Annotated in this window: 115 protein-coding genes and 2 pseudogenes (2 of these 117 cut by a window edge); 86 read left to right on the forward strand and 31 right to left on the reverse strand. The window is 56.0% G+C overall.

Annotated features, from left to right (window positions below):
* The 3 genes from iscU to ACPOL_RS28000 all read right to left on the reverse strand — a co-directional run.
* On the reverse strand, positions 1-94 hold the beginning of the coding sequence (iscU, locus tag ACPOL_RS27990) for a Fe-S cluster assembly scaffold IscU (RefSeq protein WP_114210009.1). Its footprint begins 329 nt before the window's first position; 94 of the gene's 423 nt are visible here — the first part of the coding sequence; it begins with the start codon at positions 92-94; the stop codon falls past the left edge of the window.
* A gap of 86 nt (positions 95-180) precedes the next feature.
* On the reverse strand, positions 181-1,437 hold the full coding sequence (locus ACPOL_RS27995; protein WP_114210011.1) for an IscS subfamily cysteine desulfurase: 1,257 nt from the start codon (positions 1,435-1,437) through the stop codon (positions 181-183).
* Positions 1,438-1,470: 33 nt separating this feature from the next.
* A complete protein-coding gene (locus tag ACPOL_RS28000) occupies positions 1,471-1,926 on the reverse strand; it encodes an RrF2 family transcriptional regulator (protein ID WP_114210014.1) in 456 nt (151 codons plus the stop codon).
* 230 nt (positions 1,927-2,156) lie between these two features.
* Between ACPOL_RS28000 and ACPOL_RS34295 the strand changes: the two genes are divergently transcribed.
* Complete coding sequence (locus ACPOL_RS34295) at positions 2,157-2,312, forward strand: hypothetical protein (RefSeq protein ID WP_201758985.1); 156 nt, start codon at positions 2,157-2,159, stop codon at positions 2,310-2,312.
* A 7-nt stretch (positions 2,313-2,319) separates the two neighbouring features.
* On the opposite strand, the gene ACPOL_RS28005 is transcribed toward ACPOL_RS34295, so the two are convergent.
* Complete coding sequence (locus tag ACPOL_RS28005) at positions 2,320-2,895, reverse strand: CDP-alcohol phosphatidyltransferase family protein (RefSeq protein WP_114210015.1); 576 nt, start codon at positions 2,893-2,895, stop codon at positions 2,320-2,322.
* A gap of 799 nt (positions 2,896-3,694) precedes the next feature.
* Here ACPOL_RS28005 and ACPOL_RS28010 point away from each other — a divergent pair.
* Both ACPOL_RS28010 and ACPOL_RS28015 read left to right on the forward strand, forming a co-directional pair.
* Complete coding sequence (locus ACPOL_RS28010; protein ID WP_114210017.1) at positions 3,695-7,123, forward strand: outer membrane beta-barrel protein; 3,429 nt, start codon at positions 3,695-3,697, stop codon at positions 7,121-7,123.
* A gap of 93 nt (positions 7,124-7,216) precedes the next feature.
* Positions 7,217-9,193: a S9 family peptidase gene (locus ACPOL_RS28015; protein ID WP_114210020.1), complete on the forward strand. Its 1,977-nt coding sequence runs from the start codon at positions 7,217-7,219 to the stop codon at positions 9,191-9,193.
* Positions 9,194-9,255: 62 nt separating this feature from the next.
* Here ACPOL_RS28015 and ACPOL_RS28020 read toward each other — a convergent pair whose 3' ends face one another.
* Together ACPOL_RS28020 and ACPOL_RS28025 are read right to left on the reverse strand one after the other, a co-directional pair.
* Positions 9,256-9,792: a DsbA family protein gene (locus ACPOL_RS28020; protein ID WP_114210023.1), complete on the reverse strand. Its 537-nt coding sequence runs from the start codon at positions 9,790-9,792 to the stop codon at positions 9,256-9,258.
* An 8-nt stretch (positions 9,793-9,800) separates the two neighbouring features.
* Positions 9,801-10,268, reverse strand: coding sequence for a redoxin domain-containing protein (locus ACPOL_RS28025; RefSeq protein ID WP_114210026.1), 468 nt, complete (start codon positions 10,266-10,268; stop codon positions 9,801-9,803).
* Positions 10,269-10,816: 548 nt separating this feature from the next.
* On the opposite strand from ACPOL_RS28025, the gene ACPOL_RS28030 reads away from it, so the two are divergent.
* The 7 genes from ACPOL_RS28030 (at position 10,817) to ACPOL_RS28055 (ending at position 16,509) form a co-directional block, all read left to right on the forward strand.
* Positions 10,817-12,106, forward strand: a complete 1,290-nt coding sequence (locus ACPOL_RS28030) for a tyrosine-type recombinase/integrase (RefSeq protein WP_114210028.1) — start codon at positions 10,817-10,819, stop codon at positions 12,104-12,106.
* Positions 12,107-12,278: 172 nt separating this feature from the next.
* Complete coding sequence (locus ACPOL_RS28035; protein WP_161557600.1) at positions 12,279-12,515, forward strand: helix-turn-helix domain-containing protein; 237 nt, start codon at positions 12,279-12,281, stop codon at positions 12,513-12,515.
* A gap of 79 nt (positions 12,516-12,594) precedes the next feature.
* Complete coding sequence (locus ACPOL_RS33265; protein ID WP_150133154.1) at positions 12,595-12,876, forward strand: hypothetical protein; 282 nt, start codon at positions 12,595-12,597, stop codon at positions 12,874-12,876.
* A complete protein-coding gene (locus tag ACPOL_RS28040; RefSeq protein ID WP_161557601.1) occupies positions 12,869-13,789 on the forward strand; it encodes an AAA family ATPase in 921 nt (306 codons plus the stop codon). The genes ACPOL_RS33265 and ACPOL_RS28040 overlap by 8 nt, the downstream gene beginning before the upstream one ends.
* A 32-nt stretch (positions 13,790-13,821) precedes the next feature.
* Positions 13,822-14,262, forward strand: a complete 441-nt coding sequence (locus tag ACPOL_RS28045; RefSeq protein ID WP_338026724.1) for a lytic transglycosylase domain-containing protein — start codon at positions 13,822-13,824, stop codon at positions 14,260-14,262.
* 6 nt (positions 14,263-14,268) lie between these two features.
* Positions 14,269-15,216 carry a hypothetical protein gene (locus ACPOL_RS28050; RefSeq protein ID WP_114210037.1) on the forward strand — a complete coding sequence of 316 codons (948 nt, stop codon included), beginning with the start codon at positions 14,269-14,271 and terminating at the stop codon, positions 15,214-15,216.
* Positions 15,217-15,231: 15 nt separating this feature from the next.
* A complete protein-coding gene (locus ACPOL_RS28055) occupies positions 15,232-16,509 on the forward strand; it encodes a hypothetical protein (RefSeq protein WP_114210040.1) in 1,278 nt (425 codons plus the stop codon).
* Between the two features lie 853 nt (positions 16,510-17,362).
* On the opposite strand, the gene ACPOL_RS35105 is transcribed toward ACPOL_RS28055, so the two are convergent.
* A complete protein-coding gene (locus ACPOL_RS35105; protein ID WP_236657089.1) occupies positions 17,363-18,730 on the reverse strand; it encodes a TolB-like translocation protein in 1,368 nt (455 codons plus the stop codon).
* 549 nt (positions 18,731-19,279) lie between these two features.
* Here ACPOL_RS35105 and ACPOL_RS28065 point away from each other — a divergent pair.
* From ACPOL_RS28065 to ACPOL_RS28255, 37 genes are all read left to right on the forward strand, one after another.
* Entirely contained in the window at positions 19,280-20,296 is a 1,017-nt protein-coding gene (locus ACPOL_RS28065) for an NAD(P)-dependent oxidoreductase (protein WP_161557602.1), read from the forward strand.
* 10 nt (positions 20,297-20,306) lie between these two features.
* The gene (locus tag ACPOL_RS28070) at positions 20,307-21,587 is read left to right on the forward strand and encodes an MFS transporter (protein ID WP_114210046.1); all 1,281 of its coding nucleotides are present in this window, start codon (positions 20,307-20,309) and stop codon (positions 21,585-21,587) included.
* A gap of 461 nt (positions 21,588-22,048) precedes the next feature.
* A complete protein-coding gene (locus ACPOL_RS28075; protein ID WP_114210048.1) occupies positions 22,049-22,468 on the forward strand; it encodes a hypothetical protein in 420 nt (139 codons plus the stop codon).
* A gap of 10 nt (positions 22,469-22,478) precedes the next feature.
* Positions 22,479-23,141: a hypothetical protein gene (locus ACPOL_RS28080; RefSeq protein ID WP_114210051.1), complete on the forward strand. Its 663-nt coding sequence runs from the start codon at positions 22,479-22,481 to the stop codon at positions 23,139-23,141.
* 9 nt (positions 23,142-23,150) lie between these two features.
* Entirely contained in the window at positions 23,151-23,606 is a 456-nt protein-coding gene (locus ACPOL_RS28085) for a hypothetical protein (protein WP_114210054.1), read from the forward strand.
* A 4-nt stretch (positions 23,607-23,610) separates the two neighbouring features.
* Positions 23,611-23,958, forward strand: a complete 348-nt coding sequence (locus ACPOL_RS28090) for a hypothetical protein (RefSeq protein WP_114210056.1) — start codon at positions 23,611-23,613, stop codon at positions 23,956-23,958.
* Positions 23,959-24,158: 200 nt separating this feature from the next.
* A complete protein-coding gene (locus ACPOL_RS28100) occupies positions 24,159-26,801 on the forward strand; it encodes a VirB4 family type IV secretion system protein (RefSeq protein WP_236657090.1) in 2,643 nt (880 codons plus the stop codon).
* Complete coding sequence (locus ACPOL_RS28105; protein ID WP_114210063.1) at positions 26,798-27,649, forward strand: hypothetical protein; 852 nt, start codon at positions 26,798-26,800, stop codon at positions 27,647-27,649. Before ACPOL_RS28100 ends, ACPOL_RS28105 begins: the two co-directional genes overlap by 4 nt.
* Before the next feature lie 10 nt (positions 27,650-27,659).
* The gene (locus ACPOL_RS28110) at positions 27,660-28,562 is read left to right on the forward strand and encodes a hypothetical protein (protein WP_114210064.1); all 903 of its coding nucleotides are present in this window, start codon (positions 27,660-27,662) and stop codon (positions 28,560-28,562) included.
* Positions 28,563-28,569: 7 nt separating this feature from the next.
* The gene (locus tag ACPOL_RS28115) at positions 28,570-30,327 is read left to right on the forward strand and encodes a type IV secretion system protein (RefSeq protein ID WP_114210066.1); all 1,758 of its coding nucleotides are present in this window, start codon (positions 28,570-28,572) and stop codon (positions 30,325-30,327) included.
* A gap of 43 nt (positions 30,328-30,370) precedes the next feature.
* Positions 30,371-31,084, forward strand: coding sequence for a VirB8 family type IV secretion system protein (locus tag ACPOL_RS28120; protein WP_114210068.1), 714 nt, complete (start codon positions 30,371-30,373; stop codon positions 31,082-31,084).
* Complete coding sequence (locus ACPOL_RS28125) at positions 31,084-31,386, forward strand: hypothetical protein (RefSeq protein WP_114210069.1); 303 nt, start codon at positions 31,084-31,086, stop codon at positions 31,384-31,386. The genes ACPOL_RS28120 and ACPOL_RS28125 overlap by 1 nt, the downstream gene beginning before the upstream one ends.
* 261 nt (positions 31,387-31,647) lie before the next feature.
* The gene (locus tag ACPOL_RS28130) at positions 31,648-34,212 is read left to right on the forward strand and encodes a hypothetical protein (RefSeq protein WP_114210071.1); all 2,565 of its coding nucleotides are present in this window, start codon (positions 31,648-31,650) and stop codon (positions 34,210-34,212) included.
* A gap of 83 nt (positions 34,213-34,295) precedes the next feature.
* Positions 34,296-35,132 (forward strand): hypothetical protein, encoded by an 837-nt coding sequence (locus ACPOL_RS28135; protein ID WP_114210073.1) that lies wholly within the window; start codon positions 34,296-34,298, stop codon positions 35,130-35,132.
* 1 nt (position 35,133) lies between these two features.
* Entirely contained in the window at positions 35,134-35,370 is a 237-nt protein-coding gene (locus tag ACPOL_RS28140; RefSeq protein WP_114210075.1) for a hypothetical protein, read from the forward strand.
* Positions 35,367-37,163, forward strand: coding sequence for a type IV secretory system conjugative DNA transfer family protein (locus ACPOL_RS28145; protein ID WP_114210076.1), 1,797 nt, complete (start codon positions 35,367-35,369; stop codon positions 37,161-37,163). Before ACPOL_RS28140 ends, ACPOL_RS28145 begins: the two co-directional genes overlap by 4 nt.
* On the forward strand, positions 37,160-37,903 hold the full coding sequence (locus ACPOL_RS28150; protein ID WP_114210078.1) for a hypothetical protein: 744 nt from the start codon (positions 37,160-37,162) through the stop codon (positions 37,901-37,903). The genes ACPOL_RS28145 and ACPOL_RS28150 overlap by 4 nt, the downstream gene beginning before the upstream one ends.
* A 9-nt stretch (positions 37,904-37,912) precedes the next feature.
* Positions 37,913-38,581, forward strand: coding sequence for a hypothetical protein (locus ACPOL_RS28155; protein ID WP_114210081.1), 669 nt, complete (start codon positions 37,913-37,915; stop codon positions 38,579-38,581).
* On the forward strand, positions 38,566-39,105 hold the full coding sequence (locus ACPOL_RS28160) for a hypothetical protein (protein ID WP_114210083.1): 540 nt from the start codon (positions 38,566-38,568) through the stop codon (positions 39,103-39,105). The genes ACPOL_RS28155 and ACPOL_RS28160 overlap by 16 nt, the downstream gene beginning before the upstream one ends.
* Positions 39,102-39,920 carry a replication-relaxation family protein gene (locus tag ACPOL_RS28165; RefSeq protein WP_114210086.1) on the forward strand — a complete coding sequence of 273 codons (819 nt, stop codon included), beginning with the start codon at positions 39,102-39,104 and terminating at the stop codon, positions 39,918-39,920. Before ACPOL_RS28160 ends, ACPOL_RS28165 begins: the two co-directional genes overlap by 4 nt.
* Positions 39,921-40,280: 360 nt before the next feature.
* Positions 40,281-40,925 carry a phosphoadenosine phosphosulfate reductase domain-containing protein gene (locus ACPOL_RS36610; RefSeq protein WP_414633326.1) on the forward strand — a complete coding sequence of 215 codons (645 nt, stop codon included), beginning with the start codon at positions 40,281-40,283 and terminating at the stop codon, positions 40,923-40,925.
* 114 nt (positions 40,926-41,039) lie between these two features.
* Positions 41,040-41,483, forward strand: coding sequence for a hypothetical protein (locus tag ACPOL_RS28180; RefSeq protein WP_114210094.1), 444 nt, complete (start codon positions 41,040-41,042; stop codon positions 41,481-41,483).
* Positions 41,484-41,853: 370 nt separating this feature from the next.
* Positions 41,854-42,213 carry a hypothetical protein gene (locus ACPOL_RS28190; RefSeq protein ID WP_114210099.1) on the forward strand — a complete coding sequence of 120 codons (360 nt, stop codon included), beginning with the start codon at positions 41,854-41,856 and terminating at the stop codon, positions 42,211-42,213.
* 78 nt (positions 42,214-42,291) lie between these two features.
* The gene (locus ACPOL_RS33760; protein ID WP_161557603.1) at positions 42,292-42,459 is read left to right on the forward strand and encodes a hypothetical protein; all 168 of its coding nucleotides are present in this window, start codon (positions 42,292-42,294) and stop codon (positions 42,457-42,459) included.
* Positions 42,460-42,591: 132 nt separating this feature from the next.
* A complete protein-coding gene (locus ACPOL_RS28195; RefSeq protein WP_114210103.1) occupies positions 42,592-43,557 on the forward strand; it encodes a TOTE conflict system archaeo-eukaryotic primase domain-containing protein in 966 nt (321 codons plus the stop codon).
* A 15-nt stretch (positions 43,558-43,572) separates the two neighbouring features.
* Positions 43,573-44,238, forward strand: coding sequence for a hypothetical protein (locus ACPOL_RS28200; RefSeq protein ID WP_114210107.1), 666 nt, complete (start codon positions 43,573-43,575; stop codon positions 44,236-44,238).
* A 23-nt stretch (positions 44,239-44,261) separates the two neighbouring features.
* On the forward strand, positions 44,262-44,558 hold the full coding sequence (locus ACPOL_RS28205) for a hypothetical protein (RefSeq protein ID WP_114210110.1): 297 nt from the start codon (positions 44,262-44,264) through the stop codon (positions 44,556-44,558).
* 250 nt (positions 44,559-44,808) lie between these two features.
* Positions 44,809-45,249 (forward strand): single-stranded DNA-binding protein, encoded by a 441-nt coding sequence (locus ACPOL_RS28210; RefSeq protein ID WP_114210113.1) that lies wholly within the window; start codon positions 44,809-44,811, stop codon positions 45,247-45,249.
* Between the two features lie 46 nt (positions 45,250-45,295).
* Positions 45,296-45,940 carry a Rad52/Rad22 family DNA repair protein gene (locus tag ACPOL_RS36615; protein WP_161557604.1) on the forward strand — a complete coding sequence of 215 codons (645 nt, stop codon included), beginning with the start codon at positions 45,296-45,298 and terminating at the stop codon, positions 45,938-45,940.
* Positions 45,846-46,172 carry a hypothetical protein gene (locus ACPOL_RS34300; RefSeq protein WP_201759349.1) on the forward strand — a complete coding sequence of 109 codons (327 nt, stop codon included), beginning with the start codon at positions 45,846-45,848 and terminating at the stop codon, positions 46,170-46,172. The genes ACPOL_RS36615 and ACPOL_RS34300 overlap by 95 nt, the downstream gene beginning before the upstream one ends.
* 1,072 nt (positions 46,173-47,244) lie before the next feature.
* Positions 47,245-48,984 carry a DUF885 domain-containing protein gene (locus tag ACPOL_RS28225; protein WP_114210116.1) on the forward strand — a complete coding sequence of 580 codons (1,740 nt, stop codon included), beginning with the start codon at positions 47,245-47,247 and terminating at the stop codon, positions 48,982-48,984.
* Positions 48,985-49,320: 336 nt separating this feature from the next.
* On the forward strand, positions 49,321-50,193 hold the full coding sequence (locus tag ACPOL_RS28230) for an alpha/beta fold hydrolase (RefSeq protein ID WP_114210117.1): 873 nt from the start codon (positions 49,321-49,323) through the stop codon (positions 50,191-50,193).
* A gap of 117 nt (positions 50,194-50,310) precedes the next feature.
* A complete protein-coding gene (locus ACPOL_RS28235) occupies positions 50,311-51,312 on the forward strand; it encodes a YncE family protein (RefSeq protein ID WP_114210118.1) in 1,002 nt (333 codons plus the stop codon).
* A 133-nt stretch (positions 51,313-51,445) separates the two neighbouring features.
* Positions 51,446-51,859, forward strand: coding sequence for a cupin domain-containing protein (locus tag ACPOL_RS28240; protein WP_114210119.1), 414 nt, complete (start codon positions 51,446-51,448; stop codon positions 51,857-51,859).
* Between the two features lie 454 nt (positions 51,860-52,313).
* Positions 52,314-53,375: a DUF6094 domain-containing protein gene (locus ACPOL_RS28245; protein ID WP_114210120.1), complete on the forward strand. Its 1,062-nt coding sequence runs from the start codon at positions 52,314-52,316 to the stop codon at positions 53,373-53,375.
* Positions 53,341-53,991: a hypothetical protein gene (locus ACPOL_RS28250; RefSeq protein WP_114210121.1), complete on the forward strand. Its 651-nt coding sequence runs from the start codon at positions 53,341-53,343 to the stop codon at positions 53,989-53,991. The genes ACPOL_RS28245 and ACPOL_RS28250 overlap by 35 nt, the downstream gene beginning before the upstream one ends.
* Positions 53,992-54,112: 121 nt before the next feature.
* Positions 54,113-56,407 (forward strand): helicase-related protein, encoded by a 2,295-nt coding sequence (locus ACPOL_RS28255; RefSeq protein WP_114210122.1) that lies wholly within the window; start codon positions 54,113-54,115, stop codon positions 56,405-56,407.
* A gap of 442 nt (positions 56,408-56,849) precedes the next feature.
* Here ACPOL_RS28255 and ACPOL_RS28260 read toward each other — a convergent pair whose 3' ends face one another.
* The gene (locus ACPOL_RS28260) at positions 56,850-57,200 is read right to left on the reverse strand and encodes a hypothetical protein (RefSeq protein WP_114210123.1); all 351 of its coding nucleotides are present in this window, start codon (positions 57,198-57,200) and stop codon (positions 56,850-56,852) included.
* A gap of 816 nt (positions 57,201-58,016) precedes the next feature.
* Between ACPOL_RS28260 and ACPOL_RS28265 the strand changes: the two genes are divergently transcribed.
* Both ACPOL_RS28265 and ACPOL_RS28270 read left to right on the forward strand, forming a co-directional pair.
* The gene (locus ACPOL_RS28265; protein ID WP_114210124.1) at positions 58,017-58,355 is read left to right on the forward strand and encodes a helix-turn-helix domain-containing protein; all 339 of its coding nucleotides are present in this window, start codon (positions 58,017-58,019) and stop codon (positions 58,353-58,355) included.
* Positions 58,345-59,604: a type II toxin-antitoxin system HipA family toxin gene (locus tag ACPOL_RS28270; protein ID WP_114210125.1), complete on the forward strand. Its 1,260-nt coding sequence runs from the start codon at positions 58,345-58,347 to the stop codon at positions 59,602-59,604. The genes ACPOL_RS28265 and ACPOL_RS28270 overlap by 11 nt, the downstream gene beginning before the upstream one ends.
* 33 nt (positions 59,605-59,637) lie before the next feature.
* Here ACPOL_RS28270 and ACPOL_RS28275 read toward each other — a convergent pair whose 3' ends face one another.
* Positions 59,638-59,928, reverse strand: a complete 291-nt coding sequence (locus tag ACPOL_RS28275) for a hypothetical protein (RefSeq protein ID WP_114210126.1) — start codon at positions 59,926-59,928, stop codon at positions 59,638-59,640.
* 77 nt (positions 59,929-60,005) lie between these two features.
* Between ACPOL_RS28275 and ACPOL_RS28280 the strand changes: the two genes are divergently transcribed.
* From ACPOL_RS28280 to ACPOL_RS28320, 8 genes are all read left to right on the forward strand, one after another.
* The gene (locus ACPOL_RS28280; protein WP_114210127.1) at positions 60,006-60,218 is read left to right on the forward strand and encodes a PRTRC system protein C; all 213 of its coding nucleotides are present in this window, start codon (positions 60,006-60,008) and stop codon (positions 60,216-60,218) included.
* Between the two features lie 107 nt (positions 60,219-60,325).
* Positions 60,326-61,468 (forward strand): hypothetical protein, encoded by a 1,143-nt coding sequence (locus tag ACPOL_RS28290; RefSeq protein WP_150133155.1) that lies wholly within the window; start codon positions 60,326-60,328, stop codon positions 61,466-61,468.
* Positions 61,419-62,120, forward strand: coding sequence for a PRTRC system protein B (locus ACPOL_RS28295; protein ID WP_114210130.1), 702 nt, complete (start codon positions 61,419-61,421; stop codon positions 62,118-62,120). Before ACPOL_RS28290 ends, ACPOL_RS28295 begins: the two co-directional genes overlap by 50 nt.
* A gap of 169 nt (positions 62,121-62,289) precedes the next feature.
* Positions 62,290-62,598, forward strand: coding sequence for a hypothetical protein (locus tag ACPOL_RS28300; protein WP_114210131.1), 309 nt, complete (start codon positions 62,290-62,292; stop codon positions 62,596-62,598).
* Positions 62,599-63,258: a Fic/DOC family protein gene (locus ACPOL_RS28305; protein WP_114210132.1), complete on the forward strand. Its 660-nt coding sequence runs from the start codon at positions 62,599-62,601 to the stop codon at positions 63,256-63,258. It begins immediately after the preceding gene.
* Between the two features lie 61 nt (positions 63,259-63,319).
* Complete coding sequence (locus tag ACPOL_RS28310) at positions 63,320-64,129, forward strand: PRTRC system ThiF family protein (RefSeq protein WP_114210133.1); 810 nt, start codon at positions 63,320-63,322, stop codon at positions 64,127-64,129.
* A gap of 217 nt (positions 64,130-64,346) precedes the next feature.
* On the forward strand, positions 64,347-64,478 hold the full coding sequence (locus ACPOL_RS35580; RefSeq protein WP_275066498.1) for a hypothetical protein: 132 nt from the start codon (positions 64,347-64,349) through the stop codon (positions 64,476-64,478).
* Between the two features lie 18 nt (positions 64,479-64,496).
* On the forward strand, positions 64,497-65,060 hold the full coding sequence (locus ACPOL_RS28320) for a PRTRC system protein E (protein WP_161557605.1): 564 nt from the start codon (positions 64,497-64,499) through the stop codon (positions 65,058-65,060).
* Positions 65,061-65,313: 253 nt separating this feature from the next.
* Here ACPOL_RS28320 and ACPOL_RS28325 read toward each other — a convergent pair whose 3' ends face one another.
* Positions 65,314-66,105, reverse strand: a complete 792-nt coding sequence (locus ACPOL_RS28325; RefSeq protein ID WP_114210136.1) for a hypothetical protein — start codon at positions 66,103-66,105, stop codon at positions 65,314-65,316.
* Positions 66,106-66,110: 5 nt separating this feature from the next.
* Positions 66,111-66,980, reverse strand: a complete 870-nt coding sequence (locus ACPOL_RS28330; RefSeq protein ID WP_114210137.1) for a DUF488 domain-containing protein — start codon at positions 66,978-66,980, stop codon at positions 66,111-66,113.
* Between the two features lie 700 nt (positions 66,981-67,680).
* Between ACPOL_RS28330 and ACPOL_RS28340 the strand changes: the two genes are divergently transcribed.
* Positions 67,681-68,286 (forward strand): siphovirus Gp157 family protein, encoded by a 606-nt coding sequence (locus tag ACPOL_RS28340; RefSeq protein ID WP_150133157.1) that lies wholly within the window; start codon positions 67,681-67,683, stop codon positions 68,284-68,286.
* A 243-nt stretch (positions 68,287-68,529) separates the two neighbouring features.
* Here the strand turns inward: ACPOL_RS28340 and ACPOL_RS35900 are convergent.
* A pseudogene (locus ACPOL_RS35900) lies at positions 68,530-68,855 on the reverse strand (recombinase family protein).
* Here ACPOL_RS35900 and ACPOL_RS28350 point away from each other — a divergent pair.
* Positions 68,854-69,417, forward strand: coding sequence for an FAD binding domain-containing protein (locus tag ACPOL_RS28350; protein ID WP_201758987.1), 564 nt, complete (start codon positions 68,854-68,856; stop codon positions 69,415-69,417). The pseudogene ACPOL_RS35900 and the gene ACPOL_RS28350 sit on opposite strands and share 2 nt — an antisense overlap.
* A gap of 87 nt (positions 69,418-69,504) precedes the next feature.
* Here the strand turns inward: ACPOL_RS28350 and ACPOL_RS28355 are convergent, their stop codons facing one another.
* The gene (locus ACPOL_RS28355) at positions 69,505-69,897 is read right to left on the reverse strand and encodes a winged helix-turn-helix transcriptional regulator (RefSeq protein WP_114210141.1); all 393 of its coding nucleotides are present in this window, start codon (positions 69,895-69,897) and stop codon (positions 69,505-69,507) included.
* Positions 69,898-69,976: 79 nt separating this feature from the next.
* On the opposite strand from ACPOL_RS28355, the gene ACPOL_RS28360 reads away from it, so the two are divergent.
* The gene (locus ACPOL_RS28360; protein WP_114210142.1) at positions 69,977-70,747 is read left to right on the forward strand and encodes a nuclear transport factor 2 family protein; all 771 of its coding nucleotides are present in this window, start codon (positions 69,977-69,979) and stop codon (positions 70,745-70,747) included.
* A gap of 14 nt (positions 70,748-70,761) precedes the next feature.
* Positions 70,762-71,595, forward strand: a complete 834-nt coding sequence (locus tag ACPOL_RS28365) for a dienelactone hydrolase family protein (RefSeq protein ID WP_114210143.1) — start codon at positions 70,762-70,764, stop codon at positions 71,593-71,595.
* A gap of 25 nt (positions 71,596-71,620) precedes the next feature.
* Here the strand turns inward: ACPOL_RS28365 and ACPOL_RS28370 are convergent, their stop codons facing one another.
* The gene (locus ACPOL_RS28370; protein ID WP_114210144.1) at positions 71,621-72,286 is read right to left on the reverse strand and encodes an SDR family NAD(P)-dependent oxidoreductase; all 666 of its coding nucleotides are present in this window, start codon (positions 72,284-72,286) and stop codon (positions 71,621-71,623) included.
* A 245-nt stretch (positions 72,287-72,531) separates the two neighbouring features.
* On the opposite strand from ACPOL_RS28370, the gene ACPOL_RS28375 reads away from it, so the two are divergent.
* Entirely contained in the window at positions 72,532-73,452 is a 921-nt protein-coding gene (locus tag ACPOL_RS28375; RefSeq protein WP_114210145.1) for an alpha/beta hydrolase, read from the forward strand.
* A 180-nt stretch (positions 73,453-73,632) separates the two neighbouring features.
* On the opposite strand, the gene ACPOL_RS28380 is transcribed toward ACPOL_RS28375, so the two are convergent.
* The 5 genes from ACPOL_RS28380 to ACPOL_RS28400 all read right to left on the reverse strand — a co-directional run bounded on the left by ACPOL_RS28380 (position 73,633) and on the right by ACPOL_RS28400 (position 75,903).
* On the reverse strand, positions 73,633-73,917 hold the full coding sequence (locus tag ACPOL_RS28380; RefSeq protein ID WP_114210146.1) for an amidohydrolase family protein: 285 nt from the start codon (positions 73,915-73,917) through the stop codon (positions 73,633-73,635).
* The gene (locus ACPOL_RS28385) at positions 73,833-74,534 is read right to left on the reverse strand and encodes an amidohydrolase family protein (RefSeq protein WP_114210147.1); all 702 of its coding nucleotides are present in this window, start codon (positions 74,532-74,534) and stop codon (positions 73,833-73,835) included. Before ACPOL_RS28385 ends, ACPOL_RS28380 begins: the two co-directional genes overlap by 85 nt.
* 12 nt (positions 74,535-74,546) lie before the next feature.
* A complete protein-coding gene (locus tag ACPOL_RS28390) occupies positions 74,547-74,768 on the reverse strand; it encodes a hypothetical protein (protein WP_114210148.1) in 222 nt (73 codons plus the stop codon).
* A 2-nt stretch (positions 74,769-74,770) separates the two neighbouring features.
* A complete protein-coding gene (locus ACPOL_RS28395; protein ID WP_114210149.1) occupies positions 74,771-75,097 on the reverse strand; it encodes a hypothetical protein in 327 nt (108 codons plus the stop codon).
* A gap of 161 nt (positions 75,098-75,258) precedes the next feature.
* Positions 75,259-75,903, reverse strand: a complete 645-nt coding sequence (locus ACPOL_RS28400) for a TetR/AcrR family transcriptional regulator (protein ID WP_114210150.1) — start codon at positions 75,901-75,903, stop codon at positions 75,259-75,261.
* A gap of 59 nt (positions 75,904-75,962) precedes the next feature.
* Between ACPOL_RS28400 and ACPOL_RS28405 the strand changes: the two genes are divergently transcribed.
* Complete coding sequence (locus ACPOL_RS28405; protein WP_114210151.1) at positions 75,963-76,334, forward strand: darcynin family protein; 372 nt, start codon at positions 75,963-75,965, stop codon at positions 76,332-76,334.
* Positions 76,335-76,356: 22 nt separating this feature from the next.
* Positions 76,357-77,117 (forward strand): annotated as a pseudogene (locus ACPOL_RS28410) (SDR family oxidoreductase).
* Here ACPOL_RS28410 and ACPOL_RS28415 read toward each other — a convergent pair.
* Positions 77,114-77,341, reverse strand: a complete 228-nt coding sequence (locus ACPOL_RS28415; RefSeq protein WP_114210152.1) for a hypothetical protein — start codon at positions 77,339-77,341, stop codon at positions 77,114-77,116. The pseudogene ACPOL_RS28410 and the gene ACPOL_RS28415 sit on opposite strands and share 4 nt — an antisense overlap.
* 173 nt (positions 77,342-77,514) lie before the next feature.
* Here ACPOL_RS28415 and ACPOL_RS33765 point away from each other — a divergent pair, with 173 nt between their 5' ends.
* The 3 genes from ACPOL_RS33765 (at position 77,515) to ACPOL_RS36620 (ending at position 78,277) form a co-directional block, all read left to right on the forward strand.
* Entirely contained in the window at positions 77,515-77,670 is a 156-nt protein-coding gene (locus tag ACPOL_RS33765) for a hypothetical protein (RefSeq protein ID WP_161557607.1), read from the forward strand.
* A 130-nt stretch (positions 77,671-77,800) separates the two neighbouring features.
* On the forward strand, positions 77,801-77,941 hold the full coding sequence (locus ACPOL_RS33770; RefSeq protein WP_161557608.1) for a hypothetical protein: 141 nt from the start codon (positions 77,801-77,803) through the stop codon (positions 77,939-77,941).
* 57 nt (positions 77,942-77,998) lie between these two features.
* Positions 77,999-78,277, forward strand: coding sequence for a transposase (locus ACPOL_RS36620; RefSeq protein ID WP_414633394.1), 279 nt, complete (start codon positions 77,999-78,001; stop codon positions 78,275-78,277).
* 298 nt (positions 78,278-78,575) lie between these two features.
* Here ACPOL_RS36620 and ACPOL_RS28435 read toward each other — a convergent pair whose 3' ends face one another.
* Together ACPOL_RS28435 and ACPOL_RS28440 are read right to left on the reverse strand one after the other, a co-directional pair.
* Positions 78,576-80,525 (reverse strand): hypothetical protein, encoded by a 1,950-nt coding sequence (locus ACPOL_RS28435; protein ID WP_114210155.1) that lies wholly within the window; start codon positions 80,523-80,525, stop codon positions 78,576-78,578.
* A gap of 79 nt (positions 80,526-80,604) precedes the next feature.
* Positions 80,605-82,473 (reverse strand): alpha-amylase family glycosyl hydrolase, encoded by a 1,869-nt coding sequence (locus ACPOL_RS28440; RefSeq protein WP_114210156.1) that lies wholly within the window; start codon positions 82,471-82,473, stop codon positions 80,605-80,607.
* A 324-nt stretch (positions 82,474-82,797) separates the two neighbouring features.
* Here ACPOL_RS28440 and ACPOL_RS28445 point away from each other — a divergent pair, with 324 nt between their 5' ends.
* The 3 genes from ACPOL_RS28445 to ACPOL_RS28455 are packed head-to-tail and all read left to right on the forward strand — an operon-like array spanning position 82,798 to position 85,900.
* Positions 82,798-83,796 carry an AAA family ATPase gene (locus ACPOL_RS28445; RefSeq protein WP_114210157.1) on the forward strand — a complete coding sequence of 333 codons (999 nt, stop codon included), beginning with the start codon at positions 82,798-82,800 and terminating at the stop codon, positions 83,794-83,796.
* Positions 83,793-84,737 (forward strand): hypothetical protein, encoded by a 945-nt coding sequence (locus ACPOL_RS28450; protein WP_114210158.1) that lies wholly within the window; start codon positions 83,793-83,795, stop codon positions 84,735-84,737. The genes ACPOL_RS28445 and ACPOL_RS28450 overlap by 4 nt, the downstream gene beginning before the upstream one ends.
* Complete coding sequence (locus ACPOL_RS28455) at positions 84,734-85,900, forward strand: vWA domain-containing protein (protein ID WP_114210159.1); 1,167 nt, start codon at positions 84,734-84,736, stop codon at positions 85,898-85,900. The genes ACPOL_RS28450 and ACPOL_RS28455 overlap by 4 nt, the downstream gene beginning before the upstream one ends.
* 547 nt (positions 85,901-86,447) lie before the next feature.
* Here ACPOL_RS28455 and ACPOL_RS28460 read toward each other — a convergent pair.
* From ACPOL_RS28460 to ACPOL_RS28480, 4 genes are all read right to left on the reverse strand, one after another.
* Entirely contained in the window at positions 86,448-87,554 is a 1,107-nt protein-coding gene (locus ACPOL_RS28460) for an ABC transporter substrate-binding protein (RefSeq protein WP_114210160.1), read from the reverse strand.
* A gap of 437 nt (positions 87,555-87,991) precedes the next feature.
* On the reverse strand, positions 87,992-89,053 hold the full coding sequence (locus ACPOL_RS28465; protein ID WP_114210161.1) for an aldo/keto reductase: 1,062 nt from the start codon (positions 89,051-89,053) through the stop codon (positions 87,992-87,994).
* A 20-nt stretch (positions 89,054-89,073) separates the two neighbouring features.
* Positions 89,074-89,625, reverse strand: a complete 552-nt coding sequence (locus tag ACPOL_RS28470; RefSeq protein ID WP_161557668.1) for a TetR/AcrR family transcriptional regulator — start codon at positions 89,623-89,625, stop codon at positions 89,074-89,076.
* 452 nt (positions 89,626-90,077) lie between these two features.
* A complete protein-coding gene (locus tag ACPOL_RS28480) occupies positions 90,078-91,292 on the reverse strand; it encodes a DUF763 domain-containing protein (protein WP_114210164.1) in 1,215 nt (404 codons plus the stop codon).
* Positions 91,293-91,396: 104 nt separating this feature from the next.
* Between ACPOL_RS28480 and dinB the strand changes: the two genes are divergently transcribed.
* Positions 91,397-92,548 (forward strand): DNA polymerase IV, encoded by a 1,152-nt coding sequence (dinB, locus tag ACPOL_RS28485; protein ID WP_114210165.1) that lies wholly within the window; start codon positions 91,397-91,399, stop codon positions 92,546-92,548.
* A gap of 379 nt (positions 92,549-92,927) precedes the next feature.
* Positions 92,928-93,686, forward strand: a complete 759-nt coding sequence (xth, locus tag ACPOL_RS28495; RefSeq protein ID WP_414633395.1) for an exodeoxyribonuclease III — start codon at positions 92,928-92,930, stop codon at positions 93,684-93,686.
* Positions 93,687-93,899: 213 nt separating this feature from the next.
* On the opposite strand, the gene ACPOL_RS28500 is transcribed toward xth, so the two are convergent.
* Positions 93,900-94,232: a hypothetical protein gene (locus ACPOL_RS28500; RefSeq protein ID WP_150133158.1), complete on the reverse strand. Its 333-nt coding sequence runs from the start codon at positions 94,230-94,232 to the stop codon at positions 93,900-93,902.
* 306 nt (positions 94,233-94,538) lie between these two features.
* On the opposite strand from ACPOL_RS28500, the gene ACPOL_RS28505 reads away from it, so the two are divergent.
* From ACPOL_RS28505 to ACPOL_RS28555, 12 genes are all read left to right on the forward strand, one after another.
* The gene (locus ACPOL_RS28505) at positions 94,539-95,069 is read left to right on the forward strand and encodes a class I SAM-dependent methyltransferase (RefSeq protein WP_114210169.1); all 531 of its coding nucleotides are present in this window, start codon (positions 94,539-94,541) and stop codon (positions 95,067-95,069) included.
* 573 nt (positions 95,070-95,642) lie between these two features.
* Positions 95,643-96,275, forward strand: coding sequence for a nitroreductase family protein (locus ACPOL_RS28510; protein ID WP_114210170.1), 633 nt, complete (start codon positions 95,643-95,645; stop codon positions 96,273-96,275).
* Positions 96,276-96,838: 563 nt separating this feature from the next.
* Positions 96,839-97,084, forward strand: a complete 246-nt coding sequence (locus tag ACPOL_RS28515; protein WP_114210171.1) for a helix-turn-helix transcriptional regulator — start codon at positions 96,839-96,841, stop codon at positions 97,082-97,084.
* A gap of 146 nt (positions 97,085-97,230) precedes the next feature.
* Positions 97,231-97,731: a hypothetical protein gene (locus ACPOL_RS28520; protein ID WP_236657095.1), complete on the forward strand. Its 501-nt coding sequence runs from the start codon at positions 97,231-97,233 to the stop codon at positions 97,729-97,731.
* Positions 97,732-97,733: 2 nt separating this feature from the next.
* Positions 97,734-98,408 carry a hypothetical protein gene (locus ACPOL_RS28525; protein WP_114210173.1) on the forward strand — a complete coding sequence of 225 codons (675 nt, stop codon included), beginning with the start codon at positions 97,734-97,736 and terminating at the stop codon, positions 98,406-98,408.
* A gap of 163 nt (positions 98,409-98,571) precedes the next feature.
* The gene (locus tag ACPOL_RS28530; RefSeq protein ID WP_150133160.1) at positions 98,572-99,015 is read left to right on the forward strand and encodes a hypothetical protein; all 444 of its coding nucleotides are present in this window, start codon (positions 98,572-98,574) and stop codon (positions 99,013-99,015) included.
* A gap of 113 nt (positions 99,016-99,128) precedes the next feature.
* Positions 99,129-100,511, forward strand: a complete 1,383-nt coding sequence (locus ACPOL_RS28535; protein WP_114210175.1) for an amidohydrolase family protein — start codon at positions 99,129-99,131, stop codon at positions 100,509-100,511.
* A 161-nt stretch (positions 100,512-100,672) separates the two neighbouring features.
* Positions 100,673-101,218, forward strand: coding sequence for a carboxypeptidase-like regulatory domain-containing protein (locus tag ACPOL_RS34305; protein ID WP_201759350.1), 546 nt, complete (start codon positions 100,673-100,675; stop codon positions 101,216-101,218).
* Positions 101,219-101,372: 154 nt separating this feature from the next.
* The gene (locus ACPOL_RS35125; protein ID WP_236657096.1) at positions 101,373-101,663 is read left to right on the forward strand and encodes a serine hydrolase; all 291 of its coding nucleotides are present in this window, start codon (positions 101,373-101,375) and stop codon (positions 101,661-101,663) included.
* Entirely contained in the window at positions 101,611-101,892 is a 282-nt protein-coding gene (locus ACPOL_RS35130) for a hypothetical protein (protein WP_236657598.1), read from the forward strand. The genes ACPOL_RS35125 and ACPOL_RS35130 overlap by 53 nt, the downstream gene beginning before the upstream one ends.
* Positions 101,893-102,490: 598 nt before the next feature.
* Positions 102,491-102,853: a DUF1801 domain-containing protein gene (locus ACPOL_RS28550; RefSeq protein WP_414633396.1), complete on the forward strand. Its 363-nt coding sequence runs from the start codon at positions 102,491-102,493 to the stop codon at positions 102,851-102,853.
* Positions 102,854-103,000: 147 nt separating this feature from the next.
* The gene (locus ACPOL_RS28555) at positions 103,001-103,483 is read left to right on the forward strand and encodes a YybH family protein (protein WP_161557609.1); all 483 of its coding nucleotides are present in this window, start codon (positions 103,001-103,003) and stop codon (positions 103,481-103,483) included.
* A 306-nt stretch (positions 103,484-103,789) separates the two neighbouring features.
* On the opposite strand, the gene ACPOL_RS28560 is transcribed toward ACPOL_RS28555, so the two are convergent.
* The 3 genes from ACPOL_RS28560 to ACPOL_RS28575 all read right to left on the reverse strand — a co-directional run bounded on the left by ACPOL_RS28560 (position 103,790) and on the right by ACPOL_RS28575 (position 107,626).
* Complete coding sequence (locus tag ACPOL_RS28560; protein WP_161557610.1) at positions 103,790-104,470, reverse strand: aspartate/glutamate racemase family protein; 681 nt, start codon at positions 104,468-104,470, stop codon at positions 103,790-103,792.
* A 241-nt stretch (positions 104,471-104,711) separates the two neighbouring features.
* Positions 104,712-106,049: a metal-dependent hydrolase family protein gene (locus ACPOL_RS28570; RefSeq protein ID WP_161557611.1), complete on the reverse strand. Its 1,338-nt coding sequence runs from the start codon at positions 106,047-106,049 to the stop codon at positions 104,712-104,714.
* Between the two features lie 239 nt (positions 106,050-106,288).
* Positions 106,289-107,626 (reverse strand): metal-dependent hydrolase family protein, encoded by a 1,338-nt coding sequence (locus tag ACPOL_RS28575; protein ID WP_161557612.1) that lies wholly within the window; start codon positions 107,624-107,626, stop codon positions 106,289-106,291.
* Between the two features lie 1,265 nt (positions 107,627-108,891).
* Between ACPOL_RS28575 and ACPOL_RS28585 the strand changes: the two genes are divergently transcribed.
* Entirely contained in the window at positions 108,892-109,590 is a 699-nt protein-coding gene (locus tag ACPOL_RS28585) for an LVIVD repeat-containing protein (RefSeq protein WP_114210183.1), read from the forward strand.
* A gap of 1,084 nt (positions 109,591-110,674) precedes the next feature.
* Here ACPOL_RS28585 and ACPOL_RS28590 read toward each other — a convergent pair.
* A complete protein-coding gene (locus ACPOL_RS28590; RefSeq protein WP_114210184.1) occupies positions 110,675-111,589 on the reverse strand; it encodes an AraC family transcriptional regulator in 915 nt (304 codons plus the stop codon).
* A gap of 141 nt (positions 111,590-111,730) precedes the next feature.
* Here ACPOL_RS28590 and ACPOL_RS28595 point away from each other — a divergent pair, with 141 nt between their 5' ends.
* Positions 111,731-112,443 carry the 5' portion of an SDR family oxidoreductase gene (locus ACPOL_RS28595; RefSeq protein ID WP_236657097.1) on the forward strand. 22 nt of this gene lie beyond the right edge of the window, so the window shows 713 of its 735 coding nt (coding positions 1-713); the start codon lies at positions 111,731-111,733; its stop codon lies beyond the right edge, outside the window.

Genomic DNA, 112,443 nt, shown 5'->3' on the forward strand with positions numbered 1-112,443 from the left:
CCAGGCCGGTTCCTACTTCGCTGCTGTTCTTGTCCATCTGGCCCACATTGCGGGGGTTGTTGTAATGATCAATTACCTTATCGCTGTATGCCATGTCTGTATCTCCCTTGAACTATCAACTTCGTTTCGTTCGTTGCGATGCAATGCCGGGTCTGACGTAGCACCGGCGCTGAATATGCCCTAGTGGGCCTGCCATTCAATCTTCGAGATATCGATACCTTCCTTAACCATCTCGTACAAGGGCGAAAGCTCGCGGAGTTTCTGCACGATATCGATCAGCTTGTCAGCCACGTAATCGACCTCGGCCTCATTGTTAAAACGTCCCAGGCCGAATCGGATCGAGCTATGCGCGACATCGTCGCCCAGACCAAGGGCCTTCAACACATACGATGGCTCAAGCGTCGCTGAGGTGCAAGCTGATCCGCTCGAAACCGCAATCTCGTTGATGCCCATCAGCAGCGACTCGCCTTCGACATAGACGAAGCTCATATTCAGGTTGCCGGGCAGCCGATGCTCCATCGATCCGTTTACATGCACATAGTCGAGAGCGCCTTCGAGCTTCGCTTTCAGCTTCTCGCGCAGCCGAATAAGGCGAGCCGCTTCGCTCTCCATCTCTTCGCGGGCGATCTCGCAGGCAGCGCCCAGGCCGACAATCCCAGGAACATTCAAGGTGCCGGACCGCATGCCGCGTTCGTGGCCGCCCCCATCGAGTTGGGCGGAGATCTGAACGCGGGGATTTCTGCGGCGAACATAGAGCGCGCCGACGCCCTTCGGTCCATAGAGCTTGTGAGCGGTAAGCGACAGGACATCGATATTCATCGCGTTTACATCCACCGGAATCTTCCCGACCGCTTGCACAGCGTCGGTATGGAAGATCACGTTGCGCTCGTGACAGAGCTTGCCGATCTCGGCGACTGGCTGCACTACGCCGATTTCGTTATTGGCGAACATGATCGAGACCAGAATGGTCTTGTCGTCCATTGCCCGCTTCAGGTCGTCGAGGTCGATGAGCCCATCGGCCTTCACCGGAAGATAGGTGACACGATAGCCGTACTTTTCCAGGCGCTTGCAGGTGTCGAGCACCGCCTTGTGCTCGGTCACCTGGGTGATGATGTGGTTGCCGCGCTCTTTGTACATCTCGGCGATTCCCTTGATCGCCAGATTGTTGCTTTCGGTCGCGCCCGAGGTAAAGATAATTTCCTTGGCGGTGGCGCCGATCAGCCGGGCAATCTGCTCCCTCGCGGTTTCGACACCCTGCTCTGCTTCCCAGCCAAAGGAGTGATTGCGGCTCGCCGCATTTCCGAACTTCGAGGTGAAGTAAGGCAGCATTGCCTCAAGCACCCTCGGATCCAGCTGGCTGGTTGCGTGATTGTCCATGTAAATCGGTAGCTGTACGCCTGCCGGCACCGCTACGCTTCCGTTATCCGTATTGCTCATTTGCCCAGTCTCCTGCAACGTGCTTGGCTCAATCTAATGAATCATTACCAGGTCGGACGCACCTTGATGCCGCCGGTTGGCCGTATTCGCATCCACCAAATCTGAAATCCTGATGCTCTTTAACAATTCCGAGATGCTGTCGTTCACTCGACGCAATGGTTCTTTGATTGTGCAGATGTCGTTTAAGTCGCACGAACCACTGATCGTGATACATGAAGTGATAAATAGCGGTCCATCGATTGCGTGTATGACCTCAAATGCCGTAATCTCCCGCGGGTCCCTCGAGAGCGCATACCCGCCATTCATCCCGGCATGCGACCGCAACAAGCCAACCTTGGTGAGGCGTTGCAGGATCTTGGCCAGAAGTTGGAGCGGGATATGGTATGCCTCCGCGATGTCCTTGGCGCTTTGAGACGCAGATTCTGGATGCTCGGCGAGAAACTTTACAGCCAGCAGTCCGTAATCCGCTTTTTTGGTCAGTCTGAGCATGGCGCATTCTCTTCCGAGATGGGAAAATCGCAGTAGACTAAGTATACGACCACATTTGTCCGATTTACAAGTTTCCAGTTTTTCTTTTTTGGAGTTCGCCTCCGTCCAGGATTAAAATCTTGGTGTTTGCCTTACCCCCATCGAAAAGTTGTTCCACTTCTAGCCCGGTCTGGGTAGAATCTGACCGGAAATCCCGGTTCCGGTGAAAAAACCCTGGTGAAAAAACCCTGATGAACACAGCGTGTACCCACCCCAGAGTGCGCATTGTCTCCCGCGACGAAGACGCCGAATACGTCGAGTGCGAGGAATGCAGAGAAGTTTTCGAGTCAGGCGAGTTTCGCGACATGGAGATTGAGAGCAAGCAGGATGACCCGGCCGACGAGTAGCTCTCGGCTATTTAGATTTTCCTCCCGGGACATCATCTGACACACTCAGCTTCATCCCTACCCTCCACGCATAGTGAAAGCCGGAGATGATGGTGAGCGCCATGGTCGTTTCGAGCGATGCGTTCCTGACCGCCAGCAGATACCCAGGGGCAAAGAACTGGCTGATTAGGACCGTTACCAGTGCAACAATCTGCGCCAGCGTATTTGCCTTGCCGTAGAGACTGGGCCGGAAATCACGCATCCCGATACTGACATATAAGATCGCCGACACCACCAGGATGCCCAGATCCCGGCCGAAGACCAGCACCGTAACCCGCCGGCTAATCAACCCTTCATGGTTCAGCACCAGAAAAACCGTACTCAACAGCAATTTGTCGGCGACCGGATCCAGATACTGGCCGAGCACTGTTTGCTGATGCAACAGGCGCGCCAGTAATCCATCTAGCCCATCGGTAACGCCAGCCACAAAAAAAAGCACAGCAGCCGTACGGAAATGCCCATCCAGGATGGCGAGCACCAGAAATGGGACCATGCACAGGCGCAGGAACGTCAGTTGATTCGGCGCAGCACGAAGATCGTTCATACCTGCAAGTACGCCGAAAGAACGCCGTTCATTTCAAAAAAGCTCAAAGCGCACCCAATCTGGCCAGCCAGTCTGGCTCTAATTTGTCAGGATGACCATGCGAGTGGTCCATCGCTTCGGTGCCCACGGCGATCAGGTTACCGTAAGCGGCCATCCTGGACCTCTGGTTCCTATCTTATAAGTAATCATTTGCGTAGGTAATCCTTGCGTTCTCAGCGCCGGATCGCGAGTTCGAGTCATTGAGGCAGGCCCGCGGCCGGAGGCAGGCTCAAGGCCCGCGCCTTGACCCGCCCGGCCGCCTGATATATACCAAGGGAATGAGTTCAGCTCACGGAATCTCCAATGTTCCAGGCGCCCGCATGGCTGCTGCGCCGCTGAGCCCCCGGCGATGTCGCCTCTGAGGTCGCCTTTCCCCCGCTGAAGATCCCAACGATTTTCCCATCTACATAGACTCCTGTTTCCTTGCTCCGCATGAGGTCAAGTTCTCTGAGCGGAATGTGCTATGCACAGCGGAGTTGCGTCCTGGCTCCACGCCAACCATAGCGTAGTCATCGGAACGCAGCGTCCCTTTGCTGGCCCTTGCTCGAAGACTAAGCAGCGATATCTCTCAGCTTGAGTAGGCCGGCTTAAATGGGCCGGCTTGAATGGGAATGATCGGTCAACAAGAGTCGTTTGCGGTCGCGGGTCCGCGTTGGGAATACTTCAACGAGTCAACGCCATCGACTGGCAACGTACGAAATCGTGGCTCCTGAAACTGAAGCTCCTCCTATCTCCAGCACTACGTGCAAGGACAATATAGATGAACCCCGTTAGAAGCAAACTGTTTCCGTTCGCGCTGTTCCTGATGCTTATAGCTCCATTGTCCCTCTCGCAGACGATCACCAGCGGTACCGTCGTTGGCGCGGTTACCGACGCGAATGGCGCGGTAGTTCCATCGGCTGTCGTAACTATTAAGCAGGGTGAGACCGAGGCCGTCCGCACCGCTACCACGAACGAAGCCGGGCAGTACCGCTTTCCATTTTTGAAGCCGGGCGAGTACACCATCTCGGCCCAGGCAACCGGCCTGAGCACCGCTGCCACTCGCATTAATCTGCTCGTAGGAGAAGAGCAGTCGGTGAATCTCACCCTCGCGGTCCAGTCAGTGCAGGAGTCGGTCATGGTGAGCGGCAGCGTGGATCTGCTTCAGACCGAGAATGCCAACCAGGCCACGACCTTCAGCTTGAAGGAAGTAACGAACATGCCGATCAACGGCGGTGATATCACCAACATCGCCTTCTCGACGCCCGGACTTCGGCTCAATGTCGGTGGCGGCAACACCAACTTCAACGTCAATGGACTTCCGTTTAGCGCAGCCCTCTATACCGTGAACGGCGCCGATATCAATGAGCCCTACAACTTGAACAATAAGTCGGGTGCCAGCAACAACACACTCGGCGCCAATGACATTCAAGAAGCAGGTGTTATCGTAAATGCCTTCAGTGCGCAATATGGCAGGATGGCCGGAGCCCAGGTCAACTACATCACTAAGTCGGGGACCAACAAGTTTCATGGCAACCTGGCGGAGAACTACAACGACGCGATACTCAATGCCAACGACTACTTCAAGAACCTGACGGGTACGCCGCGCGGTAGAGCGGTCGCAAACCAGTACGCGGCATCGATCGGCGGCCCCATTCTCAAAGACAAACTGGCCTTCTTTGCCAACGTCGAAGGGCTGCGCTATGCCTTACCTTCTACGGGTGTGGTCTCCCTGCCATCCCCGCAGCTGCAGCAATACACCCTGGCGCATATTCCAACAGGCTCTCAGACTCTCTATCAGGAACTTTTTTCCCTCTACAATTCCTCGCCGGGAATTTCGCGGGCGGTTCCTGTCACCAACGGCAGCGGGCCGCTGCAGGATGGAAATGGAAATCTGGGCTGCGGCAAACAGAAATTTGCAGGCACATACGTAAACGGCTCCAGTGGACCGCGCTTCGGCATTGATGTTCCGTGCGCGGTGGCCTTCGGGACAAACGCCTCGAGCTTGAATACTGAATCCTATGTTTCAGGTCGCGTCGACTACAACATCAACGACAAGCAAAAGATCTACTTCCGTGTCAGCCGCGACTGGGGGCTTCAATCCAGCAGTACAAGTCCGGTGAGCCCTTTGTTCAATGGGCAAAGCAATCAGCCGTGGACGATCCCGCAAGTCAATTACACCTACGCGATTACTCCGAATTTAGTGAATAACTTCATCGCCAGCGGAAATTGGTACTCTGCTATCTTCGGGCCGCCCAACTTTGCTAAGGCAGAGGCCGCGTTCCCCGCTAACTTCGTATTTGACGACGGAGGCGCAAATGGAAGCGCGAGCAACTCCACCGGCACCGGCTTCGCAAACGTCGATGCGGTCTTTCCGTATGGGCGGCGCGGCCAGCAATTGCAATTGATCGACGATCTATCCTGGAGTCACGGCAAACACACAATCCAGGCCGGGATCAACAATCGCAACAACCGTATATCCGACTCCTCCATCGGTCAGAACTCCGTCATCGGCGCCTTCACCTTCAACGACCTGACCGACTTCGCCACCGGAACCGTCAACAGTACGAATACCGGAAGCGCGTTCACCCAGTCGTTCCCACTCCTGGCCGTCGCCCACACCCGCCTCAACTCGCTTGGCTTCTATGTGCAGGATGAATGGAGCGTCACGAAGAACCTCAACCTGACCTACGGCGTTCGCTTTGAACTACAAGGCAATCCGTCTTGCAAAGAGAATTGCTACTCCCGCTTGAATACCGAATTCCTTGCGCCCGGGTACGAAGCCGGAGCCGATGTCCCCTATAACTCCACCATTCGGACCGGGTTGAACAAAGCCTTCCCCGATCTTGAGGGAGTGGTCACCGAACCGCGTCTTGGCATCGCTTACTCCCCGCGCGGCGATGGTCAGACCGTGATCCGCGGCGGTATCGGCCTCTTCGCCAATATCTTCCCAGGTAGCATCGCGGCGAGCGTCTTCGGAAACGCGCCCAACAAATTTAGCCCGACCGTCAACTACGGCGAGGTTGCTCTAGCTGGCGACGCCAACAGCTCTCAAGCTTCTGCCGTCGCGTCCGACCAGGTATTTCAGAATGGATTTGCTCAAGGGGACACGCTAAGCCAGCTGCAAGCGTCGGTAGCCCCGGTCAAGTTCGCGACGCCGACGTTTTATGTCTCTCCCAATCACTACGCAACCATCAAAGTCCTGGAGTGGAGCCTCGAGCTCGAGCAGCCCTTGACCAAGCGGGATGTATTTGTGCTCTCCTATGCAGGCAATCACGGCTTCGATGAGCCGCTCACCAATGCCGACGCCAATGCTTACATCGGCACAGCCAGCCGCTACCCGAACGGATTCGGCCGACTTCCCTTCTCCATTCCAGATCCACGATTCTCGACCGTGAGCCAGGTAGTCACCTCAGGATTCTCCAATTACAACGGCCTCACCGCGACGGTGCGACATGCCTTCAGCCTGGGCTTTCAGGGGCACGCGAGCTATACCTGGAGTCATGCCCTGCAACTGGGGCCGCCGATTCCGAGCACTGGCACCACGACCTTTACGGTCTACAACCCTTATGACTTGAATAGCGAGTATGGGGCCGCCAACATCGACACCAGGCATAACCTCACTGGCGACCTTCTTTGGACCTCTCCCAGGCAAAATAATCGCCTGTTGCAAGGTGCGCTTGGCGGATGGTCTGTGGGCGGAAAGCTGTACCTTTATAGCGGTCGTCCTTTCTCCGTCACCAACAGCCAGATTCCAGGACTGCTCTCTCCTACCTTCGGCGGGGCAGTTCAAGCCGACCTCCTCAATGCAAGGCTCGTCGGAACCCATTGCTCCAAGGCGGCAGTGTCAACACCCTGCTTCGCGTCCACGGAGTTTGCCGCAACCACAGCCTCGGGGACGAACCCGGTGCAACAAACCGACTTCGGCAATACCCACCCCAACAGCTTCCGCGGGCCAGGATTCTTCAGCGTGGCTAGTCAGCTCACCAAGAGAATCCCCGTGACCGAACAAGCAGGCTTCGACATCGGAGTGAGTGCCTACAACCTCTTTAACCATCCAAATTTTGCCGTGCCCAATGGGGACGTCACCTCGGGTTCCTTCGGACAGATCACCAGCACGGTAAGCTCTCCCACAAGTATCTACGGCACCGGACAAGGCGCTATCGTCTCTGGCCGAGTTCTGGTGCTGGTAGGTAAGTTCAGCTTTTAGATCCCGCAAATGTCCGGCCTGAGCGTGCGAACTTTGCCTCGCACACTCTGCGGGTCTGACCTTTGATTGGCAACGAATGGAGAAAACCTGCTCATGAAAAGCCTGTCATATCTTGTTCTGGGACTGTTGGTAACACCGCTCTTCGGCCAGCCGCGGCCGATCACCTTGCAGGATCTTGTATCCACGGGGGCGGCTGGTAGGCGTGCCGGTGTACTCGCACCCGATGGCAAGCATTTCGCAGTGATCCAGCAGGGACAACTCGCTCTCCTGCCAGTCGACGGAGGCGCAGCCGTCCCGCTCACCGATACGGCTGGCGCGAAATCGGAGGTTAGCTGGTCCCGAGACAGTCGGAAGTTGGCCTTTGTCAGCGGAGGGGACATATGGGTCGTTTCAGCCTCCGGAGGTCAAGCCCGGGAGCTGACCAGCGGCCCGGTCGGACCCGGAGATCCGCGAGGCGCGACTGACCATTTTCCCATGTGGAATCCAAACGGTCACTGGATCCTCTTCCAGTCCGGTCGCCGCGGATGGAACGAGTTATATGTCGTGAGCGACGATGGCAAGACCAGGAGTTACATCGCTTCGACAGAAATCTATTCCGGGCGGGACCAGATAGGAAACTCCAGCCCCGACCACGGAGACGCGGTATCCTCCGATCGTTTCGACCCGAACCCCGCATGGTCGCCGGATGGTAAGTCCATCTCCTATACCGAGCGGTCGCGCGCCTTCTTCTCCGGCAAGCTGAAATTAATCGGATTTAACTCCGCCACAGGAACCACTGACGGATCAGCCAGGGATCTTTACATCGCGAAAAATGACCGCGGCGGGGCGTGGGCTGTAAACACCGTGGCCTGGTCGCCTGACAGCACGACGCTCGCGGTGGTATTGCAGGAGACTGGCTGGGACAAGATCTTTCTCATCTCCGCCGCCGGCCTTGATCAGCCAAAACAGCTCACAACCGGTGAATCTGAGGACGAAAATCCCGTCTATTCCCCAGACGGTTCGATGATCGCCTTTGTCTCCAATCGCGATCTTCCCGAGGAGCGCCACATCTGGATCGTGCCGGTCAAAGGAGGCGCCCCGCGAAGATTGACGCATGAACCCGGCATTGAAGGTACGCCGCAGTGGTCCCCCGACAGCAAGACGCTTTACTTCTCCCGCGGCACCGCCCTGCGCACTGCCAGCACGTATTCCGCCTCGATCAACGGTGGCGGAGACCTTCGTCCCATTGAACCTCCAGCTGTCTCCATTTACGAACAAGCAGGATTGCCCCCGCCGGAGGTTGCCCACTTCAGCGGCAAAGACGGACTCCCGCTCGCCGGAATTCTCTACCGTCCCCTGGGCTTCAAACCAGGAGTCAAATATCCCGCGGTCATCTGGGCGCATGGAGGTCCCGAAGGACAGGATGTTCTTGGACTTTCCCCATGGTCGCTGTTCCTGGCCCAGCGCGGCTTTCTCGTCTTTGAGCCGAACTTTCGTGGCAGTACCGGCTACGGCGAGAAGTTCCGCAACCTGAACGTTGAGGATTCCGGCGGAGGCGAAATCGATGACATCGGGGCAGCCGTTGGCTATCTCGTCCAACAAGGACTCGGCGATCCGAAGCGGGTTGCGATCGGCGGCGGCAGTCACGGCGGCACGGTGGTCGCCAATGCGGTCACGAAACTGCCCGACACCTTCGCCGCCGGTCTGGAACTCTTCGGAGTAGTCGACCGCGCACTCTTCCTTCAATACACCAACCGCAATTCAAAGATTCGCTGGGAAACCAAAATGGGTGGGACGCCAGAGGAGAAGCCGGCGGTTTATCGTAAAGCCAACATCTTGCCGGATGTCGACAAGATCCGAACTCCGCTGTTAATCATGCACGGCGAAGAAGACCCGCAGGTGCCCCCGCAGGAATCGGCCGAATTCGTGGAGGCGCTCAAGAAGGGCGGCAAAACCTATGACTATGTCACCTATCCCCGCGAAGGACACGGCTTTCAGGAGCGGGAGCACCGTCTGGATGCGTACAGGAAACAGCTGGCATTTCTCGAGAAATACCTCCAGCCCGACTCCCCAATCGCCGCCCCGGAGTAGCCAAAGCCACAATCAATGAGCCGGCGCCCCGCCCTCGAATGCACCGGTTCACAACCGAATGTCTAGCCCGTGTGCGCTCTCAAAGCGTCGTCGATCGCCTGCGCCAGATACTCATAATCGAAAGGACCGTTATTGCGCTTGCCGTTGATAAAGAACGTCGGCGTTCCATTGACTCCGCTTCGAACGCCGCCGGCAAAATCGTCACGCACGTGAGGAAGGTAGACCTTCGATTCGAGGGCCTTGCTCCATTCAGATCCCGAGAGATTCAACTCCTCGACAAGCTCCTCATAGAGAGCCATGCCAAGCCGATCTTGATTGTCAAAGAGAAGATCATGCATCTCCCAGAACTTCCCCCCTGCAGCCGCGAACTCCGCTGTTTCTGCAGCCGATTCGGCGTGAGGATGCAGCTGGCTTAGCGGGAAATGGCGAAATACGAGCCGCAGCCGCTTTCCAAAATGCTTCTCAAGGCGTTTCACGATGGGCACGGCGCGGGCACAATGCGGACATTCATAATCCCCATATTCGACCAGAGTGCAGGGCGCGTTTTCATCGCCCTTCACATGGTCATCTGCTCCAACCGATACTTTTAGAGTCGTCATAAGTCCTCCTATTTCGGCAAGGCTTCGAGCGCGTCGAGTATGCCGTCAGCGCCTGGATTGACCGCAATCGGAGAACAATAACTCCAGCGAATCGTCCCGTCCTTGTCGATCACAAACAAGGCGCGTTCTGCCATTCCGTCTTCTTCCCGATAGGCGCCAAAGGCGCGAGCCACCGCACCCTTCGGTTCGAAATCCGCAAGCAGAGGAAAGTGAATGTTCCGCTCCTTTGCGAAGGCTTCGTGACACCACGCTCCGTCCACAGAAATGCCGAGCAGTTCCGCGCCGTATTTTCTAAACTCGGGAAGAATTTCGTTATAAAGGGCCATTTGATCCCCGCAGACCGGACTCCAATCTGCCGGATAGAAGGCCAATATGACCGGTTTCCCGCGTAGTTCGTTAAGCCCTAGCTTTTGATCTGGAGTAACCGGGAGACGAAATTCGGGGGCGAGCGTTCCTGGGGTCAGCAGCGTTGCCATGAGATCCTCCGTTCTTGATTCTGATGATTCGATGCAGTTGGCCCGTAGATCTCCTCACGTAGATCTCCTCATCGGTCAGCGCCAAAATAGCTTTGCAGCGATCCGATGAATGTTTGCGCTCTGCGGGCCTATTCAGGGGATGTTTGTCAGGGGACGTTTCCACGGTACGAGTCTATTCTGAGCGTCGAGATCCGGAAAGAGAAGGCGACTGCAAGGCGTCCCTCCCACCGTTAGGAAATCTCCCACCCAGATCGAACCCGGCGCGGAGGATCTCGCATCAGCCCTCGTTAGGCTACACTCGGCCGGTGAATCGCCGCCTCGATACATTCCGCTTCGTTTGCTACAATCGGTAGAGCGGGCAGCAGCATCTTCCTTCTCGCAACCAGTAGAACAGGCGCGTAGCTCAGTTGGTTAGAGCGCTACCCTATCCCGGTGATCCTTTGTTTTCAATAGTTTATCTGACTTACTGGATGACTTACTGGATGTCCTGAACCCATATTTGATCGAGTCTGCATCTCGCGTTACTTGTCCTCCTCAAGGAGGAACAAATGATGGCTCGAACAAGAACCTATGCAGACCGCGTCAACGTCATCAAGATGATCAAGATCGACGGCAAGTGGCCCTTTGCCCCTGTCATCGAGCATAACGGCAAAATCGTCCGGGATCACGTCCTAGTCAACGGCAAAGACGAACATCACCCGGAAGGCCGTTACTACCTGGAGTGGTACGAGGACGGCAAGAAACGCCGACAGCCAATCGAGAAGTTTGAGGAAGCTGTTCCGGCCGCTCGCGCCAAGTTCATTGAGCTCCAGGCCCGAAAGGCCGGCATCCTGGTCGAGCTCCCGAAGCTACAGATTCGACCGGCGCCTCCGGCGCCAGCTCCAGGTTTGGTAGCCGCTGAACAACCGGACCCCAGTCGGCTGACGATGGTCGTCGCTATCGATCGATATCTTGAGTTCTGCAAGAAGCAGCGCAGCCTCCGGACCTTTCGGACCTACCGGCCGGCTCTTCAGAACTACTTCCTGAACTCGTTCACCAAGACGTATGTGGACGAGGTCGACCGGGACGATATCCTCCGATACATCGGCTACTGTTTCGACCATGGCCTCGCAGCCCGCTCGGTGTACGACAAGGTGGTGACCGTGCTCACCCTTCTCAAGCGCCACGGACACAAGAAGCTGATCGAATCCAGCGACTGGCCCGACTACGTCGAGACCATCCGGCCCGTTTACGAACCCGAAGAGATCCACTCCATGCTCCGGGTCGCCACTCCCATCGAGGCGCTCCTGATCAAATTCTTTCTCACCTCCGGGTTCCGGAATCGTGAGACGCGGTTCCTATCCTGGTACGATCTCGACTTCCGAAACAGTCTGGCGCGGGTCACGTCCAAGCCAATCTGGAAGTTCAATCCGAAGAACTATGAGGAGAGAGTGGTGCCTCTACCGACTGCAATGATCGAACAACTGCAGCAGCTCAAGGAGGAGCGTGGCGCGAGCGCAGCCGATCTGGTGTTCCCCAACACTGTCGGGAAGCCAGATACTCTCCATCTCGAAATCATCAAGAAGGTGGCATGGAGAGCCAAACTGAACTGCGGGCAGTGCGTCTCGGAGCGCGGATTCAAGTGTGCTCAGGGACCATACTGCGAGCGGATCTTCCTGCACAAATTCCGGCACACCTTCGCGACCCAACACCTGCGCGACGGCATTGACATTCGTACTCTACAGAACTGGATGGGACACCGCAGCATCAAGTCCACCATGGTGTATCTGAAAGGCATCCAGTCGCGAGACGCGTTGGCCAAAGTGAATGCAGGAACGTTGGCAGCATTCGTTGCCTGAACCCATGACCTGGTTCCGCTCAGTTGGAGAGCGCCGAAAAACTCTTCGGCGCTCTTTTTGCTCTTGCAGCACTCCACGGGCGCGCCGATCGGCAATTTGACCGAGTTTCGAACTCGTCCCATGATCAACCGACTTCCGGTAGATGTACTGCCGGGAAAGGTTAGGACTTGTCATGAAGCTGGTTCAACTGGTCGAAAGCAAGAACGAGGCCCTGCGCGTGCGCGATGTCGCGCCAATCCTCGGGGTTTCCATTCAGCAGGTTTATAAGATGGCCGCCAAGGGTCAGATACCTTCGTTCAGGATTGCGAGCTCAATACGATTCGACCCTGAGGATTTCGCGGAATGGCTCCGAAAGCAGTATCCGCTACGTGGCGCAGTCCACCTCAATCATTCCTCCCGACCCGCTTGAACCGGTTCCTCATTCCACGCTCTGGATTTGACCGAGTCCCTGAGCGATTGCATTCTAGGCCGACCTTGAGGAGGCTGCTATGGGACAACGAACAAAAAGTTTCACCATCGCGGTGGTGGTGACCACTCTCGATTTAGGGGTGGTCATGCACTCCGGCCCCATCCTGTGGCGCGTTTTCGGACCGGTTTCGTCGATGAGGTTCGTTCTATTCCTTCTTGCGGGTACAGGCATGTTTACGCTCGCCGACATCTGGTCCAGATCGTTTAAGGGCTATGGTCACCCCCTGCTGCCTACCGAAATCAATGAAGTGGGCCGGGCAGACAGTCTTGGAAACAACAAATTGGAGGGTGCCGATGTTTAACTCCCTCGCAGATCTCTCAACAAAACTCACCGCCACCGGCTACTTTATCGACCCGGTGATGACTCAGGTCGTCTTCCTCGCGGGCAAGCTACAGAAGCCGCTTTTGCTCGAAGGGCCGGCCGGATCGGGCAAAACGCAACTTGCCCTATCAGTCGCAGCAGCTGCGGGCACCCACGTAGAGCGGCTGCAATGCTATCGAGGAGTCACGGAAGCTCAGGCGATCGGCAGCTTCGATGCAGGCCTCCAGCGAATCTATATGGAGTTTTCTAAAGGGCATCATGAAGATTGGAAGTCTGTCCAGTCAAGCCTCATAGGCCGAGATTTCTTTCGGCCTGGACCCCTGATGCGTGCGCTCGAGTGTGAACGCCCTTGTGTCTTGTTGATCGACGAATTGGACAAAGTAGATGAAGGTTTTGAAGCAATGTTGCTTGAAATCCTATCCGTTTGGGAGCTCTCTATTCCAGAGTTTGGAACCGTCCGCGCCCGCAGTGTCCCATTCGTTGTTCTCACCAGCAACGAGGAGCGAAGACTTGGCGATCCGATCCGCAGACGCAGTCTCTATGTCCGAGTAGAACACCCGACGCCGGAGCGAGAGGCCGAGATTATAGCGAGCCGTACGCCTGAGGCTGACGATTCATTCCATCGTGAGATCGCCGGGATCGCTCTGTCTTTCCGCAACTACTCGTTGGAGAAGCCGCCGTCCGTCTCCGAGATGATCGACTTCGCTCGCGCACTGGAACTCCTCGGAACCGACCGAGTTACGGAAGACCTCCGTGATGTATTGATGCCGTTTCTTGCAAAGACGGAAAAAGATAGACGGCACCTAATGTTGCGGGAGGGGTTCAAGAGCCTGCTCGACGACGGTGCACGCTTTGCTCAGAAGATGGCTACGCAGCAAAAGGTGTCGAAGTGAAGCATATCGCCCTCCTCGCAGTTCTTCTTATCATGCCGAGCCTTGCGTTCTCACAAAGCCCAAAGAGCTTCGAGGAAGCATGCGTTGGGCGTTACGCGCGCCAGTACCGTGTGCCACCAGAACTTATTGGAGCGTTCATCGACGTGGAATCAAACTGGAATCCCCATGCGGTATCGAATAAAGGCGCGGTGGGAGTCATGCAATTGATGCCGGCCACGGCACGACGTTTTGGCGCTTCTCAGCCCTTCGATCCGGAGCAAAACATTGCGGCTGGCACGCGATACGTTACAACGCTGATGTGGGAGTTCCACGGAGAGATGCGTTTGGTCGCCGCTGCCTATTACGCCGGAGATAGATGGGTTGGAAGGCGCCTCCTCGAGTATCGCAATCCAGATGTCGTCGCTTACGTCGAGGCAGTGCGACGGCAATATGAAAGGCGAAAGCACCTGACCGATCAACTTCAAAGGAGATAACGAAATATGAAACTTCCTTGGCTTATTCCACTGGCATTTTTTCTACCGCTCCGAGCCACAGCCGCTGATGCGGATCCGTCCGGTCGTGTCGTCACGCTCACCCTTCAACAGGGATCGATCACAACGCTCCATCTCCGCCCAGAGTTCGAGTCGATCATCCATCTGCCCGAAGAGGTGACTTCATTGGTTGTCGGCAGCCCAGGCTCCTTCAAAGTGGAACACAGCGAGGGCGAACCCGAGTACGTCTACGTGAAACCCCTCGTTCGCACCCGTTCGCAGAGTGATCTGCTTATCGCAACAAAGTCCGGGCAACACGTCGTTCTCGAGTTGATCAGCGACGGAGAGAGCGCGGCTACGACTCAGCCTGTCGATTTCCTGCTTGAGTACAATTCTCCGCGGAGCTTAGTGGTCGCCGGAAGCCCAGTCGGGGATACGGTTCTCGCCAGCACGGTAGAATCTCCTTCTGCGCCCAGTGGAACCCATCCGTCGAAAGCTCTGTCAGCGATTGACGAAGAGTTCGAACAACAGAAGTCGATCAACGCCCCTGATTGGAAATTCTGGCAAGGTCAGCAAATCAAAACGTCGATTGGCGATATACGCCAGTGGAACAATCAGACAGCCATTTCCTACTCCGTTTTCAATGCGAGTGATAAGCCGGTCGAGATCGTGCCACCGCAAATACAGATTACAGGTCTGACCTCCAACAAAAAGAAGAGGGGAAAGGAAGATAAAGCAGGTATCCTTGCTGACCAGCTTGAGGTTAGTGACCACCGTTTGAGCACGACACGCCTAGAACCTGGAGGTCGAGCAGACGGAGTAGTTGTCTTTGATCGGCCGAACTTCAAGCAGTCAACAGAAAAACTGTTCCTGCAGATCGCTCAGGCGGATCAGGTCGACAAGCCGGTTCTGGTTCAGCTTCCGTTCACTCCTCCAATCGCCACCAACGGACGATAGAAAGGACTATTTGCTATGCAATCCGATACCACTAACTCAAACGTTCGCCGGCCTGGGCCGCTCGATCTCGAAGAGACTGCCGAACCCACATGGGCAGAGAACCCGGGCCATGAGCGATCGACCCCTATGACGGCGAAAACTTCCGCACCTGGGCAGCAATTCGCAACCCGAGCGACCGCCGAGAAACTAAGTCCCGACAGAAACAAGATTCTGATCATTGGAGGCGGTCTTCTTGCTGCAGTTTTGTTTTTTGCCCTGACCATGTTCCTAGGTAATTCACCGGCAAAGAAAAGGAGTGCCTCCAGTCTCGCTCATACTGCACAACAGAGCGCGACCTCAAAGGGCAGCGTGACTCCGGTCATGGACACGGTGCATAGCCCGGCACAGAATAACTCGAGCGGACAGCTCGGTCCGGATGACATCAACCGCACGAAGGCGAGCTCTGGGAAATCGACGGTCAACAAGCCCTCGACCTCTAGCCAGAATTCTCTCCCGCCAGTTCCTACCCTCAACGGCAATCTCGGCAACGTGCCCTCGTTCGCAGATACGCAACAGCACTGGGAAGAGCCTAGACCCTACGGCGACGCCCCGGCAGCTTCAACACCCCAAACGCAACAACAACAGAATGCTCTGAAGGAACCGTCTCTTGTATTTGTGAGAAATCTTCCGCAGAGTACGGGCTCTTCTTCTAGAAGCGGAACCCCAGAAGGGACGACACTCGTATTGGATTTCGCCCCAGGGACACGCATTCTTGCAAAGCTTACGACCGAGATATCGAGCGCGGTACAGACACCTGTTATCGCGGAGGCGCAGTATACGTACGCGGTAGGCGATCGGGTCGTTATACCAGCAGGGGCTAAGTTCATTGGCCACCTGGAGCAGGCTGATCGCAGTGGTCTCGTGAGCGTTAGATTCGACGAAGTGGACTTGAAAGACGACGACAAAGAGAAGATTGAGGCATTGGGCATAGGCCTCGATCTCGCGCCGATCAAAGGACTCGTATCAGGGAAAAATACCGGACGAAATTTCCTGGTTCGAACCGCATCTGGCATTGGTTCGGTAGCTGCGATGATCGTAGGCAATAACACAAGCTCTAGCTTCTCCGAGGACGACCTTATCCGAGAGAGGATCGCTGAAAACGCGGGGAATGCCGGGGATTCAAAACTGATGAATCTCGCCGTGACGAACAAAGTGGTCGTCTCTGTGCCAGCGGATACAAAAATTTATGTGGTCTTCACGAAACGCGAGCAGAATACGCACACTCTTCATCCAATCGACCCCAAAGCCCCTTGAGCTTCAAGTCCGCTGCATACACCCTCAGCCCCGGCAACGAACGCCGGGGCTCTATTTGTCGATGAGCCGCGGATTGCAGTCAAGCTTGTGAACAGATTTCGCACGGCTAGAGAAGCCGATCAATTGCGAAATCGCCCTATTGTCGATTCCTTTGTGGCACTACACAGAACGCCCAATCACTGAAGCAGCACCCATTCACTCGATGCGAAGCTGTTGTAGATTGGAGCCATGATCTCCGAATAGCACTGCTGGTTGAGTTGGTCCCTGAAAGATGCAAGAGCAGGGCTTATCCAGAAAGCAACTGCCCGTGTCATTTCTAATGCGATCTCGAGTGGTTGTGATGGGTGAATCTAGTTGGTCGCTGTAGAGTGCACGAATGAAGCTTTCTTCCAAGCTTTATCCCGGCCCCGGCACAGTTGCCTATGAAATTTGAGGTCGGTGCAGTCAATCTATCTGCTGGTCAGTGACTGTTTCCAAATCTGCTTCCACTGTGTCTCACGTGTGCAGGCGATCAGGTGCCCATCTGGTAAAACCCGCGGATGCAGCAGGTTCCCGGAGTCATGAGTGAACTGCTGAGGAACTCCACCAGCGCGCGGTATGGAGAAAAGCTGGAGAAGATTACCGGCTAGTCCGCTAAAGATAATGTTTTTAGCATCGTGCGACCAGTCGAGTCCACAGTATGTGGTGCAAGCATAATCAAAGATCTTATCAGGATGAGATCCATCTGCACTGACAACCCACAGTACCCGTTTGTCATCACCCCGATCATCCTTCAACACCAATCTCTTTACCGTCAAGCGACCATGAAGCCCACCGAACGCTGTGGATATCGCCCGGAAGCGGAAGCATCTCTTTATGGAGGACGGCTCCCGTCTCTGGATCCATAGTGAGCACCCAGAGCTTGGATATGCCTAAGGTCCCGCTGCGATCCCATGAGGCGAACAGCAACTTCTTCCCGTCGGGCGACCAAGTACGCCGGTCCCGTCTCCAGACCGAAGTCGGTCAGCCGTATCTCCGGAGCATGAACATCGTCGGCTTCGCGAAGGTAGATATCGTCTGTACTTCCCTTGCTGTGGTACGAGGCGATGAGTGCGGGAGATCGATGGGAATGGAATGCGATCCACTTTCCGTTTGGAGACCAGGCCGGTGGAAAATCCTCGTGGTATCCGGAGACAATGATGAATGGTTGCGTCTTCCGTGTTCCCTTCGAATTGACGCCAACGACCGCATCATCGATGTCAAGCGGCTCGTCCGCCAAGCGTGTATCCCCGAAAAAATAAGCGATTTTTGATCCGTCAAGATTCCACATGGGAACTTGTCCGCCCGCAATGACCTCCTTCGAAACCCCGCCCGTTGACGGAAGCTTCACGATGGAATCTTCCACCTCGGAACGCACCCAGTACAGAGCGTTCCCGGCAACGGCAGGGCCAAAGTTGTCTCGACCAGCCGTTGCCACCACTGGATGCCGGTCTCCTGTTGCGAGATCCATCTGAGAAATTTTCAACCACCGGTCCGCATACCGATGTGAGCGCATCTCGTTGCTCGGAGCTCCGTGCGAAGCAAGAGAGGGGTAGACACTCTTTTGGTCTGGCGACAAAGCGATCTGACCACCGAATAGACTTACATCGAGATGGCCAGCAATCAGGTGGGATTCGCCGGTGGTCAAATCGATCTGAGATAAAGAGCCTTCGCCGACACTGTTCAGTGCCAGGTAAAAGAAGGAGGCGCTATCAGGCGAGAACAGCATCGCCGTCACCCTGCCATCAGGCTTGTAGCCGCGTAGCTTTCCGGGGAGACCGACCAGCAGGGAATTCTCGGGAGCGCCAGCGTCAAAATACGCGATCTCCTTTGCATCGGGGGAGCATGTTGGCATAAAACGGTCAGGAATCGTAGCGAGCATCTCTCCACCGGGTGTCGGAAGGAACCATCCTGACCCACTTCCCGCTCGTCCAAGGCGCGCCAGCGAATCGGAGCCACAGAAGGCTGCACCCTTCAATTCGGTCAGATACCCTTTCAAGAGAGCAGGTTCCTCGCGGTTTCTAGTTATATCGTAAAGATGGAGATCATTTGGGTCGTTTCCGAAGAGCGCTTGCCTCGCGGTCGGTGAAATGCTGACCGGACTGAAGTACCGGTCGATCCAGTGATTTTCTGATCTTTGGAGAACGAACACTGGAGCGCCAACTGCATGTTCTTGTCCATAGGAATTCATGGAGCTGAGCATGACCGCAAGGCCGCCTAGGAGATTACCGAGAGGAATGCGCGTTTAAATGTTAGACGTTCGACATCGCCTGCCTTGATGATCTATAAAGAGCCAATGCTTACAACAATTCTGCCATCACTCCGTTGATCGGACTGATCGATTGATGCAGTTTGTGCGGTCGGAACTCAAAGGCGCTTCCTTCTTTATGCTTGCAATTTTCTTCCTATCGCCAGCTCTACCAAATCAAGGAGCTACAGGCAACTGACGCCTTTTCACGGCGCAGCTCAGACTGGTTGCAGCTTTGCCTCGGAGCGCACCTGCGCACTCTGGGATACTCTGTGCAGCCCTCGCGTTAAACGTTGATTAGCGTCAGGGGGAACGACGCACACTTGCTCACCAGCATTTCTGTCCGCACTCGTCAGGAACTTGGCAGAAAACATGCCTTCATTTCTCGTTTGGTAACCATCTACTGATGGTGCCCCAAACCCGCGTTCAGATCCCCTTTTAGGCGAGTTCTCGAAGAAACCGGAAGGAGCTGACATTGGTTTCCATCCCATTAGGAGATTAGTTTTGGAAGTCGTCCTGTACTCCATCCCGCAATATCGCGCATTCGCAGAGTCATTTTGTTTTGAAATCTCGGAGATCAGACCAAATGATCGGTGCTACCTTACTGACGTCCATTGCGACACTCCTGCCATTGGGAATTGCGAAGTGTTGCTCACTCTTGGGCGTCTTACGGGCCAAGACTTATCTGCATATCGCTACCTGACTTTCATCCAAACTCTTTCGGCGGGATACGAGCAAATAGACTGTGAAGCCGCTTCCGCGGCAGGCATCTGGGTTTCTTATGCTCCTTCCGAACAGACTGGTAACGCCGATGCAGTCGCGGAGTTCGTGATCATGAACATCCTCACACTCTCTCGTAATCTCCTTGGAGCGCTCTCAGCGGTGACCAACGCACCTTTTGACCCACTTCCAGTCGCCCGAGGCCTCGGGGGGAAGAAAGTTTGTGTCGTAGGTTTCGGCGGCGTCGGTCGTGCACTTCTAGAAAGATTGAGGCCTTTCGGTTGCGATACGGTTGTCGTAACCAGAAATCCCAAAAAAGCGGGCTTGGACTTTGCACCGCATCCGCTCGAAGATCTCCCGGAAGTCCTTCGCACTGCAGACATAGTCGTTCTCTGTCTTCGTGCCGATAATCAGAACCGTCACCTGTTTGACGGGGCGCTATTTCGTACTATGAAAGCCGGTGCACTCTTCATCAATGTCGCCCGCGGCTCCCTGGTTGATGAGATGGCACTGCAGACCGCTATCGAAACAGGACATCTCCGCGCCGCAGCTCTCGACGTTCTTGAAAACGAGCCCGTTAATTCTGCAAACCCTTTGGTCAGTCTTGAAAGGACGCTCATTACCCCACATTGCGCGGGATTTACCGACACCATGCTTCGCGGAACGATCGCGTATGTCGACGCTGTCTTATCAACATTTCAGAACGGCGAGCGCCCAGCGTCGTTGCTTAACGAGCCCCAGATGCCACGACGACCGCTGGCGCAACCACATCTAGAAACAGGATTCATCGGGACGCTGTAAACATCATCCTATGCCCAATCTAACAAAACAATTGAACACGCCAGCCAAGGTGCTCTTCGCCAGTCTTGTCGGTACGACTGTCGAATTCTTCGACTTTTACATTTATGCCACCGCGGCCGTCATAGTCTTCCCTAAGCTATTTTTTCCTGCTGGCGACGCAACGGCTGCAACGCTCGCCTCTCTCGCTACCTTTGCCATCGCCTTCATTGCGAGGCCTATCGGCTCTACGCTCTTCGGCCACTTTGGTGACCGTGTCGGCCGCAAAGCTACACTGGTTCTTGCGCTATCGACAATGGGTTTGTCGACATTCGCAGTCGGCGCGCTGCCAACTTACAAGACAGCGGGCGTTCTCGCCTCGCTATTGCTAGCGCTCTGCCGCGCGGGTCAAGGTATCGGTCTTGGCGGTGAATGGGGAGGCGCTATCCTGCTCGCGACGGAAAACGCTCCACCCGGCAAGCGTGCTTGGTACGGCATGTTCCCGCAACTCGGTGCACCCATCGGCTTCTTCTTTTCGAGTGCGACTTTCCTGCTGATCTCTAAATGGCTCAGCCCTGCGCAGTTCCTGAGTTTCGGATGGCGGCTGCCGTTCCTCGCGAGTGGGGTACTCGTCCTGTTAGGTCTCTATGTGCGCCTGACGATCACCGAAACTCCGGTCTTCGCCGCGGCGATGGAACGTCGCGAGCCCCATAGAGTTCCTATTTTCGCGGTGGTCAGAAATCATTTTGGCGTCCTCGTAGCGGCCACGCTTACCAGCCTGGCGACCTTCGTTCTCTTCTACGTGATGATCGTTTTTACCCTTACGTGGGCCACGTCCGCTTTGCACTATAGCAAGAACGAGTTTCTTCGGATGCAGCTCATCGGCGTCGTATTCTTCGCACTCGCGATTCCTGCCGCCGCGCTGCTTGCCGAGCGCGGACGCAAGCGGGTCATGATCGCCATTAGTCTTGGCATCGCGGTCTTCGGGTTGTTCTTCGCACCGATGTTCCAGTCCGGTCACACAGGTGCACTCGTGATGCTCATCCTCGGCCTATCTTTGATGGGCCTTACCTACGGCCCGCTCGGCACAGTGCTGTCGGAGTTGTTTCCAACAGCCGTCCGCTACTCCGGCAGTTCGCTCGCCTTCAGCGTTGCAGGCATCCTCGGTGCGTCGCTCACGCCCTACATCGCAACTAAGCTGGCCACGGCCTATGGTCTACGGTACGTTGGCTACTATCTTAGCGCCGCGGCGGTGATTACTATCATCGGCTTGCTCGGCATTCGCGAGACAAAATACCAAGACCTGAACCTTTAGGTTGCTTATCAAGGCGGAATGCTCAAGCATCGTTCGGCGGAAAGTCCCTACTGGGCCGCAAGCGATCCTAGACTTTCGGGAAAGGTCTGCTATTCAAGTGAAAGGTTTTTCCACTCTCACCGGATGCTACGGCCGAGCATCCGCTTTGACCCATTGCTGAGCCGATTGGATCAAGATTACATTTGCCCGTATGACACTCCAGATGTGTCAGTCCTCCTCATGACCGAGTTCGCCAGAGTGACAAGCCGTCTTTCCAGAGCTTAGAGGATGATGCAGTCTCATCGCGACGTGGCAATAGGTCGCACTCAGTTCAATTTTTCTTACGTATTGTCTTCTGCGGACGGTGGAATTCGCCGCGTTGGCCCCTTTTAAGCGTTCCGTCATTTGACGGAGTGTGGAAGTAACGGCACTTTCTTCTACACACGGATGCCCCGAGCAGCCGCGTACAGGAGAAAAACGTTATGACCACCCCATTGGCTTTCTGGCGGCCTGCTCGAGCATCCGCCACATCAACTCATCGCCCTAAGAAGCTGAACTGGGTTCATATTGCCCTCAAGTTCGCACTCGCAGCTATATTCCTCGGCAACCTCGTTCCGCTTGCCGCCAACGCTCAGAACCTCGGCACCGCGCCCCAGTTTGGACAAGCCGTGCAAGGTCAACAGGCAACCACGGTCGAAGGCACGGTGCTAAACATCGTGAACTGGGGCTGCAACGTGATTGCTCCGGTGATCGCGGTTGCATGTCTCGGTGTCGCAGGGTGGCACTTCAAGAGCGGCCGCGGCTACATGGGCTGGGGAGTGACCGGCGTTGCTCTCATGGTCATCTCCGGTCTCGGACGAATGGCTGAGGGCTTCATCACTCAAGCGCAAGGCATTCAGTAAGGAGCCCGCAATGCCTGTGCCGCAATTCCTTTCCGACCTTCTTCAGTTGTTGCTCGGTCTTGCCGTGCCAGCTGCGTTCTGCACGCTGGCCGCCGCCGGAGTGAGCCTGCGGCACGAAGGGGGAACCAACTTTCACGTCAATGGACGAACTGGAAAGTGGGTATTGTGGACCGTCGTATTCCTGACGCTCCCACAACTTCTGTCATGGATTGCGGCACAAGGCATTACGGTCCCATCGGGAAGCGGATCGATTGGAACAAGTTGGCTCGCCAGCATGCAGACGATCTTTTCCAACTTCGTGAACCAGATTGTCGTTGCGAAGTTCGTGCCAGTCCTCGCTGCGTACTTCGTCCTCAAGGCTTGCTTAGACGGAGCTGCAGGCGAGAACCCCCTTGCATCGATCGTAGCCGCACTCTTCCTGATGTCGTTATCGGCCACGATGCAGCTCATGCAGGGGTGGAATGACGGCAGTCAGTATGCGACCACCGACATGCTTGCTTCCCTATGGAACTACCTGGTCGGGCAGATTATGCCTGCGGCAGCTGGCCTCGCCTGCGTGGGAGCTGTCATCAATTTTGTCAGGCACAGACCCTGGACTCGGTTGGTCTTCGCCGCGATCTCTTTTCTGAGTGTGAGTGGTCTCCTCGCACTCTTCCAAGCCATGGCGGCATAGGAGCTGAGGATGAGTTTCAACGGAGCAATCACAAATCTCGCCTCCTGGGCAGGAAACACCATAATGCCGACGATGGCCGGGATGTTTTTTGCGAGCGCCGTCTATCGGTACAGCAAAAGCAGCCCATTTGAACACTTACTGTACGGCGGGTTCGCCTCGTTGATGTGTTCGGGAATGCTTCGCGCACTAGAAGGCTTCGTCCAGCATGCCGGCGCTACCAATGCCGACGCCTTCTGGTTGGCGAGCATGAGCTTGGTGAACTGGACGGCAAACGTAATTCTGCCCATGTTCGCTCTGACTCAACTCGCTGCGATGGCACTCCACATGGCCGGTGTGCTTTCAGAGATCTATCCAGGATCGACCTGGATCAGGAAGTTTGTCGCCGCGGTCGCAGCTCTCATGGTTTCGGGAGTGATGCGGCTGGCCGAGTCGATGGTAACGCAAGCACACGGGGTAGGAGGGTAGGCACATGAGTCTCGACTTGACGCCGGTCCATCGCAATCTCAATACGAAGGTGTCGTTCTTGGGTCTCGAGTTCGAGGATTTGATCCTCGTACTGGCCCTGGCAGCGCTGATGAACCTGCTGGCCCACTTCGTCGGAGACACCGCGCATGTCCTTGGCATGCCGCTCAACGTCTTCATGGAATTTGTCGTGCCAGCGTTGGCCGTCCCATTCCTGATCCTATTCAAGTATGGACGGCCGCGGGGCTATCTGACCGACCTGGTCCGCTCGTTCTTCTCCCCAAAGGCATGGTGCGCACTTGAACGAGATTCGGAGTTGACGCAGAGTTATGTTGCCGGAGAGGAGGAGGAGTGACCTATGCAGGCTTCGATTGAAATGTCACGAACTGGGTCTGTCGATGTACATCTCGACCCGGAAGCCGCGCGAGCAGTGTTTGCGAGTGTCCTGTTCGCGGCCCGATTCCATGAGGGCATCGCACCACTTGCTCGGATTGCAGAAGAAGGGTTGCGAGACGTGGCACCACCCACGCCGCAAGGAGGATCAAAAACATGCCAATGACCTACAAGCAACACGAGAAGAGTCTCAAGTCTCCGGCTGTTTGCGAACTGCTGCCCCTGCGCGGCCTTCCTGCCGGAGACAACGTCATGGTGCGGACAAACGGGGCTTTTGTCGCCGGCTACGAACTACGCGGCATCCTGGCCTACTTTGCCACCGACGAGGATCGAAACCAGACCAAGTCCATGCTCGAGGCTCTCTTTCGCAGCATTCCCGACGTCAGCATGCGGCTCCAGTTTCGGTATGAGATCTCCGAACATTTGGGAGATCTCCTCGACAGCTACGTCCAGCAGCAGCGGAGCCAACAGCCCGAGGTTATGGCGCTCGACGCACATCGAATGAGGATGTGGATGGAGAAGGAGCATAACGGCTTCTACTTCGAGAATCACCTCCATATCTATCTTGTGTGGGACCCGCGTATCCACGCTAAGCTCTACCACTCGGCGCAGCAAAACCGGAAGCTTGGTGGCTTCACGGTGAGCCAAAAGAAGGCGATCCAACGAACGCGTCGTGAGCATGAGACCTATCTTGCCGAGTTTGAGTCAATTCTCCGCGGGATCGAGGGGTCGATGGAGGCGACGAATCTGGGTCCCCGGAGACTATCCACTCAGGAGTTGTTCGAGGAACTCAAGCACTCCCAGCATCCGTCCCGCCGCGACCGCCGCCCCTATGTGCCAGGCGAAGAGTTGCTTGACTATCGCAGCGCACGTGAGCAGGCAACTCAGTCGAGCATCCTCAATGAGACAGAGAGCTACCTCAATATCGATGGCTACCTATATTCCGTCGTGAGCCTGAAAGAGCTTCCCGATGCCACATTCCCGGGGATGCTGCAGAACTTCTCCACGCTCGGCTTTCCCGTAGTCATCAGCGGACAGGTTGTCATCCCTGATCAGGTCAAGGTTCTCAAGGGTTATAAGAAGCGCCTGCAGAAGATGACCGCCGCGCAGAAGGACGCGAACGGCAACTTCAAATCGAATCCTGAAGCAGAGGTCGCGCAGGCCCAGCTCATTCAAATCCAGCGCGACATCATCTCTTCTTCTCTCAAGACTGCGAAGCTGAGCCTGTCGGTGGTGGTGCGGACCTCGCAGCAGGCAGTCACCCTCGGCGATCTGGAACGTTCGGAGCGTGAGCTCGCCAATCGTACGCAGGAGGTCCTGAACGCTTTTACGCATATGAACGGTGCGAAGGCGGTGATGGAGTCCATTGCGAAGCGACGCATCTTTCTCGGGACACTGCCCGGTATGGCCGAGCCTGACAAGCGGGATCAGGACATGCTCACGTCTAATGTTGCCGATCTCGTCCCCGTAGAGATGCCGTGGACAGGCACCCGCCGGAGCCCTCTCATCCTGTTTGAGACACCCTATCGGCAGCTAATTCCGTTCTCTATGTTCGATCCGGACCTCTCAGACGCGAATGGCCTCCTGATGGCCAAGAGTGGCGGAGGGAAGACACTCGCCGCACAACAGATGCTGTTGATGGCGGCTCGGGGCAATCCCCTTATCTCCATCCTGGAACGTGGCGATTCGTATCAACCGCTGGTTGAACTGATGGGCGGAGAGATGATCGAGATGTCCCTCGACAGCGATCAGACAATCAATCCATGGGACCTGCCGAGAGGAGAGATCAAGCCGTCTAACGATCAGATTTCGTTTTTGAAGAACCTGACTCGCCACATGCTTGGTGAGAACACGCCTCCCGACATGGACATTGACCTGCTCGACAGCGTCCTGCTCGAAGCGATTGCCTCCACCTATAAGCGCTGCAGTGCGAAGACTTCGAACCCGGTGCCGCTTTTTGGAGATCTTGCGGCGGAGCTGGCGCATTGGCAGGACCGCGATCGCAACCAGAAGATCAACGCGATGGCCCAGATGGCTTCAACGAAACTGCGCGCCTGGGTGGACGAAGGACCCTATGCGCGGCTCTTCGATCGAACGACAACAGTTCACTTGAACAATCCATGGCTCTATTTCAACGTGGAGAAGTTGAAGGACGACCCTCGCCTCGAACGGGCCATGAGTCTGCTCATTGCTCATACGGCCACGTATCGCGCTTCGGGATCTACGGGGCAACCGAGCATTGTGCTGCTCGATGAATGCTGGGCGCTGCTGGAGTCGCCCATCCTCGCCAGCGTCGTCGTTCAACTCTTTCGCACTGCTCGTAAGCGCAATGCCAGTGTTTGGGGCATCAGCCAGACGCCGGAAGATTTCGTAGGTACGCCGGATCGGCCGAACGAGCACGGCGCCGGCATCGTCAAGAACGCCACGACCAAGATCATCGGCAAGCAGCCGGGTGACATGACAGCCCTCCGTGATCATGTCCACCTGAATGAGACGGCCCTCAATCAGATCAAAACATTTGCTCATCCCAAGAAGGGACATAGTGCAGAGTTCCTTATTGCGGTGGGCGAGAAGGCGGAGTCCACGCACGCCATCCGGATTGTTCCGAGCGCAGTCGACTACTGGCTTACCACGACCTACGCGCGGGAACGGCACTTCCGAAAGTGGTGGCTTGGCAAGCATCGGCAGCTCCCGCTCATCGAGGCATATGAGGCGCTTGCGGTGCAGTATCCGCGTGGATTGGCCTCGGTTGGACCTTTGGCGGTGGAACTGTCCGGAGAGATGCAGGAGGTCTCGGCACAATGAGCTACGACACCAACTCCAATACGGTTCCGCTCCTCGACAATGGCAAACCAAGCAATCCACCGACAATTGCTAACTCGCATGCTCGTCGTTCTCGTTGGAAACACAGACTCATGGTTGCCATTCTTCTTGTGGAATCGGGTTGCTTGGCGCCACGACTGGCGCATGGACAATTCCTCAGTGTCTTTGACTCCATCTTCAGTTCGATCCAGACGGACATGGGTGGCGCGCTCAAGGCGATCAACCAAATCAAGCAGCAGGTCCAGCAGCTCTACCAAACCACAATGTGGCCGCTGGCCGCTCTGAATCAGGCGCGCGGATTCGTATCGAACTCTATCAATACGTACCGCAATCAGATGAACCAGATCTTCACAACAAAGTTCAGCAGTGCGGTTCTTCCGGGACCGCAGCAGTTTGAAACCCTTCTGCGCAGTCGTCTGTCAACGCAAATTCCGTCCCTGCAGACAAGCTTTACAACGAACTATGGAACGGTTCCCCAGGCGAATGCTGCGAGGCCCCAGGACCGCGTGATGATGGACATGGATGACGCGCTGAGCCAGCAAAATCTAAAGACCACGCTCATTGCAGATCAGGCCCAGGACGTCACCCTGCAGGCCGCGAATGTTATGGAGAACGAGGTCGCCACCAGCACGCCCGGCTCAAACCCATATCTGACTGCTGAAGCCCAAATAGTCAATCTACGGTGCCAGGCCTACATGCAAAAGATGCTGGCAGCTCAACTACGTCAGGAAGCTGGACGGATCGCTCACGATAACGCTCTTGTGAAGAGCAGGACGAACGCATCGGGGAGCGTCAACAGTATGGTCACCGGAGCACTCACCAATCACTGAGGAGCTAAATATGACGGATTTGAAGAAGAACCTAACGAAGCGGCCAAAGCCATTCTTTTCGGGTCGTCGGGAGCACCTAACTCCGGAAGCCGCTAAGAGGGCTTCCAGTTTCGAGGAGACCATCCTTCAGCACAGTTGGTACCGCCCGACTCTACTAAAGGCGTTGGTGGTAGCTTTCGGCCTTTTGATCATCCTGCCGCAGCGTGCAAGTGGACAATTTGGCATCGACACCGCCGCGATCATCGCAGCTCTGCAAAAGATGCAGTCGCTCATGAGCACCTACATGGCGGCACCGCTCAAGACCATCAATCAATCCGAGCAGAGTATTGCAAGTTACGAACAGAAGGTGATGTATCCACTTACCGCGATCAATCAGGCCAAAAGTGCGGTGATGCAGTTCGAGAGTCAATTCACCAACCTCAACAACATGTTCCACGTGAACGTGTCGAGTGCCACATTGCCTCAGTCGCAGAGCTTCGAGACAACCTTGCTCTCCCGTAATGCCAACAACGTACCGGCCATCTCTTCCCAATATCAATCCGTATACGGCGTGGTAATGGCTCAAAACACCGCGTCCCCCCAGGTGCGAACGATGACTGATATGACGGACACCCAGGCCCAGGATGCGATGAAGCGAGCCCTCCAAATTGACAATCTCGCTGAGAGCGAATTGACGGAGGCGACCCAGATGGGCCAGCAGATCAAACAGGCCGCTCCTGGGAGCGCTCCGATCATCGAGGCGGAGGCGGATGTGTGGGTTGTGCGCGCCAATGCCTACACCCAAGAGGCCCTTGCCGAGTTGATGAGAACGCGCGGCGTCGACCTTGCCAACCAGAGCGGGATCGCGAAGCTCGCGACATCAGACAGCACAAACCATAACGGCGTCGTCACCGGAACACTGACCAACAGGTGAAGTCATCATGATGTCTTCGATCATTCAAGTTCATTCCGGCATCGCGACTCTCGCATTCTTTCAAGGAACGCAGTTGAATTTGTTTGAGAGCTTCCTGACTCAGGCCATTTCAGGGATTAATTCGACCAGTATCACATCGGGGATGCAAAACATTGCCTATGTGGTCCTACTGATCGGGTTCCTTTGGCAGGTGTACCAGGCTGCTCTGCATGGCGGCGATGTCCGCGGGCTCTGCGTCAGCCTTATCAAGTATGTCGTCACCGCAATCGTCGTCATGAACTACAGTGCCGTGTTCACCACGGTCAACCAGGGCTTCGTCAACGCCGGCAATTGGATCGGGAACGCTACAGGGGTCGGCAATCTCCTGGACAATTGGAAGAACGACATCAGCACCCAATACAGCCAGGATGGAGCCCAGCAGATGTGGGGTCTGGTCACGGGCTCAATGGCTGGTCTAATCGACGGCCTATTGATTCTTGTAGCCTATATCCTCTATCCATTCGTCATCGCGATCTTCGGATTCTTCTACATATTTTATGGGTCGGTCCTGTATATCTTCGGTCCGATCGTGATCGCCTTCATGCCGCTCGGAGCAACCAACAGGCTTGCCAAGGCGTATGTCGAAAATGTCTTCATCTGGAATGCGTGGCCAATCTTGTATGGGGGTTTCGGCGCGCTGCTGAGCGCAGTCCAAATGGGCCAAGTCGGACAGATGCTCAGCCAGAACAACTTTCTCGGGGGGCTGGGGAATCTCGAGGGGTCGTTCCTGATCGGCGCGGCAAGCATCATCTACTCACTTGCTATTGCGGTGATCCCATTCATTGCGAAGAGGATTGTGAGCGGTGAAGTAGGTGCAACTGCCGGAACATTGCTCGGAGCCGCCACCACTGCCTTGACCGCAGGTATCGCGGCAGAGGAGGGTGTAGCTGCGGGTATAACAAACTCGGTTGGAGAGGCCGCCACAGGCGGAGGAAAGGCTGCGAGTGGAAGTAGCTCCGCTGCGGGAAACTCCCGCGTTGGGACCGGATCAAATCAGCCTGCTGCCGCCCAGCGGGCACAGCCAAACCAACCTGCAAATATAAACGGCCATGCAGCTTTGACAGCATCGGAGAGCGCATCGCCGACTCGAGGCGAGGCTGTAGCGGATAGCATCCGGGGTGGTCTCGAATCTGCGGTTGATCCGACGCCTAGGCTGTGGAAGGGCGAAGACGACCCTTCTTCAACTGGCGCACAGTCGTCCACCAGTCTTGCTGGCGAAATTAGTAAAGAGAGGTCCTCGCAGAGTGGTACTATTTCGACCCAACGAGATGGTGCATCGCCGAACCCTTCTTCGAGAAGGCCAAGCGGCCCCACCCCGGCACTGACGCGTTCGCATGGTTTAGCGACATGGGGTGCATACCATGGTGCCCGTCTCGCAACACAGGCCGCGATGGGTGGAGCTCGAAGCGCTGGAGGAGTCGCTCAGAGAGTAGTCGGTGCAATTGCCAACCCGGTTGAAACGGCCGGTAAATTCGGCGCCAAAGGGGAGCAAACCGCAGGGGCCGCGACGAGCGTTGCTGGAAAGGCAGCGACTGTTGCAGCAAAGGTCGCAAGCGCTGTGACGCATCCCCGGGAGACGGCAGGAGGGGGTGTGCAGGCCGCGAGTAGCGCGGCGACTACCGCTGTCGCAGACGCTGCTTCCACGATTCGTCAAAGCGTCAAGGCTGTAAGTGCAAACTTCTCAGAGGCGTACGAGAAGACACACTCTGAAGAAAGTCCCAAATAACAACGGATCCGCGTGGACTTCGTATGGGAGAAGGAGAACGGTTATGTCCGGTACAAAAGAGATAACGAACGAGCTGGGTGCTCGCCCGAAGTATTACGAGATGGACGGTGCGCGCCTTGCCAATGCCAACCGAGCGTGGCTGCTCGCTTTTCTCATGGCTGGTCTCGCCATTATTGCACTGGTTTTTGCCATAGCGGTTCGCCTGAAGCCTCCTACGGTTATCCGTATCGGAGTCAACGGCGAGCCCTCCGTTCTGGGGCAATCGTCTCCCGTTACGACCAGCTCCGCCGGCGATCCTTACCTGACGGAGGTCTTCGTCAAACGATTCCTTACGGACTACCTCAACTACAGTCCGACCAACGTAGACGATCATTGGGCGGCAGCCTTGAATCGGATGACGCGTAATCTGCGCGGCGCCACGATCAAGGCCATGTCGGACAACAATGTGCGCGGCAAGATCGACGACGACCAGATTCAGTCGGTATTTCATCTCCGCGAGATCGCCCCTGTTGCTAGCGAACCTTTGACCTATCTGATCTACGGGGTGAAGGATGTCCACCACCTTACCAAGGGGAGCGAAGTCACAGATCACTTTGTAAACGAATATAGGGTTCGGCTGGTCGCGGACAGACGCAGTGACCTCAATCCGGATGGTCTTTGGATCGCGGAATACAGCGAGCACCCGATCGATGGTGAACGGAGGAATGCGGTCCTGTCGGCTTCGGACCAGACGGAAACGAGTGAGGAGGGACGCTGATGGAAGCAGTCCAGCAAAAGACGGTCGCGCTACAGTCACCACAACAAATTCCCGTGACGACGAACGCCCGAAAAGGCCGGAAGCCGCGCGGCTCAGAGGGGATCGCCCGGTTCTTTTTGGCGAAGGAAGGCTCGTCGCCTCAGAAGCCTGAGCTGGGCGAGGAAGCGCCGACGGAGAGCGATGCACTGATCAAAGCGTTTCAGCAAAAGGCCGGCGTCATCTACGTGGTGAGCGCCTTCCGCGCGGAAGCAGAGATTCAAGGAGGAACTCCGGTATTGGTGAAGCGCCCGCTCGCGAAGTAGCGGCAACTTTCAGTACACAAGATTTAGCGGTCAGCATAACGACATTCAAAGAGAAGACAACCCTGCTACAGGCCACTGTCAGCCTCTCTTGAACCCTTATCGCGAGGCGATGAGGAATTCCATGCTGACCCGGACTCGATCACTGAGGCCTGGTTCGGTTATCAAACCACCCCTAACACGGGCACCAGGCATAAGTGAGACGAACTCGGGACAGCGAGCTCTCAATCACTCATCTGGAGCGCCAGACAGTGAGGAGAAACGATGACAGCGAACATGACCCAATCCGTGACGGATCACTCGAAGCTCATCCTGGAGCTTTCGATTGATGCGTTTGGCCTTGTCACACGCAAGGAATCGGAACTCAACCGGAAAGACACGCTCGAGGGCACGCTCCTCCTGCAGATCTATCCAGGGATCAAGGTCGCACGCGTGAGTGTTCCAACCGAACTCGACGCCTATGAGCAATCATTGGTGGAAAGCCGGATGGCAAACCTGGTTTATCAGGGAGTGCACTACAAACTTGCAGGCGCAAGTGGTGCGGCGAAGGACGGACGTTTCTACTTCGTCGATACCAATCACGCTAAGGACATTGCTGAGCGCTTTCAGCATTGGCCAGAGGCTGCGATGGTGTACTTTTCCATCCTCATCTCTGACTGCAAGACCGTAATCGAGGAGCCAGACCTGACAGTCCTTGTCGTCAAGGATCATATCCTTGGCACTAACGATTGCCGCGGATGGCTTCGCGAGTCCCTGTACCGGAAGCTACAACTTCCCCAGGATCGATTCGCCCAGTTTCGACTGGCATTCGATGCACGCGAACCGAAGCAGGCGAAGGGTGCTCTCAAGGCAATGAGCGATCGCGTAGCTGAAAAGCTAGGTGTCGATATCATTCTGCCCGAAAGCTCCTGCAAGCCCGAGCTTAAGGGATCAGGCAAATTTATCCCGCAAGCGAAGACCACCGGAAGACTCGTCCAGGGTCCGGTCATTCTTGGAATTAAGCAATACTCCCGGAAGACCTTCTACGGCTCAAGTTACACGCTGGTCGAAAATGCTTCGGAAGAGGCTCTTCGTACCGAGATCATTCCTCCAACTATCGAGGAAGTTCGGCAGGTACGTAAAGCATGGGAGGACGGGGATTATGCCGCTCTTCTCAAATTGTTGGGACGGAACGAGGAAGAGGAGATTGGTTTCGACGACAGCTTCGATACAGACAGCTTCGACGAAACGGCAGTAGCAACTCCTCAGGAAGGATGTGACCCGTCAGAAGCAGTTCTTCTGGCAGACAAGAGCGGCAGTGCGATCCGCATTCCGTTCGTTGCCAACCAGTTGAATCGAAAGCTGGCACGCTGGGCCTTTCGCGCAATGACAGGAGGGACACTCCGTCTTCCTGCGTTCGCATTGGTCGATGACGGAGTTCTGGTTGAGCATGGAGGGAAGATTCTCTTCGCGTCCGACTGGATTCCAAAGGACGCCGCCATCACCTCCCTCACCTCGGAGCAGAGTCTGTGCGTCCGATATCCCATACGGATGCAGGAAGATCTACTGCCTGTTCGTCATCTTTTGGATGGCGAACTTGTACCTCGTCTCACAGAAGCACTTGGCACATCGGAATTACCCGAAGGCGTAATTCACCACATTCTGCGCACACAGCTCCGGATGAATGGAACATACATTCTGCATTCGGAGACGGCGGCGAAGAACGGTGGGGATTTCGACTATGACACGATCTGCGCCATTCCATCCGATCAGTTCCCGAAGTTCGTTCAGGGACGGATTGCGTATGGGGAACACTTCACCAATCCGGAGAAGACGAAGACGAAGGCCCGCTCCCAATGGTGGAACGTACATCTGGTCGCCATGAAGGCACGTGGAAACAAGATCGGTTCGATCACGGATCTGAAGACCTCGTGCGTGGCAGCCGGCAGGATTGACCTCGCTTACCAACTGGTCATTCAACTGCAAAACGCGCTCGATTCTCTCAAGCACAAGGTATCCGTGGATGAGGAAGTCGTGCGCGAAATCCGTAAGGAGGTCAATTCGGCACCCTGGCTTCGCTACAAACGCGAGCGCCGGGTTACGGACATGCCCATGCACCTCGAAGTCGTCGACACCGATAAGGTGGGCCGGATGTACAACGTGGTGCGGAAAGAACTGGGTGACCTCGAACAGGAAAAAATGGCCATGGAAGACTTCCGTGGGCTCTTTACTGGCCACTCGGTCAGCAAGGAGATGTTCAAGGAGTGCGAACTGGTCAACAACATCTTTGGCGATATTGCTTCTCGCATAGCCGAACGCGAAGGGAAACTCCGTTTGGAGTTGAACAATGCGCAGGCGTTTTGGGAGGCAGTACGGCAGGGACAGGACAAGGAAGTACGAAAGTCAGCCGTGCTTGCCCGTAACAAGGCACAAGCGGCGGTCTGGGAGTCTGAGCAGGAGGCGAAGAAGCAGTTCCGTTCGCTCAACTTGTTCATGCACTTCTGGGCTGAGGGCAAGCCCGATAACCGGGCAGCTTGGGCACAGGCGATGGCACATGTCGTCACCAGCGGCAAAGGCACCGGTGCAGCTCTCTTCCATACCTTCCCGCAGGAAATAGTCGATGCTTTCGCAGTGCAGACCGGAGGCGAAAGCGTCCCGGTCCGGAAGCCAAAGACGATCGATGGCTACGTCGAGTTTGATGACGAACAGCGAGCGTATCTCATCGAAGTGATCCCCAACGCGGGGGCCGAAGACACCAAGAAAGCGATCTTCCTCTTTCAGTACGCGGGGAAACGCGACCTTGTCTTCGAAGACACGAGAATCTCTCCGTTTCGGGGAGATCGCTCTTAACCCTGCTGGAGGAGGTGCGGCTTTCGTCTGCGCCTCCTCTCGCCGGAGATTCTGTCGCCTCGAACGGGCGCACGGAGGATATTATGAACCGTTTCTGGCTTCCTGCCATCGTGCTATTCGCGCTCACCGCGAAGGCGCAGAACATCAACTTTCAGGACCTTCCCCACATCCACACGGCACTGCATCACCTCACGGCGATCGATCTCGGCGAACCGATCCAGTTCATCGCCGCGGCGGATCTGGAGTCATTCCAGATCGAACGTGCGGGAGACAAAGTTCTTCTGCAACCGCTCAAAGAAAGCGCCACGACCAACCTAATCCTATGGACCGCGTCCCGCCAAGTCGCCTATGAACTCGACGCACCGGGAGATGTGGCGAAAATGAATGTGCTGGTGCGGAATCTTCCTGCATCCCCTCGCGCCGCCGCGGATGCGTCTTTTGCGAAAGAGCGGCAAGAGATCGCAGCAGCGGCCACGTCGCAGGCGATGCTTGGGGCCCAGAATATCGTCGCGGAGCAGCCGCTGAAGCTATCCCCCACAGAAGTATCGGTCACTGTTCTTCACGTACTGCATACGGGCGAAGGAACATTTCTCCAGTACGAGATCGTCAACCATTCGACCACACCCTTTCGGGTGACCACGCCGTCGATCGCCCGCCTCTTACCCTCGCAGACTCCGATCTCGCTTCTTGCCCTTCGAAATCACCAGATTTCCCCACAGACTCTCAGCGGCTTCAAGGCTAAACCTGACTGGACAGCAACAACGGTTACAGGAGAGTCAGCACAGACGGATGTTTCGCCAGGCGCCTCGACGAGCGGGTATGTCCTGGTCCACAGGTCCGCCGCCACAACACCAGAAATTTACCAGTTGAACTTCGGCTCCTCTGCGTCCGGAGCTCTTGTCGAGACCGTGGTGATCTGAGATGGCAACGGACCGTCTCATCACCTCGGTGGAGGCCCGGGAGATGCTACGCCGGGTCTATCGCTCCGATGGCGAAATCAACCTCGCAGAGGTCCTTCGCAGAGGAGTATCTGATCCGATCAAGCCAATCGCGGAGACGGGAAGAATGCGTCCGAGCACGCCCCTCGTCGTCGCAAGTGTCGTGGTCCTGTTGCTTATCGCGGCCTTCGTCTACTTCAGCGTTGGAGCACGGCGGTGAGCGCGATATATGACGACCGCCGGCCAGCACCCCGTGCCGGCGAGGATGCTGCCGGCATTATCGTCCTTGGAGGCTCCGCTCTCGTCGCCATCCTCTGGTATGTCGGCGTCTTTCGCCTGCATCTTCGCAACACTCAGTGCCTCGAGCTATTCCTCGACCTAGCCATCCTGCTCTTCGGTAGCGGCCTTATTCTCTCCGATTGCTTCGGCAGGCGCCAGAGACGAGAGGACGCTTGGCCCCATCCTGCATTACATGTTCCCGGCGATACCGATGAGAAGAATCTCAGCCGAGTTCGCTACGAAGGAAGCACCCTGCTCGGCTATAACGTTCACGGTGAACCATGGTTCTGGCCGGATTCTGTCCGACTCAAGCACGGAGTCATCGCAGGTGGAAGCGGCGCGGGTAAGACAACCTTGCTTCAGAGCATCATTGCGCAGGACGTCAACCGGACCTTCCACGGAAGGCGTATGCCCATTATCATCTTCGATGGCAAGGGCGACCAGGCGTTCGTGCAGGAGCTCCTCCCCCACATCGAAGCCGCTGGCAGGATGGAAGATCTGCGGTTGATTGATCCTTCCAATCCACAGGAATCGTGGTCGTACAACCCTCTTTACAGCCCGGACTCGCTCTATCAAGAGCACGTGAACTTTATCTTCTCGTCTTTCGGGATGCGGGAGGATTTCTTCGCGGGACACCAGCAGGCGTACCTCTCCGATCTCGTCCGCATCCTGTACTACACCGGCAAGGTGTTCAACATGCGTGATGTGCTCGTCATGGCCCTGGACGAAGAGATACTGAATAAGCAGATCGGGATTGCACAGCGCCGTATCGACAACCTTCCGTCTATCTCACTAACGATGCGGCTGAACCTTGAGATGTCGATCAAGATGATTCGCAAGTCGCTGGCGGACAGGGAGCGAATCACCAAGATCCAGGGTCTACTGAATGAATTGTTAGCTTTCCTGGAGGATGATCTCTCCATCGTTACTGGTTCCTACCAGAACATGCTCACCATCGAGGAGGTCGTCGACAAAGGGCTCATCCTCGTCATCTCCCTGAACTCGAATAAGAACAAGAGAGCCAGCGAAGCACTCGGAAAGATCCTGCTACAGAACATTCGGCTAATGGTTGGCAAGCGCTACCAGCAGATGTTGTCGCTGAACCTTGAACAGGAACCGATTCTCAGCGTCATCTGCGATGAGATCGCGCGGTACGCCGACCCGGATTTTCCGCAGGTCCTGCAGACCGCTCGTGGCGCTCGTGTCTCCTTCCTCTTCTCCTTCCAAGCTGTGCCACAGCTCGAGAATGTGAGCCGGGCTTTTGCTGAGGAAGTATGCTCGGCCCCCGGCACCAAGATGCTAATGAACGGCACCGACGAGTCTACGGCGCAGTGGTTCCTGAAAGCTTCCTCAAGGGTCCTGCGCAAACGCCGCAGCCTCGCCGTGCGTCGAACCGGGGTGTTCAGCCAAAAATACACCGAGACCGGAACTGGCAATGAGAGCGATATCCGTGAGACTCGCGCACGCGAAGAGCACATCAAGAACATGCCGGTAGGTCAACTCGAAATCCTGATGGTCGATCCACGCGAGGGCACACTCCACTCTCATCTCCACGCGCGGAGAGCAATGACCTACCGGCCGGAAGAGATAAAGTCGTTGCTCTATCCGCGCATGCATGACGTGATCAATCCGGAGGTGGGCGCTAACCTGCGATTTAGCAGTGACGAACCACGTCGTGGACGGCGCAGGACCGCCGGTACCTTGACGAGCTTCTGGACAGGGGAGGAGTCATGAACAACATCAGCCGAGTCGCAATCCTTGGTTTTGCCTTGAGCGCGTCGTCCCTTTATCCAGCACAATCAACCCCGCCTGCTGCACCGTCAAAGCCGGCACCGAAACGATCTCAGGGCGTACTTGACTATGCCCTGGGCAAGATCAATCCGGACAACAAAGACTACGGGAACTCCGCCGCGGATGCACGGAGTGAGCTTGTGGGCTACACCATCCAGAACATCTATTTCTGGTCGAATGTCCTCAGCCTCTCGCTCCTTGCTGCGACCTCCACAGCGCTTGTTCTTATTCTCCGCGCCCAGGACAAGCGCGAGATCATCGCGGCGAACCTGATCTCCCAACTGTGGAATGGCCGGGTCATCGATCGACGGGAGATCGTTCGTCGCACCGGAATGTACAACACGCTTGTCGAAACGAAGAACGCCGCTCTGAATCAGACGCCATCTCCCAATAGGGAACAACCTTCAGAGTCTCAGGCAGCAGAACAACCCTCACAGAAACAAACTGGGAAGAAGACGCGTGTTCCATCAGAGGCGGCAGCGCCTAAGTCGCCGGCGTCCCACACAGAACAGGTAGAGACCGGAATCGCACCTTCCGGTGAGTTGCAACAAAAGACGACACTTCTCCAAGGCCAGAACCAGGCGCTACGCAATTCAGAACGCAACCTAAGAGAACGCCTGAATCAGGTCTCTCAGGACTTAGAGCAGGAGCGGCGTCGCAACCAAACACTCAAGGGTGCATAGGAGGACCGCTTGAAAACACGCAATGATTTTCGAACTCAAGAAGAGTGGCTCGCTTTTGTGCACGAGACCGTGGCCGCCGAGGATATCCCGTTCACTCTCGCGATTGGGCTTACCAGGATGTACCAGCAGTTCTATGAAGTGCGATCCCAGCCCTTCCCAGAACGATTATTCTCGGAGATCGAGCGCATCTCTGCAATGGCGGAACCGGGGAGAACGCAGGAACTGGAGGCTCTGAACAACACCATTATGGGCGACATAATCCAGTTCCTGTTCACGGCCTCGAGCGGAAGGTCCACCGGGGGGGACTGCCCGTATCCTGTCACCCCCCGCGAAATCATCGAGCAGCTTCTGGAACATTTGCGTACAAAGAACCCCTACTTCGCTTTGTGGACCCACTACAAGGACAACGTATCCGGACGAGAGAGTGCGCCGGAGTGGCGGGAGTATGTAATCCGAACGATGGGCGTCGGCGAAGACCGCGAGATCGAATTCGCCCACTTGATGTCAGAGCTGGGACGTTGTCTCGACCTGTATCGCCAGCGCGAGATGCCGCTTCCGAAGCACTTCTACTTTCAGATCTGGTTTCTGTATCGGACCAATGGACCGGAAAGAAACGCGATGACTCGGGCTTTGGTGCAGGAACTCGTGGAGGGATTGGAGCCGTGCGCGTCCGCATAATCGGCCTCGGAACCAACTGGTGGTCGGCACGTCCATTGGACGTGGCCGACCCTTTCTGTTTGCGTCGCCATGCCGCATGGTTCAATTCCGCAGGCCTGAGATACGGCAATCGCTTGCGTTTGTGCTGGGTGTATCCGGGGCAGGTCCGCTTCAATCGGAGCAGCGGATTCAATCCGGAGTTTCCCGATCACGTTCTCGGACGTGCCGTTGAATGCAATGAGCCGAACCGAATGCACGGCCGGATGCACCTGCTGATCACCCGTCTTCTGGATCAGAACGCGACGCCAGAAGGTTACCTCGTGACACTTACGGAACGAATGGGCGGCTCGATCCGATTCAGCCGCCCGGGCTGGAAGAGCGATGGAGTGCAGCTGATCTCCGTTAGCCTGCGCCGCGACCGCTACGAATTTATGGCTCTCATGAGAGGGAACGATTGGATTGAAAGCAATCTGGGCCGGTGGGTGTTGTCTGGTGACTTGACTCGCCTGGAACTTTCAAGCGCATCCTGGGGAGGCGAATTATGAGGTATCGCAAAGGCTGTATTGCTATTTCCGATGAATACGATCTGCCGGTATTGCTCCACATTCGGAATACGCGTGCTATCACACTCAACCAACTGTATCGCCTGCTCGCTACCGAGAAGAGCGGTATCGCTCGCCGTAGTGTGCACTGGAGACTCACTCGACTCGAACAGGCGGGGCTTGTCCTGCGCATCACGTCAAGCCAGTTCTTCAGGCAACCGATCTTCCGAATCACTCCTTTGGGCCTTTCCTACCTAGAAATGCGTGGGCACACTCTTATCTCACTCCCGTCGACCGGGCGACAGATTCTGAACGAAACCCAGGTCTTTCACGCTCTGGAACTGGTGGAGATCCGACTTGCATTGCGCGAGAGCGGATTGCTTCAAACATGGCAGACAGAGCTCGAGTTGGCCTCACGGAATCTCGTATTCTATGGCGGAGCTGCAAAAGATTACGATGCTTTCATCACTCTCCAAACGGAAGAAGGGGCATGGCAACTCGCTCTGGAATACGAGCGAACGGTCAAAGGCTCTGCACGATACAGCGACATTCGAGCGGTCTTGAATGGCGACAAGACGGCAGATGCGGTGCTTTATCTCACTTCCAGTCATGATGTCTCGCACGTTCTCGCCATTGAAATGCGCGGTGTGAAGAAGACAATTGGTGTGGCACTGAGCGAGGATTTTCGTCGAGACCTTCTAAGAACACCCGTGCTTAACATCGGCGCAGGACATGCGGTCACCTCATTTCGTGAGTTCCTTCACGCCGCTCCTCGTGCCACAAAAGCAACAGACAGAGAGTTTTTGTCTGCCCTTTGATTGCCAGTTGCCTGCCCATAGGGTGCCGATTGAAACCCAATTAGCTCCCGATTGCCCGCTTTTGCAGTGCGATTGAGCAGATATACGCCTTGTACCCCTCATGCTTACAACAGTTTGCGATCTGACTATCCCCTTGTGTTGGGTTGATTTTCGGCTAGGTTGTGAAAAGTGAACGAATTGGCTGATGGAAGCCCTTCCAGCAACTCTACCCACGACCAATCACAGTGAACGGAGGATGAAGATGTGCCATTCATTCGTTGAAGTGAAGCGCCTAATCCAGCGCTTCGATGGATCAGTAGCGTTTGTAATCAACCTCTCTGGCGGGAAGGACTCGAATCGCATGCTCGGCTTTGTGCGCGAATGTTTTCCAGGAGCAACCATATTAGCCGTGATGGCGACACTGATTTTGAACACCAGGGTCCCATTTCAGCTCCGGACTTCGCACGGGATCGGTGCGCAGAGTTCGGTGTTCCGTTTACCGTCGTGCGCAATCCTCGCCGCAACTACCTCCAGATGATCGAGCAGCTTGGGATGTTCCCCTCCGCTCAATATCGGCAGTGTACGTCCGATCTGAAGCGTGGACCGATTGAGAAATACGTCAGAACTCTGCCATGCCGACTGATCTTCAACTGCATGGGGATGCGTTCGGAAGAGTCTCCACCCCGCGCAAAGCTCCAGCCACTTTTACTCAACTCTTCACTGACCACGAAGTCGCGAGCGGTCTATAACTGGTTTCCGATCTTCGAGCTGTCCGTTGCCGATGTGCTGACCGGGCACTGGGAGCATCGCATTCCTCTCCACCGGTTTTCGTTCCCGAGTATCACGAGGACGGTACGGACGGCGGCTACCTGCGCCGCCTCTCGTGCAGGTTGTGCATTTTCTCGACGGACGCTGACCTGCTCTCTATACGACAGCATGTTCCAGAAGCCTTCCATGCTGTCTCTGAATTGGAGCAGAAGATCGGCTTTACGATGCGTTCGACCGGCAGCCTCGTGCAGATCATAGACGCGGCACATTCAATCCCCACATTTTCGAGCTACCTGCTCTCCCCACTTCCACTCAACTGCGGACCGGCCCTTATGGCTGGTTTGCCCCAACACGTCTCAGGAGGACAGTCCGATGTTGATGCTGTATCTTTTCAAGGTTGAGGTATTTGATCTCGGCCTCAACTACACCTATTCAACGGACAGTGTGCTCATCGCTGACACGCACGAAGATCGGAGCGAACTTCTCCGGTCCCAGTTCGGCGAGCACAGCCGAAGCGTTATGAAGCGCTCCGTGCTGCTGGGAGCGCGCGCCTTGACGTGCACGGAAGTCCATCTGCTTGAGTCGGCGATCGAAACAGACAACGACGTTTGGCAGATAACGCGCGTACGAACAGACTTCCGCGCGCGGCAGGTGCGCCACCTGCCGCGCCTGCAAAACGAAGTTGAGATGTACGAACTGATGGAACGTTCCCCGGGACGTCATGACGTTTATCTGCTCACGGCGGACCAGTACATCCACAGCACCTGCTTTTCCCGGAGAGGTTCATCCGCAGCCAGACTTCCGGCGGCGGCATGAACCTCGAGTCAGTCCCCACCTAGGTTGCACTGTAGCGTCGCACTTCCACCCAAACAAGGAGTTCCAATGTCGTCTCTTCCGTCGTCCATGGCGGAGGCAACGCCGCGCCGTGCCCCCACTCTCTTCTCGTACTTTCTCACCCGAATGGTCATCGCCGTCACGCTGATGGGGGTCGATATCTTCGTCTTCCTGAAGTCCGCCGTCGAAGGTCTCCGCAACAGCATCGGCATGCCGCTCCTGCATCGGCTGATCGTCGCAGCAGTGGTCGGCACTGCCCTCACGTTGGCCAACGTCTGGTACAAGACGCTGCGCTATCGCCAGCCCAACAAACCAACTCCCGCAACCCGTTCCTCTAGAAAGGAGAGAACTCATGACCCGCAGCCTCGGAAAGATGTCCGCACACCCGCTCATGGATTGGCGCGACCAAGCCAAAGAGTCCGTCGACCAGGACGTACAAGCCTTCCTCCAATTGGGAGAAGCCATCGCCACCCGATGGATCCAAACGCAAAAGGGCGTCATGCTCCTGCAGATGGTTCCGGGTGACATCACCTCGGGCGCCATCTATGTGCTCGATCGTATCCGTCAGGTTTGGTACATGCTTTCGTTCGAAGCCTGCGAGTGCGAGTTCACCAGAGAGAAGTTTGATCGCGCTTACTGCGAATACAAGCTCTTCCATTATGTCGACCAGCCCGGTCTTCTGCTGAACCCGGCTCTGGTCGGCCAGGCGTAGCTTCAGCCCCCTCCCGGTTCCATCCACGCACAACAACTCACCAGTGCTAACTCACCTTCTTTCTAAGGAGAAGCCGCCATGCGTCTGTCCGCCGGTCGTATCCGCAGCATCAATCGCTGTCTCGCTTACCACGGGAGCATCATCTGCAGTGGTTCCGATTTCCCCGTCCGCCGTCCGATCGAGCTTCCGAAACCAGCGTCTCCAACCCTCAAGATTGTCGCCGTCCCGAAGCAGAAGGCCGCGTAACCATCCACTATCAACCGGAATCGGCGAGCAAGTGCGTCCGCATTCGCACTGGGCTCGCCGTTTCCTTGAGAGATTTGACCGAGTTTTGGAGCCGGGATACAAAGTGCCCAATTGAAGGAAAGGAGCTCTGCCGTGTACGCGAAATTCTCCGTCAGCCGGGACACAGCAAACAACTTCATCCGGCTCTTCGTCAACCGCCGTGCCTTCGGTATGCAGGCACACAAACCTCTTCCGAATGGCAAGGTTCCTTACTTTCTGGCAAAGGACTGGACCACCAAAGAACCGAAACCACTTGATAGTGACGTCGTCCGCATGCACCTAAACGGCGACGTGACCATCAACCTGTTCGCGATCAACCCCGAGACCCAGCGGTGCAAGTGGGTCGCGATTGATGGTGACTTCGACGGAGCAGTCGAGGCTCTGTTCAAACTTCAATGGGAGTTGAAACAGGACGGTGTTGAAGCGGCCATCGAGCAGTCGCGCCGGGGAGGGCATCTCTGGATCTTCGCGGAGACGCCTCTACTAGCCTCCGAGTGCCGTATCTATATCTACAATCTCGCTCTACGCCTTGGGGTACCGATTGTTGGCGGCGGTCTCAAGCAAGGGATCGAAGTCTTCCCCAAGCAGGATCGGCTGGAAGATGGGGAGTTCGGGAATGCGATCCGCGCTCCACTCGGAGTGCACCGTAAGACCAATAGGCGGTATTGGTTCTATGAGGCGCCGACCGAACCAGAGACTCAACTGGCGTATCTCAACGGCATGAAGAAGCTAACGGAGGCTGAACTCCATACCTTCATTCAGGGAATGTCACTGCCAGAGAACTATAGACCTGCTGTAAGGGAGCCCTACGTTCCGGGTCCAGTTCGCCATGGCCAGACGGAATTCCGAATCCTTGACTATGTGAGACCCAAATCGAAGCACAGTCGCAACTGGTGGGCTCCATGCCCGTCATGCAGGCAGGCGGGCAGAGACAAATCGGGTGACAACCTAGCAATCCAGGTCGCCAATCCACGTTTCTACAAGTGCTGGGCCGGCTGTAGCGCGGACGATATCCGCGCCGCGCTCGGTCAGCCGATTCGCAAGAAGCAGATGGCATAGAGAGGTCGATGACTGATGAAGACGAACACGCAGAATCATTCGTACAACCAAAAGGCATCGTCCTCGCCCTTCCTCCAGTACGGCATCCCACTTGGACGATCTGCTCTTCGGGCTCTGGACAACCGCGGGATCTACTGCCAGACTTCGATCTCCAAAGAGCACCAGCATCTCGCAAAGAGGTACGTGCTCCGTGGTGTCGAATCTGGAGGCGCCGTATCAGATATGGGCCGCTATTGCGCCTACCTCGATGGGGATGGTGCTCCCATACAGTGGTTGCAGCCGATCGACTCGATCTCGGGGAACGGTCGCCACGCAGTTGTTGTGGCCCCGGAGCTTGTGCGAATTGATATGTTCCGCATCGGGCGAACATACGAACTCGCCATAACCCGACATCTGCTCGAGTCAGAGCAGGGGCATGCGAAACCTAGGATGACGTCCACTCTGCTCTTCCGTGGTCGCGACGGAACAATCTCCTTTGACCTCTGGGCGCCAGAGAGTCGTTCGATCCGCGGGACGATTACACCCTCCTTCTATTCGGAGGCCGGTGAACTTCGTGACATACCCCACTCCTTTGAGGCAGCAGTGAAGAACGTGACAGCGGCTTTGAACTGTCTGGCTTGCAAGCACGTCCATGTAGCCGTTGCAAGAAGTACGCCAAGTAACCTTCTGGCGTCAGCTTAACTTTGAGCACACAAGGAGCAATAATGTCTCAACACATAATTCGGACTGTCGGCGGCAGTGGCATCGCCGTGACGGTCACTCTCGGCTATGATCGGCCACTCGACTTCGTCTTCTGCACCATTATGAATGCTCAGAACGAGCCAATTTACACCAATCTCGATGACGATGACGCTGGGACGCACCAGCAGGACATTGACTACTACCGGCCGATTCTCGCTCGACTTGGTATTGAGGTTCCAGAAGCGATGTTCGCTGAGGTTGAGTTTGATCAAGCGAATGTCGTTGCCAACCGATTCGTGGATCACACGGTTTCGCGATGATCGCGTGACATCCGAAGAACCTCTTTTGGATGACTTCCGAGGACTGGCGCCCTCGTGCGTCACACGGCTCTCTTTGTGCCGTGATTGCCCTCTGCGCGCTATCGATCCTGGATCATCCCCCGCGCCAGCCGCTTAGGCCGGAAACGTAAGGGCTCGGCCAAAGAGAACGGCCGGGAATCTCCACAAGCCCTTTAAGTTCTCATTCCTGAACTCATCCTCATGTCTTCAACAACGCACACAAGGAGGTGCCATGGCAAAGTGTGTCAATAAGGTCATACTGCTCGGCAACGTCGGTAAATCACCCGAGATTCGCAACACTCGGAGTGGCATCGTAGCGGAGTTGTCACTTGCTACCAATGAACGACGTCCCGATGGCCATGGCGGTTGGCAGGACCATACCGAATGGCACTCTCTCGTTGCATTCGGGCGTGCTGCCGAGATCATCAGTGAATACGTGCGCATCGGAAACCCACTCTTTATAGAAGGCAAACTCCGTACGAAATCCTGGGATGACACGAACGCTGGGGTGAAGCGGTATTGGACCAGGGTCGTGGTCCTGAATATCGTTCTGCTCTCGAGCGGCGACCGCCATTCCTCCCGCGAGAAGTACCAGGAAGAGATGGGCGATGCTGCGTCTCCGTATGCCTATATTCCCGATACACAAATCACTGCGGACGAAATTCCATTCTGACTAAATGCGGCCGAAGAAACCAGACCTGAAATTGAAAGGAGGTCACATGCCCACCACAAGGAAGTTCTCCGTAGAGGAGCAACGGAAGCTTTTCGCTCTGCTCGAGACCCCGTTCTCACCGTCCGAAGTCAAATGGCGGGTTGTCCGCAGAGGCCAGCGGGGCCGCCGCGGCAAGGTTCTCCCTTACGCGGACCCTCGGGCTTACACGGATCGCCTGAATCAACTCTTCACCCCTTCTGGGTGGTCGCGCACGTACGCTCTCGCCGCAGTCCCTAATGTCGTCAGGAGAATTGATGGGCGCGAGGTAGTCACGGGAAAAGTTCTCATAAACTGTGTCTTGACCATTCATCGGCTTGGGAGCCACACCGGTAATGGTGAGGAGTGGGCGGACAGCTCTATGGCTGTCACTTCGGCGGAAGCGCAGGCTTTTAAAAGAGCATCCAGCTGTTTTGGTCTCGGTCGTTATCTTTATCGCATTTCCGAACGCTGGGTAGACATTGACCGTCTCGGTGTACCAAAGCGTCTGCCTGCCCTGCCCCTCTGGGCGCTGCCCCCGGATGTCGTCGTCGTACATGGGGCCGAGCCGAGAGGTCCGATTGACCAAGTCAACTGGAAAGATCGAGGCCTTTCGGAAGCAACTTGGAGTCGGCATATACACGGAAATTCTTTCCCGTGCAGGCTTCTCTCATGATGCTCGCCTCATCCCAAACGCGAACCGCCAGAAAGACTCCCTCAAGTGGATGGAAGCTGCCGCGCGAGGCTACGACCGGCTACGGCACCTCTCCACTGGTGAAGGAGCAGAGCACATGGACGCCCTTCTTCAGCACCTGAAACTGACAACCGTCCAGGAGTTACCGAGCCTTGACGCACTCCGCTTTGTGGTGGACACGCTCGAATCTGTTCTGCCGCAAGACGCTGCTTGACCACTTTCCAGCCATTTATACCAATCGGGGCGGCTCTGAGCCGCCCTCTCTTTTTGGAGGAATCATGCCCAGAGGAAGGAACGTATCCATGCTCCGGAGGGAAGCCAATTTTGTCAGCATTCCCATGGAGATAGCCGTTTACTGCGAGAATTGTGAAACAGTGTCCAACTCTCGCAGCGTTCGCTGTGGAGTCTGCGGCAGCGAAACAATCCGAGGGCTCATTCTCCTGATCGATGGACCGCCTAATAACCCTGGACCTGGACCGGCCGCTCCGTCACTTATACTCCCAAACTTGGCATTTGAACGGCTCGCCGCTGCCTAGCCACAGGGAGGATAGCCTGGCGTCATTGCTATTTCTGGAAGGGGGTAAATCGACCTACAATATCAACGTAGGTGTTGTTCAGGAGTCGAAGACTTTGACGACTGCTTCACAACAATACTGGGCTCAACGGCAGGCGGCACGTCCTTCTGATTGGGGCGACGAACCGGCTGAGTGCTATCGATTCAGGGATACTTAGCCGCTTCTCGGAGCGACTGACGATTCCGCTCCCTGACCGCGAAGGTCAAATTCGCTTGCTTTCGATCTTCCTTGCTGGGAGGAAGTTGGATTTCCCGTTGAACAACGGTGCTGCCCTCCTCGCCGACCTAACTAAGGGGAAGGACCTCAGCGGACGTGATTTGAGGAACTGGATTGCTTCCGCGGAGCAAAGCGCGCTCGTTCGAGCGATGGAATGTGATGATCCAGAGCAATATGTCATTACGCTGGATGACTTTTTGTCGGTTTCTTGAGGCACAGTGCACTTTGCCCAATTGGCAAGCCTCGCCGTTGCCCCCGTCGCGGTCTGCTCTTCAATGAGCTGAACTCCCACTGAAATAAAGCATAAATTGGCTCTCAATAAAGCATATTTTGGCAGCGGCAGAGGGATGAGGTGGTTAGAATCGGCCGGCGAGCTCCGGGAATGCCGCCTTGCCTATGATGGAACGAGTTTCGCTGCGTGCCTCGGTCTGATCTCGCCAACCGAGGCTAATTCACTCATTCAAACAACATGCTTCGCCTTGATATGGTGGAAGCATGGACTTCTGTCGGACCGCCAAAGTAGCCCTGCTCGCAATCACCATCACTCCCACGAGCGGGCACTCACAGACAACGACCGCGATGCTAAACCAACTCGCTGATCGCTTTGTGGATCAGCAACTTCAATACGATCCGACTCTCACTTATACGAGCGGTCTGCCAACCCACGATCACAGCCGCTTTGCCGACCGAAGCCCCAAGGCGCTCTCGGTGCACGACCAGGAAGAGCGCGAGGATCTCAAAGCGCTTCTCACCTTGCCAATCGCTAGGTTGGCTCAACCAGACCGTGCGACCTATTCCAATCTGCGTGAGCGCCTGGAGTCCGACCTCCAACTCCGAGTATGCCGGACCGAACTTTGGGATGTGAACCACTTTGACGGCTGGCAGTCGGAGTTTGCTGAGGTAGCCGAAAGGCAGCCAGCGGGCTCTGCCGAAGAGCGGAAGCAGGCCCTACAGCGTTGGGGCAGCATGCCCCAATATTTAGATGTGGAGATTGCCAATTTAAGGCTTGGGCTTACGCAAGGCTACTCCGCGCCGCAGTCGGTCGTGCGCAGAGTGATACAGCAAATGGATGCTCTGGCGGTTGCGAACCCGGAGCAGTCGGTCTTCTACTCGCCTGCGAAACGCAGTGGAGATGCTGCCTTTCAGAACGCATTCCGCCAGCTCATTCTGAACCAGATCAATCCAGCTTTGAAGTCTTACCGCGACTTTCTGCAGACGGAATACCTTCCAAAGGCGAGGGAGGGCGTCGCAATCTCCGATCTGCCTAATGGGGCTGCCTGCTACCAAGCGTTTCTTCGCTCCAGTACCACCCTGGAGCGAACGCCGCAGGAAATCTTCGACCTGGGTCAGAAGACCGTGCGCGAGAACGTAGCGGAGATTGAGAAAATCGGAGAGGCAAAGTATCAAAGCACAGACCTGCCTACCATCGTGGCAAAGATCAAAAGCAGTTCCGTGGAGCACTTCCAATCGAAAGACGACCTTCTTGGGTTCTCGCAGCAGTTGCTTCAACGGGCGAAGGATGTGACCGCTAGGCAACTCATCACCCGGATGCCACAACAGGATGTTGTCATTCGGCCGCTCTCGGCCTTTGAAGAAGATGCAGGTGTTGGGTCTCGTTTTCAAGGACAGCCCGATTCCAGACAAGCGGCCGTTTTTCTGATCAGACTAGATGACTGGCATACCGAGACGCGGTCCGACGCTGAAATCAACACGGTACATGAAGCAGTGCCCGGACACTATCTACAAAAGGCCTTGGCACGTGAACTACAGCCACCTACGCGCTTGTCGAAGCTGATCGATAATGACGCGTACACGGAGGGTTGGGCACGGTATGCGGAGACTATGGGCGAAGAGGCCAAAATCTACGATACAGAGGATGCTGACGTGATGCGCAGATTGTGGCCGGCACGCGGCATGGTTGTCGACCCCGGCCTTCACGTGTTCCACTGGACACGGCAGCAGGCAGTGGACTATATAGTGTCTTCAGGCCACTTTTCTGCGGACGCGGCCAATGACTATGTTGACCGCATGGCGGTAATGCCCGGCCAGCTTACCTCCTACGATTCCGGCGGACTGGAGATCAAGGCCCTTCGTGCCGAGTCGCAGGAAAGGCTAGGGGCTCTCTTTGATCTGCGTCATTTTAATCAGGCAGTGCTAGAAGAGGGAGTTGTTCCTCTTGGAGAACTGCGTGCCCACCTCAAGGCTTGGATGGCCGACCAGCTGCTTCACAAATGATTGCCACGGATCAGACTTGGACCTACCGGGAGACCGTGTTGTAACCCCACTGGCCCTCATAAATGCACTTCTCGTTACCGAGTCGTTTAGCGTTTCAGTTGATGCCAAATCGCCAAGTCACTCACAGAGCATACGCCGAGCTGCAAACCTGATTTGGCCTGATATCAGCAATCGCCATGAAGACTGGGAATTAAGAGATGGCTTTACGCGAGGGCCTAGGGTTTTCGACAACCTGACAATCTAAGACCGAATTGCGCTGAACTTAGACTAGCTAAGTGTATTCTGTGGACGATTGGTGACAACGTGTAGAGTGCGGAAGAAAAGAGGGAGCATTCTATGGACAGGCGTAACTTTCTCGCTGGTTTTGCAGCATTTGCTGCCACTCAAACCGTTCAAACCGCAGCCGGGCAGGTCAACAACCTTTCCGCGGGATTGCTCCGGCTGAAGGTGTCGGACGGAACATCGATTGACTTGGAAGAGGGAGGAAGCGGTCCAAGCCTCCTCTTGGTCCATGGGGCGGGAAGCTTTCGCAAAGCGTGGGCGCGCGTCACGCCGCTGCTCCAGTTCCAATTCCATACCTACGCCATGGATCGGCGGGGCCATGGAGACAGCACGGACGCCCCCGCCTACTCGCTCGAGCGCGAAGCCGACGATGTTGCTCAGGTCGCTGCACAACTCCCTGAACCCGTCTTCGTGCTCGGTCACTCCTACGGCGGGATTGTCACCCTGGAAGCATTGAAGCGCAGCAACCGCTTCAAGCGGGCTGCCCTTTACGAGCCGCCCATGCCCGTCTCTGGCGGCATGGTAAGCCAGTCGCCGAAAGCTGTCTGCGATGCGCTTGAAACGGGAGACAATGAGGCTGCTCTCGTAACTTTCTTCACTGATTACGCAAAGTTGTCTCCAGCGGTCATTGCGAAGTTTCGGAGTGACCCAACATGGCCGCAGCGGGTCAAGCTTGCTCCAACGATCTGCCGTGAGATAACGGCGGTACGCCAATATCACTTCGATCCGGCCTCGTTCGAGCAGGTCAAGACACCGATGATGTTTTTCCTGGGAAGCAACAGCCCCAAAACGATGGAGACGAGCGTTCGGACCGTAGCTGAAGTCCTTCACAGACCCGTGACGGTACTCCCCGGCCAACAGCACGACGCGATGTACACTGCGCCAGACCTTCTGGCACGAGAACTGACAAGCTATTTGCTGGCTTGATCAAAGATGGCCTGGCTTGCATTTGCACCAGCTGCCTCAAAGTTCTCAGTGCCGATACGTGGGGCCAAACGATAACTGGACGAAGCGCTTAGGAGCATGTTGCGTGGAGGGTTGTAAATGGGTCGCCTAATCTTGGCGTTCGTCGTGTTGGTTGCAACGTTTTCAATGCCTCTCCGGGCTCAGCGTCCTGATGCGCTCTTCCTGGTTCTGCCGGAGGCGAAGGGTCACCGCTTAGTATTGATTGATCCGCGAGCCAAGACGGTCGTCGGACAGATAGCGGTGCCTGGATGGCCACATGAAGTCGCTTTTTCGAAGGATGGAAAGACAGCCTATCTTCCCTCGTACAGCGATGCGATTGTTGGAATGCCGGGCATCGACGGCCAAACGATCGACGTCGTCGACATGAAGACCCGGACGGTGACGGCGACGTGGGACCTGGGAAAGCCACTCCGCCCGCACATGCCCATGCTGGGTGCAGATGGCACTCTTCTGGTCTCGACAGAACTGGCTCAATCGATCTCGGTCATAGACCTTAATGATGGACGAATCACGGGCCAGATACCTACGGGAGCGAAAGAATCCCATGTCTTTGTCCGAACGTCTGATGGGCGCAAAATCTACACCGCCAACCTTCATGCCGGCAGCGTCAGTGTCCTCGATGCGAAAACGGGCAAATTGATTAAGGTCCTTCAAATCTCAAAACTTGTGAATCGGATTGCTCTTTCCAACGACGGCAAGCGTTTATTTGTCACAGATGGCGAGGGCCCAAAGGTGATTGCGATCGATACTGCGACCGACGAAGTTGTAACGAAAGCGGTGGTCTCCGCGCCCCCGTTTTCTGTCTTCCCAACGCCAGATGGCAAGTGGCTGCTGGTCGGAGAAGACCTCGGATCGAAGGGAAAGATTGAGGTACTCGATGCTCGAAATCTAACGGTTCAGCATGCCTTCGATGTCGATCGTTTGCCCTTCGGGATCAGAGTTGTGGGTAGCGAAGCGTTCGTTGCATGTTATCTGAGCGGCAACCTTGATGTCCTGAATCTCGCAAACTGGACTATGGAGCCGCCGATCCCAGGCGTCGCACATGGGGACGGCCTTGCGGTCTGGAATGGCGTTCGATAGGTCATCGCCGAGATCCCTGCTACCGCAGATGAGTTGATGGGATATTACGTTTCGGCAGCTGCACCAGGAAATACTTGCATGCAGCCCGCGCCTCTCGCATACTGACTGGACATACGAAGGTGAGGGCTATCCCATGAATCGAATTTACGGCGCCGCTGGTGGCTTTTTTCTTTTCTTCGCGGGAGCCGCAGCAATGCAGATATCTCCCCCCGCAGGCCTTACGCGGACGGATCTTTCACGTCACGATCTTTCCATCGAGGGGCGTGAAGTCATTCAAACTCGCGTGGACTTCGCCCCGGGTGCCGTCGCACCCTGGCATAGCCATCCCGGCGAGGAGGTCATTTACGTCCCCGAAGGAACACTGGAGTTCCAGTTACAGGGCGAGAAGCCTGTTCTGCTTGAGGCTGGGAATGTCCTCTTCGTTCCCGCGGGAAAGTTGCACATGGCTCGTAACCCCGGCACGGCCCGCGGGGTTGAATTGGCGACTTACATCGTTGAAAAAGGGAAACCGCTGCTGATACGCGCTAACGTGAGTCCGTCGCAGTAATCGTTCGCAGAGGATTTGACGGAAAATGCTACAGGTTCAACGCGAGACGTGTCGATGGGAAGCTCACTGCGGTCTTCGTTTCTATCATCCTGAAACAAGCTCGGCCAAACCAAATTCCGAGGCGCAGCTACTTGGCAGGACGGGCTCAGACTGATTGAACTGATCGCATCTGCTCGGTTCATAATGATCTGCCGACGAGAGGTTATCCGAGCCGCGTTTTTCTTGGTACTGGTCTAGACCGACTCTGTTCGCGTCAGCAAATGATTCTCGACGAGTGATAACTCGCTAAGACACTCTTCGGGACTTATTTGATCTATTACAACGTGGAATTCCCGTGGTCGTCGGCCGATTCCCGCCAACGAGTCAATGCGGCGCGGCCACGATATGCTGCACCTCCGGCCAAATTATGCTTTATTCAACTCACTCGGTTTGCAGTTTTACGATGGAGGCCCGTATGCGCACTGTCGCTCGGCTCAAGCTTGGCTACTACCCACTTCCTTCTGAAGAAGGCTCCCGCCTGAGGCGCATCCTTCAACTCCCAGTCGAAAGCGCTTCGGTGCTTGACCCGTGTGCTGGTACGGGCGCGGCGCTTCTGCAGATCACAGAAGGAGAGAATGTTGTTCGGTACGCGGTGGAATTGGACGCGTCCCGCGCGCAGGCGTGCCAAGAGGCCGGGATCAATACCATCCATGGCAATCTCTTCGACGTGCAGGCGAAGAGCGGCAGTTTCTCCCTTCTCTACCTCAATCCGCCTTATGACTCCGAAGTAGCATCCTCTGGCAACAAGCGCATGGAACTGCGGTTTCTACAGAAGACGTTTCGTTGGCTAGTCCTTGGTGGAGTTTTGGTGATGGTAGTCCCCCATGGGCAGTTGGAGGGATGCACCGATCTCCTCGCAGACGCGTTCACCGGCTTCCAGGTCTTGCGGCTATCCGATCCGGAGTCCGTGCGCTTCGACCAAGTTGTCCTTATCGCTGTTCGAGCGCGAATCAAAGACACCGACTATGAGCGAAACCGCGAACAGCTGATCTCAGCGATATGGACTGGTTCGATGCCCATCCTGACGGGAAGCGAAGCTCCATATATGATCCCACCCACCACCATGGTTGAGATCCAACACCGAGGTCTTCCGCTCGATGAAATCGAGGACCTGGTCCTCTCATCTTCTGCATGGGCCAAGGTACGTCCATATGTCCTCCCGCGGGAAGAAGCATCTGTCGGCCGGCCGATCACGCCGCTGCACGGTGGGCATGTGGGATTGCTGTGCACGGCTGGCCTCCTGAACGGAGTGTTCGGCTCGGGAGAGGATCGCCACATCGCACGCTGGAGGACGGTGAAGTACGTCACAACGTTCGAAGAGAAGATTGAGGGCTACACCGAGATCCACAAACGGGAACGCTTCTCCAACGAACTGGCTCTGGTTTACGAAGACGGCCGCACGCTGATTCTTACCGACGAAAAGAAGAAGGAGAAAAGAGACGATGCAGAACGCACATCTCCGGCTCGCGCGGCTTGAGTACGTCAGGAACTCCCTCAAGACCCAGACGCACACCGCTGTCCATGTTACCCATTTCATCGGAGAAGGAGAGCAGGCCCACCTCCTCAGCTACTTCGGAAACGATGCTGAGGTGGGCGCCGTTACAGCGGCGATTCAAGAGAATCATCGCCTCGATCTCGTCACTCCTGATGGCAAGAGGCAACGGATAGGTTTCGGGGCAGAACCTTCACTGTACAAAGCGAACATTAGCCTGGCCCGGCAGAAGAGATCCCTACGTCACGTCGTAGCTATCTCTTCGGGACTCCATGCAAATGGGAGCGCCGGCAGAACCATCCTCTTGAACGATGAGGAGCAGGCGGTCGATCTCTCATGGGCTGCGCTCGTAAGTCTCCAGGGGCTCCCTGCAGTTTTATCGTGGGGAGGCCATGTCATGGGGAGGTTGCGGGAAGACGGCAAGGTCAAGCCCCTCGTTGGAGTTGGGTGCTCGCCTGTGCTAGTTGATGCGACTCGAGAAGAGTTGATGAATCGAATCGGCCAAGCTCGAAGGGCGAATCTCACATCGTTCCCCGACAAGAACGGCCCCATTTCTTGGCCTTCATTCGACATGAAGGCGGCCTTGGCCGGGGCATTTTGAAACTTCTCACACGATGATCCGCCGCAAGACGTAACTCGCTTTCTCAGCTTCCGGCATTCAGCAAATCTTTCGTTCGATCCGCAGGTCAGCCAAGTGCTGGCCTCTTTTATTGGAGTCGCGAATGGAAACCTACCATGACTATCTCCGCGCCTACAGCCAGGAGTTAGGGTCGCGCATTGTGGAGATGTATCCCCCGCTGCAGGGCCCGAAAGACCCAGTTGCTCCTGAGCTGAAGACGCTTCTCCGCAAACCCCTCCCGGTGCAGGCCATGACTATCACGGGCGCTGCTAAGTACCTTCAGATCGAAGATTCCGTTCGGCTCGTCGGCGAATGCGGAACAGGCAAGACTCTAATGTCGATCGGCATTGCCCACGCGCATGCTGCCAGCAAGCCCTACACCGCCCTGGTGATGTGCCCGCCCCATCTGGTGCTGAAGTGGGCGCGCGAGGTGCTGATCACTGTCCCACGCGCACGAGCTTTTGTTGTGTACGACTTGCGCAACGGCGGTGATCCTTCAAAGCCCCACGGCGTCGTAGAAGTTAGCATGCGCAACGGTCACGTCGTCTCTAATGGGCTCAAGACGTCTGTCGTCGAGTTGAGGAGAATGGGCCGCAAGGGTTGGGAACAACGCTGCTCTGTTCCGGCTTACTTCATCACCTCCAAAGAATCAGGGAAGCTCAGCTACTTCTGGAAGCATGCTTACGTAACACCCAAGTCCGGCAATTCCCGTGATTGCATCACCAATCCTGAAACCGGAAAGACCGTTCCCAAAGACGAAGGCGGCCACCTTCTTCGCGGCGACTTCGACGATGTGAAGCATTTCGAGGTCATCCAGCGCCAAGGCGGCGGCACCGAAAGCTACTCTCCCCTCTGGGAGGCCGACCGCAACAAGTTTCAGCGTATGGCGCCCCTCGAATACATGGGCCGGTACATGAAGCGGTTCTTCACGTATGCCTTTGCGGACGAGATGCACCAACTCGCGAACGACACCGCTCAAGGCAACAATCTCGCCGTTCTGCGGCGCTGCTCGCGAAAGCTAATTGGTAACACCGGGACTTTGATGGGCGGGTATGCGTCGGATCTCTTTCACATCTTCTTTCGTATGGAACCCTGGAAGATGGTCGAGGACGGCTATGAGGCCGGCACGCAGGGGCAAGCTGACTTTCAGGCCACATATGGGGTTCTTGAATCCATTGAAAGAGTTCCGGACGAGGATAAAGCCTGCACCAGAGCAGCGAAGAGCACGTTTCGTCTAGCCAAGAAGCCCGGCGCATCCCCACTGCTCTTCGGCAAGTTCCTGATGAGCTCGACCGTCTTCGTCTCCCTCGAAGACATCGCGGAGTTCCTTCCCCCGTATGAAGAAATCGTCTGCGAGGTGGAGCTCGACGGAGAACTTCGCCAGGCCTACGAAAAGATACAGGAGGACATTCAGCAGGCACTACGCGAGAATCGTGGCAATCGAAGCCTCATGAGTCTCATGCTGCATCGGCTCATGCTTTATCCCGATCACCCATTCGGTATAGGCGAGATCATGGGCAGGAAGTTCGATCCGCAAGAGAAGAGACTTGTTCCGTTCCTGGTGACGACCGCACCGGATCTGCCCAAGGATCAGCTCTATCCGAAGGAGCAGAGACTCGTCGAGGACGTCCGCGAGGAGCTGCGCCAAGGCCGGAGGTGCCAGGTCTTCGCAACGTTCACCGGCGAGTACGAGGTGCCGGAACGGCTCGAAGGAGTTCTTCGCCAGGAGGGCTTTCGAGTTGCGGTGCTGCGTTCAAGCGTCCCAGCTCTGAAGCGTGAGCAGTGGTATGCGCAACGCGTCAAAGAAGGAGTCGAGGTCATCATCGGACACCCAAAGCTTGTCGAGACAGGACTCGACCTGCTTTGGTTTCCAACGATCATCTTCTATCAGACAGGCTATTCGTTGCATACGCTTCGACAGGCTTCACGACGTTCGTGGCGCATTGGCCAGAGGCTCGCGGTTCGCGTCAAGTTTCTGATCTATGACGGGACTACGCAGCGAACCTGCCTGCGTCTCATGGGCAGGAAGATGTTGGTAGCCCTGATGATGGAGGGAAAATTCTCCGGCGAGGGACTCCATTCGATGGATGCTGACGACGATATGCTCGCCGCTATGGCCCGCGAACTCGTCGAGAAGGGTGGGGTGGGCGAATCTGCCGATGCTGTCTGGGAAGAACTCCGCAAGGAGAGAACAGGCCATCTTCCAACCGCAACGGTCATCGAGCCGGTTCTGACAATGGAGCCGGAGTCCGAGATTCCCGATATGTTCGCCGGAATCGGGAACTCCACACCTGCGCCGTGCGGGGGGCCAGTACTGATGCACTCCCAGCCGAAGAAGAAGCAGACGTTGTGGCCAACCGGATATGTGATCGGCGAGCAGTTGGGACTCTTCGGATGATCCTGGGCGCCCCCTCTTATAGGGGGGCGCACTCCGGTACCAAGACAGAAACACTGCGCTTTACATCTGGTAAATGGAAAGGAGAGGCATTTCGCATGGAAGCACCCTCAGCAGCAAGAATCAAGCAACGATTCCCAAGCAGTGCGGGAATACCTGCACCTTAAGCCCGGCGACAGGTTTAAATTCTTCCTTCGGCCGGATGGCGCCTTCGGTATTCTTCCGAGGATTTCGACTGCGAAGCTTAAGGGTAGTCTGCCGAAGGGTAAGCATCCGATTTCGGTTGAAGCTATCATGAAGCTATCCAGGCTGGCGCAGCGGAGACAATCCGTAGATGACCCGTCCCGATACCAGCGTTGTCCAGCGCTACATGCTCCACGACAATCCCGAGCCCGCTGAAAAGGCGGCTTCGATCGCAAACATCGAAATGCTCTCGAGTTAACTGCTATGTCGCGATTTCCGACCGGTTGGTGGGCTCGTCGAAGAACCATCGCCAAAGGTTGCGTTGGCGTGGTCGGCCTCCGATCATGTACATCCCTAGAGCCAGGCCGAGCGCCTGAACAATGGTGCGAATGCTTTCGAAGGATGCGACGATCTGCGGAAGGGCTGGAGAATGCGCCCAGAAAACGAACTCGCAAAATCCCTGTGCGATCGTGATCAAGATCGTGGGCAGGAAATAGGCTAGCAGAAGCCAAGTGAAGCCGCGATCGTGTGTTTCGCGGTACTTCCGCGCAGCCACGAGGCCGACCAATAAGTAAGCGTTAACTGTCAGCCAAAAGAAGAGATCATGCAACATGAATCACCTCCTGATACAAGATAATATCGGTAATCTCTCGGACCTCGCGTCAGTTTGATTGCGCCGGCAACATCTCGCGGGTGCTCGAGGCTGAACGTTTTCGCAGAATCCCACTTGAAGCTTTTCGCCAAGTTCGCCACCGAGGCCTGGTATCCGTACCCATCGCCATAGACGAAGCCGAGACGCAGGATACTCCAGTTCAGTAGGTTAGTGCGGGGTTCGGTATCCGCAGCGATCTTGCTTGCCAGATACGCGAGTTACGAATGGGTCGCGTCCTCTTCGAGACCGAAATAGCATGCCTCCAGATTAGGCTAGTCAGGTGCTTGCCATAATGTTGCAAGCCTATGAAGCGTAGACCTTTCGCACCAGCGATCGGGGTTCTCGTGCATTCTAAATTTGCCTGCCAGATCTCATCTTCATTCTGAGTTCGGAAACACCGCGGCAAGATGCACGACTGCCGACCTACCCCAATCGTCGCGCGCTGGTAAGGCTTGGCAAGAACGTGCCCGCGGGAACGATGCACGTATTTAGGGCGATCTTCAGCTAGGGCGGTCTCCAACTCAGATTCGTTGAATCAGGAAATCACCCCGGTGTCGCCCGGGCAAGCCTGCTGGGATTATCTACCTTTTTTTGTTGATCTTATAACGAACTTCGAATCCCAATGGGGCCTTTAATGCCGGCCTGTTGATATCTGTCTTTAGCGCATATATGTCGTTAATCCTCTAAAGATAGAGGATTGATAACCGCACAGCCTAGACAATCATATATGCTGAACATAGCGGTTTATTTGAGTTTATCCGCTAATGATGGAGGAAAATGCGGACAAATTTGTTACATGAGGCTCAGCCTTATCCGGTTGAGCAGGCTCTCCGCAAAGTCGGCGTCAACCTTCGTACTGCTCGGCTGCGGCGCGGCATAACCATTGAGGAAGCGGCTGCAAAGATCGGCACCGGTCCCCGACTAGTGACGGATGCGGAGCGCGGAAAGCCCAATATCGACGTAGCGGTATACGCCGCTCTCCTTTGGCTTTATGACCTCCTCACACCATTTGAGGATCTTGCCAACCCACAGAAAGACGAGCAGGGGCTGATTCTGGCCAGTCGCCGCGAACCCACGCGCGCACATCGTGCGCGAGGACTGAACAATGACTTCTAGACACTCGACAGAATGCTTTGTCTATGTCACCCTGCCCGGCGCGCGCGCGGCGACCACGGCTGGCAGGTTCGTCCTTGAGCAGACTCCCACCGGCGACCCCATCGGACGTTTTGTCTATGGCCGCTCTTATTTGGCCAACCCGGACGCAGTCGAGATTGACCCCGTCGAGCTCAAACTGTCCAATGAAACCTACGAGACCGTCCGTTTGAATGGAGTCTTCGGGGCGATTCGTGACGCCGGACCCGACTACTGGGGACGCCGTGTCATCGAGAAGCATGCCGGGATCACCCAGCTTGGAGAACTCGACTACCTGCTCGAGTCTCCTGACGACCGAGCCGGAGCACTGAGCTTTGGAGAGAAGATCACCCCCCCGGCGCCGCGCCGCAGATTCAATCAGACGCTCGACCTCGCTCGTCTGCAGGAAACCGCCGAGGCAATAGTGCGGGACGACATCCCCAATGATCCGAACGCTCCGCAGGTGCAAGACCTTCTCCTGCTGGGTACCTCGATGGGTGGCGCGCGCCCCAAGGCTGTCATCCAGGACCAGGGCGCGCTGTGGATCGCGAAGTTTGCGCGGCCAGATGACCGCTGGAATTCAGAACGGGTCGAAGATGCGATGCTGCGGCTGGCGCGGCAGTGCGGCATCAGTGCCGCAGAAAGTCGCATCGAGCGAGTCGGCGGCAAAGATGTTCTGCTCGTGAAACGGTTTGACCGCGCGCGCGCGGGTACCGCATATACACGAAGCCGGATGATCAGCAGCCTCACCGTCCTTCGCGCCGACGATGCAGTGACGGCGCGCGACCGCTGGTCCTACATTCTCCTGGTCGAAGAGATGCGGCGGGTCGTCTCGGACCCGAAGGGAGATGCGCGCGAGCTGTTTCGCCGCATCGTCTTCAATGCACTCATCTCCAACATCGACGATCATCCACGGAATCATGCGCTGATCGCTCCAAAGCGCAGTTGGATGCTGTCTCCGGCTTACGATCTCACCCCGGCACCCCAGGTCAGCCAGGACCGTCGAGATCTGGCGATGAAATGCGGTGATGATGGGCGATTCGCAAATGCGAACAACATCCTCTCCCAGCACGCACGCTTTCTTCTCGATCGCGAGGAGGCGGAGAAGATCATCGCAGACATGAAAGTACAGGTCACCAAGACCTGGGAAGACACTGTGCTCGCCAGCGGCGCTTCTCAGCGCGACGTAGACGCGATCCGTTCTGCCTTCATCTATCCGGGTTTTTCTCGCTGAGAGCTACGCCGCAAGCTTGACTCTGGCAATGGACTACGCCAGGGGCGGGACGAAGGTATCGCTGAGAAGGTCCTTGCAGCGCTGCCAGGCGTCCTTCTGCAGTGAGCGGATCATCTGCTTCCAGCCATAGAGCGCAAAGAAAAGCACCAACAGTGCGAACGAGCGGTGGTCCGGCAACGTGGCCTGGACCCCGTGACGCACAAAGGAATAAAACAGCAAGCCGACGACTCGACCGAACTGCTTATTCCAGGCACAGAGCATCAACGTGCACACACCAGCTACGATCAGGCTGCCTTTTAGCCCGGTCTTCTTTTCCGTTTTCATCGTGTCATCCCGATACGAGCCTACATCCGTCTGTCCCGCACCTCAAACCAATCAATCCAATCCAAGGAGCTCAAGTAATGCCTGCTCTTAAGACCGAAGTTCTCTTGCGCGAGTTCTACTACAACGCTATCCGTATTCCTGATCCTGGCCCCCACCTTTCTGTCGATCAGGTGCGCGATCTGCTTACGCCGCGGTTTCCAGAGATAGCGACTGCCTCGGTTCAAGGGCCGGAGGATGTTGGCAACGCTCTGCGCTACAAGTTTGTCCGAGCCATCGGCGAGAAAGGCTAAGTCATGGCGTCTCCTGTCCGAACCTCGGAAGACCTTCTGAAGGTCTTCGCTGAGATGATCTGGGCACCACCTACGCAAGGCACCGAGCTACTGGTGAGGCACCTCAAATGCAAAGAGTCAGTCGAGCTAGCGAAGATCCTCGTCGACGCCATTCCTCAGTACGCCGAACGCGGAGGCCAGAGGCTCCAGCCACCCTCGGAGCTGCTGGTGCCGTTGGCGTAGCCACGCTGGCACCGCCCTGTCTCCACACCCTTCCCACCCTTGACGGAGCCGCGCTCGAGTACAACCACGAAGAGGGAGCCACGCTTCTTTACGAGCTATGCGCGGGGCTGGTGAGGGAGGGATTTGGGACCGCCGAGAGCTGGAAGGAGTGCGGCAAGAAGTGCCTTGTCTTCGCACAGAACTCCATCATGCGAAGGATTGGCGAGGAGCGATGGAATCTATTCAAAAGGAACGTTGAGTTTCATCTTGCGATCAGCGATTCCGTCGAGTCGTATGGCGATCCCGAACCGATCCCCGGTGGACGTCTGGCGGTAACGATCGAGTGCAGCGGATGCGGCTACCTCAAGATCGGGCCGGCAATCGAGGCGCTCGAGAAAGAGTCCGAAGGGTTGGGCGCGGCCTTCTACTGGGAGTTCATCTACTCCTGCTACCGACTGATGCGCATTTATGACCACGAAGACGCCCTTCAGTATGAGGAAGGAATGCGAGAGATGGCCGAAGGCGAGGAAGATGCCGACCAGCAGTATGAGTTTCCCGAGGTCGAGAAGGCTTTACCGGAGTGCATCCGCCGAGATCTGAAGGCGGAATATCGAGGGCGAAGACAGAACGCCCGATGCCGCCTGCATCAGGCGCAAAAGAGCAAACACAAGAGCTGGCTGTTGCACCTGAGGCGCATGCAGAGGCTCGCACGGCTGAACGTAGGACCGCAGAGAGAGTACCTCGACACCTTCAACTACGATTCGCCGCCGCTCCCATCGCTGCTGGTGGCGTTTCAGGAGCGAGACGCGATCACCGCATGCTTCGATGAAGAGGGACAGCACATGCTTGAGGGATCCTCCGAGCCCGCATTGCTGGTGTTCTTCGACCCCAAGAACCCGACCGAAGTCCGTAACGCGATTCGTTCCGTAACGCGGTTCCTTCTCTTCAATCAAGAGTTGTTTGAACTCGCTGAAGAACTCCAGGAGTGGGAGAAAGATCATGGAAGTACACCTCTCGATCGGTCAGACTCATCGATTCGAACTGCATGAGGCACTACTGATCTACAAAAGCGGTCAGAAGAGCTTCATCACCCAACATAGCGTCCTGCGACATGATGGGGCATCTCCCACGCTAGGGCCTGCACAACCGCTCACCATGAACTTCGTCGATTCGCTGCTCCGGTCCCTCAGGCGGAATTGCGACTTAGAGGTTCTGCCGGAGCATGTCCTTGGAACGGGAGATCAAACGCTCGTCTGGTGGACTCCGCGGCGCGAGCGCCAGATGTTCTATAGGAATACGGAGGACAAGGCCACCGAACTGAACGGGAAGACATTTCCCCAGCCGCCTCTCGTCTGGCGGGTATCAGGTGGGACACTGGCGGTTCGCGCCCTCAGGGAGAACAGGCGGCCGGCCGCAATCACCAAGCTTGCATTCGCTCCCTTCTGGAACGTTTCGCATAGCGGGCAGGTTTGTCTTGGATCAATGCGTTGTCCGGAGTCTGCTACTGTGGCTGCCATTATCGATTGGGAGGAAGGCTTCTACGAAAGCGCATTCACCCATGGCAACGTAGCCCGGCTCACGAAACATGCCGGGGGCTTCGCGGCCATGTGGAACGAACTTGCCGGAAAGCGTAAACCATTCCCAACGAAGTGCCTGATTGAGTTGCCGGAGACATTGGCGCAGTTCGTCCGCGGCAAGTGATCGGAACTCCTGCTCTGCAATGTGCGGAATCTACAAAGAGCGAGAGATGCAGAGTCCGAACAAGATGCCTGTTTTCTTCAGTTTACGTCGGCTACTTTCTCCAGATGGAATGAAATTCTTCTAGGAGAAACTGAGGCAGAATTGATAGACTGTAAGGAGGAGAGAACCGATGATCGCATCTACCGGAGTACTGGTCGCGAAGCCTTCACGCAGGACTCCAAAATTTTCGGACCAGCAAATCCGCCAGGTTGCAACTCGCAGCCGGCGCGACATCGCTGAATGGGCACAATCGACTGCACGTGAGCGCGGGGTCTCGGTCCGCCGTCTTCCAAACGACAAGTTCGTCAAGGCAGTCTCCCGCCTTTCTGACGGCGTGGTGGATCTCGATCCAATCGAGGAGTTGCTGGTGGCGCTGGGCCGGGCCGGTGTCATCTCCTCTTTCCAAAGAGGTCTCCTCCAGATCCATTACCTCCGATAGATGGAACTTCTCGTCCTCGATCCGTTTGGGGACTACGAGACTGCGGGTTACCTACGCAACCACTATCAGGAAAAGGACCTCAATCTCATTGGCCATCTTGAGACGGCGGCTTTCGAACAGGAGATCGTGCACGTCGTTCGATCTCTTCGCAAGGCTCCATCGATCACTTACGAACACGTCACAACAACACACCAAAATTTGTTTCAATCGGTCTATCCCTGGGCAGGTCAGGATCGTTCTACCACGGCGCCCACAATCGCGATCGTCAAGGCTGGGTACAAGACACTATTTGCTCATCCAGCCGACGTGCAGCGGGCCGCAGAACACGCTCTCCATCTGGGACAAGATAGGAACTACCTGCGCGGCCATCCGGGGGAAGTGTTTGGCTATCTTGCCCATGCTCATCCTTTTCTTGAAGGCAATGGCAGAACCATCCTCACCATCTTTGCTGAGCTGTCCCGGCGGGCGGGCTTTCACATCCAGTGGGAAGCGATGGACAAGACGGAATTTCTGGAAACCCTCACGAGAGAGTTGTTGCAGCCGGGCAAGGCCACCATGGACCAGTTTGTGTTGCCCTTTCTGCAAGAGGGTGTTCTCTCTGTTGAGAGCACAGCCTCGCGACTCCGAGTGAACTTCAAAGGTCCGCCTTCGGCCTCGTAAAAGTAAGGACTTCTTCTGTTCCCACTCGAACAGCGCCGCTTTGCGCAGAAGTGAGGAGATCATGCGTGTTGCACACCAGATTCCGCCCGATCTGCTTGGTAAGCGTCCTATCCGCATTCTCGTGGTGGGCGCTGGGGGCACTGGCAGTTCCATCGTCATGGGACTGCCCTATCTTGATCAGGCAATGCGTGCCTGGGGACATTCCTTCGGTTTGAACGTGAGCCTGATGGACGCCGATACAGTTTCACCTACCAACTGCGTCAGGCAGCCCTTCTCGGTCTCCGACGTCGGACAAAACAAAGCAACCATATTGATCAACCGAATCAATCTCTTTTGGGGAACGCGCTGGTCGGCTGTCCCCAACCACTTCCATGAGCGTTCCCTGGATCGCGCTCACGATCGGCCGTTCGATGTGGTAATCGGCTGCGTTGACTCCAGGGCCGGCAGGAGGGCAATCGATGCTGCATTCCACCGAGGTCTGAGCCGGTGCTGCTATTGGCTCGATCTCGGTAACAATGCGGCGAGCGGACAGTATGTGTTGGGACAGCCGCTCAATCAGCGCAATCGAAGAAAGGCAGAGCGACTGCGCACCGTAAGTGAGCTCTATCCCGAGATCGTGGACGTCGAAGCCGGAGAGAGTCCCTTGCCCAGTTGCTCCGCTGTCGAAGCCCTTGATCGCCAAGAACCCTTCGTCAATCAAACACTCGCTTCGAGTGCGCTCGCGATGCTCGCCCAACTGTTCCGATATGGTTCGCTGACGTATCACGGCGGATTCTTCAACGCCCGTACCGGGCAGATGAGCTCACTTCCAATCGATCCCGACATGTGGAAGCGTGGGCGGAGACGAAGACCTACCTCGCGTCCTACCTAATTCACTCGTTGCGGAAGCTCGCGGGGTTATCGTTGAGGCGATAGGAGTATCGCCTCGATGACATTAACTGATCCCCATATCGCACGAGATGCCAAAACAATTGCCTGTTTGCATTTCGAAACGGCCCCTCGAAGACCTTCATACCGGAAAGCTTTGCACTCATTGCGCAGACAACTCGGCATACTCTCGCATCACCGACGCCGAGATGAAGGTCCTCATGCAAAACGCTGTGACCCAGGTCTACCGTTACCTCTGGATGAGAGAGAACGATCCTGAGGCATACGAGAAAGACTCGGCCCTGGCAGACCGATACACCTGCGCATGGGACAATCCTGTGCCGAAAACCTGATGTTTTATGGAGGATTCCATGTTCCGTGAACTTGCTCCCTATCTGCGCCATCGTGCTGTGCTGCTCACTGTGACCCATCTCGAACACGATCAGATACGCGTCAACGTGGTCCCGAAGAAGCTGAAGGACGGAGAGAATGAAGCGCTCACAACACCTCTGAGCGTGACCGGGACCGCCGAGGAACTCGATACCGAGTTGCCCCAAACGCTGACCGATTATGTGGCCGCACACCTGCAGTTGAACAATACCCTCGCGAGCGCAAAGGCGCAGATGGACGCGGCGGCAAAGACTGCCCAGGAAGAGGCACGCGCGAAATCGAAGAACAACTCCAATCCCGGCAAGAAGGATTGTCCCGCGATTAGCGGAATGCCGTCTGCCGAAGAGTTGGGGCCCGTCGCGACTCCGAAGCCTGCGCCCTCGCGCAGCCCAAGCCTGTTCGATCTCTCGCCTGCGTTGATGCCAGCGCCCGTTCCCGAAACAAGCAAGGCCGTCCGTACCGCTGGCGCGGAAGACGAGGACGAAATCCTCAGCGAGATCGACTCGCAAAGAGAGCATACCGACGATCTTGACGCGGCAGCTTGATGCACTTCGCTGTAAAAGGCTCCATCGTGCCCTTTAGCCAACACGTCTGATGGAGACCACGATGGAGCTCTTCTAGCTGTTCCGGAATCGCATTTGACACCGAGTTTACCGAGAATAGGAAGAACAATGGATCGATTTGGAAGAGCCCCAGATCCACATGTACAGAATTAGCCTCAGAGAAACGGGACCCGAAGCCCCTTCACTCTGAAGAGCCTTCGGAGAGCTGGCGTTTAGAATCGATTGGCACGATAGTTCAGAACAAGCGGGCTTGTTGAATCCTCGGAGGCCAGTACAAGCCAATTACAACCCAAGTGTTGTACGGGAATACAGTTCCCATGAAAAACCGGGTCTCCCGCCCCGCAGCGCAAATTTCATCCAAGTATTTCTTCTTCACGCTCTGTGCAGCTGCTTCTTCACTACCTAGCCGCTCTTTCTCTTTCAAGAAGAGAACACCGAGCTCCCAGTCTTCGATCATTGCAGAATGAGGTCGGACGCCTGTATCTGAGCAACGGAAGACGTAACTGAATTTGTAGGGGAGCTTGGCTAGGGCTTTCGGTTGCCCGTAGAAGAGATTGAACTGACTCAGGACGGCCTGCCATTCCGGCTTCCAGTCTCTTTCCGCCGGCTCAATCGTCAAATCCAGAATCTCGGAGGGAGCGACGATACCCAAGGATGTACGGTCTGTGTCGTAGAGCGATCCAAGGCCAATCCTCGTGTGGTGCGGAAGCCGATCAATGATAGCGCGCCGTGCCTCCCATGACTTATCGGTGCTGAGAGGTTCTCCCAGTATCTGAATCGACTCTAAGTCTGGTTGACGGCTCTCTTTCCGTTCGTCGTTTCCAAAGCCCCGAGGCGCCAAACCCAGCCTGATCCACTGGTATTTCTTGAATTGCTGATGATTCGGCCTGTAGCGATAATCAATTGGATATAAACGGACCCAATCTCCCGCTTCAGTGATTCCGGCCGTACAGACCAACTCCTGATGCCTGTGAGAGGGATGAGGGTAAGTCATCACCGTGATCAGCACGTTGGTTTCAGAGAACATGGGTTTCACGAAATTCGCAGCTCCTTGACCTTGAGATTCGTCATCTTCGCAACCGCTGCCGCAAGCCTGCCGCGATGGCAGCAGGCAACGAGCGCTTCCATACACATCAGCGCCGAGGGCTCTTGCTGAATCATCGACGAAACTGACTTGAGTGCCGCTTGCTGTGCGGGTAAGATCGCCTTCTCGTAGTAATCGAACAGCCGGTCGTAGGATTTTGCATCGTCGAGATCCGTCCGCTGCTCTGACGGCACTCCGAGTTCAGGGACGTGGTTGTAAGCAATCCCCACATCATCGCAGTGACGTTGCATCGTGCTCTTATGGAAGCCAAATCGACGTGCCACCGGGTTGCGCCGAACGTCTATCAATCGTTTCACCCCGTTGCGGAGGAGTAGATCGAGTAAACCGTCCAGCATGAGTCCCTCATATCCGACAGTGAAGATCGTAGGCTGCGCGATCGGAACCTCGGTCCGTCTAAGGGATGGATTTTTGGCTTTAGCCGTGTACCAAGGGTACTCACTGTAGACGCTCGATACCAGCTTTGAGGTCGTAACATTCTGATAACGACGCGATAATCGATCAATCTCCTTAGCGACGCCTAATCCCAATTTAGAAGTCTCAGCATCTGCATTCCGGAGCAAGTTCACCTCACTATCGGAAATCCGGATCCAACCGTCCCGTTCGACCGCTCGAAGCTCGTGCGTAAGTGTGAACGAGTAGGGGCCGTGATGATACGGAACAAATTCGTAGAGGCTGGGCCGGGGAAGCTTCTGCGCTGTTGCTTGCAGCAGAAACGACAGCTTAACGAGCCTGAGCTTCGTGATGCAGCCTCCCTCATTGCTGATAAGGCGAATCAAGGCGCGTTGACGATTGATCATACTGACCTGATTCTACGCGGCAGCCGGGAGGAGCCCCATGCGAGAACAGATAACTTCACCGGTCAATCTTTCATTTAGCGCTATTAAACCGGCGTTTCGGTGCTCGAAACGTTCGAACAGGCATCGCAGCACTCTACTGGTACTGACGCGAATATGTAATATTCGTCCACTCCGATCACCATTGAGCGGCCCATGTGAGAAACCTATACCACATCTACGTCGACGGCTCCGCAATCGGAAACCCGTGGCCCGGTGGCTGAGGAGCAATTGTGCTCCACGGCAGAAACCGTTGGGAGTTGTCAGGAAAGTCTCCACCCACTTGCATGTCGGAATGGAACTTTCTCGCAGCGCTCTGCCCATTGCAGACGTTACCTCTGGGCGCAGAGATCGAGTTGTATTCCGACTCTGAACCTCTCATTCGCGACATGCGGTTCCAAGTTCACCATTGGGTGAGGCAGGAGTGGAAGAACCGCAAAGGGGGCGCTCTGTGGGGCATCGGGTACATTGGGAAGAACTGCTCGCTCCGGACCGGAGTTTGAAGATCCGGTGGCGCTGGATCAGAGGCCACAGTGACCATCCGCTGCAAACTGCAGCAGACCGCCTTGCGCACTCCGCGGCCAGAGCCGTATTGCAGCAACTCATAACCGCCGCTAAACAGAACGCATTGTTGCAATGTCCATCCCGCGACAAGGAAGACTTTATGACAGCTTTACCAGACAAGCTTTCAATTCTCGAGATCGACACTGAACTAGAGGAAATTATTGAGGAAGTTGAAGCGCTCAATGTGGCCAACGAGGAAGTTCCGGCACAACTAATGGAACGCTTTGAGGCGTTCTGCCGCGCTTATGAACAAAAGGCTGACAAAATAGGCCACTTCGTTCGCATGATGGAGTTCAGAGAGCAGTGCTGTCGACAGGAAGCCGCCCGGCTTTTGGACCGTGCACGCGCTGCCGAGGGCAGCCTGAAACGGACCAAATCTATGGTGATGTACCTGCTCATGAAACGCGGCCTGCCCAGGCTTGAGGGGCATCAGTACACATTCCGAATTCAGGCTAATTCTCAGGACTCTGTAAGAATTACCGACGAGTCCTTGGTCCCTCTCGCCTGCCAGCGCATTCATCTCAACGTCGACGGCACGATGTGGGAAACGGTTCTTTCATTCCTGCCAGAGGAATTGGCGTTCGCGTTCGTGAGGGCGATCGAAGGAAAGGTCCCCGACACCACCGCAATCAGAGCGGCTGTTTCGAGGAACGAAGAGGTTCCAGGAGTAGAGGTCAAGCGTGGATACCATCTACGGGTCGCCTGAGCAAAACTAACGCGATCCCAATGGTCTCTATAGGGACGGGATCGTAATCCTCGAATGCCATGGCCGCCGCATGGTGGTTCGCCCTTAGACAATCTGGTCGGCGGGGATACTGGCACCAGATCGCCGCCAGCTTCCGACCGGAGACGATCTGGAACCGGTGCCATTAGATGGCCGACGTCTATCGTGCCGGAAGAAGAGACGCAGAACGGCACATCGCATTTCGGGCATTTGCTGAAGGACGGCTCAAAAGCGGCGGAGGCATTCTCGAAGCATGGCTCGCTCGGGTTTTGCGAACGAGCCAATCATCTGCATCATCATTCGGCCTGCCGGCGTCGTAGGGTCAATCGCCTCCTTGAGGCTACGGAAGCCTGCCTTCGCTTCCTGAATTCACTCCATATCGTCAGCAGATCTCGCAGGGATCGCGAAAGCCGGTCCAGCTTCCAGACAACCCGCACTTCTTCTTTACGGATTTGATCGAGCACGCGCTGCAATTCGGGACGGTTCCAATAGCCTTTTCGTGGCGCATTCGCTCGCAACCCGCCGTCTTCAGGGTGGATGCCTCCGTTCATGGGATTTCACCACGGAACAGAGCCTCCGGTACGCGTGAAGCTGCGCGAGACCATCGAGCGTCCATCGGCGGTGGTGGATGTCACGGGCCTCTCGTGCGCTATCACTGAGCGTGAAGACGGCAGCATCCTGATCGGTGCCGCTGCAAAAAATACCGTCGTGGCCGAGCACCAATCGATCCGGACTCGTTACCCGCTGCTGGCTCGGGCCATTCTCGCTGGTGCCTCAGGGCAGATCCGCAATATGGCGACAGTCGCCGGAAACATTTTGCAACGGACACTCTACACCTACTTCTACGATGTTCCTCCCATCGATTTGATTGGGACCGACATCCCTGATCCTCACGCGCCCATGGGTGCTCATGGAGTCGGAGATATCGGCATCACGGGCGTGGGTGCGGCAGTTGCAAACGCCGTGTACAACGCCACGGCAAAAGTGTGCGAGACCTGCCGATCACCTTCGATAAAACGCTCTAAAAATCGGAACGGCTTAACAAACTATTGTGCTGTGGCCGTGAACCTTGCGACACGCGACATGCACCAAAACATGCCACAAAGAGCATGAGCGCCTGAGGGTCCGCCCCCTTCTCGATAAGTGACTCCGGCGATTTATCACTCATTGAGGTCACTCCGAGAACGGCGTTTCTCGTTACTACTCCCTTGATGCCTTTAGCATTTCGTCACCCAAAAGACAGGTGGGCTGAGTGACCGAGCATGTTCTGTTGAGTTCATAGTCGTACCCCCAGCGCACCATACTTTCGAGAATAGGACGCAGCTCGAGCCCGATGTTGGTTAGTCCGTAGCGAACGTTTGGCACCTTGCCCGGCGTGACAGAGCGGAAGAGAAGGCCGTCACGCTCAAGAGTGCGCAGTTCTTGCGTCAGCATCTTCTGACTGACTGGACCGGCGCTGCTCTCCACAGACCGTCGCAACTCAGAGTGGCGCGCTTCGCCTGCAAAGAGATGATGCAAAATAAAAATTTTCCATCTACCTTGGAGTAGATTTAAAGTTCTTTCGGCGGGACAAGAGGAAAGTAGAGGGCGCATAAGCAATCTTGACAGGAACCAGAAAGTACCTACTTACAGTTTGATGCTGCCATTGTTACTCTGGGTGCGGAGATTTAACTTGCACCTAAGTAAAGCAGAGCGCACGGCCGCCATTACGCGAAGCATTGCGAGCGGCGAACGCTTACCGATTGCGAGCTTCGATTCTCGAAAGTACATCCAGCACAATGTGCACATCGGCGACGGTTTGGAGCCGATACTTGCCTTCATGGACGCGCTTCCCCCAGAACGGACACGGGCTAATGTTGTGCGTTTGTTTGAAGATGGCGATTACAGCATCGTGCATGCAGACTACGAGCTCGGTGACTGGGGACCCATGGTCGGCTTTGAAGTGCATCGCTGGGAAAACGACCGCATCGTTGAACATTGGGACAATCTTTGCTCGACGCCGCCGGAGACCAATAGCAGCGGCCACACCATGACTGACGGCGAGACGGAGCTATCCGAGTTGGATCGAACAGAGCAAAACCGCGTCCTGGTGCAACACTTCACCTCCGAAGTGTTGATCGACAGGAAGCTTGATGGACTCAGCAGGTTCTTCCACGAAGGTAAATTGATTCAACACAGCCCGCACTATGGCGATGGCATACATGCTCTGCTGCACCGTCTAAGCTGTCGGAGAGATGAAGGAGAACTACGGTACGAACGCGTCCACAGAATTCTTGGACAAGGCAACATGGTCCTTGCCATGAGTGAAGGCACGCTTGACTACAAGCCAACCGCACTCTACGACCTATATCGATTGAGCGCTGGGTTCATCTCGGAGCACTGGGAAATTTTTCAGGAAATCCCACCGTTCTCTGAGTGGCAGAACGAAAACGGGAAATTTTGAGGGAATCACGAGAGATGCCGAACGAGAATGTTAAGTTCTTTAACCCGGCGGCTGGACCGTTGCAGGAAGAGACGGTGATCGTCACCTCTGTAGATGGTTTGGCCGTGGGTGATGTTGATATTCCCGCGCAGGATCGCACTATCTCCGCATACTTCGCACGGCCTGCAGGCCAACCGGATCCGCCCTTGCTGCTGCTTCTATGCGAAGCGTTCGGTGTGCATGAGCACATTCGCGACGTCGTCCGGCGTTTTGCGAAGGAAGGCTATTTCGCTGTTGCTCCCGACTTGATGGTTCGTCAGGGCAATCCCGAAAGTTTTAACGATATTTCGGTGCTTGTACAGGATCTGCTCCTGAAGATACCGGACGATCAGGTGATGACAGACCTTGACTCTACCGTGCAATGGGCTGAAGAACAGGGTGCGAATATTTTGCAGGCCAGCGTTACCGGTTTTTGTTGGGGAGGCAGATGGACTTGGCTCTATGCCTCTCATCGCAAGCTCAACGCGGCGGTTGCATGGTACGGCATACTGGATGGCAGGCGAAGCGATATATTTCGCGGCGTCCTTGATCGCTATCCCAAGCATCCGATCGACCTGATCGGCAGCTTGCAGACGCCGGTACTCGGCCTGTATGGCGGCAGTGACGACGCGATCTCACTGGCAACGATCAAGGACATGCAGGCTGCTCTCCAAGAAGGTAGCGAAGCGGCAAAGCGCTCCGAAATACAGATCTACCTGGAAGCGGGCCACGCCTTTGTCGCGGATTATCGTTCCAGCTACCGCAAGACCGCTGCTCTGGATGGCTGGAATCGCTGTCTGGCATGGCTGCGGGAACTTCGGAGTTTATAGGCAGCAGGCTTGGCCTGTGTCTAGATTAGTTGCCTCGAAAGAATCGGTACCGAGAATGTATGGTCCGCCGCGTGACTGCAAGGATTAGTTCGGTCGAGAAGACAAGTCTGCGGCAATTTATTCGGCCCTCGATGGAGCCGCGTGCTCCTGGCCAGGATGAGTTTCGCTGCGTGTCTGTCCTTACAAGTCGGTCGGTCGTTGAGGACCACATCAGGCCCGCCATAAACTCGTTACGGAATGTGTCGTACACTCCCATGGCATCCGCACGCGTGGCACTTTTTCCAAACTCTGTCGCGTAAGCACCCGGCTCGATCATCGTGACCTTGATCCCGAACTGCGCAACCTCTTTGGCAAGGGTCTCGTGCAACGCTTTGGTGGCAGAGTAGAACCCGATCAAAGGCGCTGGTACTACGCCAAGGCTGCTGGTGACTCCCAGAATGTGCCCGCTTCTTTGTTGCCGCATCAGGGGCAAAACCGCACGGAGGACTCGCACGACGCCGAAATAGTTGGCGTTGAAAAGAGATTGGACTTGCTCATCCGTCGTCTCTTCCGCTGTTGCGATCAGACTGTACCCGGCGTTGTTTACCAGGACATCCAGGCGCCCGAAGTGTTCGAATGCCTCGCGCACCGCCTGCGGAACACGCTCAGCATCCGTTACATCCAGCTTCAGCGGCCGGGAGTACCACCGAATGTTCGGAACGCCGCCCCATCAGCATATGCATCGCATGAGACTGCTGGAACGGACATAGCCGGCGGTGCACAATCACCCTCATGGAGTCTCGTTAATTCGGGTTTCCGGAAGCAATCCACGGCCAAGCGTTCTCAAGTGACGATATCAGGCCAACGCACTCGTTGAGAAGGATGGCAGTGAGACTCAGAACAGCAATTCCGTGATACGACGCCTTCTATACTTCTCAAAGCTGATTGGAGGCGCCGATGTTCATTCGTTTGCTCTTCGTTTTCAACCTGATATTAATCGGAACGACAATTAGATCGACGCTGATCGCGCAAAGTCCTGCCCCACCCTGTAAGAGCACGGTCACGGGAACACTTGAAGTAGTCCCACTTGTGAGCAAGGTGTATGGGGACAAACGCTTCCTCCGCGTTTGGCTGCCAGCCGGCTACTCGGAGCAGCAATCAGCGACGAAGCGTTATCCTGTGCTCTATCTTTTCGACGGACAAGACCTGTTTGATCGCTGCACGACGCGTCCCGGCGAGGAGGAGTGGCACGTCGATGAAATCATGACCGGCCTGGTCGACCAAAAAGCCGTGCAACCGTTGATTGTGGTCGGAATCGATAATTCCGGTCCCGGTCACCGCGAGGAGGAGTACTCCCGTTATAGCGCTATGGCGGATGCCCCGCAGAAGCTCTCCGCGTTCATGAACGCCGAGGTTGTTTCACTCATCGATCGACGTTTTCGAACCATCAGTGACAGAACTCACCGAGGAGTAGGCGGAGCATCGTTAGGGTCGCTCGCGGCGTTGACGCTTCTACTCGACCTGCCGGATACTTTCGGCCTAGGTCTCCTTGAGAGTACCTCGTTGCAGAACGGGAACGGCAGAGCGCTGCAGGAGACCTCATTGATCGTGCAGGGGCCGTTGCGTGTCTCCATCGGAGTGGGCACGACGGAGGTGCCACCGTCGGAGGCTGCGGACCATGGGTTTCCATATTTCGACGACGCCTTCGTCGCGATGAATCGAACGCTTGCTGAGAACATGAAGAAGAGCCTGATGAACCATCCAGAGGTACAGTTGACCGTTCAGCAGGGTGGGCAGCATCAGGATCGATATTGGAGCGAGCGTTTCGGACCCGCTATGCGGTTCCTATTTCCTCCCAGCGCACTAGCCAGCAGATAGCTCCTGTACAACTCAGTGGGGAGAGTTGCTATTTTGAGGCAAGAATCTACTTTCGTTGCTTATTGGAGGAGCGCATAACTGATTTCGCGTGAATCCAGAACCGTTTCTTCGACTCTCACTTCGAGTGCGCGCTCAGGTTGGAATAGGGGCCTCGGCCGTCTCGGACATACTCCCGGACGCTCAACGATCTGTAATGTCGCCGTCACGCAGAGGTACAAAGGCGCTACGTTCGAAGATACGTCCACGTTTCACCGTGAACATAATGCTCCGAAGATTACTGAGACTTAGTGTCGGATCGCGATCAAGTACAACCATATTCGCCAGCTTGCCGGGCTCGATGCTGCCCATGTCACGTTCCTGGCCTGCGGCTCGCGCGGCTATTATGGTCGCTGACTGCAGCACAGCCCTGATGGGCTGCGCGCATTGCTTGCCAGTTCCGCGAGTTCGTTGAGCAGATCCGGCCATGGATCTTCCCAGTCGGCAATATTATCCGTTCCCGCAGCGATAGGGACGCCAGCACGATAGGCCTGGCCGGTGATGGCGCCTCCTACGGTGTCGTCGCAACTTCCCGGCGGGAGAGCCGGGGAAGAGGAGGAATCGGCCGTATCTGGGCTGTAGGCCCAGACCGTGGCGTCTAGAATGGTTCCGCGCCGCGCCATTTCTGCGAAGAGCGGGGCAAGGACGGGATTGCGACCGTCACGGAATGGACCAAGCGCAACAGGTGGATGGGGTTCCGACCAGCTGGGTATGTGTTCCTGCGGCTGCCGCACAAGAAGACAGGCGTGCGAGATGGAGTCCACACCTGCGGCGACGACGTCCGAAGGCCGCGCCGGATAAAGCGTGGCGTGCGCCCAAACCAGCAGGTGTTGGCGATGCGCCTCCTGCGTGATCTTTGCAGCAAGTTCACCTGAGAGATCAGCGTAGAGCTTGATAGCAGTGGCATAGGTGCCACGCGCCTCGGCAACCGCAAGCCTAACATCCGTGTCGTCTCCGACAGCCTGCATCCAGGGAACCGCACCGGGCACGCCGCCAGCGGATACCTGAATGTTGCGCTTGTCAGCGAAGAAGCTTGGGCCGGCCATGAGAGCGGCGTATTAAATGTCCGGTCCGGCAATTTCTCCCGCACGGCTGGCTCGCGTAAGTTCGCCTACACCGCGCAAGTCGTCCGCCATGTCGCGTACGGCGGTCACGCCACCATACAGGTCGCGCCGTATGATCGCCTCGGCCTGACGCCGGTTTGGCGGAGTGGCAAGATGCATATGCGCGTCGTTCAGCCCGGGCATCAGGAAGCGTCCGGTAAGTGAAACGACCTTCACCTTCAGCAGCAGGCTGCGGTCAGCCTCTGCGTCCGGAAAATTCGCTCGATGCGCTCTCCATGAACCAGGACATCCATGCCCTTCCGCGCGCTGCCGCCAACGACATCGATCAGGGTCACATCGCGGAAAAGAATTTCTTCCACCTGCGGTGCAGTTTGCCGCTCCGGTGATTGCGCGCGGACCATAAGGGAATATGCGCCAGCGACTGCAAGGACAAGGAAGATCATCGGACGGGCGTGGCGCCGCGATCCGATTCGCATACGGTATGAGTGCTCAGCAACTGGAGAAAGGTTGCGGATCAGGCAGGTGATAAAGACCGGATGATTCATGCCCTCAGTATATGGTCGGGGGTCTTCGTGACGGCTCCTAGATTGACAACAGGCCGAGTCACTCGTCCAGTCCCCGGGGCCTGACACGTGCTTCGGCCACTTAGTGATCATCAAGATCATAACTGGCGAAAACTGCGTTTATCGGTAGTTATCCATTCGACTCATGTTCGGAGCGTTTTAGAAGGTTTCTTCGCATACGAGCGCAGATATCCCCAGACAGCGCCTTCGGTTCTCTGTAGCAATTCGTTGGATTCGCCTTCTCCCCGTTCGCCTGCCGCGTCGATGAGACCGCGCATCAGTGCGAGCAGATCTGCCGCAGCGACGTCATGGTTCGGCACCTTCGGCGCGTCGGGTAGTGAGAGCATTTTCTCCATTATGATCTGCAGACGCGAGGTCGTCCCGGAAACCTGGCTCTTGAAGGCCTCGCGCTTCTCCGCGACATCAATAAGCCGCGCCAGCTTCGGCCGTTTCATCTGATGGCGGATCGAGGCGCCGATATACGACTTGAGCGCCGCACGGAAGGTGGAGTGTTGTTCGAGACCTTCGCCGACGGCAAGTAGCGGAGCGACTTCGCGCTCAATGAGCCCACTTAGCAGTGCATCCTTGCTGCGGAAATATTGATATAGCGAGCCGATGCTCACTCCAGCACACTCGGCGATGGCATTTGTGTTGAAACCGTCGAATCCACGCTGCTCCAGAATGCGAGCAGCGGCTTCCAGGACGACAGCGACGGTCTCCGCAGAACGCTGTTGCAGCGGCGTCTTTCTTGGCTTTAGAGCTTCGGCAGCGGCTTGCTTTTTGGTCATAAGAACGCGAGTACCCTTTGTGAGCAAATGCTCATATCCTCATTCAAGGAGAACACGGAATGACTTCCAATGAAAAGACACAGCACCAGACACACGACGACCTTACGGTCTTTATGCTGGTCAAGACCATGCCGGAGTGGCTCGGGATGCCGGTCGCGGAACGCTTCACTCACTTCAACGGACGAATGAAACCAATCCTCAAGAAATACGAAGACGAAGTTCGTTGCCGCATCTTCGACACAGAGTTTTTCTCCACACGCGTCACCGACGTTTGGATGTGGGAAGCGAAATCGCGGCACGCCTACGAGATGGTCGTCGAAGAGTTGCGGGAGACGCCACTATGGGACCGCTTCTTCTCGATCGTCGAGATCCTCGCAGGTGTGGAGAATGCCTACGCACGCAACTATGACCGGGACGGTGTCTCAGCCTGAGAGTTATACAGAAAGGAACATCATGAAGATTTCAGGGAACACCGTACTCATCACCGGTGGAGGCTCCGGCATTGGGCGGGGCCTTGCCGAGGCATTTCACCGTTTTAACAATCGTGTGATCATCGCCGGGCGGCGCGAGGGCGTCTTGCAGGCAGTCGCATCGGCAAATGCCGGCATGGAGTACCTGCTGTTTGATCAAGATGCTCCGGCCAGCACCGAAGAACTCGCAACTAAGGTCCGTACGCGTTTTCCCAACCTAAATGTGCTGGTCAACAACGCGGGAATCCAGAAGGTCGAAGACCTCACCTCTGGTGACATGGCCGATGCTGAAGCGATGATCAATACAAACCTGCTCGGCCTATGCGGCTGACGGCAGCACTGGTGCATCAATTGCTCGCTCAACCGTGCAGCGCCATTCTGAATGTATCGTCGGCTTTGGCGATGCTGCCTGCGGCCAGGATGCCGTCGTATTGCGCAAGCAAAGCGGCGATGCATTCTTATACGCAGTCGCTTCGTTATCAGCTCAAAGACTCTTCCATTGAGGTCGTTGAGATCATTCCTCCGTGGGTGCAAACAGACTTGCAGGGGGATCGTGGGATGAACCCGAAAGCGATGCCGCTCAAGGACTACATCGCCGAGACGATCCAGCTGCTGCGCGACCAACCGGCAGCAGCGGAAATCGTTTCAGAACGATCGAAGCCCATGCGTTTTGCAGAGCGAGGCGATTACGATACCTTCTTTCGCAAGTACAACGATGGATGGATGGCCGCACAAGAACGCTAGGAGCAGATCGCTGCTTCCACATGTGGATGCTTCTGTGTAGCGTGGCAAGCGCTGCGCAGTAGCCTCCAGATTCTTACGATAAATTCGATGAGCAGGTCCTCCGAAGGGGGACGCAGACTGGTCCCATGAATAAGCCAGCGCAGCACCTCATCGCTGAAGTCCCACGCAGACAGTCCAAGTTTGAGATCACGATCGGCATCGACCTTGGCGACGTCTGGAGTCATTACTGCACCCTCAACCAGGACGGAAAAGTGGTCGACCGTGGCCGCCTAAGAACTACCCCGAGGCCATCGAAAAGTGGTTCACCGACGTGGCTCCAGCGCGGGTTGCGATGGAGGCTGGAACAGACTCGATCTGGATCAGCGCGTAGTTGCAGGAACTAGGTCACGAAGTCATCGTGGCAAACGTTCGCGAGTTGCGGGCGATCTCACACAGTGACCGGAAGAGCGATCAGGTCGATGCTGAGAAACTGGCAACATATGCCCGACTTGATCCGAACATCCTTGGTCCGATTGCCATCGCACCGTCGAGCAACAGCAGGCTCCAACTCTGATCCGTGCGCGAGCGCTGCTGGTGCGACTGCTACCGCTTCGTTGAATGCCGTTCGTGGTCTGACGAAGTCGTCCGGCCCCCGTACGCCTACCTCCGCCACAACGTGCTTGGCCCAGCGCAGCCTGGCCGTTATGCCGACTGCACTGGCACAGGCGCTCGGTCCGGTACTTCAGCAGATCGCGGAGATGACAGTAAAGATCAAGCTGTACGATCGGCAGATCCAACGGCTCGGCCGAACCGAGTATCCAGAGACCGCCCTAACCTTCGTTTGACGCTCGAAAGTAAAGAGAGGTTCGGACGAAGTCGACGACGTCGGGTGCTATCTGGGTCTGCGACCGCGTCGAAGTCGGTCTGGAGATCATGACCCGCAGCTCGGCATCACCCACGCCGGTAACGCCTATCTCCGAAGTCTGCTGATCGAGTGCTCCAATCACATTCTTCGACCGCACGGACGAGACTCGGTCTTACGACTGTGGGGCCTGCGCCTAGCCGCCCGAGGTGGCAAGCAGGCCAGAAGTAAGGCCGTCGTTGCCGTTGCCCGCAAGCTTGCGGTGATGCTCATCATCTCTGGGGGACCCAAGCTACGTATATGCCGTTATACGAACTAGCTGCTTGAGAGATCAACATGTTCGCCCGTTGCAACGACACCGTGTTCCGACTGCGAGCCGACTTCGGCCTTCGAGGCCGACCGATAGATGGCAGCATCGACTCTCCTCTCCCCCCAGCCAGCACCGAGCTTGCATGAATACAGCTCATCAAGAGTGCGAATAGAAACACGGTGGAGAGCGACGAAACCAAGAACAACAACCAAAGCAAAAGCCCTATGAAGGAAAAAACAAAGAACAATCCTTGCCACCATTGACCTGCTCATAAAAGTCGGCTTCTCCGGACTTAAGCAGCGTTCCGCTAAGGTGTCAGGCGGTAAAGATCGACGCCCCCGCTGTAATTCGGGACGTAAATTTGTCCGCCGTCAATGATTGGCGGGTTGAACTTATTGAAAAGAAACGGAATGCCCTGCGCCTGCGAATCCCAGAGTAGCTTCAAGGAGCCATCGGCGGCCAGGTGGATCGGATCGTAGATTAGGAGGCGCCCGTTGGTCTTATCCTGGTTGGCGTCGTTATAGGGGATTGTGCAGACGAGAATGGCGGAATTGGGATCGGATCCATTGCTGGAGCCTGAGCAGAAGCCGCCGGTCATACCGCCATGGTGGGTAGCGGTGTGCGGGGTCTCGATGCTGGCGACTTGGTTCCCTTGGGCTAGATAGGTGAGCTGACCGTTCAGTGACACTTTCCACTTGTGAAGCTGATAGTTCTCACCCCAGGCGAAGATGGTCCATGCCTGCAGAAGCGGGTCAAAGAACTGTACCGGCGTCATATGCATGTGCGCGGTGACACCCCAAGGGAAGAAGTTGAGCGTTTTAGGATCTTTCGGGCATGGATCCACGGGGCCAGGATCTACGGTGAGCCATACAGGCGGCCCGGCGAGTTTCGTGCAGTTGGCTGGCGGATTCTTCAGGTCTTTCAGAGTGGTGCCGCCCATGGAAGCTGTTTTGATTGGGTAGGCGATGCCGTCCTTGCCGCTGGCTATACAGATGCCGAGGGAAAAAATACACGCTGGGCCTGCCGAGCCCCAGTCTTCGTCAGACCAATCTCCAGTAGGAATCTTGGGATACACACGGACAACCAGATTGCCCTTCGCATCGACGGCGCTTTTGGTGACTGCGCCTTTGAAGGACATGTTCATGGAGGCCCCAACAGGCCGATTCATGGCCATCATCGGCTCACTAGGAGCGCTGACGCCCGCCAGCTTTCCCTGAGGAGCTGGTTGGCCGCTGCTACGGGCTAGGTCGGTCCAAGGTGTCCAGTGGTCCACGACGCGAATGCCGCCTTGGTTCTGAGCGGAGGGCGGAGTGTAGTGGAGCTTCAGGAACGATTCGGCCCACTGGGCGGCCCCATCGAAATCGCCATTGCCTGTAATGACGTACAGGTTGCCGTCAGGGTCGGCCGCAGCACCCTGGCCGGCCATCCAAATTCCGGCACCTGCGCCGGAAGTTGTGGCAAAGAGCGCTGTCTCTTTATCGGTGGCGACGTCGAAAGCGAAGCAGTAGCCTGCGGCTCCGGGATCGGTTTCGTTGATGGTCCCGGAGCAGCCGAAGACCGTTTTGAGGCCGTTTACATCGGTCTCGAGGAGAGACGAGCGCTGCTTGCGAGGAAATGCGTTGAAGTCTGCGCCGTTGCTTGTGCCCTGGATCATGACAGGATCGGCGACCAGCGTGCCGTCGCCGACATTCAGGACGAACATGAAATAGCGCGCAACTTTGGCCTCAGTCGATGCGGGCGCTGGAGGCAGCGGCGTGCCCTGTGCGTTGGGCACGATCCAGCAGACCTGGTAGAGGCGCTTGAGGTCTGGGTCGATGACGCCGGTGGACAAACAACCCCAGAACTGGTTGATCTGCCACATGTCGATGGCTTTGGTGCCGGTTATTGGTGTTCCCAGGACAGTTTGCCAGATGCCGGAGCCATCATGGGCGTCGACGCCGCGAACGACGTTGGCCATTGACGGAAGTACAAGGACATCGCGCACGCCGAGTGGAGTGGTGACCTGTGGAAGGATCAGTGGCTGTGCTTCCATGCCGCGGGCGTCATTTCCCCCCAAGGCAATGATGGTGCTTCGCACAATGCCCTTCGTGCCGACGGAGGCCTGTGTCAGCTGCGTTTCGTGGGAATTCCAACCGCTGCGGGCGTTGTCCATAGAGTGAGTCAGCCATGGCACTATGGTTTGCGCAGAAAGGGAGGATATAGAGATCAGAAAGATCGAAGCGACGACAATTCGCTGCAGGCTAGTGGAGATGCTCATCGTTGTTCTCCTGTACAGGTGATGCGTCTATCGGTGGTTCTGCTCATGGGACCGCTGTTGGGGGTAAGTTAGGGGCCAATTACGCGTCCTGGGACAGGATGATCGCGGAGTATGGTCCTATCCCGATGTTGGCGACATATGGGAGATTGTCCGTTCCACCGCTGGTAGCAGTCGTGTCGTAGCTGAACCAGTTGCCGAAGTATGCGTCGTATCCGCTCCAGTCGCTGTTGAAGCGAACCTTCCAGAGGCCCGGTCGGGGAAGACCCAAGAAGTAGTTTGTGCATCCCTGGTTGCCGAAGTTCAAGATGACGACCACATCATCTCCAGCACCGCCTTGATCCCAGCGGTGATACGCGAGAACCTTCGATGTGTTATCCACTTTGAAAATGTTCGTGTTTTGTCCGCGGAGTCCGCGCGTGTTGTTGAACCAATTGCGGCGAAGGTGAATGAGGTCACGATAGAGGTTGGTGATTCCAGTGAACTGCCATGCGTGCGCCCAGTCCATCATGTAGTTCACGTTCCACGCACCCCATGCGAGAAATTCCTGTCCCATGAAGAGCATCGGGATGCCGGGCGAGGTGAAGAGAGCAACTGCACCAAGTGTCGAACGTTTCTTCGAAAACCAGCTATCGGCCTTGCCGGGCCAGATCATTTCAGGCACCCGCGCCATCGGCGGGTTGGCGGTTGCGTCTACGCTGTCGTGAGACTCTGTGTAGATAACTCGCTGGAAGGCATTCTGGTTATAACTTTGCCCGATCACGAAAGCGACAGCCTGCATGTCGCGAGCACTGTCGTCTTGTGCGGTCATCGCATCGTGGAGCTTCCAGAAGAAGCTGATGCCCCATTGTGCGCCGAAGCCAGTTCCGCCGGCGCCTGTGGATTTGGTAATCCATTCGTTGTCCTTGAGATCTTCGGCGATGGTGATCTTCCAGCCTTGTCTCTGATCGATGAGATCATTTATCCATTGGCAAATCGACCAGCCATCATTTAGATCATGGGCCGGATCATTGTTGTTGTCGTAGACATTGCGAATTGAACCTACAGAATCCCAGCGCAAACCGTCTGCGTAGCGCTGCTCCAGCCAACGCAGGGCATTGTCGCGAATGTACTGCCGGACCTCGCCGCGTCCGTAGTCGAAGCGGTCGCCCCAACTCGTCTCGCGCCGCCAGTCGTTGTAGAAGTAAATCCCGCCAAACTCTGGCGAGGCTGACCATCCGTCGAACTTCCACATCGTGTCCGCGTCCGCGCCGAGATGGTTGTAGACAACGTCGACGATTACGGCGATACCGCGCTGATGCGCTTGATGGACAAGTTCGCGGAAGCCGTCTGGGCCGCCAAACTCATGCTCAATCGCGAACATGTAGGCGTAGTTGTAACCGGCGTCGAGCGGGATATCGAACTCGAAGAGCGGCATTAACTCAATGGCATTAACGCCGAGGCCTTGCAGGTAGTCGAGCTTCGCCGCAATGGATGCGAAAGAGCCTGTCTTTAGGCCATTTGGGTCCGTAAAGGCTGCTCCGGAATCGGAGACGAATGTACGAACGTTGATCTCATAGATCACCATCTCGTTCCAGTTCGGCATTGTGTAGCCGGGAACATCGGCGAGCGCCTCATTGTTTGCGGCGATCACGCCGTTCAGGGTTCCCTGGCCGTTTCGTATGATTTGGCGGGCGTAGGGATCCATTCTCCACGGCTGCCAGCCGGATGGAGCCTGAGGGTTTTGCAGATAGAACAGGTACTGGTTGCCAACCAGCGCATTCGGAATATCGACTGACCAATAATCGTTGCCCTCCGAAAAGAGAGCATCGTTGTCAGACGACCAGTTGTTGAACGTTCCAGCTACGAAGACGTCAGCGGCGAAGGGCGCCCAGACCCTGAATGTTACTCCCGAAGCGGCAACATCCTGATACGGTGTAGCGCCCATGAACGGGCGTTGCGATGGCGGCATTGACGGCTCCTCAGGACTGCGGAAGATGCGCTGCAGACAGCACTGATGCAACCAAGCTAGAAACGACGTGGCCCGGGTCAGATGAGAAGTTCGGTTATTTGAGCTTACATCAAGACCCTGAAAGCACGAGGAGATGAGGTCTGCCGATTTGCCTACATTTACGCAAAGGGACAGTCTTCACGCTATAGCTATTTTTACTTTGAGTCTCCTGGGGATCAAGCCTTCACGGACGGCAAGCTATCTGCGCCGCACTCGGGCCGTTTCGTGGTCTGCATAGCCGCTTTCCGACTCTGCGTTCCATTTCACCTTCCAAAGGACAGTCCAATGAAACCCTCCATGCTCTACGAAGCGCTTCAGGCGCTGATCGGCGAACGTGTGCCCCTTCACCTCTGGGGATCGTGCGGCGTCGGCAAATCACAGATAGTTTTCCAGGTTGCGAATGACACCAACCGCGAGTTTCGGGACATACGTGCAGGGCAGCTCGACCCAGTCGATCTGCGCGGTCTGCCTCATATCGCCTCGCAGCAGACAGAATGGGCGCCCCCTAAGTTCCTTCCCATAAGTGGTGAAGGGATCCTCTTTCTGGATGAACTGACTTCGGCACCACAGATGACCCAGGCGGCCTGCTATCAGCTAGTGCTCGACAGACGTCTTGGCGAGTATGTGCTGCCTGACGGCTGGGTGGTCATTGCAGCTGGCAATCCTGCTTCTGAAAGAGGCGTGCACTTCTCCATGCCACGACCGCTCCGGAATCGTTTCGTCCATCTGCATCTGGAAGCCGATCTCCCGGAATGGTGCCGTTGGGCAGTGCGTGCGGGCGTACGTTCCGAGATCATTGCGTTCCTTCGCTTCAAGCCCGCATTACTCCACGATGGGGACGTTACCTCCGACCAGAATGCTTGGCCCACGCCGCGCTCATGGCAGATGGCCTCGAATGTTTTGAAGGGCATGTCCGGCAAGGTTGGCTCTGCCGCGGTCGAAATCGAAGCGGAACTGCTAGAGGGCACCATCGGACCTGCTGCAACGGCGGAGTTTGTCGGGTTCCTACGGCTATTCCGAGAGTTGCCTTCGATCGACGAGATCCTGCTCAACCCCGATAAAGCTCCGCTTCCCAGCGAGCCGTCAGCGCAGATTGCGATTGCAACAGCACTGGGACGAGCTTTATCCGATCATTCCGTCGCGAAAGGACTTGCCTACCTGGACCGCATGCCAGCAGAGATGCGTGTTCTCGCCATGCGCGACGCCGCAGCACGCGATCGTGCGATCACTAGCACGCCGGAGTTCATTCGCTTCGGCATTCAACATGCGGAGGTCATCCAATGATTACTCAGAGGGCGATGCTGGCTGCTGTTCATATCAGCATCTGGACAGCGACTAAATACGACCGTAAGGTCAGCCGTGACGTGGCCAGCCAGCACGGCGCGCAGGAGCGCGCGGGCCGCTACAACAAGCAACTCCTCATGGGTGCGGCGCGGCTCGAAGAACTGAGAACACTGGCCGGCCAGATTCGACAGTATTTCTACAAGGTCACACTTCCTTGGTCGGACGAGGGACTTCGGCTTCTGTCCTCGCACTTCCTCTTCGAACTGAGCGAACGGATGCGTGAGTTCAAAGCGAACTTCTCTCACGGGGTGGAAGAGTTCCTCGATGTCTATCCGGGCTACATTCGAGAGGCCAGGGCAGAACTTGGGAGCCTCTTCCGCGAGGAGGATTATCCTTCGGTGGACAAGTTGCGCGAGAAATTCAGCGTCAACGTCGAGATTCTTCCCATCGCCACTGGGGACGACTTCCGAGTTACGATGTCGGCGGAAGAACAGGCGCGCATTGCTCGTGAAATCGATGCGAACGTGAGGCAGCGACTTTCAAAGGGAAGCGAGGATCTTTGGAAGCGATTGAGGGCTGTGGTCGGTCACATGGTGGATCGGTTGAGCGAGCCCGAGTCGCGGTTCCATGCGACGCTGGTGACAAACATCCACGATCTTGTCTCTTTGTTGCCGCAACTGAACGTCAATCAGGATCCCGACCTTGACCGCTTCGCGACCCAGATTCGAGAGCGGCTTTGCAACTGTACGGCGCAAGAGCTGAGGAAGGATGATTCGCGTCGGAGCGCCACGGTCGCAGAGGCTGCGGGAATCGTCGCCGAAATGGATGAGGTGCTCGAATCGCGGATCCCGCAGAACTCTACCGTACCTGTCGAGATGCCGGAGCTCTCCGGCATCCTCGCCCATATGACTGCCTATATGGGCGAGTCGGTGGCACTATGAGGCAATTGACTGCCGTGGAGAGCCGGATCCGGAAGGCGCGCACTACACTCCTCCTGGATCATCCTTTCTTTGGAACGCTCCTCTTCCGTCTTGCTGGCAAGGAGACCTCTTCCGTAGAAACAATGGCCACCGACGGAGTCTCTCTCTTCTTTAACCCTGCCTTCGTCGACACCCTGGCGGCATCCGAGTTGGTGGGCGTTCTCGCGCACGAGGTCTTGCATCCCGCCCTCCAGCACCATACTCGCCGGGGAAACCGAAGCCCGAACCGCTGGAACGAAGCGTGTGATTACGCGATCAATCCACTGGTTTTGGATGCGGGTCTGTCCCTGCCCAAGGGCGTCCTGGTGGACAAGCGCTTCCGCGGTATGAGCGCTGAGAGGATCTACAATTTGCTTGACGCAGAGCAGAATGACAAAGCTGGAGACAAGCAGAGTTCGAGAGGCTCCGACGATCCCGTGGCGCCAATTACCGTAGGCGGAATTGGCCAAGTTCTGGATGCCCCGGAACCGAAATTTGCAGAAGACAAGGACATAGCAGAACAGGCACGCGATTGGCAGATCGCAGTCGAACAGGCGCAGACGCTTTCGAAGATCGCCGGCAAGGTCCCGGCAGGAGTCGAGCGGAGTCTGTTTGCCGCCGCGGAGGCGAACATCGATTGGCGTGAGTTGTTGCGCCGGTCATGGTCGGAGGCACTCCCTGCCGACTACTCATGGATGAGGCCAAACCGCCGCCATCTCTGGCGTGGGCTCTACCTTCCCGGGATCACTCGGGATGGCGTCGGGGAAATAGTCGTTGCGGTAGACTGCTCGGGTTCGGTGAATGCAAGACAACTCTCTCTTTTTGAAGCGGAGATTCGATCTATTCTCGAGGGCCAGAGACCGGAGCGGGTCCATGTGCTTTACTTCGACACCCAGGTCCACAAAACCGACGTCTATTCCTACGGTGAGCCGATCTGCCTGACTCCGGCGGGCGGCGGCGGGACCGATTTCAGGCCCTGTTTTCATTGGGTAGAGGAACATCAAGTACCTGCTCAAATGGTGGTCTTCTTGACGGATCTCCATGGGACTCTTCCTGAGGAAGAGCCTGACTACCCTGTGATCTGGGCATCCACGGGATCGCTCCGCGCTTCTTTCGGACAGGTCGTACCGATGCGGGCTGCTTAGGCCTGCATCGGTACATCTTGCTGGACAAGAACTTAGAGAAGGCGCGGGACCAGTGTGAACGTCATCGAGCTGAACTCGACATGCCCGAAGTATTCCAGGTGTAGCAGCGAACAGCTTCCAACGGCGAAAACACTGAGTCTTGATCTTCAGATCCTGAACGGACGACGTCCGAAGATGGGCAGGCCGCTTCGCCGGCATTTGGAGCGCTCAAACGTCGGACCGCTTCGATCGAAGACCTTCGTTCGGTCTCGAGGGTTCGGAACGTCGGGGAGTATCGCAAGGAACTGACTGAAGGCAGGCTATGCTCCCAGTTCAATCGAGCCGCTCTATCCTGGATGTAAATTGATCGCGGCTTCACTTCCAGGGACCTCAGGATCCATTTCTGTCTGGAGGCAAGACGAAGGCATCGGTCTTGGCTCAAGCGACCATGCGAACCTGGCAGCCTGTCGCTGTATTCTCAGCCGGTGCTCCGCGCAGTCCGCAAAAAGTAGGTCATTCGTAAACCAATTTTCAAAGCCGCGCGGAGGGTCCGGTCTTCCTATGGGACTTACACGGTGGGAAAAGCCTGATCTCCAGACACAGTGGCTATCAAGTCGTAGCAATCCCAGGGATGACTCGAAAGACTTGCCTCTTTGATTTTCAGCAGATACATCTCGTGCAACATCATTCCATCCTCTCGTATGCGACCGCTTTTGACGTACATATCGTCCAGAACGCGTGAACGTAGGGCGCCGGTGACCGCGTCAGGGTCTGTGCTGCCAATTTCCTTCACAGTTTGGAGGTACTGTTTCACCGCTGAGTAGTCTGCCGCCTGTAACGAGGACGGCATTCGTTGCTGACGCAAGAAAAAGCGATGAGCCCAGGCTCGCGACTCGGCGTCGCGCGTCCAATACCAGCTATCGCAGAGATATAAGCCCTTGGCCTGCTCTTGCCCCATCTCGTAAATGTCATCGATGAACGTCAGGAGACCGACCACCTTCAATTTGGAGGTGGCCCCTAGAAGTTCCATCGCTTTCATGGCCTTGATGAGGGCAGCATGACCATTGGCGAGTCCGAGAACTTGAGCACCACTTTCAAGCGCCGCTTCGATATAGGGAACGAAGTTTTCCTCTCCATGAGGGTTGATCACTGCCCCAACTACCGTACCACCAGCTGTCGACACCGCCACGCGCCCGTGAGCCTCAAGCTCCCGTCCAAAAGGATAATCTGCAGTGATGTAAAACCAACGGCTATCGCCTTTTGAGGTCAAGACGAGACCGGGGACGGTTGCGAGAGCGACGGTGTTGTAAGCGTACTGAATCACGGACGAAGAAGCGCGCTCCCTGGTCTGAACGGAGGTGCCTGCCCCAACGACCATCAGCGGCCGGTGCAAGTCTGCCGCGACACCGGACATCGCGAGACTGGTATCTGAATTCACGCCGCTAATAATTAGATCGACGCCGCTCTGGGTGTACCAGTCGAAAGCGATCTTCTTCGCTTGTTCCGAGTCATTGTGGTGATCGCCCAGCAGCAACTCTACACGGCTTCCCGCAGCCTCTCCCTCCACGTCCTCAATGGCCATCCGGATCGCTTCAGCGCCCCCCAAGCCATCAACGTTACGATACGGCCCAGTAAGATCCGTACAGAAACCAACTCGAATCGTCTTGTGTCTCATAAGCTCCTCCTTCTACGCTGTGTCGGCCAGTCTTCGAGCGAACCCGTCGCTGTAAACGGCGCGAAAAATGTGTCTATCAAGGTGCAGACTTGCCCGATTAAAAACGGCTCTGCTTTAGGTCAAGGTTCAGTAAATTTGGGTGTCCTAGTTTGGATTTTGGTATAGTCGAAAGTTGCCGAAAGGTGAGGCGAAACGCCGTGGGTTCGGTATTCGTCTCACGGATGAGGACCTAAAGAACCTGACAGCCGCAGTGAAGGCGCGGAAGCAGACCGTAACCGAATTTATTCAAGGCACGCTGAGTGCCTCAATGGAGGCTTGATACATGCAACCTTGCAGACATTCTCTGGCAGATGCGGCATTGTGGTTCAGCATGGGAGTTTTGACATCGCAGACCATTCGGAGGATATGGAAGACAATTACGAAGTCAAATTAGGACACTACCGAAATTTGCTCCAGGTTTGCTCGCTGTTATCAAGACGGTTTGCATTTTGGACCTCGATCATCCAACCTGGGTACTCGGGCGGCAGGGCGCTTACCTCATCTAGCAGGACCGTTTCGCGCGGGGTAAGAAGTAGATCGGCCGCCGCGAGATTATCGCGTAGTTGCTCGATCCGTTTGGCACCCAAAATCACTGAGGTCACGGCTGGTTTGGCAAGAAGCCATGCCAGAGCCACTCGCGCCGAACTGCAGCCATGTGCTTCTGCAATGGGACCGAGCACATCAATGATGTTCCAGGCTCGCTCCTTGTGGACGATCGGGAAGTCGAAGCTGGAGCGCCGCGATTCGGCAGGCTTCTTCTGGGAACGTGTGTACTTGCCCGAGAGCAAACCGCCGGCAAGGGGACTCCACACCAACAGACCCAACCTTTCTGATTGCAACAGAGGAACGATCTCGCGCTCCAAGTCCCGTCCAGCTAGCGAGTAATAGGCCTGCACCGCATCAAACCGCGCTAGGTTCTTGCGCTCGGAAACTCCGAGCGAACGGCCTATTTTCCAGGCAGGCCAGTTCGAACATCCAATGTAGCGAACCTTTCCCTGTTGCACCAACGCGTCGAGCGCCGAGAGCGTCTCTTCGAGCGGCGTCACCTCATCGCTCGCGTGAATCTGATAGAGGTCGATATAATCGGTCTGGAGACGCCGGAGACTAGCTTCCACCCCGTCCATGATGTGGCCCCGCGACGCTCCTACGTCATTTGGACCTTTGCCGACCCGCATGAACACCTTCGTGGCAATCACGACGTCCTGCCGACTGATCCCAAGGTTCTTAAATGCCTGTCCAAGCACTCTTTCGCTCTGGCCAAATGAGTACACATCTGCGGTGTCAAAGAAGTTGACCCCGGTTCTTAATGCCTCCATAACCAGGTCGTCTGCGCCAGTCTGATCAACAGAGCCGATGGTTCCATAAATCCCTTCTCCATCACCAAAGGTCATGGTTCCTAGACAAAGATTTGAGACCAGAAGGCCCGTATTGCCCAGCGTGTTATATCGAAGTGCCACCATACTCTCCTTTGTCGTTGGTGTTAGTGGATGCCGTCTGCTACGCCTACGCTGGGGCGAATGCCTCCGAAGATAGCTTCTGTCACTTGACTTGCATTCTCACTGGTAAATGGGAGATGGCCAGCCAACAATCGATACACCAGAGGCGCGTAAATCATGTCAATCACCAACTCGCAATCGAACCGAGGGTCGATCTCACCGCGGCCAACTCCACGACTCCATATGAGGCGCACGGCAGCGCGGCGCGGTTCAAGGAATCGCTCCTGATAGGTCTTCAGGAATGCCTCGTCGTCCTGGCATTCAGCAATGAAATGACGGAAGATGCGCCCCAGGGACGTTTCATAAAAGGCAATCGCCCCCCGCAGCTGATGCAGAAAATCCTGTTGCGCCGATCCCGTGTCATCGGTCGGGATACTATCCTGCATCCGGTCGAGGAATGCGTCCAGTGCGACAAAGGCTTTGCTTGGCCACCATTTGTAAATAGTGGCCTTCCCTACCCCCGCTCGTTCGGAAATTCCTTCGATCGTCAAATTCCGCAAACCTTTTTCAGCGAGTAAATCGAGGGTAGCCTTCATAATCGCCACCTGGGAGGCGGAACTGCGCGGTCGACCATAAGCTTTTACGCATGAGGGCACGTCGTTTGGAGAAGCACTCATGGCCCTAATACTACACGTATCGTATAGTAATCACAAATGCGCCATGCCAGGGCTCCCCAAATGCCAAATAAGTGCGCCTGTCCTCGGTACTGCATTTCGGCATAGCGGAATTGATCTGCGTTCCGCCGTAGCCAGTCCTCGGGATTCCCAACGTGCTTTGGAACTCGAAAGGCTTAAGTTCAAGCTTTGCCAATGCCGCCACGAGAACGGTCTCCAGCGTCGCTAACGATGTCCTCGTCATAGCGAAACCCTTCAGGCATTGCAGACAGTGTCTGCCAATTCGGCGAATAATCCAGTTTGTGTTGCCATGAGCTTCTCCCAGTGCCGCTGTTGTTTACCCGATCCCCTGGGGACGGAACGGAAACAATCGTTCAAAAGAGATTCAGTTGCGGCGTTTGCGCCGATCTCTTAAGCAGTACTTTGTCATCGAAGACCGTTCTGCCTCCAATCGATGCCGAAATTGCGCGCTCGTGCGCAATCGCCGCACCGCAATCGGCAATCGGTTCCCGCTCTGCTTCTACATGACGAGTCAATCGATCCAAACGCCGAAAGCCTCCCAGCTTTTCGGTATGCCCGAGACGAGCTGCATCGAGTGAGCGCCGCAGCACGGTAAGCGACTCGTCGTAAGTCTTGAGTGGCACCGGAAAGGGGTGCCCGTCTTTGCCGCCGTGAGCGAAGGAGAAGCGCGCAGGATCGGAGAAACGACTAGGCGCTCCGTGAACGACTTCTGCGATCAGAGCTAGAGATTGGAGCGTTCGTGGTCCGAGTCCTTCCACTAAGAGTACAGAGGCGAAGTCGCGTAGTTCCTGTTCATGTGCAACGGCCAGAACTGCTCCCAGGCGTTTCAAATCGAGGTCTTCCGTTCTAACGTCATGATGCGCGGGCATGACCAGCTTGCGAGCATCGTTTATTGCGGTCGTGATGGGACCTCTTGCAATGGTGAGCAACGCATCTTGTGCTTTGCCCGCGCGGGCATCGACTAAATTAAGAATCTCACCCTTAAGCTCGCCCACGATGGCTGTATGGGGCTCAGAGACAAAGTCGCGCACCGTGGCCGAGTGCCAATGATAGCGCCGCGCCAGATGGTTCTCGGGATTCATTCCTTGCTGTACGACCGCCCATTCGCCCGATTTTGTAATCGCGAAGGAGTGGAGGTAGAGCTGAAAGCCGTCGGCTACGGCGTTGTTGTCTACGCGCGCGGTGAGCCGGCTGGTTCGGGCCAGCGCATCTCCGTCCAGCCCATTCCTCAGCGAGAACGCACGCAGCTCGTCCGGTGTACGAACCGAATGCCGTCCGCGGCCACCGCAGAACATCAAGCCAAGATCCGAGAAACGCGGGTTCAACCCACGCTTCAAGGCTCCCAGAACCGACGTCGTGATGCCGGAGGAGTGCCAGTCCATCCCCATTACGGCCCCATATGCCTGAAACCAGAAGGGATCACTCAATCGCGTGAGGAACTCAGAGTGTCCGTAGTTCAGGATCACCTGCTCGGCAATGGCAGTACCCAGTTCTGTCATCCGATTGGCCGGCCATGAAGGGACCCGCCCGCCGTGGAGTGGGAGATCGGCTATGCCGGAGCGTTTCATTGATTCTGATCACCTCACCTCCCTATTCGCCCTTTATTCGCTTACAATCAAATTGTGGCAGATGTTTATTCCGACCTTGATTTGACCTGAAAGGTTTCCAGGCTATGGCAGCGGAAGAGATCTCAGCCGAACGACATCAATCGAATCAGCCCACGGTCCGCAAAATCATTCATGTTGACATGGACGCCTTTTACGCCTCCGTGGAACAGCGGGATAATCCAGACCTTCGTGGGAAGCCCGTCGTGGTTGCATGGACGGGCAAGCGATCCGTCGTTTGCGCAGCGTCCTATGAAGCCAGGAAATTCGGGTTACGTTCTGCGATGCCGGCAGTGACTGCGGAGCGGATGTGTCCACACGCCATCTTCGTACTGCCAGACTTCACCCGATATAAAGCCGCTTCACAGGGCGCTCGCGAAATCTTTCATCGGCACACTGACCTGATCGAACCGTTATCGCTCGACGAAGCCTATCTCGACGTCACGGAGAGCAAACTGGGGTTGCCAACCGCGACGCGTGTCGCGAAGATGATTCGGGAACAGATCCGTGAGGAACTGAATCTCACGGCGTCCGCGGGGGTGGCGCCAAACAAGTTTCTGGCGAAGATCGCATCGGATTGGAAAAAGCCGAATGGGCTCTTCGTCATTCAACCTCACGAGGCACAAGGCTTCTTGCTGTCGCTACCAGTAGGTCGCATCCCCGGCGTTGGACAGGTGACCGAAACACGCATGAAAACAATCGGGATTGCGACGGTTGGTGACATCGGCGCGATGGATATCTCCACACTGGAGCATCACTTCGGCCGGTACGGCCGTCGCCTACACGAACTCTCGTGCGGCATCGACCACAATCCTGTTGTTTCCAATCGGGCGAGCAAATCCATTTCGGCCGAGGACACGTTCGAGATCGATATCCCGCTGGCGGAGACTGAACCGCTAGTACGCAAACTTGCAGAAAAGGTCTGGGCCGCTTCACGCCAAGATGCTCGGATGGCGCGCACCGTAGTCCTCAAGCTGAAGACGAAGGAGTTCAACACGCTGACCCGAAGTCTCACCCCGCTCGTCATGCCGACTTCGCTTGCGGAGTTCACGGAGGTCGCCCTCTCCTTACGAGAACGAGTAGAACTCGGGTCAGGACAGCTTTTCCGTCTGGTTGGCGTCGGCTTGAGCAATTTTCAAGAGGACCCAGATCCGACTTGGCTGCTCTTTGAAAGCAATGCGAGCGCCGAGGTTGAAGCCGTTTTGGCATCCAACGACTAGATCATATGGACCGTAAGAAAACTACTTCCGCCCACCGCCAGCTTCGTGCTTCTTCAATCAAATTATCTAACGCCTATCACCATTTGGACGCCTTGCTTCACACGATGCGGTGTATCTCGCAGTATGAGGACATCCTGTGCGAACTCTCCCACGAAGCAAAGCGGGCAGGTGACCTGTCTCCGGAGATAAGCGAAGAGCTTCGCGGCATACTTGAAAAGATCCCGGCCCATGAGTATGTGCTGGATCTCGAAGCCGTGAAGGGCGCCTTCGTCAAACCGAAGACGTCGAGAAGAGTCGGCTCGAGAAAGCCTGCTGAGTCTGCACCGGTTCGCAAGAGCCCCACTCCTGCCAAAAAGAAGTCCAGGAGGGCGTCATCGAGATAGCAAGCTGGAATGTCAACTCGATTCGCGCGCGTGCGGAACATGTCAAAACGTGGTTGGAAGCAAAGAAGCCGGACGTTCTTCTTCTTCAGGAGCTGAAAGGAACCGAGTTTCCTTCCGCCTGGTTCAAAGAGCAGGGATACGACTCGGTCTCCGTGACACAGAAGAGCTACAATGGCGTCGCGATCCTGTCTCGCAGCCCGATCGAGGTCGTCAGCACAACGCTGCTCGGTGACGAAGCAGACAGTCACGCCCGCTTTCTCGAAGTAGTGATTGCGAACATTCGCGTCGTCAACATCTACCTGCCGAACGGAAATCCAGTGGGTACGGCAAAGTTCGATTACAAGCTGTCCTGGATGGATCGTCTTAGGCAACAGATGAAACTTTGGTTGAAGAGCGATGTGCCGACCGTGATTGGTGGCGACTTCAATGTCATTCCGGAGGACATCGACTGCCACAAACCCGCATCGTGGATTCACGATGCACTCTTTCAACCGGAACCGCGTGCCCGCTATCGAGAGATGCTCGAACTTGGCTATGTTGATGGGTTCCGGTCATTGCATCCGGGAATGGGCGGCCAGTTCACGTTCTGGGATTACTTCCGACAAGCCTTCGAACAAAACCGCGGCATCCGTATCGATCACTTCCTGCTCACTCCAAGTCTGGTTAAGAGGCTTGAATGCTGTGAGATCGATAAGGGACCTCGGGCGCTCGAGAAACCGTCAGACCATACTCCGATCGTCTTGCGCCTGAAGTAGCCGTCTCATTCGTGTCTGCAGCGTACTGGAAGGCAATCGAAACTTCCATCCGAATTGTTCGCCAGCCAGTGAGACGTTATCGCTATAACAACAGCTAACGCTCAGCCCAGGGCCCCCAAGGGTATACCATTAGGGCGAAATGGCAGCCTATTATGTTCGCCTGGCGGTTGAGATAGCTTCGGGTGGAGACAACCGGGTGTGACACAGCCACAGTTATCTCGAGAGATGAATAATGGCTGCAAATACTTCCTGCCATTTGGCACCGATCTCTGCATGGACGTCCAATCCGTTTATGCCCGTATCTTTCCACATTCTGCAGATCGTCGGCGAGTAGACGCTGATCTCGAACACGGTAAGGCTGTTCGTCCATTGATCAGCATGCATTCGCTCGTATTCGTCGCGAAGTTCCCCTTGGATGGCTTGGGCAAGTTCGCGAAGCTCGGCCTCGGCTTCATCTGTTCGTGGATTGCTTTCAATTCGATGGAGCAGATCGGTTCCGCGCATTCCGATGTGATGGAGTTTCTGGAGCACTTCGTGTCGTTTCATAAGGGAATCGATGGATACCAAGGGTTAGGTCGAGTAAATCCAATCCTAAACTGAGGCTGACCTGCGCTGATGAGAATGTCGCCAAACACTGCATGGTAACGGAGGAGCCACGGCTAAATCGTGATGCCATGACGGCATTTGCGAAGAGGAACTCCAAGACTCGTCCGTTGAATTTGATGCCTATCGTATCGAAGAGCGCTCTTGGCGGGTGCTGACCACAGATCTTACTAGTAAGGTGTAGAAAGTAGAATCGCTGGATACAGTTCGATCGGTGGCTTCGTCTACCCAATAACGTAGATTGAAGAGATGAAGATCGGCGAGGCTTCGGCCCTCATTCGAACACCCCTCATTGAGTGGGACCGTCGTCAATCCTGGTGCGATCTTGGCTCGGGAAACGGGACCTTCACGCGAGCTTTGGCTCGGTTGCTTGCACCCGGTAGCACGATCTACGCGGTCGATTTCGACGGAAGCATCCTCGAGGAGATCCCCGAACGGCACAACGGAGTGGAGATTCGCAAGATCGTTGGAGATCTCGAGAGCCACACCCTTCGGTTACCTATCGTGGAAGGAGTGCTCATGGCCAACACGCTGCACTTCATCCGCGAGCAGCAGTCGCTGCTGCGAAGACTTCTGACTGTGACTGATCGTTTCTTGGTTGTCGAGTATGAGCGGTCCAAGTCGAGCCGATGGGGTCCGTATCCAGTTCGTTTCGAGAAGCTAACTCAACTCTTCAGTGAGGTCGGAATGGACCGCGTCGAAAAGCTGGCGACTCGGCCTTCCTTGTTCGGCGGCACGATGTACTCAGCTTTGGCACAGCGCTCCAGGACATCCTCTTGATGAATCCTGGAAGGAGCGCCCGAGCGACTGAGCCGTCCGCTCAGCGTTCACTTGGGCGCAGCGCCAACAATCTTGGAAGTACGGCGAACGACCAAGCCGGATCAGTGACGCGCTTTCCGTCGTAAAGATTGCGGAGGGTCTCCGTATAGGCGTAAAAAGGCACGCCTCTACGGAAAGCCACCTCGGTCCCTACGTGCAACAACGCAAGCGTGGCTCAATACTCCATCGGGAAGCGCTACACAACGTCGGCAACTCGTAATTTGGGAATGACTTTGTCGGGAGCATCGCAGCTTATAGGGTGCACGCCTCTCGTGGCTTTCTTTGTATGTAATTAAGGCCTTCATTCCGTTCCACTTGCGCTGCATGAAGGCCTTCCTTGATCGTTATGAACGGGCGACATGGACATCCTAAGTTCGTTCGGCGGAATTCGCCTATCTTTTGTCTCAATCCGATAGATTCCCTCGCCGCTTATGCGCGTCCGAACAAGAGGATAGTGAGGGGCTGTAATCGTTTGGCCGGTCTCCCACGTAGTACTCGATTCCACGCATCGTGTAGACAGAATGAGGAGCATACATGAGTGAGTTCAGCGAAGTTCTTTACGCCCGCACTGCCACAGAGCATTACGATCCCACAGTTTCCATTTCAGATCTGGAAATTCGCGAGCTTGTTCAGGCAGCAACCGAGGCTCCATCGGCATTCAACGTACAGCCCTGGCGCTTTCTCGCGGTGACAGATCAGGCATTGCGTGAACAACTCAAGGAAGCGACGGTCGTTCCCAACCAGAAGAGAGTGGTGGAAGCTCCCTTGAGTCTTTTTGTGCTCGGTGATTTGGACGGGCACAAGAACCTTCAGGCGATCCTTAATGAGGCGGTGGAGGCAAACTCTTTGCGACGCGAAATCGCTGACGCCTGGCTCGGCATGGCGAACAACATGTACGCCACAGATCCGACGCTTGCCAAGGAGGAGGCTATTCGCTCCTGCTCATTGGCGGCGATGGTGCTGATGCTGGCAGCGGCGGATCGAGGATATGTAAGCTGCCCCATTGGTTTCAATGCTGCACAAGCAAAAAAGATTCTGTCTATAAGTGATCGCTTTGTGCCGGTGATGTGGCTCACAGTAGGCCGGCCCGCTCCGGGAAATACGCCGCGACGGCCGAGGCTACCGGTGGAGAAGATTCTCGCATTCAACAGCGCCAGGGAGTTTTGAAGTCCGTTCTCCCATTCGGATTTCTTCTCCTTCAGATATCGAGCGATGTAGCCTGCCGTTCTCTTGCACGTCGGTGTCGAGATGCTGAAAGTTGCGCTGCAGGTCGCGAGCGACCTTGATGTCTTCTCCCTCACGGCGCGGAAAAAAGAGTCCGTGGAGGTCTCCCAGTCGACCCCGGCCCGGTAAGGCTGTCAGATGTTCGAAGTTTTGCTTTACTCGAGCCGACACATGAGGCTTAGTACGAGATGTGCGATTCGGCAGAGCGAAAGTTCGGCAGGAGGTGCACCCGGAGGGTTGATTTGTATCTGCGGTCCCCCGCACTCTAGAACCTCGACTGGGAGGACAGGTCGAGTCACTCGTTGAGGAGCATCGCTCGCGCTTTTGATTTGCAAGGAAGAACGTTGGGCTGTGCGTAAGGAGCGCTCTTTGGGTTCATAAACCAAGAAGCTCGGAATAGTGCGCGAATGTTTCATACATCGGCGCCGCGCGGGATCCAGCAGACGAGCCCATAACCTCTTGCTCGTTGCGTATACGCAATATAGTATTTCGGTTGAGGAAGTAGAATGCTCTATAACCGCATAGCCGTGCTTCGTTCTGAACGTTCGCTGAGCCGACAGGCGCTGGCGCAGGCAGTGAGCGTCAATACGCAGACGATCGGATTCTTAGAGAGAGGCGACTACACGCCGTCTTTGGAGTTGGCCTTCAAGATTAGTCGGTTCTTTAAACTCCCGGTGGAGGCGATTTTCTCGCCGGATCCATTTCGGCCGCTGAGCGAACAGGTGTACATGCTGGAGAAAAGGGAGGCGTAGCTATGACTGAACCGAAAGCAGGCTTCATTTCAAGGCAGCCGAGGAAGGCGCAAACACCAACTCGAAGGCAATGGAACTGGCTCGTGGCTCTATCAATAGTTGGCCCAGCGAGCTTATTCGTAATTGGAGTCTTCAATCTGTCAGCTATGAGGGATACCAGTCACCTTTACGGGATTGCAGCAGCACTTGATTGCCTGCTGGCTCTGGTTCTGGGACTATTCCTGTTGCGACTCATACGTCCCATGTCTTCGATCGCAACGGAAGAGGACCGCGCAAGATGGACTTACGGAAAAACGTTTGGGGAACCCACCGAGATGGAGAAGGTCCGGGTGAAGCACCAGATGCGTTACGAACTCCAGTCCGAAGGAAAAGTGCAAAATGAGCGAGATGCAGCGATGCAACGGAACGCGGAGGGACATGCGTTTCGGCTATTTAGACGCGGATTGCCAAGGTTGATCTTGGTCTGGTGGGGAGCCGGTTTGTGCATGCCTATCGGTCTAGCGCGGACTGAGCTTCTGTTCGGCGCGCTCGCCTGTACTGGAATCGTCATCGCGGTCCTGTCATTGCCCGAGCTGATTCGAGTGTGGATGATGCCGAACGTTCTCGGTGAACCGCATTTGGTGCTGGGTGGGCCAAAGGAGGTGTAGCCATGCTGAACACCAATACAGCGAACCTTCGGTTTCTAGGGATTGACATGCAGGCACGTTGGCGGCGGAGAGTCGCTGTAGTGGCGTCATATATAGTTTTTGGTGTGGCGATGCTGTCGATACAAGCACAAATATGGGATGCCTTCGGACATCCATACTGGGTGATGTGGGTGATGTCGTTTGTCTTAGTCTTTTTAGGTGTTTTTCGTGACGGCGCCCTCGTCAAAAGTTTCTTTGTGCCGAAGCAGGCGCCTGCAGAAATGTTAATGGTTGGCAGCCTGGATGAGTGGGCACGATACAGGTATGGGACAACAGGATTTGAGGAAAGCTCGGCGGAACAACAAGAGGATCTTTTAAAAAGATACCGCGTCGGGACATACCTGATGCCGCGAAGCGGAAGCCGGGAGCATCGTCCTTGGCTTCCAGATGAACGCGAGGCCGGCGAGCGAGACCGTGCGTCGCGGAGAACACTGGTGCTGCTGGGCACGTATCTGACGAGCATGGCAGGAGTCTATTCAATTCATCCGGATCGCCTGACGAAGACGCAGGATGTGGTGGCGCTGCTGCTCCAGCTCATCGTAATGGCGATAACGCTTCCCAAGGCAATTGTGCTTTGGGAGGAGCCGGATCCGCGCGAGGAATCGGGGGAGATGGAGCTGATCGACAAGAAAGCGTGACGACGCCAGAGCGCAGCTGCTGCTGAAGTCTGTCCCAGAGGCTTCTGTGAATTTTGATTCGAAAGGGTTTGACTTAGGTAAGAGTGGCCGAGACAATTGCTTTAGTTTGATGTTTTGCATGTTGCGCATGCATCGGGCAGACGATGGTAGAAATGGAGGCACCGTGATTCGGAACTTGCTGTTCAGCATAGCTTCGTTTGCTTTGGGCGTCTCTGTCACCGTTGCTCAACAACCACAATCCGTGATTCGCATTAAACTGCTCAACGGCCTAAATGGGAACCCTTTGAAGCTCACTAAAGTTGGACTTGAAGCTTCCCCCGGCTATCGGGAGATTAACGTCCAAACCGATCAAAACGGCGTTGCAGCCATAAGCATCTCGAAGGACTCCACGATCTTAACTCACAACACAAAGCTCTATGTCGCCTGCGCCGATGAGCCAGGCGGATTGGTTCACAATGAGTTCAAGGTCAGCGAAATCCTATTAAAGGGGATCGTGCAGCCGGTCGCAAAGCCAAACCGATGCAGCAAGACCACTAGCACTTCGGTTCCGGGAGAGCTCGTACTGTTCGTGCGCCCTTGGGAATTCCTGGAAAATAGTCCACTCTAGTAAGTGCCTCTCTATAAGGTGCCCTTTTTTATAGCCAAAGGGCACAGACCAGCCTGCGATTATCAGGGACGTCATTCTAATTCTGCTGGTGAGGGACACTTTTAGGAGGACGGGTGAAGCGACTACTGCTGACGCTGGCTTTCTGGGCTTGTGTAAGCCTTGCTCAGGAACCTTCCTCGCCGGTGACCTTGATTCAACACGTCACCGTCATCAACGTAGTGACGGGCGAAGAGGCCAAGGAGCAGACAGTCAAGCTTCAAGGAGGCCGGATTCTCTCTGTCGCGCCGACAGAACCTGCAGATGGTGCATCTCCGGGTGCTGTCGATGGTCACGGAGGCTTTCTCATTCCTGGCTTATGGGACATGCATGTCCACGTCCATGGAACGGGCGAGTTGCCCCTGTACATTGCGAATGGCGTAACGGGAGTTCGCATGATGGCCGGGGAGCGGGACACGGCAGCTCTACGAGTTGAGCTCTCCGAAAGGAAACCCTCGCCCTTTATTTATTTGGCAAGCGCAATCGTCGACGGCAGTTCGCCAATGTGGCCCGGCTCGATCGTCGTCAAGAAGCCTGCGGATGCGCGCCGCACAGTCGATGAGATCAAAGCTGGCGGGGCTGATTTCATCAAGGTATATGACGGAGTTCCACGCGACGCTTACTTCGCTTTGGCGGATGAGGCGAAGCTGCAGCACATGGACTTTGAAGGCCATGTCCCGGAGGCGGTCACGGCCCAGGAGGCCTCGGCTGCCGGTCAGCGTTCGATGGAACACCTCACGGGAATTGCGCTGGCGTGTTCGAGCAAACAGGAGATTTTGAACGCCGCCATCGAACATGCACGATTCTTTCTCGATCGGCTCAGGGTGGAGGCTGAGGGCTACCGCAGCTTCGACCAGGCAAAGTGTCAGGCTCTTTTTGCCGAGTTTCGTCAGAACGATACCTGGCAGGTGCCGACGTTGACAGTGAATCGCATGTGGCGCAGGCTGGACGATTCCAAGATGACCTCAGATCCCCGATTGGTTTACGTTGGTCGTAAGTCAAGAAGCAGGTGGAATGATAGAACTCAGCCGCAGATCAGACGCTGGAACAACGCGGACTACCAAATGGCGCGGGGAATCTTTGGGGTGGATGAGAGGATTGTGGGCGGCATGTACAGGGCTGGCGTACCGCTCTTGGCTGGGACGGATGCAATGAACCCCTATTGCTTACCGGGTTTCAGCCTTCATGACGAGCTAGCGCTCATGGTCGATTCAGGCCTCTCGCCGCTCGCCGCCCTGCAAACCGCAACGATCAATCCCGCTCGATTTCTGCATCGGACATCTGAGGTGGGAAGCGTCGAAGCGGGCAAAAGCGCCGATCTGGTCCTGCTCCGTGCCGATCCGCTTGCCGACATTCACAACACGATTCAGATTGAGGCCGTGTGGCTGCATGGCCAATACTTCGATCATGCTGCGATCTTAGGTCTCTTGGAAGCCGTAAAATTGGAGGCGAAACATTGACCTCGAAAATGACTTTGCCGGTGCATAGTTACCTTTCGTCCTGTCAGCCTTTGCGATAGCTGCGATCAACCCGCCGTTTCTGCTTGGTCAGGTCGTCCAAATTGGCCCCTCAGATCCCAATTTCTGCAACAAGGTTGAACACATCAAGGCCGAATCTTCGGGTGAGCACGCCGACGCACATCTCTGGCCGTTTGGTCGATCAGGCTGGAGCGCCCCTGAAGACTTCAAAAGTCGAGCTTCGGAGCTATCTTTCGGGAACGCAGCAAACGCCAGTCAAGATCGTCACCACAGACACCGATGGTGAATTCGATCTGGGAAAACTTGGCCCTGGCAAATATCGCCTGCTCCCTTCTTCTACAAGGGCGCTTGAACAGCCCCAGCACTTCAGCTGTCCGAAAGAAGAGCGCAAGCTCGCAGTAGACTCAGAGCCAACCCTACCGATCTTCCTCTATCAGGTTGTCCGATTCGCTGATTGGAATTCGTCGGCGCCAGGAGGGCGGATGATCGATCTCTACTGCAGCGCGAGGGCTACTCCGCCGGAAAGCGACGCCTTCGAGCGCCGCGTTCCCACCATTGGCAGCGGCACAATTATCCTAGACATTGCGCCATCTTCTTGTGCTCGTACCGATCATGTTTCCTGCCGTTACCATCCATTCCCAAACATTACTGCAGCAGCGAATCACTATATTGGCGAAAGAAGCGAATGATGTCGTCTCTGTGTCCTGCTCACTGCCGGGAACAAACCTGGATTACAATCTCAACGCACACGGCCATCAACCGATGCAATCGGCGTTTAAGCTGCCTCTGGGACTTGCTGTCCTGCACGCGCTAGAGCAAGGGTAGCTATCGCTCGACCGACAGGTGCGCTTCCTTCCCTCGGATATCTACAAAGACACGTACAGTCCGCTTCAGGATTCGCACCCGAAAGCGAACGTTGACGTTCCTCTTCATGAGTTGCTCGAACTGTCTGTCGGTCGATCCGACAATACAGCGACGGACACTCTGCTCCGGCTTATGGGTGGAACAGTGCCGGTCCAAAATTATCTCGACACACTCGGATTGCAAGGCATTCAGATACGGGATACGGAACGTAGTCTCCATGACGACGAGCGACGTCAATACCGCAATTTCGAGGAGCCTGCAGCTTTGTGAAGCTGCTGCGCTTGCTCGCAGATACTTCGCCGCTGAACGGCGAACGCACTCAGTACCTCCTCGCAATCATGACTCATCTCCCTCTGCACCGAAGCTACTGAAGGGCTCGCTCTCAACTGGCGCCATCGTTGCACAAAAGACGGGACCATCCGGCTATGAGAATGGCATGGCAGCAGCTACGAACGATGTGGGGCTATCACGCTGCCCGACGGACGCCGTCTCGCCCTAGCCGTCCTCGTGACAGATGCTCATGCCGATGAAGCCGCAGTGGAACACACCATCGCTTCGATCGCTCGTGCCTGTTACGACGCAGCGCTCGCGGCGAAGCCATGAATGGGCCTTCGGATGCATTCCCCTTAAATTCTATAAAGCGAATAAGGAGACGTAGTTGCTGGTGATATCGTCCAACCGTCAGCCCGGTCTCTGTTTCGACCGGCGCATGAAGGAACGTTCAAACATCACGGAGGTTGCGTCAACTTCGCTAAGCTGAACTGTGCCGGACGTCGCTAACGAATTGCGCCATCAAGTTGTGGCTTGTAGAGTCTGCGGAAATGAAAGATCCAACGCCGTTTGGACATTCGCTGCAGGCAATTCAGCGCAACCTGGCCGTCTGGATCCATTTGCTATACAGTCGATGGACCGCTCTACTACGCTTTATGAAGTTGGTTTGTCATGGACGGCGTCGCTCAGAGGGTGTCTTTCACGATGCGGAAATCCGACCTACCGGAAGTTGGTTCCAGGGGGAAAATCATAGCCGAAAATAAGACCAAACCGACAAACATGAACGTTCGGCGTTTCTCGATGCGTGCGCTGACGAGGCGCGACGCATAGAGGCTGAGGCTCTGACCAAGCTGATGCAGAAGGTCACCGGCAACGAACCCGCGATGTGGGGTCCCGCCATGTGGGGTCCCTCGATCATCGGATTCGACAGCTACCACTATAACTACGAGAGCGGACGTGAAGGCGATATGCTCATAGTCGGCTTTTCGCCACGTAAGGCCGCAAATGTTTTGTACGGCATGATCGGCTTTGATGGTGCTGAGCCGTTACTCGCTAAACTCGGCAGACACACTACCGGCAAGGGATGCCTTTACATCAAGAAGCTCGCGGATGTAGACATTAGGGTGCTTGAGACACTCGCCGAAAAGGCCGATGAAACCACTACGGCGCAATACCCAAAACGAGCATAGCCCTTCTTGTGCTTGCGCTGGGATTGGCAACGACCGGACCTGACATTCCTAACGAAGGGACTGATATCGATAGGCGGATTGGCCTTTGCCGAAGCGAAGAGGCGTCTATTGGCTCATTCTGAAACGATGAACCAGATTAGAGGGTTTATGAGCACCCGCATCCTAATAGCCGCTGTGCTCTGCCTCATGCCGGCGTACGCCGCCGCCCAGACCGGCCCCGGCCCCCGGGGTGACGTTCTGGCAATCCACCACCTCATCGAGCAGTACACTAAGGCCGTGGACACCGTTGATCTGAACTTGCTCTCGGAAATCTGGTCTCACTCGCCCGAGGTCTCGTTCATCTATCCACTGGGCGAAGAACACGGCTTCGATGCAATCGAGCAGCATGTTTTTCAGAACGTAATGGGTGGCATGTTTTCGAAACGCGATCTTCAGACGCGTGGCATGACGATCTATGTGAACGGTGATACTGGTTGGTCTGAATTCCACTGGACTTTTTACGCGACAATGCGGGAAGGCGGATCGGCTGTGACCACACATGGCGTCGAAACGCAGGCCTACCGCAGAGAATCTGGGACGTGGCGACTGGTCCACGTCCACCACTCCGAAGACCGTCAGCCGACCCCCTGAGCACTTGCCCACAATGCAACGGCCCCTTGGACAAAGGGGGAACGATCTGTTGGTTTCCTATCAGAAGTGTCAGGGCTCCAGCTATGTCGCCGAGGCTGCAGAAAACTAGCAGGCGGACGAGGATCCGTGCGAGACCCCTAGAGGAGTCTCATCTCCGGCTGTGACACTCGGGCACAGTTGCTAGAAACACGAAAAGTGCGATGCCGTCAGTTTCCCATAACCATAAGAATCACTTAGATCGATTGTTTCCACGACGGGGCGAGGCGTGGCGCGCCGTTGCGGGTGTACTGGCATTCATGGCTCTTGCTATATCGTGCCCATCGCGACCCGCGCAATCGCTTCAGCGTGAATCAGAGCGCTGTCGACAATAGGATAACCATAGTCACCCTCCCTTCCTTTGAACGCAAGGAACAGATCAGTCCCGCCAAGAACTATGACCTCCGCACCGCGATCGCGGTAGAGATTCAACCCTGCAGAGCCAAAGAATCTGCGCTGATCGTCAGTCGCTGCACCGGACAACGCCATGGCAATGTAGTTAGAGTGGACTTTCCCGAGTTCTTCAGCTGGGGGCACGATGACCTCGACAGAGCCTATCCCGTAAAGCTTGGACTGCATTACGGATGTTGTCCCAAGCACGCCGACACGGGTTACGCCCATGGTAAGAAAGTGCGATTCTAGCGAAGGGATTGCGCTGATGACCGGGAGCGAAGAAACGGCTTCTAATTCCTTGATGCAGAAATGAGCCCCCATAGAACTCAATGCAACGGCTTCACAGCCGCCCGCTCGCAACTGATTGACATAGCCGGCGAAGCATTCAGCTTGGCCGCTCACATTCGCCGCCTCCATATTGGCCACCAGTTCTGGCGCATGCGCGTTCGCAATAGTCAGCGATAGCCTCTGGCCTGCAGCGGCGTGCCGCTTGGTCAGTGCCCGGTAATAATATTCGGTCGACGCAGGGCCGATGCCGCCGATAAGTCCAATGTGCACTGTGACACCTCGAGAAAAACTACGTTGAATACAGTCCCGGCGGTCTCCGACACTGCCCGCCAGTGCCAGGATTACCGGTACTGCCTACATAAGGGCATTAGCCGATCACAACGGGCGAAGCTGGTCTTCTATCGCCCGAATGTGAGGGGTTTCCGTATCTCCCGTATGCTTTGTGGTCACGGTTTCGATCAAAACCATCCATCGACCCTGCCGACCCCCGTCAAGGACGAGTTGATTTCAGTTACTTCGGCAGAGATGACGCTGGTGTCGGGTCTCCTTCGCCGGTGTCCGGGTTGACGGCGATCCGTCCTCGAGCCATCACAAAATGCAACTTGTGGCAGTCCTCGATATTGGTGAGCGGATTGCCGTCAAAGGCGATAACGTCCGCCGACTTGCCGGGAGCAAGCGTCCCTATCTGATCTGACAAATGAACCGCCTCGGCTCCGTTGACCGTAGACGCGACGAGTGCTTCCCGTGGAGACAAATGGCCCTGCTCCACTAGCGCGACCACCTCGTCCGTGACCGTACCGCCGTCGTCCGATCCGGCGAGAATAGTGAGCCCGAAGCGCTTCGCCAGAGCCATTCTTTCAGCGATCGGTGGAGCGGTCTTCATCAGCTCGTGGAATTTGCGAATGTTCTTCTCCGTCATAGGGATCGAAGGGGTTGGATGATCGATTACGTTCTGGATCGCCACAAGAACGTACAGCGTCGGATCGAAGAAAACATGGTGTTGCGCCATTAGTCTTGCGACCTCTTCATTCAGGAAGTCGCCATGCTCGATGGAGTCGACTCCCGCGTCAACGGCGGCTTTGATCGACTCCGCGGAGAGCGCGTGCGCCATCACGGTCCTGTGCAGGCGGTGCGCCGAATCGACGATCGCCCTCAGCTCCGCATCCGAAAACGCCGGGCCCAATCCAGTATCGGAGTCGTCGGAGACTCCGCCGCTCGCCATCACTTTGATCTGGTCGGCGCCGAACTGCACCTGCTTACGCGTCGCCTTCTCGCACTCATCTACGCCGTCGCATACCGCGCGGGAGTAGAGAGGTGGCGATAATTCCGCTTGCAGCTTGCCATTGCGGAAATCCGCGTGACCTCCCGTAATGGTGAGCGGCGATCCAGACGCCAGAATGCGTGGCCCAAGGATCGACCCCTCCGCGATGGCTTGGCGCAGCGGAAAGATCCCCTCCGGCACACTCCCAGCGTCACGCACCGTGGTGGCGCCGCCCCGCACCATGAAGCCGACGTTATACAGGCCCATTCCGAAATCGAGGTTGGGATCGACGATATGCGTGTGAGCATCGACCATGCCGGCCATGACAAACTGATTCTGCAGTTCCACCATCTTCACGTGCTCGGGCTTCGGGGCGGGGATCGCTTCCGCGCCGACATAGCCGTCGCGAATCGCCGTAATCGTGTCGTCCTTCACCAGGATTGACATCTTTGGCTGAGGATCAGTCCGGGCGTCCGACAGCAACATCCCCGCATGGATGATCGTCCAGTGCGACGGCGCTGGCGGCTCTGCGCCGCGAGCGAGGCACGAAACGGAGAGTCCGAGTGCGGCAGCCAGGAACGCTTTCAATCCAAGGGAACAAAGGGCTCGGCGGGTGCACTCTATGAACCAAGCTCGTCGTCCCAGACGAACTCGATCATCCTCATCAACAGAGCAAGTGTGAAGGATATTTGTGTTGTCAAGTAATTCGTTCATTCGGAGAAGCTAACACGTCGCGCCAGCTTACAAGGCCCCCTGCTCTTGCCTTGGCAGGACGGGTCGCAAAATAGTCTGCAACGGACTCTTAACTACAGGTTTGGGATTTCAAGTTACTTCGGCAGAGTGGACGCTGGTGTCGGATCTCCTTCGCCGGTGTCCGGGCTGACCGCGACGTGTCCACGGGCCATCACAAAATGCAGCTTGTGGCAGTCTTCAATGTTGGTGAGCGGATTGCCGTCGAAGGCGATAACGTCCGCCGACTTGCCGGGAGCAAGCGTTCCGATCTGACCTGACAGATGAAGCGCATCGGCTCCGTTGACCGTAGACGCGACTAACGCTTCCCGTGGCGACAAGTGGCCCTGCTCGACCAGCGCGACGACTTCGTCCGTGATGATACCGCCGTTGTCCGATCCGGCGAGGATAGCGAGCCCGAAGCGTTTCGCCAGAGCCATTCTTTCAGCAATCCGTGGAGCGGTAGCCATCATCGTCCGGAACTTGCGAATGTTCTTCTCCGTCATCGGGATCGAAGGCGTCGGATGATCGATCGCGTTCTGGAGCGCCACCAGAGAGTACAGCGTCGGATCGAAGAAAACATGGTGCTGCGCCATTAATCTTGCGACCTCTTCATTCAGGAAGTCACCGTGCTCGACGGAGTCGACCCCCGCGTCGACGGCGGCTTCGATCGACTCTGCGGAGAGCGCATGCGCCATGACGGTCCTGTGCATGCGGTGTGCCGTAACGACAATTGCCTTCAGCTCCGCCTCAGAGAATGCTGGGCCCAGACCAGTATCGGAATCGTCGGAGACGCCACCGCTCGCCATCACCTTGACCTGATCGGCGCCGAACTGGATCTGCTTGCGGGTCGCCTTCTCGCACTCGTTCACTACGTCGCACACCGCGCTCGAGTAGGCAGGTGGTGAGAGTTCGTCTTGCAGCTTGCCATTGCGGAAATCCGCGTGCCCCCCCGTGATCGAGAGCGGTGATCCCGACGCCATAATACGCGGTCCGAGGATTGACCCCTCCACGATAGCATCGCGCAACGGAAAGATCGCCTCCGGTGAGCTTCCGGCATCGCGCACCGTGGTGGCTCCGCCCCGAAGCATGAGGCCGACGTTAAACAAGCCTATGGCAACGTCCAAGTTGGGGAAAACGATATGCGTATGCGCATCGACCATGCCGGCCATGACAAACTGATTCTGCAGCTCCACCATCTTCACGTGCTCAGGCTTAGGAGCGGGGATCGCTTCCGCGCCGACATAGCCGTCGCGAATCGCCGTAATCGTGTCGTCCTTCACCAGGATTGACATCTTTGGCTGAGGATCAGTCCGGGCGTCCGACAGCAACATCCCCGCATGGATGATCGTCCAGTGCGACGGCGCTGGCGGCTCTGCGCCGCGAGCAGGGCACGAAACGGAGAGTCCGAGTGCGGCAGCCAGGAACGCTTTCAATCCAAGGGAACAAAGGGCTCGGCGGGCGCACTCTATAAACCAAGCTCGTCGGCCTAGACGAACTCGATCATCCTCATCAACAGAGCAAGTGTGAAGGCTATTTGTGTTGTCAATTAATTCATTCATTCCGGAGAAGCTAACACCTCGGGCCAGCTTGCAAGGCCCCCTGGTCTTGCCTTGGCAGGACAAGTCACAAGATAGTCTCCAACCGGTTGTTATCGTTGGCCCGCAGTCGCGTTCCATATAATGTTCTGGGCTCAGATGTGATGGGATGATTCGCTCGGACTTCAACGGGGAACCCACTATGACCAAGCAGCGGAAGGACACCGCCATGAGGAAGCGCATTGTGAATGCTACGGTGTACGGCATTGACGTTGGGCTGATGCCTGACAAAGGCCCTTCCTAAGTTTGCAGCGCAGAGAACTGATGACACAATGGTCGATCGGCATGGGGTGGTCCGAGCGGGAAATCGGTCTTCCTCAACACCGCTACAAGTTATTGGAAACGGCATGCGCGGATTTCATCATCGCGTGGTCGCCAAAAGCAGCCCACTTGCGAGGCCGTGTACATTTGCGCAGACCACTATGTGTCAGAAGTAGAACTGCGCTCGCAAGAACGGGGCGAACCATACACTCTCGGTGCGGATTCCTTAAACGTCAGATTGTCCAGACTCGGGTTCGCTACTAGGCCCTTCAGCTTTGACCTCTTGCTTTATCTCTCTAAGCAGCTCCGCCTGGTGCCTTGTAACCCACAGTATTTCTTGCGCCAGCGGAGGTTCGTCTGCTCCACGATACCGAATTCCTTACACGCCAGAACTCTCGTCTTCCGTTCGCGATCGATATCTCGATCTGCGGCAACAGGTTTACCGCCCGCGCAGGCGGGTATCGCTTGCATCGTCCCAGTTGCTCTCCTTGTTTAGTGTTTCTCTTCTCCAATGGCACACTTCGAGCCGGGCACTCGCTGAGGCTGGTACTTATGCCGCGTGTACAGGACTAGCCATTTGAAACCAAATTCTCGTAGCTGATCGATTCAGATTATTCAGAGTGGTCGAGCACAGTTTCGTCCAAGTTCCGAGCGTCTCCCCTTAGCAACTTGTCAGGAACAATCCGTCCCCTGTCTCAAAACCGTTATCTTTTGCAATCGTTCTCTTGCATCAAAACACAGGGTTACAAAATTGAGACTATGCAATGTGTCAGTCCGATGCAGTGACCGAATGAAAACTTTCACCACCAGATTTTACAACCGATCAAATGTCAAGGAGAGAAATGAATAAGGAACGTGTCCGCAATGTTTTGCTTGCGGCTTTTACTGCTATGGCCCTCTCAATCTCTAGCAATGCTCAGATTCGTTCGGCCTCGGGAAAGCTGATTGTCATGTCCCCACAGAATCTTCCTGACGCTGCTCAAGTACCCGGGGAAGACCTCTTCCTGTACCCCAATAGAGACGGCGGTTACTATCTTTACGAAGAACAGCAAAATGGTTCTCGATTGCTCATTTTCGATGTGACTGATCCTTCACGGATCAAGTTGAAAGCTACACAGCAGCTCGCCGCCAGCGGCCCATTCGACTTTATCGACTATCTGAGCGACAAGACCGCGCTGGTACGCTATCGGAATGGGAAAGGAGCGGCAATTCTCGACCTACGCGACGAAAAGCGTCCCGCGTTACACGAAGTGTCCGCACTGAAAGACAACGGTTCTACGCTGATTATGGATAAACCTGGCGCCTCGGAGGTGGACCAGGCGGAGCGTTCGGCGCGACCAGCGCGCAAAGAATATGAAGTCATTGACACTACCTCGCGGGATCAGCCTATAGTCCTCGCTATCGTAAGACAGGTAGAACATCAATTACAGAATAAAGATACCGGGACGACATTTTTGCTCAATCGCGAAGGCCTCACTATAGTGCGACGCATCGATGTCGAGCAGTCGTTTCTAGCCCATCAACGACAACTAACTAACTAAGACGGGACCGAGGACTCCCTAATTTAGCCAAGGCCATGAATTCTGTCATTCGGATTTCTGGCCTTGGCGTATGCGCAAATGTCGGTAGCAAAAGTTAGTATGTGTGGGTGCACATGATGTGGTCAATCCTTCGCGGAATTTTCACATCCTTGGCACATCTCCTCGCGTCGCATCGGAGATGGTCTGAGGGCGACGTCTTTGACTTTGAGTCTCGTCTCCTCAAAGAGCACCGGCGCGCTGCCGACTCGATGAGCGGCTTGGCGCGTCTTCGATACGGTGCTTACTTGGTTGATTGATTGCCGTCTCCCATGGCATTTACGCAAGCGCGAGCCTTCTCGCGACGCACCGTTGACACCCTGATCTTCTCCTCGTCTGGAGGTATGGGCGGGTCGTCTTCGATCGTGTCGACAGAGTTCGAATCATGACATCAGGGCTACGACTTCGGCGTCATTATGCTTCAACCGAAAGAGCTGACGATAATGCGTACTCGATGCTGTACGGGCATGCGGGCCGTGAGGCATTAGAGCGCCGACACAAGCGTGTGGTGACGTACACCAAACTCAACCAGACCGGTGCATCGCTTCGTGCCTGCGGTTTTTTGTCCGTCGCGTCTCGCGCGGCGGTCCCTGAAGCCACCCGGGGCGGCCGAGGAAGAACCCCGTCGAAGACGTACCAAGACTTCGATGCGAGCGATGGAGAAGAAAACTACCCAAGCCGCCGCCGCTGACGTTCCCAGGAGCGAGTACCCGAGCAAACTGTCCTCTCACCCGGTTGAATCGGTGCGTCTCACTCTGCTTGGACCGGACAGCCCTAGAGGCACCTTCTCCCACAGGGTGCGTCATTCCGTGGTGAGGTGATCATTATTGTATCGTTGAACGGTGTACATAACGGTGTATGCAACTGAGTTACTGTGCAATATGTGGAATCAGGGCAACTGGCAAGTGTTTTCCGCTGGCTCGCCACCGCCGCACTCCCCTCGTGAGGGGTTCTCTCAAGATGACGGCTGTGTCATTTTGTCCAGAGGTGAATAATTTGGCTTTCCCCTGACCCTCTGGAGGCTGGAACTACGGCGAGGAGAGAGCCCTCACTTCGCGAGCAGCGACTGGATGTGGCGCCTGGGAGGTTGACCGAAGAGCCTGGCATACTCGCGAATAAATTGGGTTGGACTTTCGTATCCAACTTCAAGCGCCGCACTAGTAGTATCTAGGAACTCTGACATCATAAGCCGCCTGGCTTCATGCAGACGTAGTCGCTTCTGATACTGTAGCGGGCTCATTGCCGACATGGCTTGAAAATGATGATGAAACGTTGAAAGTCCCATTCCAGCCATGCTGGCCAAAGCTTCGATGCGTACTGACTTCTTGTAATTCTGCCTGATCCAGGCCATTGCTTGCGCTGTGCGGTTACTGCGAGTTCCGATGGAAACGATCTCACGGAGCCGAACTCCCTGTTGGCTCGTGAGCAGCCTATAGAGAATCTCCCGATGGATCAGACTGCCAAGAATCGCGACATCCTTTGGTTTGTCACGGAGCTCCAGAAGGCGATCAAGGGCGCTGAACAATTCTGGAGTGACAGGCCCCGATGCCAATGCGCGTCCCAGCGGCTGACGTTCCCGCCCCTCCAACTCTAGTTCTACGATGAGCTGTCTCGCTGCTTCGATGTCAATCTTGAGAAATACCGCGCAGTATGGCTTCTTCGGACTGGCCTCGGTCACCTGGGTCAATACAGGCAGATCTGTTGAGGTGAGAATAGTCTGCGATCCATCACATCGGTACGTTTCGTTGCCCAGTTCAATGCACTTGCGTCCCTGAAGAATGATGCCGAGACCAGGGCCGTAAAAGCGAGAAGCAGGCATTGTCGGAGCCGATCGGACGAAAACCTGCACTCCTGGTAGCCATGGATCATCGTTCCCCTCTGCTCCCGCACTCATGATGAACTTGCTTGCAAGCGCAGTCCGGGTCGAGTGCAGCTTCCTGCTTTCGGCAGATGTAAACCTCATAGATGCCCAGCCTCGCCACTATTCTACCGTTCGACACGAATAGGCAGAAGTTCGGCACGATCGAGCTACCAAGTTTTTGTAACAGTTCCATAGTATCGGCATTGGAAAGAGTTTCGATCACCAGTTTCGGGAGGCTACATATTGGGCATCGAGGGTAAAGTAATTGCTATTACAGGCGCAAGTAGTGGCATCGGCGAGGCCGCAGCAGTTATGCTCGCTGAGCGGGGAGCACGGGTCGTCCTGGGAGCTCGGCGAATCGACCGTTTGCAAGCTTTGGCGTCTCGTATTCACAGCGTAGGCGGTCAGGTAGCCGTGGTACGGATGGACGTCAAGCGACGTTCCGACGTGCAGCAACTTGTCACGTTGGCCTGCAAGCGTTTTGGGCAACTCGACGTTCTCATCAACAATGCTGGGATCGGGCCAATCTCACTCATCGAAGATCTGCAGGTCGAGGATTGGGAGGAGATGATCGATGTTAATCTGAAAGGCTTTCTCTACGGCATCGCCGCAGCGTTGCCTGTCTTTCGGGAACAGGGCTCCGGGCACTTCGTTAACATCGTGTCGACCGCTGGACTTCGGATCGTTCCGCTTCAGGCGGTATATGCCGGCACTAAAAATGCGGTGAGGACTATATCGGAGGGGCTGCGTCAGGAGGCCGGGGACAAACTCCGGGTCACCGCGATCTCGCCGGGCTTCATTTACACCGATTTTGCAGAATCCATGACAAACCCCGAGGTAAAGGCTCAGACTTTAGCCGCGCGAGACAAGATGGCGATATCGCCCGATGCAATCGCCCGGGCTATCGCGTTTGCGATCGATCAGCCGTCGGATGTCGATGTAAACGAAATCGTAGT

This window comes from Acidisarcina polymorpha (genome assembly GCF_003330725.1).
GTDB classification, from domain to species: Bacteria; Acidobacteriota; Terriglobia; order Terriglobales; family Acidobacteriaceae; genus Acidisarcina; species Acidisarcina polymorpha.

What these genes read in the sequence shown, in the direction of transcription:
- ACPOL_RS27995 (WP_114210011.1), bottom strand. Translation starts at nt 1,437, where the DNA reads ATGAGCAATACGGATAACGGAAGCGTAGCGGTGCCGGCAGGCGTACAG.
- ACPOL_RS28000 (WP_114210014.1), bottom strand. Translation starts at nt 1,926, where the DNA reads ATGCTCAGACTGACCAAAAAAGCGGATTACGGACTGCTGGCTGTAAAG.
- ACPOL_RS34295 (WP_201758985.1), top strand. Translation starts at nt 2,157, where the DNA reads ATGAACACAGCGTGTACCCACCCCAGAGTGCGCATTGTCTCCCGCGAC.
- ACPOL_RS28005 (WP_114210015.1), bottom strand. Translation starts at nt 2,895, where the DNA reads ATGAACGATCTTCGTGCTGCGCCGAATCAACTGACGTTCCTGCGCCTG.
- ACPOL_RS28010 (WP_114210017.1), top strand. Translation starts at nt 3,695, where the DNA reads ATGAACCCCGTTAGAAGCAAACTGTTTCCGTTCGCGCTGTTCCTGATG.
- ACPOL_RS28015 (WP_114210020.1), top strand. Translation starts at nt 7,217, where the DNA reads ATGAAAAGCCTGTCATATCTTGTTCTGGGACTGTTGGTAACACCGCTC.
- ACPOL_RS28020 (WP_114210023.1), bottom strand. Translation starts at nt 9,792, where the DNA reads ATGACGACTCTAAAAGTATCGGTTGGAGCAGATGACCATGTGAAGGGC.
- ACPOL_RS28025 (WP_114210026.1), bottom strand. Translation starts at nt 10,268, where the DNA reads ATGGCAACGCTGCTGACCCCAGGAACGCTCGCCCCCGAATTTCGTCTC.
- ACPOL_RS28030 (WP_114210028.1), top strand. Translation starts at nt 10,817, where the DNA reads ATGATGGCTCGAACAAGAACCTATGCAGACCGCGTCAACGTCATCAAG.
- ACPOL_RS28035 (WP_161557600.1), top strand. Translation starts at nt 12,279, where the DNA reads ATGAAGCTGGTTCAACTGGTCGAAAGCAAGAACGAGGCCCTGCGCGTG.
- ACPOL_RS33265 (WP_150133154.1), top strand. Translation starts at nt 12,595, where the DNA reads ATGGGACAACGAACAAAAAGTTTCACCATCGCGGTGGTGGTGACCACT.
- ACPOL_RS28040 (WP_161557601.1), top strand. Translation starts at nt 12,869, where the DNA reads ATGTTTAACTCCCTCGCAGATCTCTCAACAAAACTCACCGCCACCGGC.
- ACPOL_RS28045 (WP_338026724.1), top strand. Translation starts at nt 13,822, where the DNA reads ATGCCGAGCCTTGCGTTCTCACAAAGCCCAAAGAGCTTCGAGGAAGCA.
- ACPOL_RS28050 (WP_114210037.1), top strand. Translation starts at nt 14,269, where the DNA reads ATGAAACTTCCTTGGCTTATTCCACTGGCATTTTTTCTACCGCTCCGA.
- ACPOL_RS28055 (WP_114210040.1), top strand. Translation starts at nt 15,232, where the DNA reads ATGCAATCCGATACCACTAACTCAAACGTTCGCCGGCCTGGGCCGCTC.
- ACPOL_RS35105 (WP_236657089.1), bottom strand. Translation starts at nt 18,730, where the DNA reads ATGCTCAGCTCCATGAATTCCTATGGACAAGAACATGCAGTTGGCGCT.
- ACPOL_RS28070 (WP_114210046.1), top strand. Translation starts at nt 20,307, where the DNA reads ATGCCCAATCTAACAAAACAATTGAACACGCCAGCCAAGGTGCTCTTC.
- ACPOL_RS28075 (WP_114210048.1), top strand. Translation starts at nt 22,049, where the DNA reads ATGACCACCCCATTGGCTTTCTGGCGGCCTGCTCGAGCATCCGCCACA.
- ACPOL_RS28080 (WP_114210051.1), top strand. Translation starts at nt 22,479, where the DNA reads ATGCCTGTGCCGCAATTCCTTTCCGACCTTCTTCAGTTGTTGCTCGGT.
- ACPOL_RS28085 (WP_114210054.1), top strand. Translation starts at nt 23,151, where the DNA reads ATGAGTTTCAACGGAGCAATCACAAATCTCGCCTCCTGGGCAGGAAAC.
- ACPOL_RS28090 (WP_114210056.1), top strand. Translation starts at nt 23,611, where the DNA reads ATGAGTCTCGACTTGACGCCGGTCCATCGCAATCTCAATACGAAGGTG.
- ACPOL_RS28100 (WP_236657090.1), top strand. Translation starts at nt 24,159, where the DNA reads ATGACCTACAAGCAACACGAGAAGAGTCTCAAGTCTCCGGCTGTTTGC.
- ACPOL_RS28105 (WP_114210063.1), top strand. Translation starts at nt 26,798, where the DNA reads ATGAGCTACGACACCAACTCCAATACGGTTCCGCTCCTCGACAATGGC.
- ACPOL_RS28110 (WP_114210064.1), top strand. Translation starts at nt 27,660, where the DNA reads ATGACGGATTTGAAGAAGAACCTAACGAAGCGGCCAAAGCCATTCTTT.
- ACPOL_RS28115 (WP_114210066.1), top strand. Translation starts at nt 28,570, where the DNA reads ATGATGTCTTCGATCATTCAAGTTCATTCCGGCATCGCGACTCTCGCA.
- ACPOL_RS28120 (WP_114210068.1), top strand. Translation starts at nt 30,371, where the DNA reads ATGTCCGGTACAAAAGAGATAACGAACGAGCTGGGTGCTCGCCCGAAG.
- ACPOL_RS28125 (WP_114210069.1), top strand. Translation starts at nt 31,084, where the DNA reads ATGGAAGCAGTCCAGCAAAAGACGGTCGCGCTACAGTCACCACAACAA.
- ACPOL_RS28130 (WP_114210071.1), top strand. Translation starts at nt 31,648, where the DNA reads ATGACAGCGAACATGACCCAATCCGTGACGGATCACTCGAAGCTCATC.
- ACPOL_RS28135 (WP_114210073.1), top strand. Translation starts at nt 34,296, where the DNA reads ATGAACCGTTTCTGGCTTCCTGCCATCGTGCTATTCGCGCTCACCGCG.
- ACPOL_RS28140 (WP_114210075.1), top strand. Translation starts at nt 35,134, where the DNA reads ATGGCAACGGACCGTCTCATCACCTCGGTGGAGGCCCGGGAGATGCTA.
- ACPOL_RS28150 (WP_114210078.1), top strand. Translation starts at nt 37,160, where the DNA reads ATGAACAACATCAGCCGAGTCGCAATCCTTGGTTTTGCCTTGAGCGCG.
- ACPOL_RS28165 (WP_114210086.1), top strand. Translation starts at nt 39,102, where the DNA reads ATGAGGTATCGCAAAGGCTGTATTGCTATTTCCGATGAATACGATCTG.
- ACPOL_RS36610 (WP_414633326.1), top strand. Translation starts at nt 40,281, where the DNA reads ATGTTTTCCAGGAGCAACCATATTAGCCGTGATGGCGACACTGATTTT.
- ACPOL_RS28180 (WP_114210094.1), top strand. Translation starts at nt 41,040, where the DNA reads ATGTTGATGCTGTATCTTTTCAAGGTTGAGGTATTTGATCTCGGCCTC.
- ACPOL_RS28190 (WP_114210099.1), top strand. Translation starts at nt 41,854, where the DNA reads ATGACCCGCAGCCTCGGAAAGATGTCCGCACACCCGCTCATGGATTGG.
- ACPOL_RS33760 (WP_161557603.1), top strand. Translation starts at nt 42,292, where the DNA reads ATGCGTCTGTCCGCCGGTCGTATCCGCAGCATCAATCGCTGTCTCGCT.
- ACPOL_RS28200 (WP_114210107.1), top strand. Translation starts at nt 43,573, where the DNA reads ATGAAGACGAACACGCAGAATCATTCGTACAACCAAAAGGCATCGTCC.
- ACPOL_RS28205 (WP_114210110.1), top strand. Translation starts at nt 44,262, where the DNA reads ATGTCTCAACACATAATTCGGACTGTCGGCGGCAGTGGCATCGCCGTG.
- ACPOL_RS28210 (WP_114210113.1), top strand. Translation starts at nt 44,809, where the DNA reads ATGGCAAAGTGTGTCAATAAGGTCATACTGCTCGGCAACGTCGGTAAA.
- ACPOL_RS36615 (WP_161557604.1), top strand. Translation starts at nt 45,296, where the DNA reads ATGCCCACCACAAGGAAGTTCTCCGTAGAGGAGCAACGGAAGCTTTTC.
- ACPOL_RS28225 (WP_114210116.1), top strand. Translation starts at nt 47,245, where the DNA reads ATGGACTTCTGTCGGACCGCCAAAGTAGCCCTGCTCGCAATCACCATC.
- ACPOL_RS28230 (WP_114210117.1), top strand. Translation starts at nt 49,321, where the DNA reads ATGGACAGGCGTAACTTTCTCGCTGGTTTTGCAGCATTTGCTGCCACT.
- ACPOL_RS28235 (WP_114210118.1), top strand. Translation starts at nt 50,311, where the DNA reads ATGGGTCGCCTAATCTTGGCGTTCGTCGTGTTGGTTGCAACGTTTTCA.
- ACPOL_RS28240 (WP_114210119.1), top strand. Translation starts at nt 51,446, where the DNA reads ATGAATCGAATTTACGGCGCCGCTGGTGGCTTTTTTCTTTTCTTCGCG.
- ACPOL_RS28245 (WP_114210120.1), top strand. Translation starts at nt 52,314, where the DNA reads ATGCGCACTGTCGCTCGGCTCAAGCTTGGCTACTACCCACTTCCTTCT.
- ACPOL_RS28250 (WP_114210121.1), top strand. Translation starts at nt 53,341, where the DNA reads ATGCAGAACGCACATCTCCGGCTCGCGCGGCTTGAGTACGTCAGGAAC.
- ACPOL_RS28255 (WP_114210122.1), top strand. Translation starts at nt 54,113, where the DNA reads ATGGAAACCTACCATGACTATCTCCGCGCCTACAGCCAGGAGTTAGGG.
- ACPOL_RS28260 (WP_114210123.1), bottom strand. Translation starts at nt 57,200, where the DNA reads ATGTTGCATGATCTCTTCTTTTGGCTGACAGTTAACGCTTACTTATTG.
- ACPOL_RS28265 (WP_114210124.1), top strand. Translation starts at nt 58,017, where the DNA reads ATGCGGACAAATTTGTTACATGAGGCTCAGCCTTATCCGGTTGAGCAG.
- ACPOL_RS28270 (WP_114210125.1), top strand. Translation starts at nt 58,345, where the DNA reads ATGACTTCTAGACACTCGACAGAATGCTTTGTCTATGTCACCCTGCCC.
- ACPOL_RS28275 (WP_114210126.1), bottom strand. Translation starts at nt 59,928, where the DNA reads ATGAAAACGGAAAAGAAGACCGGGCTAAAAGGCAGCCTGATCGTAGCT.
- ACPOL_RS28280 (WP_114210127.1), top strand. Translation starts at nt 60,006, where the DNA reads ATGCCTGCTCTTAAGACCGAAGTTCTCTTGCGCGAGTTCTACTACAAC.
- ACPOL_RS28290 (WP_150133155.1), top strand. Translation starts at nt 60,326, where the DNA reads ATGCAAAGAGTCAGTCGAGCTAGCGAAGATCCTCGTCGACGCCATTCC.
- ACPOL_RS28295 (WP_114210130.1), top strand. Translation starts at nt 61,419, where the DNA reads ATGGAAGTACACCTCTCGATCGGTCAGACTCATCGATTCGAACTGCAT.
- ACPOL_RS28300 (WP_114210131.1), top strand. Translation starts at nt 62,290, where the DNA reads ATGATCGCATCTACCGGAGTACTGGTCGCGAAGCCTTCACGCAGGACT.
- ACPOL_RS28305 (WP_114210132.1), top strand. Translation starts at nt 62,599, where the DNA reads ATGGAACTTCTCGTCCTCGATCCGTTTGGGGACTACGAGACTGCGGGT.
- ACPOL_RS28310 (WP_114210133.1), top strand. Translation starts at nt 63,320, where the DNA reads ATGCGTGTTGCACACCAGATTCCGCCCGATCTGCTTGGTAAGCGTCCT.
- ACPOL_RS35580 (WP_275066498.1), top strand. Translation starts at nt 64,347, where the DNA reads ATGCAAAACGCTGTGACCCAGGTCTACCGTTACCTCTGGATGAGAGAG.
- ACPOL_RS28320 (WP_161557605.1), top strand. Translation starts at nt 64,497, where the DNA reads ATGTTCCGTGAACTTGCTCCCTATCTGCGCCATCGTGCTGTGCTGCTC.
- ACPOL_RS28325 (WP_114210136.1), bottom strand. Translation starts at nt 66,105, where the DNA reads ATGTTCTCTGAAACCAACGTGCTGATCACGGTGATGACTTACCCTCAT.
- ACPOL_RS28330 (WP_114210137.1), bottom strand. Translation starts at nt 66,980, where the DNA reads ATGATCAATCGTCAACGCGCCTTGATTCGCCTTATCAGCAATGAGGGA.
- ACPOL_RS28340 (WP_150133157.1), top strand. Translation starts at nt 67,681, where the DNA reads ATGACAGCTTTACCAGACAAGCTTTCAATTCTCGAGATCGACACTGAA.
- ACPOL_RS28350 (WP_201758987.1), top strand. Translation starts at nt 68,854, where the DNA reads ATGGGATTTCACCACGGAACAGAGCCTCCGGTACGCGTGAAGCTGCGC.
- ACPOL_RS28355 (WP_114210141.1), bottom strand. Translation starts at nt 69,897, where the DNA reads ATGCGCCCTCTACTTTCCTCTTGTCCCGCCGAAAGAACTTTAAATCTA.
- ACPOL_RS28365 (WP_114210143.1), top strand. Translation starts at nt 70,762, where the DNA reads ATGCCGAACGAGAATGTTAAGTTCTTTAACCCGGCGGCTGGACCGTTG.
- ACPOL_RS28375 (WP_114210145.1), top strand. Translation starts at nt 72,532, where the DNA reads ATGTTCATTCGTTTGCTCTTCGTTTTCAACCTGATATTAATCGGAACG.
- ACPOL_RS28380 (WP_114210146.1), bottom strand. Translation starts at nt 73,917, where the DNA reads ATGGCCGGATCTGCTCAACGAACTCGCGGAACTGGCAAGCAATGCGCG.
- ACPOL_RS28385 (WP_114210147.1), bottom strand. Translation starts at nt 74,534, where the DNA reads ATGGCCGGCCCAAGCTTCTTCGCTGACAAGCGCAACATTCAGGTATCC.
- ACPOL_RS28395 (WP_114210149.1), bottom strand. Translation starts at nt 75,097, where the DNA reads ATGAATCATCCGGTCTTTATCACCTGCCTGATCCGCAACCTTTCTCCA.
- ACPOL_RS28400 (WP_114210150.1), bottom strand. Translation starts at nt 75,903, where the DNA reads ATGACCAAAAAGCAAGCCGCTGCCGAAGCTCTAAAGCCAAGAAAGACG.
- ACPOL_RS28405 (WP_114210151.1), top strand. Translation starts at nt 75,963, where the DNA reads ATGACTTCCAATGAAAAGACACAGCACCAGACACACGACGACCTTACG.
- ACPOL_RS28415 (WP_114210152.1), bottom strand. Translation starts at nt 77,341, where the DNA reads ATGACTCCAGACGTCGCCAAGGTCGATGCCGATCGTGATCTCAAACTT.
- ACPOL_RS33770 (WP_161557608.1), top strand. Translation starts at nt 77,801, where the DNA reads ATGCCGACTGCACTGGCACAGGCGCTCGGTCCGGTACTTCAGCAGATC.
- ACPOL_RS28435 (WP_114210155.1), bottom strand. Translation starts at nt 80,525, where the DNA reads ATGAGCATCTCCACTAGCCTGCAGCGAATTGTCGTCGCTTCGATCTTT.
- ACPOL_RS28440 (WP_114210156.1), bottom strand. Translation starts at nt 82,473, where the DNA reads ATGCCGCCATCGCAACGCCCGTTCATGGGCGCTACACCGTATCAGGAT.
- ACPOL_RS28445 (WP_114210157.1), top strand. Translation starts at nt 82,798, where the DNA reads ATGAAACCCTCCATGCTCTACGAAGCGCTTCAGGCGCTGATCGGCGAA.
- ACPOL_RS28450 (WP_114210158.1), top strand. Translation starts at nt 83,793, where the DNA reads ATGATTACTCAGAGGGCGATGCTGGCTGCTGTTCATATCAGCATCTGG.
- ACPOL_RS28455 (WP_114210159.1), top strand. Translation starts at nt 84,734, where the DNA reads ATGAGGCAATTGACTGCCGTGGAGAGCCGGATCCGGAAGGCGCGCACT.
- ACPOL_RS28460 (WP_114210160.1), bottom strand. Translation starts at nt 87,554, where the DNA reads ATGAGACACAAGACGATTCGAGTTGGTTTCTGTACGGATCTTACTGGG.
- ACPOL_RS28465 (WP_114210161.1), bottom strand. Translation starts at nt 89,053, where the DNA reads ATGGTGGCACTTCGATATAACACGCTGGGCAATACGGGCCTTCTGGTC.
- ACPOL_RS28470 (WP_161557668.1), bottom strand. Translation starts at nt 89,625, where the DNA reads ATGAAGGCTACCCTCGATTTACTCGCTGAAAAAGGTTTGCGGAATTTG.
- ACPOL_RS28480 (WP_114210164.1), bottom strand. Translation starts at nt 91,292, where the DNA reads ATGAAACGCTCCGGCATAGCCGATCTCCCACTCCACGGCGGGCGGGTC.
- dinB (WP_114210165.1), top strand. Translation starts at nt 91,397, where the DNA reads ATGGCAGCGGAAGAGATCTCAGCCGAACGACATCAATCGAATCAGCCC.
- ACPOL_RS28500 (WP_150133158.1), bottom strand. Translation starts at nt 94,232, where the DNA reads ATGAAACGACACGAAGTGCTCCAGAAACTCCATCACATCGGAATGCGC.
- ACPOL_RS28505 (WP_114210169.1), top strand. Translation starts at nt 94,539, where the DNA reads ATGAAGATCGGCGAGGCTTCGGCCCTCATTCGAACACCCCTCATTGAG.
- ACPOL_RS28510 (WP_114210170.1), top strand. Translation starts at nt 95,643, where the DNA reads ATGAGTGAGTTCAGCGAAGTTCTTTACGCCCGCACTGCCACAGAGCAT.
- ACPOL_RS28515 (WP_114210171.1), top strand. Translation starts at nt 96,839, where the DNA reads ATGCTCTATAACCGCATAGCCGTGCTTCGTTCTGAACGTTCGCTGAGC.
- ACPOL_RS28520 (WP_236657095.1), top strand. Translation starts at nt 97,231, where the DNA reads ATGAGGGATACCAGTCACCTTTACGGGATTGCAGCAGCACTTGATTGC.
- ACPOL_RS28525 (WP_114210173.1), top strand. Translation starts at nt 97,734, where the DNA reads ATGCTGAACACCAATACAGCGAACCTTCGGTTTCTAGGGATTGACATG.
- ACPOL_RS35130 (WP_236657598.1), top strand. Translation starts at nt 101,611, where the DNA reads ATGACGACGAGCGACGTCAATACCGCAATTTCGAGGAGCCTGCAGCTT.
- ACPOL_RS28555 (WP_161557609.1), top strand. Translation starts at nt 103,001, where the DNA reads ATGAGCACCCGCATCCTAATAGCCGCTGTGCTCTGCCTCATGCCGGCG.
- ACPOL_RS28585 (WP_114210183.1), top strand. Translation starts at nt 108,892, where the DNA reads ATGAATAAGGAACGTGTCCGCAATGTTTTGCTTGCGGCTTTTACTGCT.
- ACPOL_RS28590 (WP_114210184.1), bottom strand. Translation starts at nt 111,589, where the DNA reads ATGAGGTTTACATCTGCCGAAAGCAGGAAGCTGCACTCGACCCGGACT.